Origin of the sequence: Alteromonas sp. MTD1 (assembly GCF_042848195.1) — a bacterium.
Classification (GTDB): Bacteria; Pseudomonadota; Gammaproteobacteria; order Enterobacterales; family Alteromonadaceae; genus Alteromonas.
On the sequence record NZ_BTGG01000009.1, the window covers coordinates 57,672 to 173,014 of the forward strand.

Annotated in this window: 98 protein-coding genes, 1 tRNA gene and 1 pseudogene (2 of these 100 cut by a window edge); 41 read left to right on the forward strand and 59 right to left on the reverse strand. The window is 43.9% G+C overall.

The features are described 5' to 3' along the window. The 5 genes from ACGHAV_RS13110 to ACGHAV_RS13130 form a co-directional block, all read right to left on the reverse strand. Positions 1-3,614 carry the 5' portion of an EAL domain-containing protein gene (locus ACGHAV_RS13110; protein ID WP_390381435.1) on the reverse strand. It extends 571 nt beyond the left edge of the window, so the window shows 3,614 of its 4,185 coding nt (coding positions 1-3,614); its start codon is at positions 3,612-3,614; its stop codon lies off the left edge, out of view. 179 nt (positions 3,615-3,793) lie between these two features. Then, complete coding sequence (locus ACGHAV_RS13115; RefSeq protein WP_390381438.1) at positions 3,794-5,176, reverse strand: ribonuclease J; 1,383 nt, start codon at positions 5,174-5,176, stop codon at positions 3,794-3,796. A gap of 138 nt (positions 5,177-5,314) precedes the next feature. Next, positions 5,315-5,665, reverse strand: coding sequence for a DUF2750 domain-containing protein (locus tag ACGHAV_RS13120; protein ID WP_334014955.1), 351 nt, complete (start codon positions 5,663-5,665; stop codon positions 5,315-5,317). A 74-nt stretch (positions 5,666-5,739) separates the two neighbouring features. Continuing rightward, positions 5,740-6,570, reverse strand: coding sequence for a LysR family transcriptional regulator (locus ACGHAV_RS13125; RefSeq protein WP_390381442.1), 831 nt, complete (start codon positions 6,568-6,570; stop codon positions 5,740-5,742). A 127-nt stretch (positions 6,571-6,697) separates the two neighbouring features. Further along, entirely contained in the window at positions 6,698-6,865 is a 168-nt protein-coding gene (locus ACGHAV_RS13130) for a hypothetical protein (protein WP_334014953.1), read from the reverse strand. A gap of 392 nt (positions 6,866-7,257) precedes the next feature. On the opposite strand from ACGHAV_RS13130, the gene maoP reads away from it, so the two are divergent. Both maoP and ACGHAV_RS13140 read left to right on the forward strand, forming a co-directional pair. Beyond that, positions 7,258-7,614: a DUF413 domain-containing protein gene (maoP, locus tag ACGHAV_RS13135; protein WP_334014952.1), complete on the forward strand. Its 357-nt coding sequence runs from the start codon at positions 7,258-7,260 to the stop codon at positions 7,612-7,614. Positions 7,615-7,822: 208 nt separating this feature from the next. Next, on the forward strand, positions 7,823-8,554 hold the full coding sequence (locus ACGHAV_RS13140; RefSeq protein ID WP_390381446.1) for a PRC-barrel domain-containing protein: 732 nt from the start codon (positions 7,823-7,825) through the stop codon (positions 8,552-8,554). Between the two features lie 104 nt (positions 8,555-8,658). Here the strand turns inward: ACGHAV_RS13140 and ACGHAV_RS13145 are convergent, their stop codons facing one another. After that, positions 8,659-8,970: an ArsR/SmtB family transcription factor gene (locus tag ACGHAV_RS13145; protein WP_390381449.1), complete on the reverse strand. Its 312-nt coding sequence runs from the start codon at positions 8,968-8,970 to the stop codon at positions 8,659-8,661. Between the two features lie 185 nt (positions 8,971-9,155). Between ACGHAV_RS13145 and ACGHAV_RS13150 the strand changes: the two genes are divergently transcribed. Continuing rightward, the gene (locus ACGHAV_RS13150) at positions 9,156-9,506 is read left to right on the forward strand and encodes a rhodanese-like domain-containing protein (protein WP_390381452.1); all 351 of its coding nucleotides are present in this window, start codon (positions 9,156-9,158) and stop codon (positions 9,504-9,506) included. Between the two features lie 55 nt (positions 9,507-9,561). Beyond that, a complete protein-coding gene (locus ACGHAV_RS13155; protein ID WP_390381455.1) occupies positions 9,562-10,488 on the forward strand; it encodes a LysR family transcriptional regulator in 927 nt (308 codons plus the stop codon). A 12-nt stretch (positions 10,489-10,500) separates the two neighbouring features. Here the strand turns inward: ACGHAV_RS13155 and ACGHAV_RS13160 are convergent, their stop codons facing one another. Beyond that, positions 10,501-11,106 (reverse strand): exopolysaccharide biosynthesis protein, encoded by a 606-nt coding sequence (locus ACGHAV_RS13160; protein WP_390381458.1) that lies wholly within the window; start codon positions 11,104-11,106, stop codon positions 10,501-10,503. Between the two features lie 443 nt (positions 11,107-11,549). Here ACGHAV_RS13160 and ACGHAV_RS13165 point away from each other — a divergent pair, with 443 nt between their 5' ends. From ACGHAV_RS13165 to ACGHAV_RS13210, 10 genes are all read left to right on the forward strand, one after another. Further along, positions 11,550-12,878: a sigma-54-dependent transcriptional regulator gene (locus ACGHAV_RS13165; protein ID WP_390381461.1), complete on the forward strand. Its 1,329-nt coding sequence runs from the start codon at positions 11,550-11,552 to the stop codon at positions 12,876-12,878. 17 nt (positions 12,879-12,895) lie between these two features. Continuing rightward, positions 12,896-13,135 (forward strand): hypothetical protein, encoded by a 240-nt coding sequence (locus ACGHAV_RS13170; RefSeq protein ID WP_390381464.1) that lies wholly within the window; start codon positions 12,896-12,898, stop codon positions 13,133-13,135. Next, positions 13,125-14,624, forward strand: a complete 1,500-nt coding sequence (locus ACGHAV_RS13175; RefSeq protein ID WP_390381467.1) for an ATP-binding protein — start codon at positions 13,125-13,127, stop codon at positions 14,622-14,624. The genes ACGHAV_RS13170 and ACGHAV_RS13175 overlap by 11 nt, the downstream gene beginning before the upstream one ends. Before the next feature lies 1 nt (position 14,625). Next, the gene (locus ACGHAV_RS13180; protein WP_390381470.1) at positions 14,626-15,078 is read left to right on the forward strand and encodes a response regulator; all 453 of its coding nucleotides are present in this window, start codon (positions 14,626-14,628) and stop codon (positions 15,076-15,078) included. A 42-nt stretch (positions 15,079-15,120) separates the two neighbouring features. Further along, entirely contained in the window at positions 15,121-17,157 is a 2,037-nt protein-coding gene (locus ACGHAV_RS13185) for a response regulator (protein ID WP_390381473.1), read from the forward strand. A 198-nt stretch (positions 17,158-17,355) separates the two neighbouring features. Beyond that, positions 17,356-17,688 carry a DUF883 domain-containing protein gene (locus tag ACGHAV_RS13190; RefSeq protein WP_390381476.1) on the forward strand — a complete coding sequence of 111 codons (333 nt, stop codon included), beginning with the start codon at positions 17,356-17,358 and terminating at the stop codon, positions 17,686-17,688. 2 nt (positions 17,689-17,690) lie between these two features. Beyond that, entirely contained in the window at positions 17,691-18,260 is a 570-nt protein-coding gene (locus tag ACGHAV_RS13195; RefSeq protein WP_390381479.1) for a hypothetical protein, read from the forward strand. Positions 18,261-18,268: 8 nt separating this feature from the next. Next, positions 18,269-18,529 (forward strand): hypothetical protein, encoded by a 261-nt coding sequence (locus ACGHAV_RS13200; protein ID WP_390381482.1) that lies wholly within the window; start codon positions 18,269-18,271, stop codon positions 18,527-18,529. A 25-nt stretch (positions 18,530-18,554) separates the two neighbouring features. Then, a complete protein-coding gene (locus ACGHAV_RS13205; RefSeq protein ID WP_390381485.1) occupies positions 18,555-19,130 on the forward strand; it encodes a hypothetical protein in 576 nt (191 codons plus the stop codon). A gap of 226 nt (positions 19,131-19,356) precedes the next feature. Continuing rightward, complete coding sequence (locus ACGHAV_RS13210; RefSeq protein WP_390381488.1) at positions 19,357-19,995, forward strand: phosphoribosyl-AMP cyclohydrolase; 639 nt, start codon at positions 19,357-19,359, stop codon at positions 19,993-19,995. A 14-nt stretch (positions 19,996-20,009) separates the two neighbouring features. On the opposite strand, the gene yfbR is transcribed toward ACGHAV_RS13210, so the two are convergent. After that, on the reverse strand, positions 20,010-20,651 hold the full coding sequence (gene yfbR / locus ACGHAV_RS13215) for a 5'-deoxynucleotidase (protein WP_390381491.1): 642 nt from the start codon (positions 20,649-20,651) through the stop codon (positions 20,010-20,012). Between the two features lie 266 nt (positions 20,652-20,917). Between yfbR and ACGHAV_RS13220 the strand changes: the two genes are divergently transcribed. Then, positions 20,918-21,094: a DUF1328 family protein gene (locus tag ACGHAV_RS13220; protein WP_334014934.1), complete on the forward strand. Its 177-nt coding sequence runs from the start codon at positions 20,918-20,920 to the stop codon at positions 21,092-21,094. A gap of 55 nt (positions 21,095-21,149) precedes the next feature. Continuing rightward, positions 21,150-21,344, forward strand: coding sequence for a hypothetical protein (locus ACGHAV_RS13225; RefSeq protein ID WP_334014933.1), 195 nt, complete (start codon positions 21,150-21,152; stop codon positions 21,342-21,344). 113 nt (positions 21,345-21,457) lie between these two features. On the opposite strand, the gene ACGHAV_RS13230 is transcribed toward ACGHAV_RS13225, so the two are convergent. The 12 genes from ACGHAV_RS13230 to malQ form a co-directional block, all read right to left on the reverse strand. Then, positions 21,458-21,673, reverse strand: coding sequence for a hypothetical protein (locus tag ACGHAV_RS13230; protein WP_334014932.1), 216 nt, complete (start codon positions 21,671-21,673; stop codon positions 21,458-21,460). Further along, positions 21,674-24,592, reverse strand: a complete 2,919-nt coding sequence (locus tag ACGHAV_RS13235; protein ID WP_390381495.1) for a DUF349 domain-containing protein — start codon at positions 24,590-24,592, stop codon at positions 21,674-21,676. It abuts the gene before it with no gap. Continuing rightward, entirely contained in the window at positions 24,582-24,875 is a 294-nt protein-coding gene (locus ACGHAV_RS13240; protein WP_334014930.1) for a DUF1315 family protein, read from the reverse strand. The genes ACGHAV_RS13235 and ACGHAV_RS13240 overlap by 11 nt, the downstream gene beginning before the upstream one ends. Further along, a complete protein-coding gene (locus tag ACGHAV_RS13245; RefSeq protein ID WP_334014929.1) occupies positions 24,872-25,201 on the reverse strand; it encodes a zinc ribbon domain-containing protein in 330 nt (109 codons plus the stop codon). The genes ACGHAV_RS13240 and ACGHAV_RS13245 overlap by 4 nt, the downstream gene beginning before the upstream one ends. Positions 25,202-25,414: 213 nt before the next feature. Then, positions 25,415-27,073, reverse strand: a complete 1,659-nt coding sequence (locus tag ACGHAV_RS13250) for an alanine/glycine:cation symporter family protein (protein WP_390381499.1) — start codon at positions 27,071-27,073, stop codon at positions 25,415-25,417. A gap of 115 nt (positions 27,074-27,188) precedes the next feature. Next, complete coding sequence (locus ACGHAV_RS13255; protein ID WP_334014927.1) at positions 27,189-28,319, reverse strand: M14-type cytosolic carboxypeptidase; 1,131 nt, start codon at positions 28,317-28,319, stop codon at positions 27,189-27,191. Between the two features lie 189 nt (positions 28,320-28,508). Beyond that, positions 28,509-29,954 (reverse strand): glyceraldehyde-3-phosphate dehydrogenase, encoded by a 1,446-nt coding sequence (locus tag ACGHAV_RS13260; RefSeq protein WP_334014926.1) that lies wholly within the window; start codon positions 29,952-29,954, stop codon positions 28,509-28,511. A 533-nt stretch (positions 29,955-30,487) separates the two neighbouring features. Next, positions 30,488-30,907 carry a peptide-methionine (R)-S-oxide reductase MsrB gene (gene msrB / locus ACGHAV_RS13265; RefSeq protein ID WP_390381503.1) on the reverse strand — a complete coding sequence of 140 codons (420 nt, stop codon included), beginning with the start codon at positions 30,905-30,907 and terminating at the stop codon, positions 30,488-30,490. A gap of 76 nt (positions 30,908-30,983) precedes the next feature. Then, positions 30,984-32,537 (reverse strand): NADP-dependent phosphogluconate dehydrogenase, encoded by a 1,554-nt coding sequence (gene gndA / locus ACGHAV_RS13270; RefSeq protein WP_390381506.1) that lies wholly within the window; start codon positions 32,535-32,537, stop codon positions 30,984-30,986. 173 nt (positions 32,538-32,710) lie between these two features. Further along, positions 32,711-34,804: a glycogen debranching protein GlgX gene (glgX, locus tag ACGHAV_RS13275; protein WP_390381509.1), complete on the reverse strand. Its 2,094-nt coding sequence runs from the start codon at positions 34,802-34,804 to the stop codon at positions 32,711-32,713. An 87-nt stretch (positions 34,805-34,891) separates the two neighbouring features. After that, positions 34,892-37,081 (reverse strand): 1,4-alpha-glucan branching protein GlgB, encoded by a 2,190-nt coding sequence (gene glgB, locus ACGHAV_RS13280; RefSeq protein WP_390381511.1) that lies wholly within the window; start codon positions 37,079-37,081, stop codon positions 34,892-34,894. Positions 37,082-37,208: 127 nt separating this feature from the next. Further along, the gene (gene malQ, locus ACGHAV_RS13285; RefSeq protein ID WP_390381513.1) at positions 37,209-39,407 is read right to left on the reverse strand and encodes a 4-alpha-glucanotransferase; all 2,199 of its coding nucleotides are present in this window, start codon (positions 39,405-39,407) and stop codon (positions 37,209-37,211) included. Positions 39,408-39,656: 249 nt separating this feature from the next. Between malQ and gap the strand changes: the two genes are divergently transcribed. The 4 genes from gap (at position 39,657) to ACGHAV_RS13305 (ending at position 42,744) form a co-directional block, all read left to right on the forward strand. After that, the gene (gene gap, locus ACGHAV_RS13290; protein ID WP_390381516.1) at positions 39,657-40,652 is read left to right on the forward strand and encodes a type I glyceraldehyde-3-phosphate dehydrogenase; all 996 of its coding nucleotides are present in this window, start codon (positions 39,657-39,659) and stop codon (positions 40,650-40,652) included. Positions 40,653-40,827: 175 nt separating this feature from the next. After that, on the forward strand, positions 40,828-41,679 hold the full coding sequence (locus ACGHAV_RS13295; protein WP_390381519.1) for a D-hexose-6-phosphate mutarotase: 852 nt from the start codon (positions 40,828-40,830) through the stop codon (positions 41,677-41,679). Positions 41,680-41,891: 212 nt separating this feature from the next. Then, positions 41,892-42,260, forward strand: a complete 369-nt coding sequence (locus ACGHAV_RS13300) for a DUF3703 domain-containing protein (RefSeq protein WP_390381522.1) — start codon at positions 41,892-41,894, stop codon at positions 42,258-42,260. A 127-nt stretch (positions 42,261-42,387) separates the two neighbouring features. Continuing rightward, positions 42,388-42,744, forward strand: a complete 357-nt coding sequence (locus ACGHAV_RS13305; RefSeq protein WP_390381525.1) for a hypothetical protein — start codon at positions 42,388-42,390, stop codon at positions 42,742-42,744. Between the two features lie 169 nt (positions 42,745-42,913). Here ACGHAV_RS13305 and ACGHAV_RS13310 read toward each other — a convergent pair whose 3' ends face one another. The 5 genes from ACGHAV_RS13310 to zwf are packed head-to-tail and all read right to left on the reverse strand — an operon-like array spanning position 42,914 to position 48,540. Further along, on the reverse strand, positions 42,914-43,558 hold the full coding sequence (locus tag ACGHAV_RS13310) for a bifunctional 4-hydroxy-2-oxoglutarate aldolase/2-dehydro-3-deoxy-phosphogluconate aldolase (RefSeq protein ID WP_390381528.1): 645 nt from the start codon (positions 43,556-43,558) through the stop codon (positions 42,914-42,916). 3 nt (positions 43,559-43,561) lie between these two features. Then, positions 43,562-44,515, reverse strand: coding sequence for a glucokinase (gene glk / locus ACGHAV_RS13315; RefSeq protein ID WP_334014913.1), 954 nt, complete (start codon positions 44,513-44,515; stop codon positions 43,562-43,564). Continuing rightward, positions 44,515-46,341, reverse strand: a complete 1,827-nt coding sequence (edd, locus tag ACGHAV_RS13320) for a phosphogluconate dehydratase (RefSeq protein WP_390381531.1) — start codon at positions 46,339-46,341, stop codon at positions 44,515-44,517. The genes glk and edd overlap by 1 nt, the downstream gene beginning before the upstream one ends. Before the next feature lie 11 nt (positions 46,342-46,352). Further along, positions 46,353-47,045: a 6-phosphogluconolactonase gene (pgl, locus tag ACGHAV_RS13325; RefSeq protein WP_390381534.1), complete on the reverse strand. Its 693-nt coding sequence runs from the start codon at positions 47,043-47,045 to the stop codon at positions 46,353-46,355. A 1-nt stretch (position 47,046) separates the two neighbouring features. Then, positions 47,047-48,540: a glucose-6-phosphate dehydrogenase gene (gene zwf, locus ACGHAV_RS13330; protein ID WP_390381537.1), complete on the reverse strand. Its 1,494-nt coding sequence runs from the start codon at positions 48,538-48,540 to the stop codon at positions 47,047-47,049. 284 nt (positions 48,541-48,824) lie between these two features. On the opposite strand from zwf, the gene ACGHAV_RS13335 reads away from it, so the two are divergent. Then, positions 48,825-49,676 carry a MurR/RpiR family transcriptional regulator gene (locus ACGHAV_RS13335; protein ID WP_334014909.1) on the forward strand — a complete coding sequence of 284 codons (852 nt, stop codon included), beginning with the start codon at positions 48,825-48,827 and terminating at the stop codon, positions 49,674-49,676. A 358-nt stretch (positions 49,677-50,034) separates the two neighbouring features. Beyond that, on the forward strand, positions 50,035-51,471 hold the full coding sequence (gene pyk / locus ACGHAV_RS13340; RefSeq protein ID WP_390381540.1) for a pyruvate kinase: 1,437 nt from the start codon (positions 50,035-50,037) through the stop codon (positions 51,469-51,471). A 76-nt stretch (positions 51,472-51,547) separates the two neighbouring features. On the opposite strand, the gene ACGHAV_RS13345 is transcribed toward pyk, so the two are convergent. Both ACGHAV_RS13345 and ACGHAV_RS13350 read right to left on the reverse strand, forming a co-directional pair. Further along, on the reverse strand, positions 51,548-51,994 hold the full coding sequence (locus ACGHAV_RS13345; RefSeq protein WP_390381543.1) for a hypothetical protein: 447 nt from the start codon (positions 51,992-51,994) through the stop codon (positions 51,548-51,550). A gap of 81 nt (positions 51,995-52,075) precedes the next feature. Next, positions 52,076-52,681 (reverse strand): BON domain-containing protein, encoded by a 606-nt coding sequence (locus tag ACGHAV_RS13350; protein WP_390381546.1) that lies wholly within the window; start codon positions 52,679-52,681, stop codon positions 52,076-52,078. A gap of 466 nt (positions 52,682-53,147) precedes the next feature. On the opposite strand from ACGHAV_RS13350, the gene ACGHAV_RS13355 reads away from it, so the two are divergent. Next, complete coding sequence (locus ACGHAV_RS13355; protein ID WP_390381549.1) at positions 53,148-54,122, forward strand: endonuclease/exonuclease/phosphatase family protein; 975 nt, start codon at positions 53,148-53,150, stop codon at positions 54,120-54,122. Here ACGHAV_RS13355 and ACGHAV_RS13360 read toward each other — a convergent pair. The 3 genes from ACGHAV_RS13360 to ACGHAV_RS13370 form a co-directional block, all read right to left on the reverse strand. Then, complete coding sequence (locus ACGHAV_RS13360) at positions 54,102-54,620, reverse strand: hypothetical protein (RefSeq protein ID WP_390381552.1); 519 nt, start codon at positions 54,618-54,620, stop codon at positions 54,102-54,104. The two genes, ACGHAV_RS13355 and ACGHAV_RS13360, sit on opposite strands and share 21 nt — an antisense overlap. A gap of 544 nt (positions 54,621-55,164) precedes the next feature. Beyond that, entirely contained in the window at positions 55,165-56,913 is a 1,749-nt protein-coding gene (locus ACGHAV_RS13365; RefSeq protein WP_390381865.1) for a hypothetical protein, read from the reverse strand. Between the two features lie 81 nt (positions 56,914-56,994). Next, a complete protein-coding gene (locus ACGHAV_RS13370) occupies positions 56,995-58,851 on the reverse strand; it encodes an alkaline phosphatase PhoX (RefSeq protein ID WP_390381555.1) in 1,857 nt (618 codons plus the stop codon). 428 nt (positions 58,852-59,279) lie between these two features. Here ACGHAV_RS13370 and ACGHAV_RS13375 point away from each other — a divergent pair, with 428 nt between their 5' ends. Beyond that, positions 59,280-61,406: a response regulator gene (locus ACGHAV_RS13375; protein WP_390381558.1), complete on the forward strand. Its 2,127-nt coding sequence runs from the start codon at positions 59,280-59,282 to the stop codon at positions 61,404-61,406. Between the two features lie 105 nt (positions 61,407-61,511). On the opposite strand, the gene ACGHAV_RS13380 is transcribed toward ACGHAV_RS13375, so the two are convergent. The 7 genes from ACGHAV_RS13380 to ACGHAV_RS13410 all read right to left on the reverse strand — a co-directional run bounded on the left by ACGHAV_RS13380 (position 61,512) and on the right by ACGHAV_RS13410 (position 73,631). Continuing rightward, positions 61,512-62,396, reverse strand: coding sequence for a WYL domain-containing protein (locus tag ACGHAV_RS13380; protein ID WP_390381561.1), 885 nt, complete (start codon positions 62,394-62,396; stop codon positions 61,512-61,514). Positions 62,397-62,574: 178 nt separating this feature from the next. Beyond that, positions 62,575-63,162: a PEP-CTERM sorting domain-containing protein gene (locus ACGHAV_RS13385; protein WP_390381564.1), complete on the reverse strand. Its 588-nt coding sequence runs from the start codon at positions 63,160-63,162 to the stop codon at positions 62,575-62,577. Between the two features lie 20 nt (positions 63,163-63,182). Next, entirely contained in the window at positions 63,183-67,229 is a 4,047-nt protein-coding gene (locus ACGHAV_RS13390; protein WP_390381567.1) for an ExeM/NucH family extracellular endonuclease, read from the reverse strand. A gap of 301 nt (positions 67,230-67,530) precedes the next feature. Beyond that, a complete protein-coding gene (locus tag ACGHAV_RS13395; RefSeq protein ID WP_390381570.1) occupies positions 67,531-70,149 on the reverse strand; it encodes a M1 family metallopeptidase in 2,619 nt (872 codons plus the stop codon). Positions 70,150-70,330: 181 nt separating this feature from the next. Next, positions 70,331-72,250: a Cache 3/Cache 2 fusion domain-containing protein gene (locus ACGHAV_RS13400; RefSeq protein ID WP_390381573.1), complete on the reverse strand. Its 1,920-nt coding sequence runs from the start codon at positions 72,248-72,250 to the stop codon at positions 70,331-70,333. Between the two features lie 169 nt (positions 72,251-72,419). Next, on the reverse strand, positions 72,420-72,671 hold the full coding sequence (locus tag ACGHAV_RS13405) for a hypothetical protein (RefSeq protein ID WP_390381575.1): 252 nt from the start codon (positions 72,669-72,671) through the stop codon (positions 72,420-72,422). A gap of 51 nt (positions 72,672-72,722) precedes the next feature. Then, on the reverse strand, positions 72,723-73,631 hold the full coding sequence (locus ACGHAV_RS13410) for a LysR family transcriptional regulator (RefSeq protein ID WP_334014893.1): 909 nt from the start codon (positions 73,629-73,631) through the stop codon (positions 72,723-72,725). 111 nt (positions 73,632-73,742) lie between these two features. On the opposite strand from ACGHAV_RS13410, the gene ACGHAV_RS13415 reads away from it, so the two are divergent. From ACGHAV_RS13415 to ACGHAV_RS13425, 3 genes are all read left to right on the forward strand, one after another. Continuing rightward, a complete protein-coding gene (locus tag ACGHAV_RS13415) occupies positions 73,743-74,603 on the forward strand; it encodes a type 1 glutamine amidotransferase domain-containing protein (protein ID WP_390381578.1) in 861 nt (286 codons plus the stop codon). A 22-nt stretch (positions 74,604-74,625) separates the two neighbouring features. After that, complete coding sequence (locus ACGHAV_RS13420; RefSeq protein WP_390381581.1) at positions 74,626-75,780, forward strand: iron-containing alcohol dehydrogenase; 1,155 nt, start codon at positions 74,626-74,628, stop codon at positions 75,778-75,780. Between the two features lie 226 nt (positions 75,781-76,006). Next, the gene (locus tag ACGHAV_RS13425) at positions 76,007-77,920 is read left to right on the forward strand and encodes a putative bifunctional diguanylate cyclase/phosphodiesterase (RefSeq protein WP_390381585.1); all 1,914 of its coding nucleotides are present in this window, start codon (positions 76,007-76,009) and stop codon (positions 77,918-77,920) included. Here ACGHAV_RS13425 and ACGHAV_RS13430 read toward each other — a convergent pair. Beyond that, entirely contained in the window at positions 77,917-78,588 is a 672-nt protein-coding gene (locus ACGHAV_RS13430; protein WP_390381588.1) for a nitroreductase, read from the reverse strand. The genes ACGHAV_RS13425 and ACGHAV_RS13430 overlap by 4 nt on opposite strands. Positions 78,589-78,838: 250 nt before the next feature. Between ACGHAV_RS13430 and ACGHAV_RS13435 the strand changes: the two genes are divergently transcribed. Both ACGHAV_RS13435 and ACGHAV_RS13440 read left to right on the forward strand, forming a co-directional pair. Beyond that, complete coding sequence (locus ACGHAV_RS13435; protein ID WP_390381591.1) at positions 78,839-80,365, forward strand: DUF3369 domain-containing protein; 1,527 nt, start codon at positions 78,839-78,841, stop codon at positions 80,363-80,365. Continuing rightward, positions 80,365-81,741 (forward strand): sensor histidine kinase, encoded by a 1,377-nt coding sequence (locus ACGHAV_RS13440; protein WP_390381594.1) that lies wholly within the window; start codon positions 80,365-80,367, stop codon positions 81,739-81,741. The genes ACGHAV_RS13435 and ACGHAV_RS13440 overlap by 1 nt, the downstream gene beginning before the upstream one ends. Positions 81,742-81,945: 204 nt before the next feature. Here ACGHAV_RS13440 and ACGHAV_RS13445 read toward each other — a convergent pair whose 3' ends face one another. The 6 genes from ACGHAV_RS13445 to apbC form a co-directional block, all read right to left on the reverse strand. Next, on the reverse strand, positions 81,946-82,398 hold the full coding sequence (locus ACGHAV_RS13445; protein WP_390381597.1) for an NfeD family protein: 453 nt from the start codon (positions 82,396-82,398) through the stop codon (positions 81,946-81,948). 2 nt (positions 82,399-82,400) lie between these two features. Further along, positions 82,401-83,345: an SPFH domain-containing protein gene (locus ACGHAV_RS13450; protein WP_390381599.1), complete on the reverse strand. Its 945-nt coding sequence runs from the start codon at positions 83,343-83,345 to the stop codon at positions 82,401-82,403. Positions 83,346-83,490: 145 nt separating this feature from the next. Continuing rightward, positions 83,491-83,567, reverse strand: a tRNA-Pro gene (locus ACGHAV_RS13455). 91 nt (positions 83,568-83,658) lie between these two features. Continuing rightward, the gene (locus ACGHAV_RS13460) at positions 83,659-85,104 is read right to left on the reverse strand and encodes an SLC13 family permease (protein ID WP_390381602.1); all 1,446 of its coding nucleotides are present in this window, start codon (positions 85,102-85,104) and stop codon (positions 83,659-83,661) included. A 21-nt stretch (positions 85,105-85,125) separates the two neighbouring features. Beyond that, complete coding sequence (dcd, locus tag ACGHAV_RS13465; RefSeq protein ID WP_334014864.1) at positions 85,126-85,719, reverse strand: dCTP deaminase; 594 nt, start codon at positions 85,717-85,719, stop codon at positions 85,126-85,128. Between the two features lie 104 nt (positions 85,720-85,823). Further along, positions 85,824-86,924 carry an iron-sulfur cluster carrier protein ApbC gene (gene apbC / locus ACGHAV_RS13470; protein WP_390381605.1) on the reverse strand — a complete coding sequence of 367 codons (1,101 nt, stop codon included), beginning with the start codon at positions 86,922-86,924 and terminating at the stop codon, positions 85,824-85,826. Between the two features lie 108 nt (positions 86,925-87,032). On the opposite strand from apbC, the gene metG reads away from it, so the two are divergent. Continuing rightward, a complete protein-coding gene (gene metG, locus ACGHAV_RS13475; RefSeq protein WP_390381608.1) occupies positions 87,033-89,060 on the forward strand; it encodes a methionine--tRNA ligase in 2,028 nt (675 codons plus the stop codon). 168 nt (positions 89,061-89,228) lie between these two features. Here metG and ACGHAV_RS13480 read toward each other — a convergent pair whose 3' ends face one another. Continuing rightward, the gene (locus ACGHAV_RS13480; protein WP_390381611.1) at positions 89,229-90,020 is read right to left on the reverse strand and encodes a methyltransferase domain-containing protein; all 792 of its coding nucleotides are present in this window, start codon (positions 90,018-90,020) and stop codon (positions 89,229-89,231) included. An 86-nt stretch (positions 90,021-90,106) separates the two neighbouring features. On the opposite strand from ACGHAV_RS13480, the gene gloB reads away from it, so the two are divergent. From gloB to ACGHAV_RS13495, 3 genes are all read left to right on the forward strand, one after another. After that, on the forward strand, positions 90,107-90,898 hold the full coding sequence (gloB, locus tag ACGHAV_RS13485) for a hydroxyacylglutathione hydrolase (protein ID WP_390381614.1): 792 nt from the start codon (positions 90,107-90,109) through the stop codon (positions 90,896-90,898). 64 nt (positions 90,899-90,962) lie between these two features. Then, positions 90,963-92,636: a LysM peptidoglycan-binding domain-containing protein gene (locus ACGHAV_RS13490; RefSeq protein WP_390381617.1), complete on the forward strand. Its 1,674-nt coding sequence runs from the start codon at positions 90,963-90,965 to the stop codon at positions 92,634-92,636. Between the two features lie 47 nt (positions 92,637-92,683). Beyond that, on the forward strand, positions 92,684-93,715 hold the full coding sequence (locus ACGHAV_RS13495; RefSeq protein ID WP_390381620.1) for an ion transporter: 1,032 nt from the start codon (positions 92,684-92,686) through the stop codon (positions 93,713-93,715). Between the two features lie 88 nt (positions 93,716-93,803). Here the strand turns inward: ACGHAV_RS13495 and cysS are convergent, their stop codons facing one another. Continuing rightward, the gene (gene cysS / locus ACGHAV_RS13500; RefSeq protein ID WP_390381623.1) at positions 93,804-95,186 is read right to left on the reverse strand and encodes a cysteine--tRNA ligase; all 1,383 of its coding nucleotides are present in this window, start codon (positions 95,184-95,186) and stop codon (positions 93,804-93,806) included. Positions 95,187-95,361: 175 nt separating this feature from the next. On the opposite strand from cysS, the gene ACGHAV_RS13505 reads away from it, so the two are divergent. The 4 genes from ACGHAV_RS13505 (at position 95,362) to ACGHAV_RS13520 (ending at position 99,186) form a co-directional block, all read left to right on the forward strand. Then, positions 95,362-95,856, forward strand: coding sequence for a peptidylprolyl isomerase (locus tag ACGHAV_RS13505; protein ID WP_334014856.1), 495 nt, complete (start codon positions 95,362-95,364; stop codon positions 95,854-95,856). Between the two features lie 75 nt (positions 95,857-95,931). Further along, positions 95,932-96,657, forward strand: coding sequence for a UDP-2,3-diacylglucosamine diphosphatase (gene lpxH / locus ACGHAV_RS13510; protein WP_390381626.1), 726 nt, complete (start codon positions 95,932-95,934; stop codon positions 96,655-96,657). Between the two features lie 110 nt (positions 96,658-96,767). Continuing rightward, complete coding sequence (locus tag ACGHAV_RS13515; protein WP_390381629.1) at positions 96,768-97,382, forward strand: OB-fold-containig protein; 615 nt, start codon at positions 96,768-96,770, stop codon at positions 97,380-97,382. Between the two features lie 16 nt (positions 97,383-97,398). Continuing rightward, a complete protein-coding gene (locus ACGHAV_RS13520; RefSeq protein ID WP_390381632.1) occupies positions 97,399-99,186 on the forward strand; it encodes a flotillin family protein in 1,788 nt (595 codons plus the stop codon). 183 nt (positions 99,187-99,369) lie between these two features. Here the strand turns inward: ACGHAV_RS13520 and ACGHAV_RS13525 are convergent, their stop codons facing one another. Next, positions 99,370-99,999 (reverse strand): hypothetical protein, encoded by a 630-nt coding sequence (locus ACGHAV_RS13525; protein WP_390381635.1) that lies wholly within the window; start codon positions 99,997-99,999, stop codon positions 99,370-99,372. 193 nt (positions 100,000-100,192) lie between these two features. Here ACGHAV_RS13525 and ACGHAV_RS13530 point away from each other — a divergent pair, with 193 nt between their 5' ends. Then, a complete protein-coding gene (locus ACGHAV_RS13530; protein ID WP_390381638.1) occupies positions 100,193-100,369 on the forward strand; it encodes an oxidoreductase-like domain-containing protein in 177 nt (58 codons plus the stop codon). Between the two features lie 12 nt (positions 100,370-100,381). Here ACGHAV_RS13530 and ACGHAV_RS13535 read toward each other — a convergent pair whose 3' ends face one another. Both ACGHAV_RS13535 and ACGHAV_RS13540 read right to left on the reverse strand, forming a co-directional pair. Then, positions 100,382-101,038, reverse strand: a complete 657-nt coding sequence (locus tag ACGHAV_RS13535) for a hypothetical protein (RefSeq protein WP_390381640.1) — start codon at positions 101,036-101,038, stop codon at positions 100,382-100,384. A 224-nt stretch (positions 101,039-101,262) separates the two neighbouring features. Then, a complete protein-coding gene (locus ACGHAV_RS13540) occupies positions 101,263-102,276 on the reverse strand; it encodes a zinc-binding alcohol dehydrogenase family protein (protein ID WP_390381643.1) in 1,014 nt (337 codons plus the stop codon). 101 nt (positions 102,277-102,377) lie between these two features. Here ACGHAV_RS13540 and ACGHAV_RS13545 point away from each other — a divergent pair. Continuing rightward, a pseudogene (locus ACGHAV_RS13545) lies at positions 102,378-103,325 on the forward strand (LysR family transcriptional regulator). Between the two features lie 89 nt (positions 103,326-103,414). Here ACGHAV_RS13545 and ACGHAV_RS13550 read toward each other — a convergent pair. Beyond that, positions 103,415-104,956, reverse strand: coding sequence for a S10 family peptidase (locus ACGHAV_RS13550; protein ID WP_390381646.1), 1,542 nt, complete (start codon positions 104,954-104,956; stop codon positions 103,415-103,417). A 137-nt stretch (positions 104,957-105,093) separates the two neighbouring features. Further along, positions 105,094-105,687 carry an ACP phosphodiesterase gene (locus tag ACGHAV_RS13555; RefSeq protein WP_390381648.1) on the reverse strand — a complete coding sequence of 198 codons (594 nt, stop codon included), beginning with the start codon at positions 105,685-105,687 and terminating at the stop codon, positions 105,094-105,096. Between the two features lie 102 nt (positions 105,688-105,789). On the opposite strand from ACGHAV_RS13555, the gene ACGHAV_RS13560 reads away from it, so the two are divergent. Continuing rightward, positions 105,790-106,572 carry a tRNA-(ms[2]io[6]A)-hydroxylase gene (locus tag ACGHAV_RS13560; RefSeq protein WP_390381651.1) on the forward strand — a complete coding sequence of 261 codons (783 nt, stop codon included), beginning with the start codon at positions 105,790-105,792 and terminating at the stop codon, positions 106,570-106,572. Between the two features lie 296 nt (positions 106,573-106,868). Further along, positions 106,869-107,468, forward strand: a complete 600-nt coding sequence (locus ACGHAV_RS13565; RefSeq protein ID WP_334014844.1) for a Yip1 family protein — start codon at positions 106,869-106,871, stop codon at positions 107,466-107,468. An 87-nt stretch (positions 107,469-107,555) separates the two neighbouring features. Here ACGHAV_RS13565 and purF read toward each other — a convergent pair whose 3' ends face one another. From purF to ACGHAV_RS13605, 8 genes are all read right to left on the reverse strand, one after another. Then, positions 107,556-109,082 carry an amidophosphoribosyltransferase gene (purF, locus tag ACGHAV_RS13570; RefSeq protein ID WP_334014843.1) on the reverse strand — a complete coding sequence of 509 codons (1,527 nt, stop codon included), beginning with the start codon at positions 109,080-109,082 and terminating at the stop codon, positions 107,556-107,558. A gap of 14 nt (positions 109,083-109,096) precedes the next feature. After that, complete coding sequence (locus ACGHAV_RS13575; protein WP_334014842.1) at positions 109,097-109,585, reverse strand: CvpA family protein; 489 nt, start codon at positions 109,583-109,585, stop codon at positions 109,097-109,099. A gap of 145 nt (positions 109,586-109,730) precedes the next feature. Beyond that, entirely contained in the window at positions 109,731-110,345 is a 615-nt protein-coding gene (locus ACGHAV_RS13580; protein WP_390381655.1) for an SPOR domain-containing protein, read from the reverse strand. Positions 110,346-110,405: 60 nt separating this feature from the next. Beyond that, entirely contained in the window at positions 110,406-111,698 is a 1,293-nt protein-coding gene (folC, locus tag ACGHAV_RS13585; protein WP_390381658.1) for a bifunctional tetrahydrofolate synthase/dihydrofolate synthase, read from the reverse strand. Continuing rightward, entirely contained in the window at positions 111,698-112,543 is an 846-nt protein-coding gene (gene accD, locus ACGHAV_RS13590; protein WP_334014837.1) for an acetyl-CoA carboxylase, carboxyltransferase subunit beta, read from the reverse strand. The genes folC and accD overlap by 1 nt, the downstream gene beginning before the upstream one ends. Before the next feature lie 253 nt (positions 112,544-112,796). Next, positions 112,797-112,985, reverse strand: a complete 189-nt coding sequence (locus tag ACGHAV_RS13595) for a hypothetical protein (protein ID WP_390381661.1) — start codon at positions 112,983-112,985, stop codon at positions 112,797-112,799. Positions 112,986-113,083: 98 nt separating this feature from the next. Then, positions 113,084-113,875, reverse strand: coding sequence for a tRNA pseudouridine(38-40) synthase TruA (truA, locus tag ACGHAV_RS13600; protein WP_390381664.1), 792 nt, complete (start codon positions 113,873-113,875; stop codon positions 113,084-113,086). A 59-nt stretch (positions 113,876-113,934) separates the two neighbouring features. Beyond that, on the reverse strand, positions 113,935-115,343 hold the 3' end of the coding sequence (locus ACGHAV_RS13605; RefSeq protein ID WP_390381667.1) for a FimV/HubP family polar landmark protein. Its footprint extends 3,205 nt past the window's final position; only the last 1,409 of its 4,614 coding nucleotides appear in the window; the start codon falls outside the window, past its right edge — the gene reads right to left on this strand; the stop codon is at positions 113,935-113,937.

A 115,343-nucleotide genomic window follows, 5' to 3' on the forward strand; every position in this document is an offset into this window, starting at 1 on the left:
CGCGTTACTTCAATGATGTATTTTAGCTCTTCTAACACCGGGATGAACTGATCAGGATATAAAGGTTCACTTTCAAGCGTGCCACGAAGCAGCAATTCCACGCCAACCGTTTTGTTTGAACGGGCATCAATAATAGGCTGGTAGTGGTTATAGAAGGCATCTTCTGAGTACGCTTTCTTCACTTTATTTTCTAACTGTAAGCGGGTCTTCGCACGCTCATTCATGTCTTTTGTGAAATACGTAAAGCCGCTAAGTGCGTCTTTTTTCGCAGTGTACATCGCCACATCGGCTTGCTTAATAAGCTCAGCTGGCTCAGAGGCATCCTCTGGATAAAATGCCACACCGATACTGCAAGATACTCTTAACACTTCTTCAGCAAGGGATATCGGTGTTTCAACCGAGTCGATGATTTGACCTACAAATGAGCTTAAATCATCTTCATTGGTTACTTCCTCGATAACGATAACAAACTCATCGCCACCCAATCTTGCCACCGTGCCGGAATCGGCAACTAGATTTCTCATACGATTTGCCACAATACGCAGCAGTTTATCGCCATAGTCATGGCCTAATGAGTCATTGATTCCCTTAAACCTATCAAGGTCAACGAACATTACAGCAACCCTGTGATTGTGATGTCGTGCAAGCCCTATCGCATGTTCGAGTCTATCGAGCAGAAGCGTGCGATTAACCAACCCTGTTAAATTATCGTAGGTGGCTATTTTAAGTAATTTTCGCTCGGCATTTTTTTGCTCAGTAATATCTGAGATAACAATTAAGTAGTGCTCAGGCGCAGTACTTTCACCGCTTACAGCGGTTATGTCTATTAGTACGTCGTAACGTTTACCGTCAGCACCATCAATTACGGCTTCATCTTTGAAGAAATCGCCTCCCTGCATGTCAGGTAATTTACCTGAAAGCTGTCGGTTTAAATTTGGATAGCGTGTATATAGCTTTGCTAACTGCTTAGGAAGAGGTTCCCTTTTATTAAACCCAAATATTTGTTCAAACGCGGGATTTGCTGCAACCAAGCGCTTATCTTCATCGAAAATTAAAACCCAATCACGAGTTTGCCTGAATGCATCACTAAAAAGCGTTACCTGTTGTTGTGCACTTTGAAGTTGGTAAATTTGTCGCTGCCTTGAAAGTAAGTACGCCACAAACAGTGCCACCAATAAGGTAGCGTAAATACTATAGGCCAACGGCGAGCGAAGAGGAGCATAAGGCATAGACAAGGTAATTTCGGCGGGTAACACGGTAAAATCAAAGCTGCCAGGCGTTGGAGATACTGAAAATACATACTCACCGGGTTCAATATTTGCGAACGTAATTTTAGCGTCTTCAGTTAACCCTTCGGTAACAATGCGGTCGTTATCAAGCAGCTTATAATAATATTTCACTTTGCCAATGCCCGACATTGCGAGTGCCGAAAAATGAATGGTTAAACCATAGTCCTCATAATCCAAATCGAAATGGCTTTCATGCAGGTTTTTAATGGGCTGTGGCACTAACCTGTTGTCTACCGCGACTTGAGTGATGGCAGTTTGCTTACTGATAAGGCTGCGTGAAGACTCTAAGCTCTCTAACTGAGACGCGGAAAACACTACAGCGCCACTTGTAGAGCCATAGGCAAAGCGTCCATCATTTAGCTTAATAAAAGCACCTTGGTTAAATTCAGAAACACTTAATTCTCTACCGTAGATAAAGTTCTTTATCTGACCTGTGGACGGGTCGTACTTGTGCAACCCTTTGTGAGAACTGAACCAAATATTGCCCAACTCATCTTTTTGCAATCCATAAACAAGGTTCGAGAGAAGAATGTTGGTATCGTTTAAATTATAAAGCGGCTCAAACGTGTCGGCATCTACACCAATTAAGCCCACACTGTCATAAGCAAGCCACAACACTCCGATGTCATCTATTACCCAAGATGATATCGAGCGTCCCTGACCACGCTGTTGTTCTGAGAAGCGATAAACAATCTCATGCTCGAATGTTTTTGGATCGACTAACCACAAACCACCTTCAGTCGCAAAGAATAGGCGGTTTCCGTGATATTTTGACTCACCCAAAAAGCCTACAGAGAAATTGATATCGAAAATGCGAGGGTCTAGCGATAATGTACTTACCGAAGATGAAGCTATATCGTAAGCGTAAAAGTTTTCGTTACCGATGAAATATAAAATGCCATCACTTGAAAGCGTCGTACCTGCACTGTAAGCATCAAAAATAGTGTCTTCTGCACCACTTGTCACCGGCGGCCTTCTTGTTTCGCCAGTGACGGTATTAAACAACCTTATACCGTCATAGGTTTGAAGCAGCAATTCGCCTGTAGGCATGGGTATGATTCGTTCAATGGTACCTTCACCTACGTAGGTATTTTCGCCTTCCGCGTAAAGATATTTCTCAGATTCCCCTGTGGAGAAGTCGTAGTTATTAAGCCCGTTTGAGGTGCCCACCCACATTTTACCTGGTTCAGTTTCTGCAAAAGCCCACACAACCGGACTTGAAAGTGTTTGTTCTTTGCCGCTTCGCTGGTTCTGAATAGCGTAGATATCGGCACTTTTAACACCGAAATACAGCGCGCCCGCGTAAACAGAGCTTAACCACAAATTGTTAGTTTCGTCTTTTTCGATTGCCGTTATTTTTTTGTCTGAAACTTCAGTAAAACCGTTGTGAGGTTCAAGGATATGCTCACTCTTCCAGCCGGTCGCGGTATCGCTAAGCATGTACAAGCCCTTGTTCGTGCCTACCCAAAACGCATCGCTCTTAAACTGTTCCATCGTCCATACATTTCTATCGGCAATAGCTACCTTAAACTGACTTTGGGCGCTGTGTCTCACCTGCCCTACAAAGTCTTTCACAGTGGAAACATAAACGCCTTGCACAGTAGATATCCACACGCGCTCATCTTCATCATGCAAAAGGAACTTCGCATTAGCGTTGTCTAGGTTTTGTTCAATACCGTTTAAGTAATCAAGTTTTTCTAATCGCGTATTCGGCTCGTCTAACACCTTTGTGTAAACACCTGCAGTAGTTGCCATTACAAGAATATTTTCCACCACCATAGCAGCGCGAATGCTTTGGAAGTTCTTTATCGCTTCATCGGGCAATATGGCGAGAGTTTCAAGTGTTTTGGTTTTAACGTTGTAGCGCTGCACTTGCTCGGAGAGTGCAATAACAATATTGTCCTCATCTTGCCAATGAAAGTCTTGGGCATATTGCGTGAAGTCTTCGAAATTTTTATATGCTGTGGGTTCTAGTTGCACAACTTCTTGCGTTGCCAAATCTAGGTAAAAAACACCTTGCCCATAAACGCTAAACCATAGTGCATCACAGTCTTGTAACGACAGCTTATTGATGTACGCGTCTACAAGGGAATTATCAGGGCCGGTTACACGTCGCGTTCTAACACCATCCCAACGAACCAGGCCACCCTCGGTTGCTATCCATACGAAACCGGACGGATCTATTTCAATGTCAGTAACAATATCTTGCGGCAAACCATTCTTAGTAGAAAGAGACTGGAAAACAGGGTTGTTTAGCCTTGGCGAAGCGTCAGCGTGCACGCTAATAAAAAGAAGGAGCAGTGAAAGGAAACTAAAACATTTCATACCAAGAGGGTCGCTTTAATTCATTATTGTTGTTTTGCGTACAAGTGTACCAGATTGTTTTAAAGATGGGCAATGCAGAAGGCATTCTTATTTACATAACAGAACAACACCTAAATCATTGATTAATAATAGATAATTACCAAAAAATTCACTCAGGATAGTAAACTGATTAGCAACACTTAATCTTGCTGTACTGGCACACGACCTACGGGCACTACCTGGCGACGAATACTTGGCTGAGGAGCAATGCGATATAAGTCACCATTCTGACCTACATAGTGCTTACTTACTCCGCACGTTTTGGCAATATCTGCATGAGCCTGCAAATGCTCGTGCTCTCCATGTACAGGAATGGCGATTTGCGGCTTGACCCAGTGATACATTAATTTCAATTCTTCGGCACAAGGGTGGCCGCTTGCATGGATGGGCAGTGGGCTGTCTTCACTATGGATAACAGAAACGCCTTTCGCTTTTAAGGCGTCACTTAGCTTTTTAACGCTAACTTCATTACCTGGAATGACAATAGAAGAAAATAGTACGGTGTCGCCTTTATCTAATTGAAGATGGGGATGCGTATCTTTGGCAAAACGAGAAAGTGCCGTGTTGCGCTCCCCTTGGCTACCCGTTGCAATAGCAAGCACTTCATGTGGCGGTAAATATCCTAAATGGCTTGGGTCAGCTATGGGAAGATCATCTGGCCATATACCCTGCTGGCGAGCAATAGCATACATGTTCACTAGTGAGCGACCATAAAGACCTACATAACGATTAGTCTTTTGTGCCACCCGTGCTATTGAAATTAATCGTGCAACGTTACTGCCAAAGCATCCGACGACAACACGGCCTTTGAGGCCCTTTATCGTGCTGAGTAGGCCGTCATAACAGTTTCTTTCAGAAATCGAGAAACCCGCTTTAGGCGCGTTAGTAGAATCACCTACTAGCGCCATTATATTTTCTTCAGCTAACGCTTTGTATAGCGTTGCATTGAAAGGCTTGCCGGTTATTGGATTGGCGTCTATTTTCCAATCTGCCGTATGCAGCACCGTACCAGCGTCAGTGCTAATCTTAAGGGCAAACGGTTCTGGTAAAGAATGTGTTATCTCTAGCCAGGTAACAGAGAACGGGCCAATTTGTTTGGTGCTGCCGGCATCAACTTCGATAATAGGTATTTTATTAGCCAATTTACTTCGAGAGAGCTTACGCCTTAAGACTTCTGCAGTAAAAGGCGTTGTATAGATTGGCTTTTGCAGCCTCTGCCACAAATACGGAATAGCACCCACATGATCTTCATGCGCATGAGTAATAACTATTCCAGCAAGGGTTTCTTTTTGATTCGCAATAAAAGAGGGATCGGGTGCTACTACACGGTGGGTAACCCCCTTGGTAAGCGAATTGTCAGCTTTCTGTTGCTTGTAAGGCGGCATGAGAGGTTCATCGAAAGATACGCCGCAATCAACCATTAACCAGCTTCCATTATGGCCATAGAGATTAAGATTCATCCCTATCTCACCGGTTCCTCCTAGCGGAACAAACCACAAATCTTCCAAAGATGGTTGCAACAAACTGAACTTACCTCATAAATATTGTGCTTTTAATGCAGAAGTACACGTATCGTTGAACTATCACTGTTGCCTGAACACTCGAGCACCTTACGCCTTTTTGATATCTATGTTAAGGCGCCATTCGCTAACCGGATCACACTACAGCTGTTCCGCGAACTCTTCAGGCGTTATCACTTCCCCGTCTTCACCGGGTACAGGGCATACTATTACCATTAATTCATCTTGGGCCATGCCGGGCACCCATTTCGCAAGGAAGTCTTTCGTAGAAATTTCCATTGCCTCACAGTGTTCCCAATCTTCCGTAGCCCAAAGCAGAGCGAGCGATGCATCTGGCCATACAGGAACACCATCTTCTTCGTCCGTTGTTAACATGACACAGCCATGCTCATCTTTTAAAATAAAGAGCTTTTGTTCTGTCTTAATAGTTTCCAAGCTTGACGTCATGCGTTGAACAGCATTTTTTTCTAATAGTGGATGTAAATCCGACATAGGAATTTCTCACAATGCGTATTGAGTTGAAGTTTGATTAAGTAAGTGTAGCTGCTTACTGTAACCTTCGCGGTCTAATTATTTTGTGACACACTAGCAATGATTTCAGGCAAGCCTACCCGTCTAACCTGCTTCATGGTGTGAATGAACACTTTGAGCGAGACGTTATCTAGCGCCGCTATCTGTGTAATGGATACCGATGCAGATAATTGCTTTTCTACATCTGTAGGCAGCACCGCAATACCCCCTTCACTTTGCAAGTTATTTAATGCAAGTGTAAGCGAGTTGGTGCGAAGTTTTGCGTCTCGTAATTGAGGGAAAGACGTAAGTAGAACATCACGCGCTTTTGCGCCCCAATCTATGGCTACAAAGTCGGCGGCATCCAGCGAGTCTTTTTGAACGCCTACGCGATACAATGCTAGCTCACGTTCTAGCAACACTTCACTGTTAACTTCTTCCGATTTAAGTGGCTCGGTTGAAAACGCAATGTCTGTCACGCGCTCATGCAGTTGTCTTGATAAAGAGTCAAGCGTTAAGACCTCTGCTTTGACCGACCAATCCGGGTATGTGTTGTGTAAATGACTCAGCGTTTTGGGCAGAAGCATTTCACTAGCAAGCTGTGTAGCGCCACAAACAACATATTCAGAAGATTGTATTTGAAGCTCTTGTTTCGCCTCATTTAGCGTTGCACACAGCTGTTTTGCATACGGAAGTAGCTTTTCACCAGACTGCGTAAGCTGAATACTGTTTCGTTGCCTTATAAATAAGGTGGTATGGAAGTATTCTTCTAAAAGTTTGATGCGGGCACTAACGGCCGACTGGGTAAGGTACAGGTTCTCTGCGGCTTTACCAAAATGACGAGTTTTTGCCACCTCTATAAAGGTGGTAAGAAAGCGTATATCCATGCTTGATTTAACAACCGTTTTGCGTTGACGCTAAATTGACACAGATAATACGGCAAGTAAACACAAAAGCACAGAAGCGCACCGCGATAAACGGTACGCTTTAACAAAAATTCACCAACTCGCTGGTTTAATACGCTTCTTGATGCAACCTTCGTTGCTTTTCACGGCGCTGAATATCACGCTTTTGTTTGGTTTTCACGTCGTTATGACGCTTACCAGTGGACTTTTTAACGTGACCTTCGTCCTCTTCTACCGAGTCCCATTCATCACGCTGGTAACGATAGTCTTTGCTCATCTATTTCTCTTGGTTGTTTGGTTATAAACACCTTTTCATTATTGACCTAAGTAAAAAAATGAAAAACGAATTTTTATCATCGTAGCGACAAGAATTTTTGATGAATTAGTAAGCGCTCAGTTTATTGAATTTGATGAGCGGCTGAAAACAACAACGTTCATCTAACTAGGTTAAATCCAGCTTTTCACACAAAATCCAAAGCCATTAAAAACAACAACATAAGCTTCAAAAAATAAAAGCTGAGTGCGTCATAGAGATGTGATTAAACATAATTAGGCACTTGAAAACTAAGCGTAAAAATTTTTTATTGATATGAAAAAAATCTTTTGTTTTAAATTTCTTATAAATTGCCTTAAAAGTTCGCTGAACAAGACAATTATGTTGGGTACACCATGAAAAGTTTAGCTATTCGACTATCACCAAAGCCATTTATTGACCGTCAAAAATTTCCCTATGGATTTAGAAAATCGGGAGACTTCAGCATTACTGAAGCCAACCTTTTAACCCAGTTTGGTAAAACATTACTTGCACTAGAGAGTGGAGAGCTTGCGCCAGAAAGTGAAGACGAACAGCATTTTGTTGAGTTTGTTAATGGACAAGCTGACGCAGTTAACAATGTTGAAAAAGCGTGGGCAAAATACGTTCGCTTAGCACGAGGTAAAAAGCATTTTTACACGCTTCATAGCAGTGCGAGTAATCAGTCTGATTATGATGATGACTACACTGAAGAAACATTTGATGTGGCCTAAAACAGCGTTTTAAGCCCATGCAAAAATTATTAAAGCTCGCAAACTTGCGAGCTTTTTTGTTTAAAAAGAATGATCTGAATCAAGAACATGGTAGAACAAAATGAAGAAAGTTGAGGGAATGTCTACACTTAGCTAAGTGCATTTATTTTTCGGCTGGTACCGCATTGTAAAACAAGCGCATTCAAAGCCATGCAAAGGAGGCGAGACTATGTTTATTAGTGCAAACAAGCTCATGCATTACTCTATACACGCAACCGATGATAAAGTTGGCGGTATACGAGATATACTTTTTGACGACGAAACACATGTAGTAAGATATTTGGTAGCAGACACAAATACGTGGCTTCCACTCAGCCGAAAGGTTGTTATCTCCCCTATATCTGTCACTCAACTCGATTGCGAGGATGGTCACGTTAATATCAATATGACCGTTGATACACTAAAAAATAGCCCCTCTATCGACGAACATAAGCCAGTTTCGCGAGAGTATGAAGAAAACCTCTTTAAATATTTCGGATACGGCTATTACTGGATTGGCCCTGGTGCATGGGGCGAATTTGCGCACCCCAATGAGCTTGTTGAGTTACAGCGTGCGGAAGAAGACAATAACGCCAGAGAGAAAAAAGAAAATCACCTTCGAGCCTGCGATGAAGTTAGCGGCTATGAAGTAAGAACATCGAACGAAAATGTAGGCCACATCAGCGATTTCGTTATCGACAGCAACACTTGGAGTATCGAATTGCTTATTGTCGATACCAATAATTGGCTACCGGGAGGAAAGCACCTAGCACTATTACCTACCGACATCCAAGATATCGATTGGGCAGCACACAGCGTTAAAGTGGGAATGACTGATAGCGCATTGCTGGAGCGACCTGAAGTAGATACCGACAGGTTGTCTGAAACTGGATATGTAGAAAAGCTTCTATCTGAAATTTAATAACTGATGCTGCGTCAGCAAATTTATTTAATGAAAGGAAAAAATCCCAGCGAAGGCACAAATAGGTATCACACCCTAAGTTTGCCTTCGTTGGCTATTTAATTTTAATTGCAGAAAAATTCGTTCATTAACGCAATTAATCGCTGCACACGCTCATCGGATAATCGATAATAAATGGTCTGCCCTTCACGGCGAGTTGCCACCATTTTCGCCTCTCGTAATAACGCTAAATGTTGCGACATAACAGGCTGTGAAACATTACTCCCATCTAATAGTTCAGTTACCGACTTTTCTTCATCAAGCAATGAACACAGAATCATAAGACGTGTTTTATTTGCAAACTGCTTTAGAAATAACTCCGCTTCTACCGCGTATTGCACCCTATCTTCTGATTTCGTTACAGCATCTTCGGACATAAGCCCTCTCTCAAAGAAAAAATTCACGTTACAAATGTATCGCTCTATTATACTAAAGTATAACTAAATTCTGTAAATTGCCATTATTTGCGATGAGAGAAAGTTACTGTAGCCTTGCATGCCCTTGGTTACGCATATACATTAGATTAACTTTATTTCTTGGTGATTTTGATACTGGTGAAAGTATGCTCATCGATTTAACCACGCGCATAAACAACATTGCCTTCAATCTTCGCACTGTTACTGCTGCGCAAGCGCGCTCAGAATTAGATGGCAACAATGGCATTGTCATAGATGTCCGAGAAAACGAAGAGGTTGACAGCATGTCAGTAAGTGGTGCTGTTGTTATTCCTCGAGGGGTGCTTGAAATGAAAGTGCAAGCCCTTGTTAAAGATGCTGCTACGCCGCTATATTTGTTTTGTGCTTCAGGCATGCGTGCAAAGCTAGCCGCAGAACAATTGTTGCATATGGGTTATGAGAACGTTTCTGTTATCACTTGTTCTGTTCAAACCATTAAGGACGCCACGGCTCAATGACACTTGCGCGCAGCATGTGATATAACACTTTAAAATCGTATTAAGAAAAATTTCAATGCTTAAATCTACATTAGAGCAATGGCGCATGTTCAAAGCAGTGGTTGACGCTGGCGGGTTTAATCAAGCTGCAACAGAAGTACATAAAAGCCAATCGAGTGTGCATCATGCTGTTCAAAAGCTCGAAAATGCGATTGGCGTTGTTCTTTTTGAAAACGAGGGCCGCAAAGTAAAACTTTCGCCTCAAGGTGAACTTATGTATCGCAGAGCTTCGTTTCTTTTAAACGAAGCTGAAAAATTAGAGGCCGTAGCAAATAGCCTTCAGACCGGAACGGAAACCACCCTTAGAATTGCGGTAGATATTATTTTCCCGTCAGCATTGTTATATAACGTATTATCCAAAGTCTCAGCCGAATTCCCCTTACTACGAATAGAAATTGAAGAAACAGTACTTAGTGGTGCTAATGCACTGCTCAATAACGGTAAAGTAGACTTGGCGATTTCCCCTTTCGTTTTTCCCACAGGCTTCAGCGAAGACTTATGTGAAATCGAGTTCGTTGCGGTAGCACATAAAGACCACCCTCTTCACCAATTGGGAAGAACGCTCACACTAGAAGATTTAAAATCACATCGCCAAATTGTAGTACGCGACTCTTCCGCCGAACGTAAGGTAGATGTTGGCTGGCTTGGCGCAGAACAGCGGTGGACTGTAAGCCATGTTAGAACATCGTTAGATATAATTAATCAGGGTTTGGGGTTTGCGTGGCTTCCCATTGCTATTACAAAAGACTACATTGAAGATGGCACTCTGGTTCCTCTTCCATTAGACAATAATGCTGCGTTACGTAAAGCACTACTTTATCTGTCTTTCGACGATGGTGACACGCTAGGCCCAGCAGCTCGTGCTTTTATGGGTGAGTTACGTTATCAATCTATGCAATTACCTACATCAGATTTACTAATGAAAAGCTGTCAATCGATGTAGGAATTTTCCAAATTATCCCAATGCTTTTGAAATCTGATCAAACGCCAAAAGAAAGCCCAAAAGTGATATCGAAACGCCAATTAAAGCCACAGCGCCGTCGTCAGTTGCCATGCCTACAGCCATTATCAAAACAGCAAAGGCCGGTATTAACCCCATAAACGGAATAAGCTCTAGCGGTATCATAATTAAACCACAGCCTGCACAGCAAAGCGCAATAAGAGATCGAAATACGGGTTCTCGCATGAAAAAGCAACGCGGGACCAGTAACTTATCAACGCGTTGTGCGTACGGCTTAATTTTAGCCACAACTGTATTTATCTGATTTGCATCGCATTCAAGCGCCATTATCTTTGATGGTAGCCACGGATGACGACACCCAAGTAAAATTTGCAGAGTAATGAGTAATATTGTCACACCGGCAATCGATGGTACTCCTGGAATGGCGCCGACGGGTGTGCATGCCCAGAATGCAGGTAGTGCAAGCATGGGTCCAAAACCACGTTTTTCCATGCTTTTCCAAAGCGTTGAAAAAACGAGCACGCCTTGTTTTCTACCCGGCCGCCACTTTTCAAGAAGCTCGCTTAATGTCATTGATCTTTCAATGGTTCTTACAAACATTATCAAATCCTTTGAAGCGAGACGCTCCGCAAAAGCCGTGTAAACCGTTTACTAAACAATCAACTTTTTGGAAAAGAAAAGTGCTAATAAAACGTGTTTAAGCGTTATTAATACCAACAAGTTGTGCGAAAAATATGCCATACGTTTATTCCAATTAATTTTTTAATAAAGGGAATAACTTTTGCTACTACACACTAGCGAATAAACAAATTTGAAAATTTTAACGCCATTTCATTAAATTAACGCAATGCGTTTTTTTGTATTCTGCCTATGTAAAAGCACGTTGTTAACGCAAACGCACCGTTGATGTCTACAACTGCTTTTCTATAGCGTATGATTAATATATATATTTGATTTGAATTGTTATTTCACAGCGATATGAGTAACACCAACAATAAACAACATGCTGTGAAGATTTGGCGTAAAAAGAGAGAGGGATATCAGTGCTTACTATCTTACTTGTAGACGACGACACAGAGTTTACCGACGTTGCCTGTACCATTATTGAATTTTTAGGTCACGAAGTACTTACTGCAGCCACGCTTGAAGAGGCCCGTGATTGGTTAACCAAAGAAACGTTCGACCACGTTCTTCTTGACTTCATGCTACCAGACGGCAGCGGGGCACACTTATTTAACGAACTAGATGCGTTGCCAAAACAACCTCGCGTTACACTCATTACTGGTCACCCATCAGTTAAAGAGGTCATTAAAGGCCTGTGTGGCCCTAATATCGATTACCTCGTTAAGCCAATTCAGCGCGAAGAAATTGAAGCAGTATTAAGTAAAAAGAAAAAGCCTAAGACTGACGAAGACAAAATAACCAAGCACTTTGATTTACTCATTGGCGAATCTCCTGCGATGAAAGATCTGTATAAACTGATCTCCAGAGTAAGTAAAACCAGTGCCAACGTTATGCTTCTTGGTGAAAGTGGCGTAGGTAAAGAAGTGGTTGCTGCTGCGATACACCGCGCTTCTGAAAGTGAAGGCCCGTACATTGCAACAAACTGCGGCGCGTTTTCTAAAGAGCTTATTGGTAGTGAATTATTTGGTCATGAAAAAGGCGCCTTTACCGGTGCTGTTGGCAAGAAAGAAGGTGTGTTTGAACAAGCCGAGGATGGCACGCTATTTCTAGATGAAATTACTGAGATGCCCATTGATATGCAGCCCAATTTACTGCGCGTTCTTGAAAACAAAGTGGTTATACGCGTGGGGGGGACAAAAACTATCCCGGTAAATTGTCGGGTGGTATCGGCCACTAACAGAACAATGGAAGAAATAGCGCAAAGCAAAGTGCTGCGTGAAGACATTTACTTCAGATTGGCGGTATTCCCTATCACTATACCGCCACTTCGTGAACGCAAAGAAGACATTCCTCTTTTAGCAAAAACCTTTATAGAAGAGTTTAATAAAGATAATGGTGCCTCGTTTAAATGGGAAGAAGCACAGCTTAGTAACCTGCAAGCCTATGACTGGCCGGGCAACGTGCGTGAACTAAGACATTTTGTTCATCGCGCAGCAATTATGAGCGACCCAAACGGTGCGACGTTAGAACTACCAAAAACCATCGAATCGCCTTTTGCTCAAAAACAAAGCACAACCCCTGCTCTTCAAGCTGGTCGCACCATAGAAGATGTCGAGAAAGAGCTTATCTACGCAACATTAGAAAAAGTGAATGGCAACAAAACAATGGCTGCTGACATGCTGGGTATTAGTACGAAAACACTTTATAACCGCCTTCATGCATATGGCGATTTAAGCAAAGACGATTAGTGCGGAAGGTGAATGAAATGACTGATGATGAACTGGCGCAACTAAACGTTTTCGTGCATGACGCCAGAAAACCGCTTAACAGAATTTCTATGCAGGCAGAGCTGGTAAAAATGGCCCTAAATGGCGATGTACCGGCAGACAAAGCGCTACAGGCTTTAGACAAGATAATTACTAGCGCAAAAGATTGCAGTGCAAAACTGACTGAAATGACGGCAGCAATGCATCAAGACAACTTGGCGTCACAACATGATAAATAGAGTGCTGTCTTCAATTTACAGTTGGATAATTATTGTCATCGTCGTTATCAGCGTTATTACTGCTAATTCTTTCTATGTTGTGAGCACGCTGAATGATTTGTCAGCACTGGAAGCAAGATTGTTTACTACCAATCGAGTGATTAATGCCGTTAATCGACTTCACGTAGCGGTACTCCGTGTTGAGTCGGGGCAACGCGGCTATATGCTAACTAACAACACAGATTATCTCGCAGATTACGAAGAAACGTTAGGCAACCTCACCGAATTAATGGAAGAGGTTGAGGTAAGCTCTTATTCTTCTGACATCGAAAATCAAAAGCAACGTATAACCAATTTGCTATCGCTTACTAAACGTAAAATCAATGAAATGATTGAAGCGGTTGAGTTAACGAAGTCCGACGATATTCAAGGTGCTATTGACCTTGTAAACAGCGATGAAGGTTTATCTTTATATAAGCAGTTCGAGAGCACTTTCAGAAAAGTCGATGACTCTGAACGTGATATGCAGGGTACGCACTTAGCAAACCTTATGAAGCTAAGGCGAGATTCTGTAAATACACTTATTATTTCATCGGCAACTACCCTATTCCTTGTCATTGCCGTTTTTCTGTTGTTAAAAATCAACTCTCGTGAACACGAAAAGTATCAGGAAGACTTAGAAAAAATAAACGAAGATCTTGAATCTAAAATAGCAGAACGTACCCAAGAGCTTAGCGTTTATTCTGACGAACTTGCACGAAGTAATAGAGAACTTGAAGACTTCGCTTTTGTTGCTTCTCATGACTTGCAAGAGCCTTTACGAAAAATTCGAGCCTTCGGCAATCGTTTAGAATCAGGTTATGGTGATGTAATCGATGAGCGAGGTAAAGACTTCCTTGGTCGAATGCTAAATGCAGCTGAACGAATGTCTATGCTTATTTCTGACCTTTTAGCCTTTTCACGTGTTTCAACCCGCGGAAAAGAGTTTGCCGATGTCGATTTAAATTCCGCACTTGCCAGCGTTTTAGATGACCTTGAGATTGCCATTGATGAGAAATCAGCAACGATAAACACCGATACCATGCCAACCATTCGCGGCGATAAATCGCAATTAGAACAGGTGTTTTTGAATCTATTATCCAACGCATTAAAATTTCAGGCCGACGGTGTAACTCCTCATATCGATGTGCTTTTTGATGTGCCTAATGAAAGCGAACTTCAAGATATTACTCAGTCTGATGAGTACACATGGTCAAAGATTTCAATAAAAGACAACGGTATAGGGTTTGAGCAGTCATTTGCCGAAAAGATTTTTGCCCCGTTTCAGCGCCTTCATGGGCGCAGTGAGTATAAAGGTACGGGCATAGGACTTGCAGTGGTTCGCAGAATTATTGAAAGACATAACGGACAAATTAGTGCGCACAGTTCGCCTGGTGAGGGTGCTACTTTTACTATTCTTATACCGAATAATAGTGAGCCTTTTGGCTACAACAATAACGGAGATTCATAGCATGACGCGTAAACAAACCCATCCGATTAATATTTTGATGGCAGATGATGACGAAGACGATCGTTTACTCACCGTCGACGCGCTTAAAGAGAGTCGCGTACTAAATAACCTTTTCTGTGTTGAAGATGGCGTTGAGCTTTTAGAGTTTCTTCGTCACGAGGGCAAATATTCTGATCCGGAGTCGGCGCCAAGACCTAGCCTTATATTGCTCGATCTCAATATGCCAAGAAAAGACGGCAGAGAAGCGCTACAGGAACTTAAAAAAGACCCTAAACTACGCAGTATTCCCGTTGTTATTCTTACTACTTCGAAAGAAGAAGAAGACATGCTTCGCGGATACGATTTGGGGTGTGCGTCTTACATCACCAAACCAGTAAACTTCGAAGGTTTGGTTGAACTTATGCGCGCGCTTGGCCGTTATTGGATTGAGTTCGTTGAGTTACCGCACGAGTAACCGGTAAAAGATGACTGCAGTAAATCATAGTTGGAATAAATAATGGCTGATGTAATTAATGTATTGCTTATTGAAGATGACGAAGATGACTACTTCTTAACATCGGATTACCTTACACAATGCGACTCACCTTCGTTTAATTTAACGTGGGTGACAAACAGTGAAGACGCAATAGCAAAACTCAAAAAACACAGCTTCGATTTATGTCTACTTGATTATTTGCTAGGTGCTGAAAATGCCATAGACGTTATGGCAAATTTAAAAGCTAACCAGTTCAATCTGCCCGTTGTTATTTTAACGGGTCAGTCAGACATTACCGTAGATGAAATGGTAATGCGTGCTGGCGCAGCGGACTATTTACAGAAGTCAGAAATAGAAACACCTCGCTTTATGCGCACAATTCGCTACGCCATGGTGCGACGCGATATTGAAAACGAACGCTTAGAGCGAGATAAAATAGAGCAAAAAAATAAAGCAAAAGACAAGTTTCTAGCGCATCTTGGGCATGAATTACGTACGCCGCTAACCTCTATTCTTGGCTATACCGAGCTGTTAATTGACGATGTTAGAAACAGTAACTTTAAGCAAGAGCTTTCCATTATTCAGTCAAATGGCCGCCACCTACTTAGCTTGCTTAACGATTTGCTTGATATGTCACGTATAATGGCTGACAAGTTAGACCTAAATATAAAAGCAGTGAATCTTTGCGCCTTTTTAACAGACATTCACTCGCTTATGCGTTTAAGCGCTAAAGACAAGGGGCTAAGTTTAGATATTGTCGCAGCTACGCCAATTCCAGAGTTTATTGATACCGATCCTACTCGCCTACGCCAAGTACTGTTAAACCTTATTTCTAATGCAGTGAAGTTTACCGATAAAGGCAGTATTACCCTTTCGATTGAATTTGTTGAAGCGAATAGTAGTGACCATAAGCCCGCCCAACTGCGTTTTCATGTGAGCGACACCGGTGTGGGTATGCCACCCAATAAGCTTGCCAATATCTTCCAGCCGTTTGAACAAATTGAAGATGTAATGCGCGCAAATCACGGCGGCGCGGGGTTAGGGCTTGCCATTTGTAAAGAGCTGGTGCAAAAGCTAGGTGGCGACATTAGCGTATCTTCAAAGCTCGGAGAAGGAAGCACCTTCTCATTCGATATAAATCCAGGCGATGTTGCAGACCAACCCAAAACCGAATTGCAGCTTGGACAAGTTCAACAAGCGCAATCAGCTTTTATTAATTTGAGCGTCTCGGGCAAAGTGCTAATTGTTGACGATTTACAGGAAATAAGAAGGCTTACAGGTCATATTGTTGGGCAGTCACAAGCAGAAATTAGCTACGCCGAAAATGGCGTTAAAGCTCTTGAAGCAGTGTTGCGGGCAGAAGAACAAAATCAACCGTTTAACCTTGTTCTTATGGACATTCATATGCCAGTAATGAATGGTATTGAAGCGCTTCATGCCATGCGTCGCCACGGGCAACAAACCCCAGTTATTGCCGTTACAGCAGCGAGTAGGAAGGGATTAAGAGAATCGCTAATTCAAGAAGGGTTTAACGACGTTATCGGCAAGCCAATAGATAGGTTTGCGCTTACCTCATTACTTGGCAAATACCTTCCTAGCAGCCTAACTCAAGACATTGAGAACGGTAAATCGACTGAAAATACGGAAATTCATACTACCCTGCCGTCAGAGACTACGCGTGCCGAAGCGAATGAACGTCTGGCAGTAACCCCGAATAATGGAAAACGCGTTCTTGTCATTGAAGATGACAGCGATGCAGCAGAGTTATTGCAGTTATTTATTTCTCATTTAGGGCATACGGTTACCATTGAAACCAACGGTTCGGACGCGCTTCAAACTGCCTCTAATAAACCGTTTGATCACGTTCTAATGGATTTAACCTTGCCCGACTACAATGGTTATGACCTCGCAAAAGAGCTAAAGGCTGCCCAGCCATCGGCACGAATCACTATAGTGAGTGGTCACGAGGCAGACACGCAGGTTATGGCTGAGATAGGCATTGATAATGCGCTACTTAAACCAGTGACAAAAGACGATCTTGAAACAGTTATATATTAGACCTTCGCCCTCGTTCAGCTAGTGATTTAAGCTGATGAAAAAATTACATGATGCCGTGAACTTTATATCTTAAAGCGGCAGCAACCCAACTCAAAAAAACCAAAATAATCATATTTTTCAGCAACTAACACTCATCCCCGCCAGTGGTATGCTCGTTGCAACTCTTATTGTGAACCCATAAATTGTAAGGAGAGCATTATGGCTACACAATCGTCATCAAATTCTCAGGCTAAGAAGTCAAACGGCGCGAAACCGGTAAGCGAGCCGTCTCACCCTATGACAGATCAAATGAAGGCATCATTGCACGCGTCAATCGATAAGCTTGCTGATACTGCGGGTGTTGCAGAAGAGAACATTCGTCAAACAGCGACATCTTCTGCACAAAATATGGCAGCGCGCAAAAAGCTTGCCGAGCAGAAATGGCAGGAATCAAAAGTGCGAGCTTTTGCAGTTGAAAACCCGGTAACCACCGCAGGTCTTGCGTTTGCAGCCGGCATGTTAGTTACCTCATTATTGAGAAAAGCTAAATAAGCATGCACGCCCCAAACTTTAAGAGTGCTCAGTTCTCGCTGAGCCTCGATAACCCTTTCAAGCTTACTCCCCCCAGGGAGCAAGCTTTCTTTGGCACGCAGCAATACAAGGCTCATGCAGATCAAGTGCTAAAGGAAGAAGTGGATAGCGAACAGTCTACGACGACTAAAATGCAACAAGCGGCTGACGACGTAAAAAGCGCTTACGCTGAAAAAGTGCGTCAAGGTGCATCGTTTTTCTCGCTATTAAACAGCGAACTAATGCTGGTAAAGAAATCGATAATCGTCACCGTTTTCGCTTCGCTGGCTACGCTGGCAATTGGCGCTATATGTTGGTTATTGATAAATGCCATTTTAGGTACAATGTTATATCACTATGAACTAGGTCTTATTTTTATACTGGCCATACTTCTCACCATCAACATCCTTGCAACACTCACGTGTTTTAAACTGGCAAAAACGGCATTTGAACATGCCAGTTTTGATTCGCTTATAAACACAGCCAGCACGGTGTTCTCTCAAAATAATGATCTCTTACACAAGCACCAGCAGCACAAATCGAAAGGTCTCTAGCAAGCATCATGTTTACCTTATTTTTAAAAACAGAGTTGAAGAATATTGAAGCACATAAGCAAAGCTACGCTGTGCAAAAACAAAAAGCTGATATGGTCGTAAAAAAAGCACAATCACAGTGTGCAGAATTAATGGGGGAACCGAGTGTTTTGGCCGCTATTGTGGCTGCAGGTGCTTTTAAAGGTGCTACAAGTCCGAATGCGGCTCAACAACGTAAAAGTGCTTTAACATCAATTGCTAAAACTGGGCTTTTTAATCTGTTTCACTGACCAACTTAATAAAGAGAAAATAACAATGAACAAAACCTCGCGCGTTTCACAATTTTACAAAACCAGCCTTATCCTAAGCACATCGCTTCTTTTTCTAAACACATTATCGGGTTGCGCCTCTGCTCCCATCGCAGCGCCTACGCCATATAAAGCATCCACAGTAAAATCGAGTTATGGCTATTCAAGCAAAAAAGTATCTGAGTCAGACTATGTTGTGTTATTTAAAGCCACCGACAAAACCCCTGCCGACCTAGTTCAACAGTATGCGCTTCATCGCGCCGCAGAGATTGCCGAAAAACAAAACTTTTCACACCTAGAAATTGTGAAAACAAATGTTGAAAGAAAGCCACAGTTAGCCAGAGAAGTAGTGGCCTCCAACGAACCGCCTCAGGCCTTTCAAAATACCCAGTGCACAATGTCTGGATGTGAAGAGGTAGCACAACCTATGGCTGGCGCCACCAGTAACGACATTGTGAAAACCCAAATCAACGACGTGTACTACACCATAACGGTGAAAATGGCTAATAGTGCAGCAAGCTTGGGCAAAAAAGCATTTAGCACAAGGAGCGTTCTAGAAACACCACTAAAAAAGAAGAAGTAGCGAGTCTCAAAAATCGAGCTTCGCCGGCAACGAGTATGTTTTTGTGATTGCTTCACGCTCTTTTTTGGCAGTTAGACTTAACTTAATTTTCTATTAATGAGTTTTTAATGTTGTAAAAAAGTAAGCGTAATCATTGGTGTATAGACTTAACCACATGAGATGCAAAACGTAAGTTATGCAGTAAAGATTACTCAGTTATATATGCCAATGACGAAGGAGTCATATCATGAAAAAACTAACTACGCTAACTACCAAAATTGCTGCTACCGCTGCCGCTGTTATTCTTGTTACTGGTTGTAGTGCCGTTGCGAAACCACAAATGACTGCTGCTAACAGTGCACCGATAATAAAGGCTGACGCACTAAACAACGCGCTACTGTACTCAGACGAGTGCATTACAGAGCGCGAAGTTGTAGAGGCGCAAAAGATGTGGGGTAAGGGTATTGTTCGAATTGGTGCCGTATTTACAGATAAGGGTGATTACTCAAAAGAAGCAGCCGACTTTATTCAGGACATGTATGGTTACGACCTAAGTAGCGTATTGTTCAAGCCTACGCTTGCAGCCAACGATCAGTTCCGTGGAAGCTTTGATGCTGCATTGTCTTATTTTGTAGGTGGAAACGACGCCTACGCGGAAGACAAAGGCTTCGCAATTAAGCCATACACTAACGTGAAGTTTGATAACGTAGGCATTATTAACAACAGCTGCAGAATGGCCGTTGCGATGGGTAACTACTTCTTTACCGACACAAGCGGTGGCGAAACAAAAGTGGAATACACCTTTGCCTATGTGAAAGACCGTGAAGGCGACCTTCGTATTGTTGCCCACCAGTCATCACTACCTTACAACCCTAACAGCAACTAAGTCGTGATAGGTTATTATTCAAGGTGAAGCGTATTGGCGCGCTCTATCCATTCCAAGTCTTTGGTTTGCTCATCTAGCGTGCCTTTCGCATCTTCTAAGAAGATTTGACAAAAGTAGTCTACCGCGGGAAGTTTCTCGCGGTAGCGCTTTAGCTGAACTTCCATTTCTTTCATAGCGTTAGAAAATTCACCATTAGATTTGGACAGCTCGTAGTCACACTTTAGGTAAGCGCACAGTACATCGGCAGCCTTTGCCAAGGTTACGTGGGCATCTTCTTTATCTTGCTCAATAAGCGGCTTATAGCGCGCCTGTAATGCCTCAGGCAATGTTTTGATTAGCATCGACTCGAATCTACGCTCTAACTTCTTAATTGCTGCTGTAGTTTCTGGGTCATGATATTTCACCGGGCTTGGGATATCACTCATTCCTGCTATTTCACTGCCTTCATGAAAAATAGCCATAGCAGCAACACGATCAGGGTTTATCTTTTCATTAAAAATATCGCACGCAATGGCGCCTAGCATATGTGCCACGACAGAAGCCTCGTATATATGTGTTGAAAGCATCTCTTCTTGGAACTGCGCCATTAGCGGCCAACGCTTTACATTACGCGCCCGCTGCATTAAACCAATAAATGCTGAATGCGTGTTTGCCATACCCTTCCCTTTTATTCGAATATCTTAATTCATTTATATCAACACTATTTAAGATAGATTGCTATCTTTTCACCAATTCCAGCTTTAACTGAATTGTGTAAAAAGTGCAAAAATTCATGTAAGCCGTTTATAAACAATATTCAAAGCTGATGTAAAAAACACAGTAAAAAGGCCACTTTATCATTAAAAACAAAAACTTAACAAAACAGGCACAAAGCTAGCATTAACTAATATGAACTTCATGGAAGCAATAAGAGGATATCGTTATGTTAGGTTGGGCCATTACATTTTTTATAATCGCCATTATTGCAGCAGTTTTTGGTTTTGGTGGTATTGCAGGAGCAGCTACAGGTATTGCGCAGTTTTTATTCTTTATTTTTATCGCGCTACTTGTAATCTCGCTTGTCGCTAATGCCTTACGCGGTCGGGCACCTCGCGCATAGTCCGCTAGCGCATTAATAGCAATACTATATACATTTTAGGAAAAGGAGTAAGGATATGTTTTCATTTAAAAATCTTTCAAAGGTACTAGTAGCATCAGCTTTCGCACTGTCATTAGCAGCATGTGGTGATGGTGAAGCAGAAGACGCTGGCGAAGAGCTAGATGAAATTGTTACTGACGCAGGTAACGCGGTTGAAGACGCTTGTGAAGATGTGAAAGAAGGCGTAGGCGCAGAAGATAAAGACTGTTAATAGCATTCTTTTCTGTCCCAACAAAAAGCCAGACGTAGTGTCTGGCTTTTTTTATTGGGTTCACTTAAGTATGTATTGAAAGACCTTTTATACGGCCTTCAATGGCGCTGCACTTACACTTCCTGTCCGCCTAACTCTAGCGCAAGGTCGTCTAATGTAGAAAGCGTGGCATCGAACTCGCCTAATACGTAACGATACTTAACGCTTACATGATGATCGCTTCGACCAAACTTAACGCGTAAGCCTTCGGCATCGATATGCTTTACCGTGTTCAGAAACCGATAGGCCGACATTTCTGTTTCAAACTGATACTCGACATGATTCTCCATTTACGAGACAACCTCAGGGTTCGTTTGAATAACATTGATGATGCGCTGCTTAAGGTGCTCTTCCTCAGCCGAGATATTGCCGTGAGAAAGCCATTGAGACAACAGTTCACGTGCACTAGCAGACTCACCGTTTTCAAGCTTGGCCGTCATCATTTGAAGCTGCACACTGGTGCGTGTGCTGCTTTCACTTTCAGGGCTTGGTACGTCACAGGCTACCTCAAGCGCCACAGTTAACCACGCACGATTGTGAGTAGTGTCAGCGCTTGATGCACCTTCTATTAGAGTTGCCCAGCGCTTACCAAGTGTATTTGTCATAGCGTTAATATCATCTTCGCTTGCCGACTCACCCGCTTGCAAAAGACCAACTAGCGCTTCGGCTTTCGCTACGACGGCTTGGTTCCTTTTTTCGCGCTCAAACGCCTTACGCTTCGTTTTGATGTCATCAATACGACGCTGCACTTTTAGTCGCTGTGGTTTTGGTAGCGCTTCAGACTGTTCGATAACGTCACTGATTGCTGCATTAAACACGTCGTAGTCAGCGTTTATCTCTAACGACGATAAAGACTGTATTAGTGCTTCCAACTGTGAGTTTGCTTCGTTGTTTTGAGATTTTCTTTGTGCTTTTAAGTTATCGAAAACAGCATCATTTGCTTTCTTAAACTCTGCCCACAATTTACTTTCCTCACGTTTTCCGGCATGTCCTATCGCTTTCCATGCGCGCTGAGCTTCTTGCGCTTCATCTGCTGCAGCGTTTATGTCTTCCGCGTCTACAAGCGTTTTCACTTGCTCAACAAGCTTGCGTTTTTGAACTTGGTTCTGTGATTGCCAATCGTTCACACGTTTTGAGATAGGCGCAGAGCTTTGTTTCCACTGTTGTTTTAAACCTTCATAAACGCTTTGCTCTACCTGACCAGCGCTATGCCACTGCTTGGATAACTTATCAAACGCTTTCGCTAATTCGTCTATCGGCATGTCTTCGCTAAGGTCTGCTACCGACGAAATAATACTTTCACGCGCTTTTAGTGAGGCCTCTCTTGCTGCATCAAGTTCGGCGTAGTGCTTACGACATGGTTCAAAAGCGCGTTCTAACGCTTCATCGAAATCACGCTGAAGTGCAGCATCCTCTGCACTTCTTTGCTCATCTGTCTGCACAACAGAAGTAAGCGTTAACCACTGCTTACGAAGGTATTTAATTGCGTTACTGCGGGCTTTTATATTGTCTGCTGGTGTGTCAGCAAGCGCCTTTGCTTCTTCAAGCAACGCAGGTTTACGCGGCGCGGCCAAATAGTCTTGCCAACCTTCTAAGCGCGAAACGTCCTCAGCAGTTTTCTTAAAGCGTTTTTCTATCTGACCGAAGGCATCTTCAGATAGCGTCTTTACGCTGCCATCAAGCTTTACAAACTTACTTAACGCTGCACGAAACTTGCCTTGGCTTATTAAATTATCAACAACGCTAATTTGCTTTCGCACCTGCTTGAGCGCGTCATTTATCGCATTTTTCTTCGCTTTTTCCTGTGCTTTCACTTTTGACAGCACATTGTCGAAGCGCTCAGTCAGCGGCTGTGGTACGCGAATCAATTCAGCGCTCGCTAAACGGTATTCCTTCACGGCCTCATCAAATGTCTGCTTTATTGCTTCTGTATTTTCAGCAACATCAATTTCAGCGCTATCAATCTCTGTGTTCGCAATTTCAGCACGTCCAATGTTTTCAACCGTTTCTGGCGCATCAGTGTTATTTTGTGCCTCACTCATCTCTATGAGCTTTAGGCCAAGTGCTTCAACTGTGCCTAATTTCACAAGTAGCTTTTGACCATATTGCTGCTGCATTGAGAACCGTTCGAGCTTGTCATTAAGCTCTACAAGGGCGGCTTTACTTTTCTCAGACAGTTGCGCATTACTATCGATGCGCGCTAATTGCTCAATCGTTGCTTCAACGGCTCTAACGCTTTCATTTACTGTTGCTACATCGGCAAGCGTTGCCTCACATAAGCGTTCGTTGTACAGCCAATTCACCTGATTCTTAGCATGGCCGAGTTGCTGTTCATATAGCGCTCTGATTTGTGCTAACTGTTCGGACTGCTGCTTGGCTTCCCACTCGGGTTTTATTCGGTCAATGTAGCGCTCAACTTGCTCAACTATTCGTGATTGCTTTTCTCGGTAATCTTCTTGCTCTGCCATGCTGAGCAATTCGTATTGCCCAGCAAGCCCTGTTAACTCACTATCAAGGGCAGCCTTTTGTTGCATTACCACTTCAACGTCGCTTTTATCGCAAAGCGCCTGATACTTAGAGAGACATAGCGTAAGCTGCTTTTTAAACTCCACAGGCTTTTGCTCAGCTTCGGCAATGGCGCTGATACGCTCTTCAATTTTGTTTACGAGTGCTTTGTCTTGCGCCTTCTTAAGCCATTTTTGCAGAACCGAAACGTCCGTGCTTTCTGCAACAAGTTGATTTTGCAAATTGGTAGAAGCACCGTTAAACAGTACAAACTGCGTAAAGCTTGGCTTGGCAACCTTTGCTATTAGCGCTTTAGCAAGTTCGTCATTCGCAACTAAAGCACTGTCGCGCTGAACTATTTGCGTAATTAACTCCGCGCTTGCAGACTCTTTAAGGAAAACCACTTTGTCATGTTCAGAAAGCGCTAACGAACTATTTCCTAAAAGTGCATCGTTCACTTGCTTTTCTGCCGCTTTCTTCACTCGGCCGTCTTTCGCTATTTGCGACATTTTCGACCATAGTACGAAGCTGTTTAGCTTATTTAGCGCTGCCAAACTTACATTTGCGTCTTCATCGTTAAACGCAAGTTCATGTAATATTGTTTTTTCTTGGGCTTTGTCTGGCGACAAACTCTCAATGGCCTGTATCCGTTTTTCAGGCTTTGCGCTTGTATGAGCAGGCGCGAAAAATCGACTAAATATCATCCTGTTTAAACCGCGCTATTGTATTTTCATCATCTTGTTTATCGTTCAAAGCGCGTTTAAAGTCCGACTTGCTTTTGTGAACAATTTCACCACTTTCGCCCACAGTCATGTGTTCGGAAGACTTCTCTATTTTTGCTTGATAAAGCATTACAGCTTGCATGCTGCTTGCTTTTTGCTCTTCATTTAAGGGCGTGCCGTCTGGCCATTTACCCGTTTCAACAGCACTGCGCAGACGCTCATAGATTTCTGGCGTCATGCTGGCAACTAATACTTCTATATTCATTTAGGAAAACGCTTAATGTAAACAATACGAGCACGGTTAACGAGGTACCATACAAACCCCACTACCGCCCCAAGGATAGCTAAATTGTGTTGAAGATCGCCCGGGCGTGTTCCACCCCAGTACATAAAACCAAAGCTTGCAACGAAAATAAGCATAGCAAGTAGAGACTGGTTTTGAATACTCTGTAGTTTTTGAAATTTTTGTAAGCTTTGCTTGCGCTCAATGTCTTCAGACGTTGCATCACCGATTTTAAAATCGCAGTGTGGACATGTTTTTGCTTTGTCGGATGTTTTTTTGCCACACGACGGACAGTCAACTAATGCCATATGTTGCTCCTGTTGTTGGGTGCGAATGAGAACGCTGCTGCATGCATTATCAGCAGGTTTTTGCGCGGACGAGTATCATACTTAAGTTACACAATTTTATGAAGTCGATGACCTCAATTGCCAATAAAAAATGCGCGCGTAATAACACGTTCTAGTGGTATTTACGCGCGCATTTCAAACGGGTTCACACCCATTTTTATTCAGTTAACTCACTTACTTGTTGTGACGAGACCAGTAGTCGTTAACGGTTTCTTTCATTTCTTTGCAAAGCAACATAATGCCAAACAAGTTTGGCAGCGTCATAACAACAATAGCTATGGCAGATAATACCCAAATTAGCGTGGTATCAGAGAATGCAGCCCACACAAAGCCCGCTACGTAAATTACACGGTAAGGCATAATTGAACGAGGCCCAAACAGGTAGGTCATGGCACGGTCGCCGTAGTAAGACCAAGCAATGGCTGTTGAGAACGCAAACAGCATTAAGCCTACAGAAACGATGTACTGGCCAAAATCACCAAAGAAACCACGTGTAAACGCAATAGTAGTCAGCGCGGCAGAGTGCACCAGCGATTTACCACTCACCTCTAGGTTGTCTTTTACTGGTTTACCATCAACAATTTTCAGCGTTCCCGTAAATAGGTCTTCACTACCAACTGCATATTTTACATCTTCCGCCACACTTCGTGCGTTAAGCAAGGTAAAACCATCACTTACTGCAGTACCATTTACAACCGTGATAGACCCCGTGTATGGCTCTACCGTATTGCCGTCGATATCGTTCAGATAGCCATAAAGCTTATCAACGTCGGCTTGGTTTGCATCGTCGTACTGACCTGCTACGAAAAACATGTCAGAGCGGTCAAAGATGTTTTCGTGCTTTTCTTTCCATACACCAGACGACAGGATAACCAAACCTGTTACCGTACAAATTAGAATTGTATCGATGAAAGGCTCTAGTAGTGACACCATACCTTCAGAAGCAGGCTCTTTGGTTTTCGCTGCTGCGTGAGCAATTGGCGCAGAACCTTGACCCGCTTCGTTTGAGAATAAACCACGGTTTACACCACGGTTAAATGCGTACGCAAGCGATGCACCAAGGAAGCCACCAGCTGCTGCTGAACCGGTAAATGCATCACCAATAACCGCTGCAAACGAAGGCCCTATGTTTTCAAGGTTGGCAAAAATTACTGCCATTGCACCAATTAAATAGATAACCGCCATAACCGGCACAACGCGCGCGGTAAAAGCAGCAATACGCTGAATACCGCCTAAGATTACAAGCGCAAGAAGAATACCTAGCACACTGCCCACAATCCAAGGCTCGAAGCCAAACGTTGCTTCAATACTCTGCGCTATACCGTTACTTTGCGGTAGGTTACCCGTCCCAAAAGAACTAATTACCGTTGCAACAGCGAAAGCAACCGCTAGCCATTTCATATTCAAGCGACGGTCCATGTAGTACATAGGGCCACCAGCCATCGTACCGTCTTCGGTTTTAACACGGTATTTGTGTGATAGCGTTACTTCAACGAACTTGGTTGTCATACCCAAAAACGCAGTAACCCACATCCAAAATAGCGCGGCAGGACCACCAAGGAAAATGGCAAATGCCACACCTGAAATATTACCCGTGCCAACAGTACCAGACAGCGCCGTTGTTAATGCTCTAAAGTGGGTGGTATCGCCTGGATCACTTTCCTTGTCAAACTTACCTGTAACTACTTGCCAGGCATGCTTAAAGAAACGAATTTGTGGAAACTTAAGATAGATAGTGAAGAAAAGACCCACACCAAGAAGCACATAAGGAAACCAGAAAGCTCCCCCTAAAAAGCCGTCAAGCGTGGTTAAAAAACCGTATAACCCTTCCAAGGTATTTCCCCTTTTTTATTATGATTGATTATTTTGTTTATTATATTTTGATAACCAAAAGGCCTCTGTTTGTCGAGGCCTTTTGAGGGAAGTTCTCACTTCCTTAACACGAATTTTAGCCTTTCAGCTTTTTCACTACAGCATTCACGCCAATAAGAAGATCTTCTCCCAGTTGACGGCTGCGCTGTACCGACCACCCATAAATATCGTCAGGTACATCAGCGTTATCTTTAAACGGCATTTCTACTGTATATGCCATACATTTAAACTTTTCGCCAACGGCGTTAGAAGCCACTGTCAGATTTGCCTTGCCTGGCTCGTCTTTGTCGTAACCAAATTCATCTTGGAACTCAGGCGTCGCGTTAAGTAACGCGTTTTTAAATGTCTCTTCCAATGCCTTGATGTCATCGTTATAGCTAGGGTTGCCTTCACTTCCCGCTACAAAGTTGTATGGCAACGCTTCATCACCATGTAAATCAAGGTACATATCAACGCCAATTTCAGACATCGCATTTAATACGTAAAGTACTTCTGGGCTTTTCTCAGCTGTTGGCGTAGCCCATTCTCTATTTAGGTTTGTGCCTACCGCATTGGTGCGCAGGTGACCGCGTGCGCTGCCATCTGGGTTCATGTTCGGCACCACATAGAATACGGCGTTATCGAGAAGTTGGCGAGCTAAACCGTCTTGCTCGTCTAACAGACGGTAGATTATACCTTCAGCACACCATTCTGCCATGGTCTCGCCTGGATGCTGACGCGCTGTGATCCACACTTTTTTCTTCTCTGGTGTCTCTTCACCAATTACCAACAACGACATATCTCGACCATCAAGGGTTAGGCCTAAGAATCTGTGTTCGCACAAGAGCGACATCTGTGCATCGTGAATAAGGTCTAGGTGACGCTCGTAGCTATAAGGAATGAAATACGCAAAATAAACACTTGGCTGTTCAAGTGTTAGCGAGAACGATAGGTTATCGCCATCAAATTCGCTAGGAATTCTAAACCACGTTTGTCGGTCGTAAGAGGCAAGAACATTGTACCCCTTCCAACCTTCTGGATAAGCTGACTTAGCAAGATTGCCAATGGTCATGTTGTGAGTAACAAATGTCTCACCTACTAAACGGAAATGAAACCATTGAGCAAATTCAGATTGGTTATCTTTTGGAATAGCTAGACGAATATCGTCTGGTGACTGTGCGCTTACAACTTCAATGTTGCCGCTGTCGAATTGACTGGAAATATGCATAGACTGTCGTTTTCCTCATTATTTGTGCGCTAATTTAGCATAGACACCAACACAAATACCACGTAGAGGGCAGGTTTTATAATGCCTAAAGTATACAATTTGTTTACACCAATAAAAAACCGACCACTTAGGTCGGTTTTTTAATCAATTTAGTGGGTCATGTTGCGCCAACTGACCTCTTCCCGTCGCTTATAGCGGAAGGGTTGGGAAGCTAAGCCCTGCCATATCGCGAACAACGCGAAGTACCTGGCAGCTATAGCCGAACTCATTATCGTACCAAACATAAAGCGTTAAACGCTTATCAGCAGCGATAGTCGCTTGAGAATCTACCACTGAGGCAGCGCGCGAACCTACTAAGTCAGTAGAAACTATTTCTTTACTGGCTGTGTAGTCAATTTGATGCTGAAGCTTCGAGAATAACGCAGTATCGCGAAGGAACTCGTTAACGGCAACACGGTCAACCTCAGTCTTAAGATTTAGGTTTAAGATTGCAAGTGACACGTTAGGTGTAGGAACGCGAATTGCGTTACCCGTAAGTTTGCCAGCCAGCTTAGGATATGCCTTTGCAACAGCCTTTGCAGCGCCCGTTTCAGTGATAACCATGTTAAGAGGCGCACTACGTCCACGACGGTCGCCTTTGTGGTAGTTATCAATAAGGTTTTGATCATTCGTGTAAGAGTGAACAGTTTCAACGTGACCATTATCAATACCGTACTCTTCGTCAAGCGCTTTCAGTACTGGCGTGATCGCATTTGTTGTACAGCTAGCGGCAGAAACAATTGTGTCTTCAGGGGTTACTTCAGCATCATTTACACCGTGTACGATGTTCTTGATGTCTCCTTTACCAGGCGCGGTAAGAATAGCTTTTGCAGCGCCTTTGGCCTTAAGGTGAAGACCTAAGCCATCGCGGTCACGCCAGATACCAGTGTTGTCTACAACAATAGCGTTTTCGATACCATACTGCGTGTAATCTACTTCATCAGGGCTGTTTGCATAGATAACCTGGATGTAAGAGCCGTTGGCTTTAAGTGCATTACGCTCGTGATCGATAGTGATACTGCCGTTAAATGGACCGTGAACTGAATCGCGGCGAAGCAAGCTAGCACGCTTCTCAAGGTCACCCTCACGACCACCACGTACCACAATGGCACGCAAGCGAAGCTTGTTGTTTTTGCCTTGGCGCTCGATAAGTAGTCGAGCGAGTAAACGACCTATACGGCCAAAACCATATAGTACAACGTCTTGAGGCTTCTGGTCGTCCTCTTTACCTGCAACGTCGTTTAGTTTTTCGTTGAGGTAGGCCGTAAGGTCGTTGTTGTCAACCGCCGAACCGTAATGGAAATCGAAGGCAAGTTTGCCAATATCAATTTGTGCAGGCGCTAGCTGCATGTTGCTAAGCGCTTCAACAATTGGGTAGCTTTCACGTAGACGAAGCTTAATACCTTCGTGCAAGCGTACTTTGCGGTGCGCTTTTACTACATCAATGGCACTAGCATTCAAAAGTGAGCGGCCGTATACCGAAATTTCTACCGCTTTGTTGCGGTACAACTTTCCAATAAGGGGCAACATCATTTCTGCGTATTCCTGACGCTCTTGCCAGCTGCTTTGTAATTCCTGCTCAAACTGTTGATTCATGCTCTTGCCTTCATCGATATAGATTAACGTTTAGTTTCGCGTCGCTACGTCAGTCACTTTTTATTATTAGGGTACACAGAGGTGAGATATCGTCTGACGGTGACGTGCGCTATATTAGAGAAAGTAATTTAGATGACCAAATTGTTGATTACTTTCACTAAAAGCGAGATTGATAGGCAGACAAGATAATATTTAGTAATTTTCCGACAAAAGCATAGACGTTGCTCTTGTTGGAATTAAAAAGAATTAAATGTTGGATTTAACGTAAATGAATATACGGCTTCAACAATTATTGATAACCATCATCCAAAATAGGTTTTTATTGGCGTATACAGAAAATCTACATGTCGTTACATTGCTATCTGCTTGATACTAGCACTTCTAATTTTTGAAATAATATTTCAGTTTGAAGTAGTGAAATAAGCAAAAAAACCGCCGTTTTCTGGCGGTTTTTTGATTTATTCTGAAAGCGGCTTCAATTTAAGGTTAATTTTTAACCAGTTGTTTACCTTTATTCCTTGCTCTCTCCGCCTCTAACCTTTTATCTCGACATTATCTTTGCCTTTAAACGTCATCGATACTGAGTTCACGCAATAGCGCTGTCCTGTTGGCGCCGGCCCGTCGGGAAATACATGGCCAAGATGCGAATTACACTGTTTACAAAAAATCTCGACGCGGCGCATACCGTGTGACAAGTCTTCACGGTAATCAACATTGCCATCTTCCAACTGTTTGTAAAACGAAGGCCATCCGCAGCCTGCGTCAAATTTAGTGTCGGAGGGAAAAAGTGGTGCATCGCAGCATTTACACACGTAAACGCCGTCACGGTTTTCATCTAATAATGCACCTGTGAAAGGACGTTCGGTGCCCGCCTCTCTGCAAACACGAAATTCCTCAGCGCTTAACGAACTGCGCCATTTTTCATCATTATTGCTATTACTGTCGTTTGACATGTTTATACCTCTAAAACTGAAAAAGGTGTATTTGTTGCCAAATACACCTTTTACACAATGGTTTGCAAAACGCCTATTATTTCTTGATAGCCGTTTGCGGACGCGCTGGATCACTCCACTCAATGTGGTACTTTTTACCAGCAGGCTTGTCTACGCGCTGATACGTATGCGCACCAAAGTAATCACGCTGCCCCTGTAACAGGTTCGCTGGCAACACGGCTGTGCGGTATGAATCGTAGTAACTTAGCGCAGACATCATAGCTGGGCAAGGCACACCCGCCACCGTTGCTTGGGCAATAGATTCTCGCCAGTCAGATTGGTACTGCGTGATCTGCTCTGCAAAGTATGGGTCCATTAACAGGTTAGCTAAGTCTTCATTGTTGTCATAGGCTTGCGAAATTGACTGCAAGAAAACTGCACGAATAATACAGCCCGCACGCCAAATCTTGGCTATTTCACCAAACTCTAATGTCCATCCATGTTCTTTTCCAGCCATTGCCATAAGCTGGAAACCTTGCGCATAGGCACAAATTTTCGAACAATAAAGCGCTTGCTCAAGCTTGTTTACAATCGACATTTTTTGTTCGTCGGTGAAATTAGGCGCATCTGGACCTGCAAGAACATGACTTGCTGCGACGCGTTCTTCTTTCAAACTTGAAATACTGCGCGCAAAAACTGCTGAAGTAATTGTTTGTGCTGGGCTGCCCACCTGCAGTGCACTTACCGCTGTCCACAGGCCTGTGCCTTTTTGCCCTGCCCTATCAAGAATAACATCAACTAATGGTTGACTGGTCTCAGGATCAAGCTGCTCAAGCACTTCAGCACTAATTTCCATCAGGTAGCTGTTGAGCTTGCCTTCATTCCAACGACGGAATACTGCTGCAATTTCAGCTGGCGCCATGTTCAATGCCTGACGCATTACGTGGTAAGTTTCGCAAATAAGCTGCATATCGGCATATTCAATACCGTTGTGCACCATTTTCACATAATGACCCGCACCAACAGGACCAATATAAGTGGCACAAGGCTCACCTTCTAGCACTGGCTTTCCTGGCGTGTGGCTTTCAAGAGGTTTACCCGTTTCAGGGTCAACTTTTGCGGCAATCGCTTTTAGCACAGGCTCAATGCGCGTCCACGCGTAAGGGTTGCCCGATGGCATTAACGATGGACCAAAACGCGCGCCTACTTCACCGCCTGATACCGCCGTTGAGAAGAAGATAAACTTGCCTTTGTATTGCTCTTCACGCTGTACAGAGTCAGTCCACAAGCTGTTGCCTGTATCGACAACAATATCGTCAGCATGTATGCCAGCATCAATAAGGTGGTTACAAACGTGATCTACAGGGTCGCCGGCGGGCACAGAAATAATGATAAGATGAGGGGCTTTAAGTTTGCTTAACAGTTCGGTGTACGAACTACAGCCTTCTACGCGAGGGGCAACATCGTCGCCTCGTTCGCTTGCGTCTTTCGCTAGGATCGATTCAACTTTGTTTTGGTCTAAGTCGAAGCAGGCAACGCGGTAGCCATGATCGACAAGGTTCATGGTAAGGTTACTGCCCATTACCCCTAAACCGATAAAACCAATATCACACGGCTTGTCGTCGTGTGCATTACCACCTTTGTTTTGCATAGGAACATCCTCACATTTCAGATGGGAGCGCATGATACCACCTAACACCATAAAGAACAGTCATACATAGACAATTGCGTGTGTTACGGTGTAAATCTCACCATTGGTAAACTTCTTAAGCGTTAAAAATTATGCGCAGTGCATTTTTTAACCGATAGTAACTGTTTAGCCAGCTAATACCCATCATTATATTCGGTAAAACTGAACAACGTTAGCGACTTACTGGCCTGTAAAAAAACCGTTTGAATGCAAATTGATGGTTGCTCGTTGAGTGATTGATAGCGCGTATCTAAATGCATGGTCCACCCGCCTTTTGGCGCAGCGGTGGGTAGATGGAAGCGAACATCGTTTTCACTAGCGTTGACACACAAAAACCAGTGTTCAGGTTTTTGAGCACCGTTAACACACCCCTTTATTTCAACGCCAAAGGCCTTGTTGTGTCGCGCATTCCAATCTTCAGATGCTTTGTCTGAGCCATCTGGCTTGTACCAGTTAATTTCTTTTACGTTGCGCGACAATGTGAACGTGTCATCGTGCAACTTTAACTCGCTAAGCAGCGAAGAAGACTGACGCAAACGGATAACGTACTGACAAAACTTTAAAAAGTCTTGCTTACGTTTGTTTAGCTCCCAGTTAACCCAGCTAATTGGGTTGTCCTGACAATATGCATTATTATTGCCGTTTTGTGTTCTGCTTAACTCATCGCCGCCAAGAATATGTGGCGTGCCCTGTGAGAAAATAAGGGTAGCAAACAAATTGCGTTTTTGACGCTCGCGCATCTCAATAATAGATGCGTCTTGCGTTTCACCTTCAACGCCATAATTTGAAGATAAGTTATGCCCATGGCCGTCTCGGTTATCTTCCAAATTATCTAAATTATGGCGCTCGCTGTAAGTCACCAAGTCGTGCAGCGTAAAGCCATCGTGATACGTTACGTTATTCACCGATGTACTTATATGTCGACGTCCTTTGTGGAATATATCGCGAGAGCCCATAAGACGTGTTGCAAAGTCAGCCGTAACGCCATCATCACCGCGCCAAAAGGCGCGAATAGTATCGCGGTATTTATCGTTGACCTCTAACCAAGGTGATGGGAATCGTCCAACTTGATAACCGCCATAACCAATATCCCATGGCTCGGCTAAAAGCACCTTATCTTTAAGTACTGGGTCGCTGCTAATTGCGCGAAGTAACCCTGACTTATTTGTAAAGGTTTGAGGCTCTCGCCCTAAACATACTGCAAGGTCAAACCTAAAACCATCTACGCCAATTACGTTAACCCAGTGTCGCATTGCATCAAGAATAAGGGCCATCATAAATGGTTGTGCTGTATTTATGGTATTACCGCAACCAGAATGGTTTGAGAATACCAGTTCGCCTGACTTGGTTTGCTCGTACAAGTAAGCTTGGTAAGGGCAAAATCCTTTAAAAGAAAGCACAGGGCCACCCTGCCCCGCTTCTGCCGTATGGTTAAATACCACATCAACAATAACTTCAAGGTCGGCCTTATGATAAGCCTCAACCATTTCTTTCAGCTCGGCCAGTGCGTCAGCTACCCCATAGCGAGGCTCTGGTGCAAAGAAATTCACCGGGTTGTAACCCCAATAATTGGTTAGCCCTTTATCCGTTATGAATGGTTCCGGCATAAAAGAGCATAAAGGCATAAATTGCACAGTGGTAATACCCAGCGCTTTTAAGTGTTTAATAACGCTAGGGTGTGCGGCACCAATAAATTTACCTTGGTGCGCTTTTGGCACATCAGGATGCAGTTTAGTTAGCCCTTTTACGTGTGCCTCGTACACAATGCGTTTGTGCTTTGGTACTTTAGGAGCGGCAACTGCACTGGGTAAATACGCGTTGTGGTCTACTACAATGCATTTGGGCATCATAAACTGAGAGTCATGTTTATATCGACGTGCATCCCATTTAATTGCCCTGCTTATTTTTAAAGCGTACGGGTCGATAAGCAATTTATCGGTAGGTACGGAATGTAGACCGCCGTCGTTGCGCTCTACTCGGTAACCATAATTTTGACCCGCTTTAATGTTTGGCAAAAAGCCGTGCCACACGTCACCGGTTTTTTCTGGAAGCGATATTTCAAGCGTGGCTTCTTCGGTATCACCGTTGAACAAGCATAGAATGACATCAACGGCATCTGGCGCATACACAGCAAAGTTACAGCCGCCACGCATCAGCGTGGCACCCAAAGGATGCTCAGAGCCTGTACTGCAGCTAATTGCTGCGCTAGTGCCGTTTGTATCTTCCAACTTACGTTACCTATGTATTCCGCTCTTAAAAAAGTATAAGTGCGCTTTTTTTCTCAAAACAAACTTAAAACGACGCTACTTCATTCACTACTGTGACGTTACATAAAACACAGTAGCCAATGGAGGTAGATTTATGTCTACCGAATGCTGCCTATTGTTCCATGGCATTGGCGTTGAAACCACACGTGGCACGGTAGCAAAATCGCTCCCCCAAAATGCTTTATCATCGGTACTAAGCGCAAGTTCAAGCGTACATGGTGCATCTACACCCAGCCTAAAATTGTTTCGCGGTACCGGGGTAAAGTTGGACACCACATACACTTTCTGACTACCGTTTTTAGAAGCACGTACGAAAGAGACCACGCTCTGATCTGCGTTTTCATGATCTATCCAGGCAAAGCCTTCATGATGATGGTCTAACTCGTATAACGCCGGCGTTGTTGTATAAAGCGTGTTAAGTGCTTTATACAACGACTGAATACCCGCATGTTTTTGGTACTGAAGTAAGTCCCAATCTAGGCTAGCGTCGTGGTTCCACTCTCTTGATTGAGCAAGTTCATTGCCCATAAAGTTTAGTTTCTTGCCCGGGTGACCGTACATAAAACCTGCGTAGCAGCGAAGGTTTGCAGCTTGCTGCCATTCATCACCTGGCATTTTTCTAAGCATACTACCTTTACCGTGTACAACCTCATCGTGAGAAATAGGCAGTACAAAGTTCTCATCAAACGCATACACCATGCTGAACGTAATATCACCGTGATGATAGTTGCGATAGGCAGGGTCTTTGGCTATGTAGTGCAGCGAATCGTGCATCCAGCCCATATTCCACTTAAATCCAAAGCCTAAGCCGCCATCAAATACAGGTCGAGATACTTTAGGAAATGATGTCGACTCTTCAGCAATGGTCATTGCATCTGGGAAGTGTTTATACACTTCTTCATTCATCCAGCGCAGTAAACTAATGGCTTCGTAGTTTTCATTGCCACCGTCTACATTTGGGATCCACTCACCATCGTTACGCGAGTAATCAAGATAAAGCATACTGGCTACTGCATCTACACGAAGGCCATCAACGTGGAATTTATCCAGCCAAAACAGTGCGTTTGCCACTAAGAATTGACGAACAGTGTCTTTACCGAAATCGTAAATGCACGAATTCCAGTCGGGGTGCCACCCTTTCTTTGGATCTTCATATTCGTATACGCAGGTGCCGTCAAATCGCGCTAAGCCGTGTCCATCTTCAGGGAAATGTGCCGGTACCCAGTCAATAATTACACCAACACCTGCTTGGTGGCATTTATCCACAAAATACTTAAAGTCGTCAGGATTGCCAAAACGACTTGTTGGCGCAAACATGCCAACGGGTTGATAACCCCACGAACCGTCGAAAGGAAACTCTGACACAGGCAAAAGCTCAACATGGGTATAGCCCATGTCGCTAACATAACCTATAAGGTCGTCGGCTAGCTCACGGTAAGATAAATAGCGCGCATCACTTTGCGCATCCGGTCGTTTCCACGAACCAAGATGTACCTCATAAATACTCATTGGCGTTTCGTATTTATTGATTTTTCGGCTTTCCATCCACTTTTCATCGTTCCATGTGTATGCAGTATGGTCGAAAACTTTAGACGCGTGCGAAGGATATTGCTCTGCGCTAAAGCCTAGTGGGTCGGCCTTGTGCGGAAGGTCATGGCCTTTTGCATCTTTTACTTGATACTTATAACGTTCATTCGCCTGCAGACCAGGGATGAATAACACCCAATAACCCATAGACGTCTTTTCTAAGGGATTAACGCGACCGTCCCACTGGTTAAAATCGCCAATAACCGACACAGCGCTGGCATTAGGTGCAAACACACAAAAACGCACGCCGTTAATTGCCGTACCTTCGGTTGAATCGACACTTAATAGCTGAGCGCCCGCTTGTTGATACAAGTTTGCTGGCTTGGCATCGATAAAATGTACGGCGTGATAGGCATTTTCAGTGAATTGGTAAGGGTCGAAGTAAGTGTGCTCGCCATCTTCGTATTCTGCGTTTACAGAATAGGTATGGCCGCAATGGGCTTTGGAGATTTCAGCTTCAAATAAGCCCGTATTTGAAACAGGCTGTAGCGTAACCTTTGGTAGTGCAGCGTTTTCCCATTTAACTGAAATAGACTTCGCACCTGGTCTCCAGATACGAAGAAGAAACGTTCCGTTGTTTTCTACAACACCCAGTTGGGAAAATGGCTGTGAACATGCCGCTTGTTCAAACTGCTGCACTACTTGTTGCATTCGCTACTCCTATTAAAAACCCGCATTTCAGCGGGTTTAATTCGTAAAGCGCCAGAATTGACGCTTCATCTTACTCGATTAAGAAGCACTAAGTCACTTCTTTAATTTAACTATTCAATTTAGGCTATTACTTGTTGCTCGCTTGCTTTCTTGCGTGTGTAAGTTTAGCGGCTAACTCATTAATCTGTGCATTTTCAAACATTGTCTCAATGTTTTGCGTTAGCTTTCTGCGCCAGTTTGGATACTCGTCAAACGTACCTGGAATGTTTACTGGCTTATCCATTTGCAGCCAGTCTTCCAGCTGTAGGCTAAGTAACGCGCTTGAACCGCCTGCCATGTGCACCTGCATGCCGTAGTTTAGGTCTTGGTTCATGCCAACATAGTTCACATCGCGACCTACGTTATCACCTACAGAGCCGTGACCGTGAAGCGTATCCAAAATAGACTGTTTGTTGTCGTGACGGTCGGTGTAAAGCGTATCCAAAATTTCTTGTGTTGGATAAAGACCAATATCTTTACCAAGTTCAAGATCAAGGCAGTGCCAGTAACCAATTAGGGTTGGCATGTCGTGGGTAGTCAACGTTGACATCGACTGCACTGGGTAGTGACTAGGAGAGAAGAAACCGCCATCTTCCGCTTGCTCAAAGAAGAACACGCGGTATGAATAAACGCCGTTCTCAGCAAGCTTACTGCGAATTTCCTCTGGTACTGTACCAAGGTCTTCACCAATAACTAAGCTTTGGTTTCTGTGGCTCTCTAATGCCAAAATACCTAGAAGGTCATCTACAGGGTAATAAATGTATCCACCTTCTTTTGCATCGTCGCCTTTTACTACCCACCACAAACGCAGAAGTGCCATAACGTGGTCGATTCGAAGTGAACCTGAAGACGCCATGTTAGAAGCGAATAGGTCGATAATTGGTTGATAAGCTTGTTCGTAAAGCTTACGTGGGTCCATTGGCGGAAGACCCCAGTTTTGGCCTAATGGGCCTAAGATATCTGGCGGAGCACCAACGCTGGCGTCGGTACAGTAAAGGTCTTTATTACCCCAAATCTCTGCACTTCCCTCGCTTACACCTACCGCTAGGTCGCGATACAAGCCAATAGTCATGCCAGCTTCAGTAGCCTTATTGCTCGCTTGTTCTAGTTGCTGCGCCGCAATCCACTGTAAGAATAGGTAGAACTTAACGTCTTGCTCGTTCGCTTTCTTGAACTTAGCCACTGCAGGATTGTGATAATCTTTAAACTCTTCAGGGAATACAGGCCAGCCCCAGCTTTCCTTTCCTTGCGCTTTAAGCGATGACTGAAGTGCATCGTAAACCGCTAACATATCAAGACTTTCACCACCAGCTTCAACAAACGCTTTAAAGGTCTTGTTCTGTTTAGTGCTCTTACGTAAGTATTTTGCGTCGTAAACATCAAATACCGCACGAAGCGCAGCAAGTTTAAGATGTGCAACCGCCTCATAATCTACGTGTTCTACGTTACGCGCATGCGTTAACGTTTTGTTGAAGTCGTCGCTCGTTACTAACGCTTGTACTGACGCATCGTCGTAGCCTTCTACTGCCGTTACGTCGATATACAAATAGTTCAACCAGCGGCGTGAGCTTGGGCCATATGGAGAGCACGCATTAGGGTTAGCCGGATAAAGGGCATGAATTGGGTTTAGACCTATAAAGTCAGCACCTACGCTTGCAGACTTTTCAATAAGCATCGAAAGGTCAGAGAAGTCACCTATGCCCCAGTTATTTTCGCTGCGTACACAATAAAGCTGAACGCTTAAACCCCAAATTTTCTTCCCTTGTTTAATAGGATCAGGAGTAAAGCAAGCCTGTGGTGCCATAATAATACGTGACGTGGCAATTTGGTCGCCGTCTGCTGATAGCGCCACATCGTGATAGCCAAGCGGTAAATCTAAAGGCAGCGCAACCACGTATTCATGGAATTCAACGTCGTCGATATGCGCCATTGTAGTCATGCTTTCATCCACAGGCGTGAACGCGTGAGTAAGCACCTCACCGCTTTCCAGGGTAACGGTAAGTACGTGCTCATCGTTTACTAACTCTATAGGTAAACGTACCGATAACCTAATGTCTTCACCACGGCGCACAACTTGAACAGGGTTCAACGGAGACAACCAAACAGATTGAACATCTTGTGCAATTTGTGACTGAATTTTTTCGTCACTGCTGGTGTCATAGCCAAGTGCATTTAACAACTTAGTCTTGCTCGATTCTGCGATGGTTGCTGGATTTCCCCATGCGTCTACGTACTGGGTTTCTATTCCCCGCATTTCAACCAATTGTTGCAGAAGTTGTTGTGTCATGGTGTGTAATTCCTGTTGTTCGATAGAGTAACGCTATCGTGCTTAAGAGCAAACTAAAGCACATACGTATAAAACAATTTTTTAACATTATTCTAGAAACCGCGCTCGGGCGATATCTGAATACGATTGCAAAAGCCATTGTTCGTAATTTTGCAACACTTTAGCTTTTTATTTTGCTAATTATGGCATTTTGATCCATACTTTACGTAATTTATTTTCATATTTTATTAAAATTTATCGGGGTACGTTATGACAATTCGCATCGGTATCAACGGTTTTGGCCGTATTGGACGTCTGGTAATGCGCGCTGCAGCAGAGCGTCAAGACATCGAAGTAGTGGCTATTAACGACTTGCTGGACACAGACTACATTGCTTATCTATTAAAGTACGACTCTACCCACGGTTTGTTCGACGGTGAAGTAACTGTAGACAATAATTCACTAATTGTTAATGGCAAAACTATCCGTATCACGTCAGAGCGCGATCCAGCTGCACTTAAGTGGAACGAAGTTGACGTAGATGTAGTGGTTGAATCTACGGGTCTTTTCCTAACTAAAGAAACAGCAGCAAAGCACATTGAAGCGGGCGCTAAGAAAGTGGTAATGTCTGCGCCATCTAAAGACGACACGCCAATGTTTGTTATGGGCGTTAACCAAGACAGCTACGCAGGTGAAACCATTGTTTCTAACGCCTCTTGTACAACAAACTGTCTTGCACCTTTAGCGAAAGTGCTTCACGATAAATTCGGCATTGTTGACGGTCTAATGACTACCGTACACGCTACTACTGCTACTCAGAAGACAGTAGATGGCCCATCTATGAAAGACTGGCGCGGTGGTCGTGGCGCAGGCCAAAACATCATTCCATCTTCTACAGGTGCAGCGAAAGCCGTTGGTAAAGTTATCCCAGCACTTAACGGTAAGCTTACTGGTATGGCGTTCCGCGTACCTACACCAAATGTGTCGGTTGTAGACTTAACCGTTAACCTTGCAACGCCTACTAGCTACGACGCTATCTGTGCAGCAATGAAAGAAGCCTCTGAAGGCGAGCTTAAAGGTATTATGGGCTACACAGAAGATGCTGTGGTATCTAATGACTTCGTAGGTGACGCGCGCACATCTGTGTTTGACGCCACAGCCGGTATTGCACTAACTGATACGTTTGTAAAAGTAGTATCTTGGTATGACAACGAGTGGGGCTACTCAAACAAAGTACTAGACTTGGTTGCTCACATTTCTAAATAAACGGCATTCATAACAAATATTTAGTTTATTTGTCATCTATTTGAGTTAATCTGAAAAGGTGCAAACATTGTGTTTGCACCTTTTTTATTTTCATCGGCACATTCATATGAAGGTGGTGACAAACACGCTTTTTCCCTGTCACTGTTTTTAAGCTATCACCCACCAAGGAGGGTTTATGTCACCCGTTAATTCAATTTCGCTAAGTGAGTCTAATGGACTTACTTTTCTTGAGATAGACAATAACAAAGCGACAGCGAAAGTCAGTTTGTTTGGTGGGCATGTTCTGTCTTTTGTACCTAAGTCGGATGGAAAAGAACGCCTTTGGGTAAGCCCACATGCGTATTTAAACGGAGAGCGCCCAATACGAGGCGGTGTACCTGTATGCTGGCCATGGTTTAGTGACGACCACGGACAAGAGAAAGGTGCCCTACCCGCTCACGGCTTTTTGCGCACCCAGGTGTGGAAGCTAGTGGATTCACAAGATACAGAAGAAGGCACAAGCATTACGCTACGCCCTAGCTTTACCCGCGCCCAAGGCTTCGAATACGATTGCAACGTTACGTTGCAACTTATCGTTGGCGACACATTATCAATGTCGCTTATTACCGAGAACACGGGTACGGTGCCGTTCAAATATAACTGCGCGCTTCACAGCTATTTCCATGTCGACCATATCAATCACACTGAGCTTCAAGGCATTGACGGAGACTACAAAGACAAACTTGAAGACTGGCAAATCAAGCCTTCTCCTACCCCCTATACCATTTCTGGTGAAACAGACCGCATTCACCTTAGCGCTGTTAAAAACACTACAATTAGAGTTGAGGATAGTGCTTTTACTGACGTTAACTCTGAAGGTAACGATTCGCTAGTGGTGTGGAACCCGTGGCTGAGCGCAGCATCAATTTCAGATATGGACCCCTTCGGTTACAAACACATGATTTGTGTAGAGACCTCCCTAACTCAAGGAAAACATCTTGAGCCTGGCGAAAGTCACACGCTTACACAGGTTGTGGTTCCGCGATAGCGAAAAACGTTTTAAAAAGCGGAATCAGCAGCTTCGTACTAAATAATCCGTGGGACGTTAAAAAGACTCCCACAGTCATTTTTTAGCTTACAAAAAATAAAGTCGAGGGCTAAAGCCCACTGGGACGTTATCACGCAGGACCACTTCGCCATTATCTCCTACGTGCCTGCGCCCGTTAATGAAAAGTTATGCATTTTGGAGAGATAGAATATATGAATAGAAAATTCACTAAAAATATTGCTCCAGTTGTGAAGGATGAGATTCAACTCTATGAGGTTGCCAACTCCAAAGGTGAAAATGATAGAGCTTTCAACCATCTAGAGAATGCTCATGTACTTGGTCAGGAATCAACTTACTGGCATGTTAAGGTTCATTTTCTTATGTTTGCGTGGTCAATCAGAAACCGAAATACTAAGGAGTTCTTTGGGCAAATCCTACGAATAGTTGGCGCTTTAACCAAGACAGCAATAGGCCTAGTGCCCATCGGAAATACTGGTGGTTCAAACATTAGCCCTTTTAAAAAACTGCCTTTAAAACCTGAACATCGGGTAGCTATATTAAAGGCAAAAGGTAATGCATAAGAAAGCGCCTAAAACGTTCGCAGGGACAGTAAAACATAGGCTACGTTAGACCGTATGACTACGAAGCGACCTACGCTTAACATGACAGTCCACTTTTAGTGAGTAAGACCAGCATCAAGGTGAGTTGATGGTAAAGTTATTTGGAATTTTTGTTTTACTTTTATTAACTGGATGCAGTACATACAAGCCACTAAATGGCGAGCCCTCTAATGGAGCTTATGGTTACGTCGACAAGAAATTAACTGCTAATCAATTTTTAGTTCGTGTTCATGGTCGCAATAGTGAGTCTTATCAAGATTTGAGAGTTAAACTAGTCAAGCGCGCTTCAGAATTGTGCTCAGGCTCTTTCGTGCTTTCTAACTATACAAAAAAGCAAGGATTTGTCGTTCATGCTAAAAGAGTTCACTGGCCTTACGTTGATGCCCACTTAGAGTGCACTGAGGAAGCAATCGATCAGTCGGTCTTATTTGAGAATGATGCATAAACACTGTGGTCACTTGCTAGCGCTCGTTGGGACACAAACACGCAGGCTCCCTACTATTTACGTTCACTGAAACAGTTCCACAGTCCGCTTCTAGCACTTCCCAGCGGTTCACAACAAAAAAGGGACGCCACTGGCGTCCCTTTTCACTTAACTCAAATCAGAGTCAACCTTATTTATTTACACCAGCAATCGCTTCTTTAGCCAGCTGCGTGATGCGTGCCCAGTCGCCCGACTCAATTGCATCATCTGGGGCTAACCACGAACCACCAACGCATTTAACGTTGTTAAGCGCTAAATAATCGTTGTAGTTGTTAGGGCCAATGCCGCCTGTTGGGCAGAACGTTACATCAGGGAACGGACCGCTAATAGACTTAATGGCTTTAACACCGCCCGACGCTTCTGCAGGGAAGAATTTCATGTGCGTATAGCCTGCGTCTTTGCCTTTCATTAGGTCAGATGTAGATGAAATACCAGGGATAAGTGGAATTTCTGCATCCATACCCGCTTTAAGCAGATCGGCTGTCATACCAGGGCTAATGGCAAATTTTGCGCCTGCTTCAACAACGGCTTTAAGCTGCTGTGCGTTAGTTACCGTACCAGCACCAATAAGTGAGTCTGGTACTTCGTCTGCAATGCGCTTGATAACATCGATAGCCGCAGGCGTACGTAGCGTTACTTCCAGTACTTTAATACCACCTTCCATGAGCGCTTTCGCTAGAGGCACTGCTTTTTCAACATCATTGATTACCAGCACAGGTACCACTGGACCCGCTGCAAAAATTTCCTCTGGCGTATATTTCCATTTCGTAGTCATAGTTTAGCTCGCTGTATTTTGATTTAGATAAGCAGCTGCACCAAGAAGACCGTGGTCAGGTTCTGCTATCAAATAGGTGGGGATATCTTTTACGTAGTGCTTCATTTGGCCTTTTGCTTCAAAGCGGGCTCTGAAGTCGCTATTCTTAATGAAATCTGGGAAGCGGTTTGCAATGCCGCCGCCAATAAAGATACCGCCTGTGGTAGCCATATTCAGTGCCAGGTTGCCGGCAAAGCTACCCATAATGCGACAGAATTGCGTAAGTGTTGCCTCTGCAATTTTGCATGAACCCGCTAGCGCGGCGTCGGTAATTTGTGCTGGCTCGGTAAACTCCACTGGCTCATTAGCATGCTTTGCTAGTGCTGTGTAGATGTTTAAAATTCCGCGGCCCGACATTACTTCTTCAGCTGATGCTCTACCGAACATAGCGTGAAGGTGTCGCCACACAATAACGTCAGTTTCATCAACTGGTGCAAAATCAACATGACCGCCCTCGCCATCCAGCGTTTGCCAGCCTGACGATGTCATTGTGATGTGCTCAACACCTAAGCCAGTGCCCGGACCAAATACCGCAATGTTGCCATTCTCTTTCGCAATACCTTCACCAATAGGAATAACCTGGTCGCTTCCCAGTACCGGTAAAGAGTGTGCAACCGCTGTGAAGTCGTTAATTACGTAAAGTGCATCTAGCTTCAATTGAGAGCGCAGTGCATTTTGTGAAAACGCCCAGCTGTGGTTGGTCATTTCAACCTGATCGCCCAGCACAGGGCATGCAATAGCAATGCACCCTTCTGTGAATACATGCTCTGGCATATCAGAAAAGTATTGTGCAATAGCAAGGTCGATACTGGCGAAGTCGTTACACATGTATTTTTTGATATCAGCAACGCCCGACTCGGTTACCCGAGCCAAACGTATATTTGTACCGCCAACATCAGCCACAAACTTCTGGCTCATTATGCTTGCTCCTGCGTGTAAAAAAGTGAACACGCACCTTCTTCAGCGCCGGTAAGCATTGCACGCACACCTGCGAACATTTCTCGGCCCATACCAACGTGATGTTTAGCCAAGTTTGCAGGCTGCGCTTCACGCTCAGCAAGGGTTGCTTCGTCAACGTGTAACGTAAGCTCGCCAGTAACCGTGTTAAGTTCAATTAGGTCACCGTCGTGTACTTTTGCAAGCAAACCGCCTTTGTAGGCTTCTGGTGTAACATGGATTGCAGCTGGCACTTTACCCGACGCACCAGACATACGGCCATCGGTTACCAAGGCTACTTTAAAGCCACGATCTTGTAGTACACCTAGCGGTGGTGTTAAGCGGTGTAGTTCAGGCATACCAATGGCAGAAGGGCCTTGGAAGCGCACAACTACAATGCAGTCTTTATCTAGCTTGCCAGATTTAAACGCGTCATCTAGTTCGAACTGATCTTCAAACACCACGGCAGGCGCTTTAAGTGTGCATTGCGGGTTACGCAGTGCAGACGTTTTAATAACACCGCGACCTAGGTTACCGTCTAGTACGCTAAGGCCACCGTCTGGCTTGAATGGGTTTTCAACTGTAGCAAGTACTTCTTTATCAAGCGACTCTGTCGGGCCATCGCGCCATTCCAAGTTACCATCAATAAGCACAGGCTCTTTGGTGTAGAAATCCAGACCTTCGCCACAAATGGTTTTAACGTCGTTGTGCAATAGGCCAGCATCTAGAAGCTGACGAATAAGCAGCGACATACCGCCTGCTGCAACGAAGTGGTTGATATCAGCAGAGCCATTTGGATAAATACGTGTAAGTAGCGGTACAGCGTTTGAGATATCTGAGAAGTCATCCCAGTTAACGATGTAACCAGCTGCACGCGCAACCGCGATAAGGTGCATGGTGTGGTTTGTTGAACCACCAGTAGCTAATAGTCCTACTAGGCCATTTACAATCGCTTTTGCATCAACAATATGGCCAATTGGCGTATAGTTATCGCCAAGATCAGTGAGTCGAGTAGCTTGAACAGCCGCCGCTTTTGTTAAAGCGTCACGAAGCGGCGTGCCCGGATTTACAAACGAAGAGCCAGGAAGATGCAGCCCCATCATCTCAACCACTAACTGGTTAGAGTTAGCCGTACCGTAGAACGTACAAGTACCCGCAGAGTGATAAGACTGAGACTCAGCTTCTAAAAGCGCGTCACGGCCTACCTTGCCTTCAGCATACTGCTGACGAACGCGAGCTTTCTCTTTGTTCGGAAGACCCGATGGCATAGGACCTGCTGGCACAAACACTGTTGGAAGGTGGCCAAATGTCAATGAACCAATAAGTAGCCCAGGTACAATTTTGTCGCAGATACCCAGCATTAGCGCACTGTCAAACATGTTGTGAGACAACGCAATAGCTGCACCTTGAGCAATGTTATCGCGGCTCATCAAGCTTAAGTCCATACCAGACTGGCCCTGAGTAACACCATCACACATTGCAGGTACACCGCCCGCGAACTGTGCCACGCTGCCTACTTCTTTCACTGCTTCTTTGATAATAGCCGGATACGTTTCGTAAGGCTGATGCGCAGACAGCATGTCGTTGTACGACGAAATAATAGCAACGTTAGCTTTGGTCATTGAGCGAAGATCGGCTTTTTCGCTAGAGCCACATGCCGCAAAACCATGTGCAAGGTTACCGCACGACAAAGCACCACGGTGCGGGCCCTGACGTCGTGCCTCTTCAATTTTTTCTAGGTACGCTTTGCGCGTTTCTTTACTACGCTCGATAATTCGTTGCGTAACTTCAGCAATTTTTGGATTCATTCTCTTGTCTCCTATGGCGCCCACATCAAGGTAACCGGAGCTCTGTTAACTACGGCTGTGATGGGCTTTTGCGCTTCGGTGGCATTTTCAATAGCATCAAGCAATACATGCTTCTTCTTTTCGCCCGTTAGGTGCAAAAAAATATTTCTGCTATTTAGCAACGCAGGTAGCGTTAATGAAATACGTTGGTGAGGTGCTGTTGTAGGTTGAACCGCAATGCAGGTATTGCCGCTGTTCATATCTAAGCCGTCTAGCACTTGTTCAGAACATGGGAACAACGACGCTGTATGGCCGTCTTCACCCATGCCTAGAATTAACGCATCAAACGGTTGCGACATTTCAGCAAGATTACTTTCTGCTGTTGCTACACCGTCTTTTGCGTCTTGTGGCTCGCTTTTTAGTTCAATAAAACGAGCTGCTGCGGCTTTATTTTGAATTAAATTGTTTTTTACCAAGCTAGTGTTACTAGCTTCGTGGCCTTCATCAACCCAGCGCTCGTCGGCTAGAGTGATATCAACTTTATCCCACTCTAGCTCTGTTTCGCTAAGTTGTTTAAACAATGCCAACGGCGTTCGACCACCACTAACCACTAGCGACGCGCGCCCGCGGGTTTTAATGCCTGTTTTAAGAATGCTAACTAAGTCTTCAGCAAATGCATTGGTTAGCGCGTCAGGAGTTTCGAATGAAAGTGTTGTTAACGCCATCTTATTTCTTCTTCGCTATTTTGCTTTCGTACCAGCTGCGGTTTTCACGCGCAAGCAATCCAATTGAGTCTACAGGGCCCCACGTGCCCGCCTGATATGGCTCTGGTGGCTCGCTCGACTGTTTCCAAGCTTCAAGAATTGAATCAACCCATGTCCATGCTTGTTCAATTTCATCGCGGCGTACAAATAGCGCCTGATTACCCAACATAACTTCAAGAAGCAGCTTTTCGTAGGCATCAGGAATACGCTCGTCAGCAAACGCCTCAGAGAAGCTTAAGTTAAGCTTTGATTTTTGAAGATCCATAGAGCCTGAGCTTGTTAGGCCTGGAACCTTGTTCATTACGGTAATTTCAACGCCTTCATCTGGCTGAAGACGGATAACTAGCTTGTTAGGTGGCAAGTTCTTAAAGCTGTCGCCAAACAGGTTGTGCGGTTGACGCTTAAAGTAAATAACAACTTCACTCACCTTGGTAGGCATACGCTTACCAGTGCGAAGGTAAAACGGCACACCCGCCCAACGCCAGTTATCAATTTCCGCTTTAATAGCGATAAAAGTTTCGGTTTTACTTTGTGTGTTGGCGCCCTCTTCTTCTAGGTAGCCCGGCACTTCTTCACCTTTAACAAAGCCCGACGTGTACTGGCCACGAACGGTTACATCATTAACGTTAAACGAGTTAATTGGGCGAAGCGCTTTTAGAACTTTTAGCTTTTCATCACGGATGCTGTCTGCGTCCAGCGTTGTAGGCGGCTCCATGGCAACAAGGCTTAGAATTTGAAGTAAGTGGTTTTGTACCATGTCACGCATTTGACCTGCGTCATCAAAGTAACCCCAACGACCTTCAATACCTACCGACTCAGCAACTGAGATTTGCACGTGGTCGATACAGTTATGGTCCCAGTTTGTTGCGAAGATAGAGTTTGCAAAACGAAGCGACACTAGATTAAGTACGGTTTCTTTACCTAGATAGTGGTCAATACGATAAATTTGTTTTTCGTAAAAGTATTCTGCAACTTGTTCGTTGATAACTTTTGACGATGCTAAGTCGTGACCAATTGGCTTTTCCAATACTACACGTACGCTTGAGTCGATGATTTTACAGCTGTGTAGACCGCGACAAATGTCACCATAAATAGCTGGCGGCGTTGCAAGGTAGCACACCATGGTACGGTCAGGATCAACGTGATCATCTAGTACGCAGTAGCTCTCTACGTCTTTCATATCCACACATGCGTAATGCAGACGCGCTTTCATGCGCTCCCACGTTTCATTACACAGCTCTTTTTCACCAAACTTAACAAGGTTGGTATGCACTTCTTCAATATAGTCTTCTAAAGACATGTCTTGGCGAGCAACACCCACTATGGTGGTGTCTGGATGCATTAGGTTGGCTTTTTCAAGCTGGTATAATGAAGGCAATAACTTGCGTCGTGAAAGATCGCCCAGCGTACCGAAGAGTACAAAATCACAGGGCTCGTAGGAATTATCCAATACCATATTCGTCGACCTTTTAAATGTATGTATGCGCGGTGTATTGTACAGTTATTTACAACACCCTCGACTATTTTTACCGTATAGTTAACACCAAATGTAGTAAAATTACAACTTGAACCAACTACAGGATTCGATTCTTTCTATTTTCCTTCAGTTTACCCTGATTTACATTGGCCACAGCAATAAAAAATGTCAAAAAATTACATTTTTCTTGTCACTGCCGTCACATTGGGTACTATAACCAATGTACCTTACAACAACATATGCCGAATATTTGCTATATCCGTATGAACATTTTAGAAAAAATTACACAAAGTAAAGCTGCATTCAGTAAGTCTGAAAAGAAAGTGGCTGAGGTTATTCTTGCAAACCCACAAACTGCCATTCATTCGAGTATAGCAACCCTCGCTAAAATGTCGGATGTCAGCGAGCCCACAGTTAACCGCTTTTGCAGACGTTTAGATACTAAAGGTTTTCCAGACTTTAAACTGCACCTGGCACAAAGCCTTGCTAACGGTACGCCATACGTTAACCGTCACGTTGATGAAAATGACAGCCCCGACGAATACACCAATAAGATATTTGAATCGACCATGGCGTCTTTGGAAGTAGCAAGGCAGTCGGTTGATGTGAATGTAGTAAATCGCGTAGTCGACCTACTGACCCAAGCGCAAAAGATTTCATTCTTTGGTCTTGGTGCTTCAGCATCGGTTGCCCACGATGCGCTGAATAAGTTTTTCCGCTTCAACGTACCTGTTGTGTACTTTGAAGACATTTTGATGCAGCGAATGAGCTGCATGAACTGTTCTGACGGTGACGTGGTGGTATTAATTAGCCATACAGGCCGCACGAAAAGCCTTGTAGAGATAGCACAAATTGCGCGCATGAATGATGCAACAGTAGTTGGTATTACTTCTGCTGATAGTCCATTAGCGCAAGAATGCAGCTATGTGCTGTCGCTAGAAGTGCCTGAAGACACCGACATGTACATGCCAATGGCATCGCGTATTGCACAGCTAACGCTTATCGACGTTTTGGCAACGGGCTTCACACTTCGCCGCGGTAATAAGTTTAGAGAAAACTTGAAGCGCGTAAAAGACACCCTACGTGGCTCGCGTTACGAAAAACGTAACGAATAATCATCACGATTTAATAGAAAAGCTTTAATAAACGAAAAGGGCATATACTTCGATATCTGCCCTTTTTTGTAATATTCGTTCATCTGTAATGTCATTCGCCCTCCTCACTTTTATTTTGCTGCGCGCACCGTGAAGAAGAAAACCTGCTCAATAAGGTGCTATATTATACAGAACGTACAGAATTCCTTACCCAACTGGTCAAGCCAGTTGGGAGAATTTCTTTCTTTCATTCACATTTTTGTCAAATTCAACTACTATTCTGTAATAAAATTACGTAAAGCGATTACAGGCAGCAGCGTCAATCACTGCAACCTATCTCCTTTTGTTATTGCTAACTACAAAACAGCGACGGAATCCCATGATTAGAAGAACGAAAATTCTTGCCACCTTAGGTCCAGCCACCGATTCACTAGAAAAAATTCAAGCGCTTATTGCCGCTGGTGCAAACACGGTGCGCATGAATTTTTCTCACGGACAAGCTGAAGACCACATCGAACGTGCAAAACGTGTGCGTCAAGCAGCGAAGAACTTAGGTAAGTACGTAGCTATTCTTGGCGACCTTCAAGGCCCTAAGATCCGTGTTGCCCGCTTTGCAGAAGGTTCTGTTAAGTTAGAGATTGGTGCTACATTCGTTCTAGACGCTGAACTAGGCCGTGACGAAGGTACCATCGACCGCGTAGGTATAGACTATAAAGCGCTACCAGACGATGTGTCTGCTGGAGACATTTTGTTGCTTGATGATGGCCGTATTCAGTTAAAAGTAACTGGCGTTGAAGGCCGTAAAGTTATTACTGAAGTTACCGTTGGCGGTAAACTTTCAAACAACAAAGGCATTAACCGTCAAGGTGGCGGCTTGTCAGCAGACGCGCTAACAGACAAAGATAAAGAAGACATTAAGACAGCGGCAAAAATTGGCGTTGACTACCTTGCGGTTTCGTTCCCGCGCAGTGGTGCAGATTTAGAATATGCTCGAGAACTAGCGCAAGCGGCAGGTTGCTATGCAAAAATCTGTGCCAAGGTTGAGCGTGCAGAAACGGTAGCATCTGATGAAGCCATGACTGATATCATTAAAGCGTCTGACGCAGTGATGGTGGCGCGTGGTGACTTAGGCGTGGAAATTGGTGATGCTGAGCTTGTGGGTGTTCAAAAGAAACTTATTGCCCGTTCGCGCCAATTAAACAAAGTAGTTATTACTGCAACACAAATGATGGAGTCGATGATCGACAGCCCAATGCCTACCCGTGCTGAAGTAATGGATGTTGCGAACGCGGTACTTGATGGCACTGACGCCGTTATGCTTTCAGCAGAAACAGCTGCGGGTAACTACCCCATTGAAACCGTTGCTGCTATGGCGCGTGTTTGTGAAGGTGCCGAAACTCACCCAAGTGTGAAAATATCTAAACATCGTATGGATGAGAAGTTTTCATCTACCAGTGAGTCTATTGCGCTATCTGCTGTTTATGCAGCGAATCACTTACCAAGTGTTAAAGCAATTGTTGGCCTTACAGAAAGTGGCAGCACACCAACATTGATGTCGCGTATAACTACGTCGCTACCAATTATCGCGATGTCGCGTCATGAGTCTACGCTAAATACAATGGCGCTTTGCCGTGGTGTAAAACCAGTGTACTTCGACTCTTCGCAAAGTGAACCTGGCCGCTTGAAATACGATGTCATTGCATCGTTGAAAGAAAAGGGCCTAGTTAAAAGCGGCGACAGCATAATACTGACGTATGGCGATGAAATGGAAAAAGTAGGCGCAACTAATACGCTTAAAATTGTTGATGTTGAATAAGCTGAATAGTTTTTCAACACACTAAAAGCATAAAGCGAAGTTTTGGGTTGTTACCCATTACTTCGCTTTTTTGTATCTAATCAGCCGTGATAACAGGATTAACTGCACTTCTTGCTTCTGTGTTCGCTGTTTGGGTCGCTAAGCTTTCTGAATTAGCAGCGCGTGTCGCTTGCAATGCGCTGTTGTCTTCATATGCATATTGCGACAAGTGATGTCTTAATACATTATCAGCACGTTCTAAAAAGCGTTCGCGTTTGCTTTCCCAACCTCGAATATCAGCTTGTTTTGCCTGTGCACTAAAGTGTTCCAATCGCATTTTACGTAAAAGGTGAGACTTTCTTTTTAGGTCGAATTTAGCCAATGAATATCTTTGCTCAAAGCCTTTTATGGCTTGGCTGTAGGAATGCGCTTTATCTTCTGCGCTTACCTGACCTACTGAGAACATGCCGTTACCGAAAATACCTACGATTACAAGCAAAATCGACACGACTAAACCTGAGTATATCCAGCGTAGAAAAGTCATTTCTCTATCCTTGAACGAAGCTGATAATTAAATGAGGGAAAAAGGGGCCGAAGCCCCTTAGAAGGTGAATATTGCTTTTGCTTAATTCATCGCTGTTTCCGTTACTACGCGTAGGTTATCTTCTACGTATTTCACGTCAGATGCACCTTTTGCAATAGCAATTACAAGGTCGCGCTCAGCGTCAGAATCAACATCACCGGTCAGTGTTACATTGCCCGCTTCAACATCTACGTCGATGTCAAAACCTGAAATGTCCGTATCCATGAGCAGGCGTGTTTTAATTACTGTCGCGATTTTTGCGTCAGTCAGCTCACTAGTACTTTTATCGTAGGCTGTTTTCATGTCATCTGACATTGAATCTTCAGACATGTCTTTACGCTTCTCGACGATGGTCAGCTTGTTATCTACCGACTTCACGCCATCAATATTTGCCACCAGCTCTTCAGCCAACTTTTTGTCTACCGAGTTTTCAACTTTACCCGTTAGAATAACGTTACCGTTATCTACGTCAGTATTAATATCGAACGAATCTAGGTTACCATTGAACAACAGCGTAGCTTCTGCTTTGCCATCAATCCATGCGTCTTTGGCACCTTTCTCCCACTTGTTGTCTGTGTTCATATCACCTGCATAAGCTGCAGTAGTTAAAGATGTAGCAACAATCATTGAAAGTAGTGTACGTTTCATAACATTTCTCCTTTGTCGAAACTTCGATGTAACTCATGCCAGAAGCCTGCCACACTCATAACTCACTGATTTAAAAGAAACTAACAACAAACCCACACTTATTTCATATTTAATCATTTGAAACTTTTGCGTTGTTTTGAGAATTTTTTACCCAGCACAATTTCCTTGAACCAGTACGTAGGAATGTATGCAATGAAGAAAACCTTGAACGACAGAAATGTTGGACTTAAAGAGAAGTGAAATAATACTGAGAAAAAACACGTTGCGTCTTTAAATAGTGACTTTGCCGCACTTCACATCGCTGAACTTTAACGGTTGCAAAGCGTAGAAAAGCACTCAATAGAAGTGGAACAAGTGTTTTTTCACTTTAAGAAGCAGGGTTTAATCAAAAGCTGTGCGTAATGCTATTCTTGTTTAACGAAGTGCTTTTGGCTTACAAGCAAGTGAAAAGAAAGGAGTTGGCAATATGGAAATTGTGCTAAACGTAACATCAATTGTACTTACTTTACTAACTCTCGCCCCACACCTTCCCTCATCCCATTGGTTGGTGCGTATGTGGGAATTCCCCAGGCTGCAAATAACGGCATTGATGCTAGCAACGCTTTGCGGTTACCTTGCACACACTCTATTTGCTGAGTTGTCTTCTGTATCTTTGCTGCTTGCATGTACTTTAGTCATGTCCTTTATATATCAGTGCATGTGGATAGCGCCCTACACACCTCTCTATAAAAAAGAGGTAAAGCAAATACCAAGAGAAAATGCCCACTCAACACTAAGCATTCTATCTAGCAACGTATATATGCCAAATGACGACTTCGATAAATTGATCTCACACGTACAAGACACCTCTCCCGACTTCTTGGTTACTTTAGAGTCGAACGAAAAGTGGGAAAACGGACTAAAGCCGCTTGAGGGTAAATATCCCTACTGCAAGGCATGTCCGCTTGATAATTTATACGGCATGCATGTGTATAGTAAGCATAAGTTGACCAGTGCAACGCTGCATTTTCTAGTAGAAAACGACGTGCCATCTATTCAAATAAAAACCACAATTGAAGGAAAACAAATAACACTATGGTTTGTGCACCCCAAACCACCTAGCCCTACCGAAAACACTTACGCAAAACCAAGAGATATAGAGCTACACATTGTTGGCAAAGCGGTAAATGAAGAGTGCGGGCCTGTCATTGTTGCTGGCGATTTAAATGATGTTGCTTGGTCGCCTACCACACGTCATTTTAAAAAGATAAGTGGACTTAAAGACCCACGCATCGGGCGCGGTTTTTTCAACACCTTTCACGCCCACTACCCTCTAGTAAAATGGCCCTTAGACCATGTATTTCATTCAGACCATTTTGAACTAGTGCAAATCACCAGACTAGGCGACATTGGGTCAGATCACTACCCGCTGTTCACTCAATTAGCGCTGAAATCTAGCTAATTCAGTGCATACGTCAGAGGGTTCAGTAAAATGACTTAACCCTACAAGTTGTGACTCTCTGGGCCAAACCGCCTTTTCAAGCTGTTCTTTATCACTGTCTGTTAATTGCGATTGAATAAGGTTTACCCGAACCGCTTTGTTATTGGGTTTCACAATAGTGGGTTCAATGGACTCAATAATATCGACGCTGGCGCACAAAAACTCGCGCGATGTGGGCTCTACCACAACACCAATCATTCCGTTGTCGTGAATAATTGACGGCCACCCTTCAGCCATTCTACTTTGAAACCACAATAGTACTGTAAACAAAATAAGCGACGCGGTAGTTACATTAACAAACGTTTCACTAAGCTGAGGCGCTGTAAAAACGATAATTTCAACGATTAAGGCAAACACTAACCACCCAACGAAAACGCGCTTTAGTAATGTCGGTGATATACCGCTTAGCACATCTACTTGCTGTATCGTTGATTTATTGTAATGACGAATTTCTACCATGTTTGTTTTTATCTCGTTTAATAAGCAGTTGTGGCGTTGCTTCTATTGGAAGTGTTGCATGCTGCGAAGTGTATCAAAGTTCAAGGTAGTCAGGCGACCACCTTTCTTTGCAAAAAGGAACATTTTCTATCAAGCTAAAAAACGTTATGTAAAAGTTTCTAAGCCTACAGACAGTTTTTCACGAACCACTACTAAACTCACAAACAAAAACCACGACCAAGAAGCTTAAGCAATTGTTTTTAAATGCAAAAGTAAAATAGGCATCCCTATTGCTATCTATAGACAGACCTAGGTGCGGAGGCACCGCCAACACAGTTAAAAATCATAACATAGGGCGTAATCATGGAAAGCGTAGTAACCATAGTGGTTCTTTTACAGTGCTTTGTATACGTAAGGCAGACAATTAAAAAGCAAGATGCGTCGATTAAACTTCGTCGTTTTTTCTAATTTCCTCGGCATCAAAAAGAAATACAAACCCAACAAGCGCATACCAATGATTTTTGGTATACGCTGATATTGATTTCAAAAGTAGATAAACAAAGGGTCACTGCTCGTTAGTCTTTGCGACTGCCTCAGTCGCTGCTTTGTCCCAATTTAAACGCATATCCCATTTAAAGCGATGCTCAGGTTTCAAAGGCGGCTGCTGTGCATCAATATTGCTCAGCACGTTTGTCGCCTTTGTTAGTGTGGCATCGCGTCCGAACAAATAGCTTTGCTCTTTTACAATGGTTAAATACGCTTTATTTAAAGCAAACGCGCGTTCAGGGCTTGGCGTAATAATATCGTAAACAGACTTCGCGTTGCGAAGTGCTTCTTTATTTACCATGCCATTATCATTAAACCACTTAGCCAGCATTTCGCCGTTTTGACGAAACTCATCGCCACCACCTACACGCTGCATATACGTTAAAAATTCGCCCTGCTCTTCATTAATATTTGGCACATCTTCCATGCTGTGTAAGTCAATATAACCCCACCCTTCTTTGCCCGGTACTTTGCGTGCAAACGAAAATGTTTGGTCGAAGGTAGCACCCACAGATTTATGGCAGCCATTACAGAACGCCAGTTCTTGATCATGCTGTGGACGAAGCGCGCCTGTTTCGTCTTCAATGAAACCATTAATAGTCCATCCAAACCCGTTATCAATGCCCTGCTCGCCTAAATAGCGTGTTTGCGGTAGCTTTTCAAAATGCTTGTCTTTTGCTTCAGCATAATAGGCAGATGCTAGGCTTTCGCGCGTTCGAAACATGTGCTTTTTCATATAACGTACTTCTTTCATTCGCGGCGCATTGTAAATATTTCCTTCATCGTCAACGCCCACATAGCGCACGGTATGTAAAAACTCCGTGCCTTCTGGATACAGCATATGCGCAAGCTTGTTGTTGCTAGCATCACCTAAATAATGCGACGTACGAACTAATTCAGTTTCATGCTCGTTGAGTTCACCGTCTTTATTAATATCAATACGTAAACGCTTCTCGTTAACAGGCGCAACGGTAAGGCTTTCAATATCTTTAAGCGCCATTTCTACCAAACTTAAATTCAGCATGTAAATAGTGCGATCGTAGCTTCCATTACTTTGTTGAAAGTTTGCTGGCAAACGAATCATTGCGTCGCCGGTAGAGCCGTTCGTTGGCCAAAATGTGCTTGGAAAGGGTTTATAATTGTACGCCACCCATTTGCTGCCATCTTTTGCCATGCCCGCTTCGTCGAAAGCGCCTTCGGCAGCACTTAAATTCTTTATCTGCATGTAGTCAGGCAGCCAAGTATTTTTAGGCTGTGCCACGTTCGCATTGTGATCTTGTGACCGAGTACCTTGGGGCTCAGTACCCCCTGATACAGCGCCAAATGATGCACTATAGTTATCTTGCTCGACATACTTTTTAATGGTGGCATCGTCTATACCAGCAATAAGTGCCGTTCTATCAATGAACAAGTTTTTCCAGCTGTTGGTTAACCCTACATCAGAAAACTCATAGTTCCCCTGAAGTGTGCCATCTCCCATTTGGTTTGGGCGTTTTTCGCTAGCATCATAGCTTTGATGGCATGCATAACACGGGTTGTTTACGCCTTCTGTTTTGGTGTAACACTGAGGTGGGATAACCGACTCAGGATTATACGTCTCGTTGTGCTCAATATAGGCAAGAGCAGGAATATCATCACCCTCCTGATATGGATAAGTGTGATTGATCACTTCATCAGAATTGCTTTTAACACTTCCGGCAGAAGTTGCTGTTTGGTCAGTGCAGCCAGCACTGATTAGTAATGCAAGCAGAACGCTGGCATGCGACATAAATTGTAGGTATTTCATCATCTTCACAACGCAAAAAATCCGGGCACACATGTACCCGGAATAGAGAGTTAAAACACAGAATTACTTATTTGCTGGCTCGTACATCCACAGCGTATTGTTTTCTTGGAAGCCATCTTCGCCAATAAGAATACGGCCGTCGTTCATAACAATAACGTTGTCTGGTTGAGATAGTTGATTCACATCACAACGCTCAGCGCCAGTAAGACTTGAGCGATAGGTGCCGCCCATAACTACAGGCTCTATTCGAGAAATGTTGTATCCTGCTTCAAGCCTAGCGCGATAAACACCACCACAATCTTTAACGCGAGCAGAAAGCTGCATGTCGCCTTCACCGTCTGTCATTGTGTTGTCGATATCTGCTATCCCAATGTAAAGATACGCGTTTTGCACAACTTCGCCTTCGATGGTATCTACGCCTTCCACTGCCTCTTGCGCACGTTTCTGGTTAATGGAAATACCTTCAAGCTTACGCCACTCTGCTGTAGCACCTTTAAGTCGCGCTGCTGCACGGCTCTCTAGAAATACTACGCGGTCATCCATTGGCTGACCTGCAGTTACACTTGAGCCACCGTCTTCAACACTTGGGTAGTTAGCGTCGCCGTCTGCCCATGCTTGAACATCGGCCATAGTGATATAAGAGCTTTGACCATCTACGTAATCGTCTGTGCCAATGCCGTTGTATTCGTCAATCCATGCGCGAATGGTCATATTGTCACCGCTTGCAAGCTCAACCCATTCTACGGTGAAGCCTGTTGTTGCTGGGTCGTTTTGACCAGCGTCTTGCGTTAGCTTGGCACCATATAGTGTTCCAGCTGAAAGGTCTTCAGCAGTATCTGCAACAAACTTAAACAATACACCGCCAGTATCATCTTGCGACAAATACACGGTTTTGCCATCTGGCATTACTGTCGAGTTTTCGTGCTCGTAGCGTCCCATAGTGAAATGCTTAACGATGACTGGCTCGTCAGCTAAAGGCTCGGTTACTTCAGCAATGTATCCGTAGTTGTATGGGTTTGGCGCATCAGGTGCAGTCATTTGCCACATACGACCTAAACGCGCGTTTGTTGAAACTGCCTCAGGATCGTTCCAACTTGGTGAAGTAGTGGTATCAACAGATGAATTTACAACCCACTCTTCAGAAGTAAGTGGTGTATTCCACGGAGACATAGAGCCAAAACAGTTTGCCGCCGTGCCCCACACAGGTGAGAAATCTAGCATCATCGCTTCTGTTACTTCCCACATGCCGAATTGATCTTTTTCAACCTTCATTCGGCTCATACCACCTGGTAGCTCTTCCCAGTTAGAGAACAGATAGCCTTCATTGTCGGCGGTAGAAATAAACCCGTTGAAATCAGGCATATCGTTTTCAAGTACAAGCTCTGCACCGTCTAGCGTATAGATGTGCCCTAAGCCTTCCGGCAGGTCTGCATCAAACGTGTCACCCGTCTGACCCAGTACTTGATACTGGCCAATAGCCGTCATTACAAGCTGCTTTTCTTCATCTGAAGATGGCACTGGAGAATTTGGTAACGTTACTGGCAAATTATTAAAGTTTGCACCCGCAAGCACACCTACTGTTCCAGTGTTGATAGGCATTTCGTTAACGCTGTTGGTTGCAGTGTTAGTACCTGAAGGATGCTGAACGTTGAAGAATAGGTCGCCCTCTTCAGATAGGAAAATACCCGTTACTTCTGCACCAAGTGGAACGGTAGCGATACGTGTAAGTGTACCGGCATTATCACCTTGAGGACCTTGCTCTCCAATTGGACCTTGATCACCTACTGGGCCTTGTTCGCCCACAGGGCCTTGAACACCGTCTGCACCGTCGTCACCCTCTAGTGAGCATGCGGTCATACTAAGCGTTACAGCTAACGCAATGGCTGAATATTTTACGTGTTTAAGTGTGTTGCTTTTCATAATGAATCCTTGCCTGTTCCAAGCTTTATTGTTTTAAGACGCCTACCTGCGAGAATGACTGCAGAAGTCCACGTGCAAAGAGATTGAATGAAAAGTATGAAGCTTCAGTGACACTTAAATTTCTGATTTATTAATGTTTTTTGACAGGGCGTTTTTTGTTGTGAGCATGTGTTTATCAACTTTGCTAACAAATATGCACTATTGCCAACGCTCACAAAATAAAAAGCGTTAGAGCAAGATAGGAATAAAAGCGGCACTTTATTTTCAATAATCAGTATTCGGTGAGTTGTCTTGAAAAAACACACATTGGAAGTAGCAAAAACTGACTGAGAAAGAGGCGTTTATCGCGAGATATTGAATAGCACTTTATTGCGCTTACCCTATCTTTCTATTATCTTTTGATTAGCATTTAATCATTTTTCATATTAATGACCATCCGCACTAGGTACATTGTTGCTTTGTTATTAACGGCAAGTCTTGTGACGTTGTCGTTTACGGTTCTCTATAACCTTATTGGCGCACAAAAACTTGATGCTGAAATTATCAATATTGCGGGCCAGCAGCGCATGCTATCTCAGCGTATTGCGTTATTTGCGAATACCAAAGCTGTGTGCGGAACTGAGGACAAAAGACAGTCATTTATTAATGCTGTTAATAAGTTTAAAACTAACCACCAAAGGTTAATTAACCTTGAAGATTTATCATCACCTATACAGGCTATTTATTTTGGTGACCTACAGCTAGACAAGAAAGTTAAGTCATTTATTTCGCAGTCTGAAATGTTGTACCAAGCGAGAAACTGTGAAACTAATGAAACGTTTTCAATAGATAATGTATCGGTATTGCTTACCCAGCTTAACGATGTTGTAGACCTATTTGAACAAGAGGCCTCACAACGCGTAGACTTCGTCGCCACAATTGAAATTTACCTTTGGCTGGGAACACTCACACTGCTTGTTATTGAAGCGATATTTATTTTTTCCCCGATGGAAAAAGAAATTCGAAGCTCTATATCGCGCCTCACCTCACTCAAAGTAGAAGCAGAAAATGCTGCACGTGAAGCCAAGAAAGCTAGCCAAGCGAAATCAGAATTTCTTTCTAGCATGAGTCATGAGCTTCGCACACCGATGAACGGTTTGTTTGGCATGATTGAACTGTCCATAGACAATCCTTCAAAAGGAAGCATGTATTTAAAGAAGGCGAAGACAGCAGGACGACAGCTTTTAGTTTTGATTAATGACATTCTTGACATATCAAAAATAGAAGCGGGCAAGATAAAAATTGAAAAGGCGCCTGTCGACCTGCTTCAAGTACTAGACGATGTCGTATCACTTCAACGTGTTTACTGTCAACGTAAGGGCCTGAACTTTTACTACAACAAGCAAGCTGAACTTCCCCATATTATTGAAGGTGATATAACTCGCATCTCTCAAGTTCTTCATAATTTGTTAAGCAATGCCATTAAGTTTACCGAAAGAGGCTCGGTAACGCTTGATGTACGAGTTGAGCAGCTGCAAGACGGCATGAAGTTAACCTTTGATGTAATTGATACTGGTATTGGTATTACACCAGAGAAGCTACCGCATATTTTTGATAAATTTGAGCAGGCCGATCAGTCGACTACCCGTGTTTACGGTGGCACTGGATTAGGCCTTAGTATTGCGCAACAACTTGCCCGCTTAATGGGTGGTGACATAGCGGTTATGTCTAAAGAGGGTGAAGGAAGTACCTTTAGTTTTCATATGATCGCACATCCATCTAAATTACCTGATATCCCAATTACCCCAAGTACGAGTTTGCGCTGTGCAGTAGTGGATGATTTGCAAACCAGCAGAGAATATTTTGACCACATTGTTGTTTCTGCAGGCATCTACAGCAAGAGCTTCGAGAGTGCTGCAGAATTTCTCGCAGACGACCCATTCTCTTACGATGTTATTATCCTCGATTTATCCATGCCGGAAATGAGCGGTATAGATTTACTGAAAGAATTAGCTAAGAAAAATAAGGAAATTCCAAAAGTTATTCTGATTTCTGCTGAGCTTGAACGAATGCAAAATGAAGATGATATGTCGGATATGATTTGGCGCACCCACGCTAAACCGATAAATCGAAGAGAGTTGGAACAAGACCTCAGCAAACTGCTTAAGCAGCCTTCTAAAACAAGCCATTTTCATGAGGCTCCCGTTAAAAGCCGACGCATTTTATTGGCTGAAGATAACGAAATTAATGCAGAGATTGTAAAAACCATGCTTCAAGCTGAAGGCTATAAAGTGTTACATGTAAAAAACGGCAAAGACGCTTTAGAGGCCTGTAAACGCCATACTTTTGACTTCATACTGATGGACTGCAATATGCCAATTATGGGCGGCATAGAAGCATCGCTACATATTAGGAACACATTGAAGCTAGAGACGCCTATTGCAGCACTCACCGCAAATGCGTTTGTTGAAGACAAAGAAGAATGCTTAGGAGCAGGCATGAACGACTTTTTGGCTAAGCCATTAGATAAAGAAACGCTGTTAGCCTGTATTGTTAAATACATAGGCCCTAATTAAAACTTACTAAGGGCCCTGCTGTTTCTGCATGTTCAATGGTGCTGACAGCCTCTACACCTCGAGAGTGCAAGAGCTTCTCAACATGATAACACCGCCGCTATACACTTATTGATACGTACTTTGCTCACCAATGTAGCCTGGTGCAATAGCAAGGTTATCGGTATTCGCCAAACTGCTTTGATTTCGTAGCCACAATTGGTACTCTCCGGTACGAAGGCTTGCATGCTTTGTACAGTCTACATTCCAACGTCTTAATAAATAGCCTGCCATGGCAGCACGTACATTAAGCTCAAGCACGCCCTCTTCCATTGCGTAATCAAGCTCTATAGCGGTTGGGTGCTTTATGTTCTTTGGGTGTGGCACAATTTCAAGCGGTATTAAACGCTGCCATGCTTCGTCCTGCTCTATACACTCTTCAGGCTTAGGCACTTCTTTAATGGTTACCTTACTAATACGCGTTAGTACAAAATCGCGAAAGCTCTGTGACTTTCTGTCAAAAGCACGTACATGCCAGCGTTGACCATTGTCTACAATACTGTGAGGTACAAGCTCTCTTGCTCCGCTGCCGCTGGACAAAGAGGTATAGATAACGCTAATAACGTTTTTATTCACAATGGCCTGTACCACTTTTGCTACCACAAAAATATCAGGCACGTTTAATGAAGAAGCACTTTCCACAGGAAAATGAATATCGCCAATGGCATCAAAACCATCTGATATATCATTAGCCAACTTAACTAGCGTGCGCTTGGCATCGTGTTCGAATACCGGACTAAATGATTCTGTTTGAAAGTACCTTTTTTCACGTGGGTCATACACCAAATTATCGGGTACCAGTTCTTTATATAACGTGAAATCGCGTGAACCTGCAGACAACCCTACTTCAAAGCGGCTTATAAGATCTTGGCGATGAATGGCCCCCTTAAACAGCAGGCAGAAATCGATATACGCAAGGCGTTGACGTTGAGAATAGGAAATAGTGTTGAGCATATGGTAGCGCTTTGTTTTTTATTATGCTGACAGTGTGGTTTATTTTAAATCGCGTGTAAAGCAGTAATCGCTGAAATAAAAGTGGGTGTGAACACTACCCATAAAAACATAGGGAAACCTGCCACAAAAAAGCCCAGCTTTTGCTGGGCTTTTAAACTATAAAAGGTTTAGCTTACATTTAAGCTTGTTTGCGTGAACGTGCTACTGCAACACCTGCTAACGCCAATAGCGAAAGTAGTAACGTGCTAGGTGCAGGCACTTCGGCAACACTAAATGATGCTGTTCGAGTGTCAGCTGATGTTGACTGTGCTGATGGATCAAACGCATCGGAGAAATCACTTTGTAAGAAAGTAAAGGGGGTTACGTTATCGCCCAACGTTCTAGCGATAAACTCCACAGTATAGAGAGCAACAGTATTTCCACCGAACTGAGGCGCAGCTAATCCAAAACCCGTTGAACTAGCACTCACACTATTACTACTAACTCCACCAAAGAATAATTCTAAAGGTGTTATTGAATTGCCAAAAGGAAATGCACTTTTCACACTGCCATCAACAAACTGCAGCAATGCAGTGTCAAAGCTAAACGCTGTCACGTAGGCTGAAAAGAGTGTTTGAAAAGGCCCATTAGAAAGGTCTGTCAAGCTCACCGTCACGGTTACTGTGTCGCCAACGTTATACACGTCTTTGTCGGTGGTTAGGCTAATAAGTGCTGCATTTGCATTAAAAGAAACCGCTGCCACTAGCATTAAAAATAACTTTTTCATTTTTTGTAATTCCAAATAAATTAAACTGCACAGCCAGCGCGTGAGCACATCGCCATTAGTGCACGGATGTCAAAGAAGTTGATTACGCCATCGCCATTGAAGTCGTAGCTATCGTTATTGGCTTGACCCGAGATAAACGCTTGGTAGAACGCCATTACATCGTTAAAGTCAACGTCACCATCGTTATCTAAATCACCCACCATCACTTCTTCAGGGAAGTTCATTACTACTACCACAGGGTCGTGGTCAGAAGAACGGTAAGCATCAGCACCGTAATAACTTGCTTGCTGTGTTTGCGACTTATATTCAACGTTATAATCGAACACGCGAGGCTCATCAGCGTTGATATGCCAAATTGTTGTATCCACTACATACTCTGTTAGTGAGGCGCTTGTTAGCGCATGATCTAAGTAACCAATTTCACCGCCAAAGCTATACGAGTAACCTGTATCGCCGTCAAACAGCTCTACTAAGTTGCTATAACCAGCAGACTCAAGGGCTAGAATTGGAGACTCTTTTGCGTATGCATTTAAGTCACCCATGATAAGTACACGGTCAGAAAGCACGTCGCTATTTTGTTGAATTAGCGCAAGTAATGCTTCAGATGCTTCAGTACGCAGCTGATTCCAGCAGCTCTGGCCATCGCCTAAGTCTGCGTTATTACCAGATGCTGAACTTCCACAGCCTTTTGACTTAAAGTGATTAATGGCAAAGGTAAAGTTTTCACCGTTGTTGTTAACACTAAAGTTTTGAAGTAGAGGCTGACGGTTACCATAGTCAAACGGTACTTCAGCTGAAGTAATAGCACTGCCTACAGGTGTTACTACAGCGGCTTTATACATCATACCAACGGCAATGGCATCACCACCTAATTGACCTTCAAGTGCAACATAAGTGTATTCATCGCTACCGAGCGTTGCATTTACTGCGTTTACTAGCGAGGCAATGGCAGAATCACTACCGTAACCGTCATTTTCAATTTCAACCAAACCAAGTACGTCTGCATCTATAGCGGCAATTGCAGCAACAGTTTTAGCTTGTTGACGTACAAACTCTAGCTCGCTGTCTGCCCCACGTGAAGTTGGGAAGTCTGGGCCGTTGAAGTAGTTAAGCACGTTAAAGCTTGCTACCTTCACATCGCCTATAGCTTGTAGAAGCGGTGCACGTGTTCTTGGGTTTGTACGCACTGTTTGTAAATCGCCAACCGGAATTAGGTTGTAAGCGCCAAACGCGTAATGCAGAACACCTTCAAGATTTTCAACACTGTCGCCCAAACGCAGTGGGTTAGTGTGCGAAAGACCGCCTACAGGGAACTGCAGGTCATCGCGGTTTTGAGAAGAATAACCGTCGTCAACAAGTAGTGAATCGCGTGCATTTTGCTCCGCTAATGCCAACGCTTCTTGTGTACCTGCAACAAACTGATTGGTAGGAATCATAAGACGCTGTGAAGACACATTAAACTGACCGTAGCGGCCGAGGTTGTAGATGTCAGACACTTTTAGCGTTTGTTCGAAGCTTATTTGCATACCTTCAAAGGCTTCTAAGTTTAGGTCTTGTGCGAACGGTAACGCCAGTTGCGTATAAAGCACATTCTCGCCAGTGCCTAATACTTCCGCGTTTGCCGACAGCGCTAGTTGAGTTACACCGAAGCGTTCGCCTACCGTTGCTTTTAAACGCACTGCATCACCTACTTGAGGCAACACATCAAACGAACCCGCGTAAACAAAAACGCCCTCTGAAGTTAATGCATTATTGTCTGAATCAGCCGCTTCTTCTTGCACAAAGAAACCACTCATTCCTGGCACAACGCTTGTCACTACAGCTTCAACAATAACGTCGGTACCAACCATTGCAGATGCTTCGCCTTCGCCCTGAATTGCGCTAATTAGCACTAATTCAGCCACTGGCTCTGTTGGCTCTACCGGGTCAACTGGCTCTACTGGGTCTACTGGATCAGTTGGACCAGACACCGCACCATTGTGTGCGCCAAAGTAGTCAAAGGTATCTTTCGCATAGCTATCCCACTCCGCACTGGTATCAAAACTACCGCTGCGCGTTGCATTGCCTGCTGTTACCGACACTTTTCTTACTAAGGTTTTATCTTTACCCCAGTTAATTCGAACGCCATACGTACCCAGTGAATCTACTACTTCACCGTTGTATACAAGCTCAATATAATCATCACCGTTGAAGTTAATAACGGAGTTATTGATGACTGAGCCTTCAGTCAATGCAGCTACTGCGCGGCTGTTTGCAAACGTTGCTACGCCACCTGCTGCAATTTCACCCTCAAGCGCTAACACTTTGCGATCGCTGTCTGCTGTTGCGCCATTTGAAAGCATAACTAGCTCATAACCGCTTAAGCTTACCGCCTCAGACGAGCTGTTGAATAGTTCAATGGCCTTGTTGTAGCTGCCGCCTTCGATGTATTCAGAAATATAAACTGAATTAGAAGAAGGAACTGGCTGCTCACCGCTGTCACCGCCATTCCCAGTACCTGGATCAGGGTTTTCACCCGAATTATCACCGGTTCCGCCGGTACCTGTACCCGTGTCGGTACCTGTGTCTGATGAACCATCACAGCTTTCATTGAAAATCATTGAAGCAAGTTCAGGCTTATCGATAAACGGATTGCGATTGCCTTGGAACTCAAAAACGCGCTCATTTCGGCGGCGCTCAAACTCGTCGACCGGATCGCTTTCATGCCATTGTAGTAGTACGCATACTTTGCCAAATGCTGCTTCAGACGTGCTGGTAAGGCGATTAACAAGTACTAGGTCTTCTTCTGTATCACCACTTGTCAGTCCGTCGTAACGCACATCCATGTAAAGCATAGAACGTGCAACGTCGCCTTTTACTGCATCGCGCGGTTCGAAAGAGTCAGCGTCAACGCGGTTCTCCGGCGCTTCAGACAATGCTGAATCACTAAAATCAAAGTCTAAATTACCACGAGCGCTGTTTACCGAAATGTCGGTAGGACGCAGGTGAAGAATATCGGTGTATGCCGTTAGGCTTGAGCTCGAGAAGCCGTGGCTTTTCGCCCATACGTGCTCACGGTTCCAGTTGTCCTGGTTTGTGCTTTGTGAGCCGCTGCCGTTGGTGTCTTTATCTTGTGAAGTACCTTTGTAAAACAAAATTACGTTATCAGTATTTAACGGGTCTTCGTCAGTATAAGTAAGTGCTGTCCATACTTCTGAATACGACAGCATGCGATGGCCATTTTCAATAATGTTATGCGCGGTAGATTTCAGCGACTGTGCACTTTCATTATTTGCAATCGCTGTATCAAGCGTTGCGTAGTAGTCAGTTTCTACATAGTCACTGGCTAAATTAATAGCCTGTAAGTCTGGGCAATTAAAACATGTGCCGCTTAATACAAGAAGTTCATTGGAAGGCTGATCACCATTGCCTGGGTCGGTACCATTGTCATCTGTTGAACCAGTGCCTGTTACAGTAACGCTATCTAGGTTCAAATACTCAGTTCCCGCGTTATTCTTCATAGCTACGCGTACAACTAATGAAGCGCCAGTACCCACGTTTGCGGAAACGGTTTGAGTGCCGAAATCATCAATAACCGTGTTGGTATCACCTGCATTTAAGGTGATTAATTGAAACGCGCCGCCATCTATCGAGTAAGAAACGTCGATATAGTCTGAAGATTCAAATGAACCGTTTTGAGATAGTGCAGCCTCAACGGTTACCTCACCTTGACCGCTAATATCAATCGACTTTGTCGTCCATACTACTTCGCCGTCAACGTCACGGGCTTGTAATGCACCGTTGTTAACACGAAACCAGTCAGACGTTGCCGTTAAACCAGCTTCGTTGCTTAATTCAATATCCCAATTGTCAAACGTGTAAACTCGCGCTTGGTCGCTTCCTGCAACAGGGCCTGTTACCCCAACACCTTGAAGCTCAGCTGCTTCAAAATCTTCTTGCCATACCGTTGTTGACGCAAGTGCATCAAAAGAGATTGCACTTAACGATATTGCTCCTGTAAGTAGTGTTTTTATCACCGTTGCTGACTTAGTCAGTTTCGGCTTCTGTGTGTTGTCCCAATTTGCCATGTTGTGCCTTCCGCATCTTTTGTAGGAAGGTATAAAATCTTATACATGGGTATACACAGCAAGCACTTAACGAAAATAATAATATAAACGTCACAAAGCATTAAAATCAGCAACTTACGCACTTAAAATAAGTTTACTTATTGATTAACTCCACTGAACCTTGGTACAGGGAAAGTTGATTTGTAACACGCTATAATTTCTCTTAATTCTTTACACTGCCCTAGTGCCACACATTAACTACTGCACAAAAAAAGCGCACTTGATAGCGCGCTTTTTGGGTATTTTTGAATGTCAAAGAAGGCTATTTCGCAGGTTTAGCGAAAGCACTGTACGCCGATAGAAAATCGTTAAAGTCTGCTTGAAACGCCGCTTTTAGTCGCAAGCACTGTGCCGATTCATCTTGCATAATTTCTACGCCACGAGCGATTGATTGATGCGATGGCTGCACCTTTTTATAAAATGCATTCGCCATATTAAGGTTTTCAGCCGAACACGTTGTCGATACAAACTCAGGCATTCTGGTTACATGATACTCAGGCATTTTTGCAAAAAGCGCTTCGTAGTTGTTCTCGAGCCATTCATATAGCAACGCATGGTCATCTAAATTACGAGCAACCCTCACCACCATGTACATGGTATTCGCAGGCGTAATATCTTCTGTCAGCGCTAAATCGAGCATCTTGAAGACCGACTGCCTGTCGCTAAAGTGCATCGAATAAACCAGCGTATTTTTAACGTTAGGTAACTGCGCACCTTTAAACGCTTTCACCAACATGGAAAGCCACTTTTCACTGTCTTTTTCCACACTATTCTTTGTGGCGATTGCAATAGCAGTACCCGCAATACCTGACGGTAAGCTACTGGTGTCTTTAATATACTGTTTAGCCAGGGTTTCACTTTGCTCGACAAGCGCTTTGCTGTTGGCATGCATGCCCAATAAACTGTACAGCTGGTTACGAAGGCGAATAACATCGGCAGAATCGTCTTCACTCTGCTTTAATGAAAGCGACGTCAGCAGTGGTAAGTAGTCTTTATTAAGCAGTGCTGCAAACTGCGCTTTATTGTCATCATTTACCAGATAATCGAATTCAGCAAGCACACTTACAGCAGCGCGAATAACGGCAGGATCATTATCTTTTGCGAGAGCGTTCAGTATTTTCATCACGCTGTCTACACCAACGGTGCCAGCATTTAGCAGTGCTTGATAGTTGTACAGCACGTTTTTCTTTTCACGCTTGTTTAGCACATCCAAGTTATTTAGCAACGCATCTAGCTGGCTGGGTGCCACTGCCCAACGGAAATATCCTGTCGCATTGTCGTTTGGATAAACCCAATTCGCCTCTGCTAACTGCGGAAGTACTGTGGTCTTTTGATCGACGAAAACCACTTCACGCTTTATTTCGCCGTTTTTTTCAAATGTTAGCTTTAAAGGTATTGCCCAAGTCTTATCCTCAACACTTGCGCCTTGCAAGTGAAAGCGCGACTGCGTTACTTTTCCCTCTTTTGAAATGGTAATAACCGGGTAACCTGGCTGCTCTAAGTACGCTTTCATCATGGCACTTAAGTTAAAATCAGAAACACTATCGAGGGCATTCCATAAATCATCTGCAACGGTATTACCCCATGCGTGCTTGTTCATATAGCTTCGCACGCCTTCACGGAACTTCTCTGTTCCGATAAGCGATTCAATCATTTGTAGAATAGACTCGCCCTTAGAGTAGTTAAGGCCCAATCCGTCCATCACATCAGGCTGACTTTTAACTACTTTTTTGACCGGCTTAACGGTTGGGCTTGCATCAGCACCAAATGCACCTTCTTGCACTATACGGTCAGCATAGTTCAGTTCTGGATAAAGCTGCTTCATGGTGTGGCTTGCTGCCCACGACGCAAATGCTTCGTTAAGCCACAGGTCATCCCACCACGCCATCGTGACCAAGTTACCAAACCACTGATGTGCAAGTTCATGGGCAATAACATTTAAAGGGCGTGAGCGTTCTGTAACGCTTGGATTATCATCTAGAAGCAAAAGGCTATCGCGGTAGGTTATCAAGCCCACATTCTCCATTGCGCCATGCGTGAAATTAGGCACGGCTACAAAATCCATTTTTTTATACGGGTATTTAATACCAAAAAAGTCTTCAAGAGACGCTAAAATTTCAGGCGTATGTTTGATGACGAACTTCGTTTTATCTGCATAACCCTTAGGCACATAGATACGACCAGGTACCGGCAGCCCCGTCATCTCTGCACTATCAAAGGGCCCAACGGTATAAGCAATCAAGTAGGTTGGCATAGGTTTTGTTTTTTCAAATAAAACCGTTTTAACACCGTTTTTTATCTCGGTACCTTGTACCGGCGTATTACCTACTATGGTTTGCTGCTCTGGTGCACTTATCGACATTTGATATGCAATTTTAAAAATGGGCTCATCAAAACTTGGGAATGCTTTGCGTGCATGCATATCTTCAAACTGGGTAAAAATATAATTCGTTTCTTCAAATCTCGACAAATACATGCCGTCAGAAGATGTGTTTACTTTTCCATCGAACTCGATATGAAGGGTATATTCACCGGGAGCAATATCAGACGAAGACATCGCCCAATTAATATCGTACTCACCTATTTCAACGTTAAGTGGTACAACGTGGTCTTTTTGATGTAATTCAGCGCGCGTTACATTTAGCCCAAGCTGATAAAAACCCACTTTTTTCGTTAGAGTGTTTACGGTTATATCTATGTCAGTAAAACCAGAATAGTCGGGCTGGTTTGGGTCTAGGTTAAGGTGTATTTTTTGAAACTTCGGTGTTACCGAAGAAGGCAAGCGATACTCCACATCAGCGGCAAATGCCGATGAGCACACTGCGAAAAAGCCAACTATAGCTATCGCCGCATACCTGCAAAGCGCGTTAAATTGTTTCATCGTGGTTTGTCCATTTTGTAGAGCTTGCGCCCTATTATTATCCATGGGGTAGGATAATGTTGAACAACCCCAAGGGCAACGCGATGCCCCTGTTTAACTCCACCAAATTGTTACGATTCGTTTCAAAATGACGCATTCAGCGATGAAGGCGCCTAATTACATTCTAAAAATAGTGAGCTTATTAAAAATGGTAGCGTCGAAGCTGCATTTGCATACGTTTAATTTGCGCCACCAGCTCCTCACAATTTTGCGCTACATCATGAGCGTAATCACGGTTTGCGTCACCCACTTTTTGAATGCTACCAAGCCCATTATTCACGCTGGTTGCCACATCTTTTTGTCCGTCAGCCATAGATGTCGCTTCTTTATTAAGTAGTGTTATACGGGCAACAGCGTCTAACGCTTGCTTTAATGATTCACCTGCATGCTTAGTAACCTCTACCGTTTTAAATGCAGTATCTTTGTTGTGCTGCATTTTTTCAGAGGCCACGCGACTGCCCTGCTGCAATCGCTCAATCATTATTCTTATTTCTTCGGTAGACGACTGCGTACGACTTGCCAACGAGCGTACTTCGTCTGCAACCACAGCAAAACCTCTTCCTTGCTCACCCGCTCTTGCTGCTTCGATAGCCGCATTTAATGCGAGTAAATTGGTTTGTTCAGCAATGGTTCGAATTACTTCCATTACACCGCTAATTTCTTCACTTGCTTGTGCAAGCTCTGTAATTACCTGTACCGATGCGTCAACGTCACTTGCCTGCGCTTCTATGTCACTGATAGTTTGCGCCAACACACTTACAGAGTTTCTGGTATCACTATCTGCAGCTTGTGCAGCTTCACTTGAGCTTCGTATGTTAGCCGACACCGTGTCTGCATTTTGCTGCAGAAGTGAAATCGAATGGTTGATGTTCTTCGTTTCTTTGGAAAGTAAATCAACAGACTTACTCGATTCAGAAGCCGTTAAATTAAGTGCCTCAGACTTTGCAAGCATACCCTCGGTAGCTTCATCTACATTTTGTAAGGTTTCTTGTAGCTGCCCGAGTAATTGGTTGAACGCTCTTGCCATTACACCAAACTCATCACTGCGAGAAGCCTGGAAACGGAATGTTAAGTCGCCCTCTCCTGAGGAAAGGTTATTAACGACTTCAATGAACTCATCTAACGGTTGACCCACAATATTTTTCACCAACAGCCAAATGGTGATTAATACACCCGCGCTAGCAAGTACAATTTTAAGAATAACGGTAAAGACAGCACCGCCAATTAATGCGGCTTTTTCGTCAGTGGACGCAGCTAAAATGACATCATAGCCCCACTCACTAAAAGGAATAACGGTTACAATCCAGTCATCGTTATTACTAAGTGCTCTATTAACTTCTTCATCGTTTACATGCGTCGAATGCATTCTTATGTTGCCCTTGCCATCTCGTAAAGCAACAAAGCCATCCTCTAAAACATGACTTTCCTTAATGGCGTCTTCTAGCACTTTTAAGTCGGCTGAGTAGCCTACATACCAAATACCAATAACATTGTTAGACGCATCAAACATAGGTTCGTAACCAGTAAGGTAAGGACTACCTAAAATATCTACCGCACCGTAATACGCTTTGTTTTGTTGTATTTGTTTGATGGCCTTTCCGTTAGGCGCCAGTTTAGTACCAATTGCACGTTCGCCGTTTTTGATTACGTTTGTACTAACACGGATATAATCTTCACCCGTGCGGCTAAAAAGCGTTGCAGTTCCGCCCATTACGCTAGTTAAACCGTCCACTAACTCGAAGTTATTAGCCTGTGTTTCGTTGCCTAAAAGCAGTTGCCTAGCCTGTGTATTTTTCACACTTACCATGCCTGACTGTTTGGGTGTACCCAACTGCGCTCCTCGTTGCTTTAGTAATGCCATACTGCTTTTTACACGTTCAAGCATAAGCGTATCGGTTACTTGCAATATATTGATTAGTCGGTCGCCAGTTTCTTTCTTCTGATCTTGAATTTGGCTAGAAATACTTGAGGAGGTAGTAAAAACAGTAACGATGGCTATGATGAGGGCTAAAAGGGCGATCACTGTAGATATGGCTAACAGAAACTTTCGCTGGATAGACATGTTTTCTTCTCACTGTTTGCAACAAGCGGTATTGTTAGATGTCACTCCTGTGGTGGGTTGGTCCTTTAACTTAAATTTAGGCAAAAAAAAGATAAGTGCAAATTTTAACAGCACTTTTTAGTGAGTTTATAAGATGTTATTTGCAAGCGAGTACAACACGTAAACGTTACTATTTCATAATCACTTTACCGCCCACTATTTTAAGGGCTGGCGCACCTCTAATCATGGCTGGCCTGGCGAAGATACTATTACAATTTGGGCATTGCCCCTCTTCATTCGTAAAGTCATCTACTATGCGCACTTTAAAACACTTTACTAAAGCGCCCTTTCCACCTTTTCTATATTTGTATAGCTGAGTCTTACATTTTACACAGTATATTTGAACGGTTTTTGTGGGTCCTTTTGCGTTTGGTTTTGCCATAGATATAGTTCTTATATTGTTCTTATTTGGATAACGTAAAAGATTGCTAGTTTAATCTGGGTATTCGGTGGAATAATTCAAATTAGCAAACGCCATAATGACATCTTTAGCAAATGCCACGCGTGGGTGTCGTAGCGCCCCTTTTTTCCATACCAAGTACAAATCGTTTTGTGGACCAGGCTTGCCAAGCTGAACCAACTCGCCATTAGCAATGCCTTCCTTACACAAATAATCGGGTAACACCGAGTAGCCAACACCGGCTTTAATCATGGTACTTATAGCGCGAATGTCTGGGCATACCGCAGCTACGGGTGACTCGCAGGTACTGCCGAAAACATCAGAAAAATACTGTCTTATTAATGGCTTTTGTTCATCGTAAGTCACTACTTTGTGCTGATTCAAAATATCTGCAGTAATCGTTTGTTCAGCCAATAACTTACCCTGAACTCTATTCATCACCAGAATTAAGCGTTCGCTATCAAGCTTTTGATATTCATACATGCCGTGTGAAGGCTCGGATGCTGTAATGGCCAACTCGGCTACATCTGTTTCAAGCAACTTATAGGTATTGGCCTTGTTGCCCATATGAATTACTAAGTTGACTTTATCAGCTTGAAGTAAGTTCGCCAGTGTAGGCCCAGCCACCAAACTTAAATACTCCGCGGGCCCCGCTAAATGCAATGTGCCATGGTCGGTAGAGGCTCGACTTCTAATAGATGACACCTTCTGTTCCAAAGTATCGATATGGCTTGCTACCTGAAGTGCAAGATCGTCTGCAATAGGAGTAGGCTCTACTCCCCTTGCTTTTCTAATGAACAATTCCTTTCCTACAATGGCTTCCATTGCCTGAATATGAGAAGTTACGGCGGGTTGAGACATATGAAGACGCGACGCGGCCCGCGTTATATTGCCACTTCGATACACTTCCACAAAAGTTTTTAGCTGAGTTAGGTATGACATTATCCTTTCACCCATCAGAATTTTGATGACTCATGCCAATTTATCTGACTTCTGCAGTACTCACAAACGCTCTAGGATACACACACAATTTATTGCGACAGGAGCAAATGAATGAAATCAGTTATTCCTCTTCTAACAGTAGCGCTTTCAGCAACCGTAGGCGTTGAAGTATCTGCACAGGCAAACGACCAACAAAAAGCAACGAGTAAAGGTGAAGTACTTGTATTACTTTCTAGCGAAAACGTAATGCAGCTAAGCGATGGTAAAACAGCACCAACGGGCTACTATTTAAATGAATTTGGCGTACCAGCGAAAGCGCTTATCGATGCGGGATACACGTTAGTATTAGCGTCTGCAAAAGGCAATGCCCCATCGGTTGACGTAAACTCTGTGACACCTCAATACTTTGATGGCAGCGAGCAAAAAATGATGCAGATCCAAGAGCTGGTTGCGTCACTTGACGGTATTAACGACACCTTGTCGCTAAATGAAGTTATTCAAAATGGTCTGTCTCAGTATGAAGGCGTATTTATTCCTGGTGGCCATGCTCCACTTATAGATCTGGCTAACAATAAAGAAGTGGGCGAAATTCTTACGCACTTTCATAATGAGGGAAAACCCACTGCCGCCATCTGCCATGGGCCAATTGCCTTACTTTCTGCGCAAGTTAACCCGCAAACGTATGAGATGGCATTGAAAAACGGCGGTAAAGCCACACCTAATCAGTGGATATATGATGGCTACAAAATGACAATATTCTCGACGCCAGAAGAAGCATACTTCGAGAGTACACTTAACGATGCATCGCTGCTGTACTATCCTGCAGATGCAATGTCAGGCGCTGGGGGCAACATGCAATACAAAGAAATGTGGGCGCCAAACGTGGTAGTAGACCGCGAACTTATAACGGGCCAAAACCCTTTTTCGGACGATTTACTAGCAGAAAAGCTACTTAAATTGCTAAACGAATAAGCAAAAATAACAGGTGAACCAAATGCTAAACTTTACATTCAAAAACCAAACTGAAATTTTATTTGGCAAAGGCCAACTTAGCGAAGTAGCAACTCGTCTTCCTGAAAACGCCAAAGTGCTTTTTCTTTACGGTGGTGGCTCAATTAAGAAAAATGGTGTTTACGACCAAGCAATAGCATCGCTTAAAGATGCAGACGTAATTGAGTTTCAAGGCGTAGAGCCAAACCCTGAATTCGAAACGCTGATGAAAGCCGTACATGTAGCTCGCGATAACAACGTGAACTTCATTTTAGCCGTTGGCGGCGGCAGCGTTATTGATGGCGCAAAATTCATTGCGGCTGCTGTAAACTTCGAAGGCGATCCTTGGGATATCCTCATCAAAGGCGCACCTTTCAAAAATCCATTACCTATAGGCGCAGTGCTTACGCTGCCTGCCACGGGGTCTGAAAGCAACGGTAACTCTGTTGTGAACAGGAAAGAAACATCGCAAAAACGCGCGTTTTCTTCAGAAACCGTTCAGCCAGCATTTGCTGTACTTGACCCAGAATTTACTTTCTCACTGCCGCCACGCCAGGTATCTAACGGTGTTGTAGACGCGTTTGTTCACGTTATTGAGCAATACCTTACCTATCCAGTAAACGCTCCCCTTCAAGACCGTTTTGCTGAAGGAATTCTTCAAACACTTGTTCAAGAAGGACCAAAAGCGCTTCAAACGCCTGAAGACTACGACGTTCGCGCAAACATTATGTGGTCTGCAACGATGGCGTTAAATGGCCTGATAGGCAAAGGCGTACCGCAAGACTGGGGAACGCATATGATAGGCCATGAACTTACCGCCCTACACGGCCTTGACCATGCCGTTACGCTGGCTATTGTACTTCCATCGCTCATGTTTGTGCAGCGCGAGAAAAAGCAGGAAAAAATTCTACAGCTAGGCGAGCGCGTGTTTGGTATTAACGAGGCTGACAAGGATAAAGCCGTAGATTTAACCATCAAGGCAGTTCAAGACTTCTTTGAAACCATGCAGGTTAAAACTCGATTATCTGACCACGGTGTTGAAAAATCTTCCATCGATGGTCTTATTGAAAACTTAGAGCGAAATGGCTTAACCAAGTTAGGTGAACACGGCGATATCGACCTTGCTAAAGCAAGAGAAATATTAACGCTAGCTGCTTAAGTAAAATCGCAAACAAGAAGCGTAGCCTAATTAGGTTGCGCTCTTTTTCCATTTCACCCTTCACCTTCATCACATCTAACTACAGTCATCTACAGCCGAGTAAAAGTTCGCTATACTGTATGACAAAAGTCCAATTACCCGACAGCAATAGAATAAATAACGCTCTTTCTATCTGCCATTAGGCAGCTCAGCAATGCAACGACAAGTGTAGCCAACTAGGTAAACAATGCAGCAAAAACATCGATTATCATCTGAAGACAATCAGGCTAGACTTTCACACCTTCGGCGCAAACGCGTTTTACAGATAAGTGCAGTAACTGCGCTTGGTCTGTTTACCTGCCTTTTTTTTGCCAGAGGAATTACATTACATATTTTCGCAATGGGCTTTTTGGCAATGGCTGGTTCAGCATGGCTTGCAAGTCGGCATCACGCTACAGCAAGTAGCCATATACTATTGATATCGCTTTCTACAATGCTCTTTGCCTTGTCGGCAACTGGCGCCGGCACTTTCGACCTTGCTATGCTAGGTTACCCTGGAATTATTATTTTTGCCGCACTCCTCGGCGGCAGAGGGCTTTTTTTAGGGATATTGTCGTTTGTGATACTTCAATGTATCGCACTGACATGGCTTATTTTGGAGAACCACCTTTCGGTAAATACGCCCTATATTAGCTGGTCTCACCTTGTATTCATTGTGGTAATTTTTTGTGTAATTGGTTTTGCCGTTTATGTATTGGTTCAAGATATCAGGCATTTATTGACATCATTGCAAACTGAAAACGCCAAGGTAGAAGAAAACAGGCTGCAAATTCAGCACCTAGCTCATCACGATCCACTCACCAATTTACCTAACCGCGTATTAGGCGAACGACTATTTAAAGAATTACTGACAGGAAGCACGCAAGACGGAAAGCAGCTTGCTTTATTGTTTATTGATTTAGACAACTTCAAACCTGTTAATGATGCTTTAGGGCATGCAGCTGGTGACCGCTTCTTGCAAAAGTTAGCGCAAACTATGACAGACCACATGACAGAGAACGAGCGCATTATTCGCTTTGGCGGCGATGAATTTATTGTACTTGCGTCTGGTATTCGTTCTGAAGCACAGTTAAACGCCCTTTGCGACAACATTATTTCGTGGTGCTCCACCGAGTTTGAGTTATTGCAAACTAAAATTGTGGTTTCTTGTTCCATCGGCATTGCCCGAGCACCTCAAGACGGCAATCAATTCAAACAACTTTGTCGCAAAGCAGACGTTGCGATGTATGAAGCGAAAAGAAGCGGAAGAAACGGCTACACGTATTACAACGCCTCATTTGATGTTGAGAGCGACGAAAAGTTTACCTTAATTCAAAAGCTTCGCCCTGCAGTACAGAACCATGAGTTTGAAGTATATTACCAACCCCTCATCGACCTAAAGACAGGTGCTATCTGTGCACTCGAAGCTTTATTGCGCTGGCCTCAGAAAGATGGAGGCATGATACTACCCGACAAATTCATACCATTAGCCGAGAGCAGTGGTTTAATAACGCAATTAGGTGAATGGGTACTGGAAGAAGCTTGTTTATTCTGTGCTAAATTACAGCGACGAGGCATGCCTAAAATAAGTATTGCGGTTAATTTATCGTTTGCCCAATTCAAAGACGGCTCGCTGCCCCACGCTGTGGCTAACGCACTGGAAAAATCTGGAGTAGACCCGCAATATCTTGAGCTAGAGCTAACCGAAAGCATTATCGCCGAATCTGCTCGAGGAATTTCAAAACAGCTAGAGGCAATTAGAAACTTAGGCGTACGTTTTGCCATAGACGACTTTGGTACAGGCTATTCAAACCTAAGTTACTTGCAAAAATTTAAAGCCGAGAAATTAAAAATAGATCGTGTTTTTATTGAAAAACTTCATAGCGGTAACAACAGCGATGAAGATGGTGAGCCGTTGGTATCAGCCATTATCAACATTGCTAAAAGTATTGGTATGAAAACCGTTGCTGAGGGCATTGAAGATGCTACGCAACTTCAAAAACTGGTTACGATGGAATGCGATATAGGTCAAGGTTATCATTGGAGTAAGCCTGTGCCTCGAAAAGATATTGAGGCACTTATTTCTTCGCACACACCCAGTCAAACGGAACTTACCTATTAAAAGCCATGATAGGTAACAAACTCGGCGTTATCAGCCCGTGTTGAGCGCACGTCGTTTGCTGGGAAATCTGAGTCCGGGTACCCCAACGCAATACAAATCATGATGGCTTCATTATCAGGTATGTTGGCGCATTTGTGCACCACTTCAGACTGCATTATACCCTGCCCGTTTATTACACAGCCAAGCCCAAGATCCCAGGCTGCCAGCACAATACCATAGGCAAGCGCCCCCAAACCAAACTGCGTAATTCCAGCAGGTTCTAACGATTTATCATAGGTTAATACAAGCGAAACAGGCGCGTCGAACTGACGAAAACCTCGCATCATCCAATCCATTCGCTTTTCTTTATCTTCCCGCGTAATTCCCATTACTTCAAACAGTTGAACCGCCACATCGATTTGGCGCTGGCGATGAATACCTTCATAGTCCTCTTTGTATGGAAAGTCGCGAACGTGTGGCTTACCTGCCAAGGTGTTCTCGGTGTTTCCCTTGCGAATATTGTCTAGCACATCACCAGTAACGACGTGAACTTTCCACGTTTGCGTATTGTAAGAAGATGGTGCCCATTTAGCGGCGTTAATGATGGCGTCTATGGTTTCTTTGGTAACTGGTTGCTTTGTAAACCCGCGCACGCTTTTGCGTGACGCAGCAAATTCTGCAAAGTTCATAGTTTGATTGCTCGTTAACGTAAATCGAAATGTTAACGTAGAGTAAACAGCAGTGTGTTGCGTTGCAATGTGTGGAGCTTCCAAAACGGATTGATTTTTCTGATATATATCTATTTCAAGATCTGTATACGCTGAGCAGTATTTCCAACTCGCCTCATTAGCATTTCGTATAAATTCACGACTCCTTTATTTGCGGGATCGTTATTTGTGAATTACGTTTATTACACACAGATCAAAAACAACAAGTTGTATGGCCATATTTAAAAAATCTTCAAGCAAGTCTAACACCGTAAAGCTAAAACCATGGAAGGTGGCCATTATTGATGACGAAACCGATGTACACGAGGTTACCAAACTTACCTTACGTAAATTCACCTTCGAAAATCGCGGCCTCGAATTCTTATCTGCACATAGTGCAAAAGAAGGCATTGCGCTTTTCGAAGAACACAGAGACATAGCCCTTGCATTTGTTGACGTGGTCATGGAAACCGACGATGCGGGCCTGCGTTTAATTGACGAAGTAAGAAATACGCAAAAGAATTACAGTACGCGATTGATATTAAGAACGGGACAGCCCGGGCAGGCACCTGAAGAGGATGTCATAAAACAATATGATATCAACGACTACAAAGCCAAAACCGAGTTATCTTCCCTAAAGCTCAAGTCATGTGTGTATTCTTCTATTCGTTCGTATCGCGATATCAAAACCATAGAGGCTGGTAAACGCGGTATGGAAGAGGTATTAAAATCGTCTTCTTCTGTGTTAGAAAGTCAGTCTCTTGCGCAGTTTGGCTCTGCAGTTTTAAAGCAAACGCTAACATTGCTAAACCTGAACAATTCTGTGCTTTATCTTTCAACGCAGCACACTGACCTTTATGGCCACACGAAAATGACCGTTTTAGGTGCTAGCGGGGACTTAGTTGGTCTGTTTCAGCCAGGTATTTCGCAAGAGATACCACCCGACATAGAGGCTGACGTAAAGAAAGTGCTTGAGACAAAAATGCACTATCAGTCGGACGAGTTGTTCATTGGTTATTACCCCTCTGGCAAGGATGGTCATAACATCTTATATATTAAATTGAACGAACCCCTAGATGTAGTTAAACGCAAAACACTGGAAATGTTTGCATCGAACGTTTCGGTTATTTTTCAGAACTTAACACAGAAAGAAGATATCCAAGAAACGCAGAAAGAGTTAATTATGGTGTTAAGCGACGCCATAGAAATGCGCAGTAAAGAAACCGGCGGTCACGTAAAACGCGTTATCCTTATGACTGAGTTTTTAGCAGAAAAACTGCATATGACAGAGGAATTTATTGAGACGATTCGCTACGCGGCAGCGCTGCATGATGTTGGAAAAATAAGTATCCCCGAAACGATTTTACATAAGCCTGGCAAGTTAGATCCTGAAGAATGGGAAATAATGAAAACCCACGCGCAAAAAGGCTACGAACTGCTGGCTGACTCAAATCGCATTGTGGCGAAAATGGGCGCTGTTATAGCTAAAACGCACCATGAACGCTGGGATGGTAAGGGTTATCCAGAAGGATTAAAAGGTGATGATATCCCTGTAGAGGGCAGAATTATGGCCATTGTTGATGTGGTTGATGCCTTACTTTCCAAACGGTGTTACAAACCCGCATGGAGTGAAGAAGAGGTAAAAGCGTATTTGCAGGAAAATGCCGGTACACAATTCGACCCCATCATTGCTCATGTAATGTTAGAACACTTCGATAAAATTCAAGACATTCGCGCCCAAGCACCGGACGAAGATTAATGAAAGAAGCACTTGAACTTATATTACTTAGCGTTGGACAAAGCCCTGACATCGATAACGGTGAATTATCGGTGGCTACCGAGCTTATTATTAACTCGGTGTGTAAAGGTTTAAACATTACACGTGCTGGTATTTGGTTGTACGACGACACCCAGTCTTCGATTCGCTGCAAGCTTTTAATCGACAAAGGCAACAACCTTGATGATGAAAGCCTAGTGCTAAGCAGAACAGACTTTCCACAATACTTTGCGGCACTAGACGCTGAGAGAAGTATTGCGGCACATGATGCCCTTACTCACCCTGCCACTATTGAGTTTGCAGAGGTTTACTTATCGCCATTAAATATCAGCTCTATGCTTGATGTTCCAATAAGGCATAGAGGCAAAATGATTGGCATTATTTGCTGTGAACACCAAGGCGAGGGCCGAACATGGCACGATGATGAAATCGTTTTTGCGGCAACGCTGGCCGACCTTTACGGGCGTGCAGTCAGTGCAAAAGAAAGGTCTGACTATGAGGCACAGTTAGTTGAAGCTAATCATACGCTAGAGCAAAAAGTGCTTGAGCGTACCGCCGAACTTGAAGCAACACTTAAAACGTTGGAAGGCGCACAGGAAAAGCTAGTTGAGTCAGAGAAAATGGCGGCGCTTGGTAACTTGGTGGCAGGTATAGCACACGAGGTCAATACACCTCTGGGAATCGCATTAACATCGGTCAGCAGCTGTAAAGAAGAGTTACAGACCATTTATCAAGACTTTGAGAACGAAGAGCTATCGGAAGATGGATTCAAAGAATTCAATGAAGTGTGTACTGAAGGACTTAATCTGGCTGAATCGAATTTGTTGCGTGCCGCAAAGTTAGTACAAGACTTTAAACGCACGTCGGCCGACCAAACATCGCTTGAGATAGAAGAGTTTGTGTTAGATGAATATATCCACAGTGTATGTAACCCGTTAAAACCCATGCTGAAAAAAGAGCAGATTGCGCTAGATATCGACGTTGCGCCGGATATCACCATAACCGCTTGCCCAGGTATTGTGGCGCAACTGTTAACAAACCTAATATCTAATGCGCAGCGCCATGCTTTCTCGGATACGAACAACGAAGTAAACAAAGTTAGCGTAAAGTGTGTAAAGCAAAACGATATGATTGAACTTAACGTTACTGACAACGGAAAAGGTATTCCTGATAGTTTACACAAGAAGGTCTTTGAGCCATTTTACACCACCGCAAGAGATAAAGGCGGCACGGGGCTAGGTATGAACATACTTTATAATTTGGTAACGCAAAAATTGAACGGCACCATTGACCTAGCATCAGCGCCTGGTGAAGGAACGTCAGTGACTATCACATTGCCTATGGTGAGTGGTAAGTAACAAGCGGTTAATAGCAACCTGTATCTCCCCAACATTAATAAACGCAAAGTTATTGGAACGGGAACCTTATGATGTTATTAGGGCGGCCATGAAAGCCTACGCCCCGCATTCCGGAAGCACATGTATAGGCGTAAAAAAAGCACCGTAATGGTGCTTTTTATTTTATCTTTATTTCCTTTAACGCTTTTGCTTTGAACATTGGGGCTATTGCACTGGCTTTACGTGTAAAACCCCTACTTCTACACGCACCACTTCAACCGTGGCCCCTTGTGCGATATTAGCGTTTGATTTCACCTTCCACGCTACACCTGAAAAACGCGCTGTTCCTGGCTGCTCTGGGCTGATATCCGACTCAACATCAAACGTAGTACCAATCCAGTCAGACTTCACTTCTTTTGGCGCACGGTCTTGCTGAAGCATTTTAAGCGGACGCCATACGATAAGGGTTAGCACAGCGTCTAGTACCGCAATAACCACAAATGCTGACAACAGAGACTCGTCAATAATACCAAGGTACATCAAGCCCGATGCAATCATCATCGAAACGCCAAGGGTTAATAACAAAATGGTAGTAAAGCCCATTACTACTTCAAGAATAAGAAACAGTAAGCCTAAGCCAAGTAGAAAATGTGGAAGATTAGTTAGCATATTGTCCATAGCTACGCCTTCTTACCAATGGTATTGGCAATAGTCATTGCCTGCGCCACTACACTACCAATTTCAGTGCTGCCATCTGGTAATAACACCACAGACGATTCTTTCGCTATTTTCTCTTTTGCCAAAATAGCGCCTTTCGCTAAATCTAACTGCACCGCTTTTTGGCCTTCTTCTGTGGCAGCTGCCCTACCAACGGTTTCAATAGCTTCTGCATCGGCTTTAGCTACACGAATAATGGCTTGCGCTTCACCGTCAGCTTTTAATATTTGCTGTTCTCTGTCTGCTTCAGCGGCAAGTACGATGGCTTGCTTATCACCTTCAGCACGGTTAATAGCAGCTTGCCTGTCGCCTTCCGATTCAAGAATTTGGGCACGCTTTAAACGCTCAGCTTTCATTTGCTGTTCCATCGCATCTAGCACTGAGTTTGGCGGGTTTATGTCTTTCAGTTCATAACGCAAAACCTGCACACCCCATGGCGCAGCAGCCTCATTAAGTGCCGACACAATATTCGTGTTTAATAAGTCACGCTCTTCAAAGGTTTTATCTAGTTCCATTTTACCTAGTTCAGAACGCATAGTGGTTTGTGCTAACTGAGTTACGGCAAACACGTAGTCTTCTACACCGTAGGTAGCTTTGTAAGGGTCTACTACCTTGAAATACAGCACACCATCAACAGAAAGCGTAATGTTGTCTTTAGTAATAGCGGATTGCTCAGGCACATCACCCGCTTGTTCTTTCAAAGAGCGGTCGGCAGACACCGTATCGATAAACGGCACAATGAAGTTTAAGCCAGCTTCAAGAGTAGTGTTGTACTTACCGAAGCGCTCGATAATATACGCACGGTTCTGAGGTACAAATTTGATGGAAGATTTTAGGCCGATAACAATCAGCACAAGAAGAATGATTTGGTACGAAAACACGTAGTCTAGTAACGTTTCTAATTCCATTTACAAGCTCCAGTGAGGAAGTAAAACAACAATGTTCTTGGGACGTTATATCACAAAATTAAGTTACAGCTAGAGGTTTAATTGTGAGGAAACGTTACGAACTCAGAGGTAATTGTTTGAGTGTAGGAGTATCAAGCAGAGAAGTTGGTCGGTGTGAGAGGATTTGAACCTCCGACCCCTGACACCCCATGACAGTGCGCTACCAGGCTGCGCTACACACCGACCGAAAGAGCGAGTTATAGTACTCATATTTATTCACATTGCAACGACATTTAACAAATAGCGCCGTTAAGCGCCTAATTGCTAACCAGTTTCACGCAAGCGTTAGATAACACACACCCGTAACCACCATTGCTACCAGTACGTTCAGCACTATGCCCTCGCGCGCCATAGTTTTAATATCAAACTTGTCTGTAGAATACGCAATGGCATTTGGTGCGGTTGCAACGGGCAGCATAAACGCGCAACTAGCGCTAATTGCCGCTGGAATCATAAGTAATTTGGGGTCTACACCAACGGCTAAACCTGCAGCAGCCAAGATTGGCATCAGCAGAGTAGAGGTAGCGGTATTAGACGTAATTTCGGTTAAAAACGTCACGAACAAACAAATACCAAGCACCAAAAGTAACACCGGCAATGTCGACAAACCCGTTAACCATGTGCCCATTAACACGCTTAAGCCCGAGGCGCTAAACGCCTTGGCAATACAAATACCACCTGCAAACAATAACAACATGCCCCACGGAATATCGTTGGCTGTTTTCCAGTCTAGCAGTTTATCCCTATAGCCTTTGGCGTCTGTTTGGCCGTTATCGTTACCGCTGTTCGTTAAAAACATAGCGGCAACGCCAGCTACTGCAATAGTGCTATCACTTATGGTGCTTACACCAATCCATGCGGTCCAAAATGGGCGAAATACCCACGCCATGGCAACAGTGCCGAATATCATCAACACACGTTTTTCAGCGGTAGTCCATGTGCCTGGCTCAGGTAGGTTAATTGTGCCCACCTGTTTAAGCCCTCGCGCCAACCACAGCGCCATAATGGGCACGCCCAGAATTACAATAGGCACACCGGTTTTCATCCACTCTATAAAACTGTATTCACTGCCTAAGGTTTCTTCATACACACTCATGAAAATAATATTCGGTGGTGTGCCAATAGGCGTGCCAACACCACCTAAACTGGCTGAATAGGCAATGCCCAAAATAAGCGCTATGCCGAAACGAGGGTTGTCTACTGCGTTAATAATGGCAATGGCCATAGGTAGCATCATTAATATGGTGGCGGTGTTGCTAATCCACATACTTAGTACTGCAGTGGTAAGCATAAAACCAAGGATTAACTTTAGGGCGCTACCACTGCCGGTAATACGCAGCATATAGATAGCAAAACGTTTGTGTAAATTGGCGCGCTCTAGTCCCTTTGAGAGCATAAAAGCAGCCATTAATAAAATGATTACGTGGCTACCAAGAGAAGACGCAGCTTGGCTGTGCGACAGCACGCCAAACAGCGGGAATAGCGCAAAAGGCAGCATTGATGTAGCAGGAATGGGCAGAGCCTCTGTTACCCATAAAACAGCAACGAATAGTGTAATGGCCGCTGTAAGAAAAATATCGCTAGGCTGACCTGCAAACCACAACCCTGCCCCACTAAGCACACTTACTATAAGCGCCAGCAATATAATGAGGTTTTTGCTGGTCGCTTTGTTACCTGCCGTATTGTGAGGGGCTGAAGCAGTTGGCGGAGTTTTTGGCATTAGCTGTCAGTTACCTATTTTTTATTTGCTTTCGTCGTCTGACGAAATACGACTTGCTACTGCGCCAGCTTGCCCTTTATATTTAGCGTCTAAGCGCGCGTTATAGGGCTTTTCGGCAGGTGCAGACAGCACTTCAAAGCTTAACGCACCAATTTTCATTTTCGGGCGAAGCGCTAAAGGTAGTTTTCCGCTATTGTAGAATTCAAGCACGATATTGCCTGACCAACCTGGATCAATTCGGTGCGCCGTTACGTGCACCATTAACCCCAAACGCGCTAAAGACGAGCGACCGTCTAACCAACCAACAATGTTATCTGGCAATGTTACCGACTCATGAGTAATTGCTAATGCAAGTTCGCCTGGGTGTAAAAAGAACGCTTTGCCTTCTTCAAGTTCAATTTCATCGCTCATTACTTGATCAAGCGCTTCTTGAACCTGGGCTTTTGGGCCGCTTAAGTCAATAAATGGCGCTTGATGGTCTTCAAATACGCGAAATTTATTACCAAGGCGAATATCTACTGTCACGCCGCTGATTTGATCGTAGCTTGGCGATGGGTCAATTTTAATTTTCCCGTCTTGTAGATATTGGTAAATGTCGCGGTCGCACAAACGCATGGTGTATTCCTCTTTAAATTAGGCGGCTATTATGCGTATGTCGCCTGCGCCAATCAACTGTACGGCTTAAGGATTTAATGGGTTTTTATTAAATAATTGCCAATTTATTTTCCAACAATACCAATAGGGTCGCCTTTAATATGTTTCACGCCAGACTCTCTAGGCGGCACTGTTAGCGCTAGTTGCATTGATAACGCACGTGCTGCTTCTCTATAACTTTCACTTAAAGGGCTATCAGGCGTGGCTACAAGTAATGGGGTTCCGGCATCGCCATGCTCACGAATATGAATATCTAAAGGCAACTGCCCTAAAAGCGGTAAACCGTGGCGCTCGGCTAATGCTTCGCCGCCATCTTTTGAGAACACATAGTCTTTGGTGCCGCAGGCTCGGCATTGGTAGTAACTCATGTTTTCAACTAGTCCCAATACAGGCACGTTCACTTTTTCAAACATGCTAATACCTTTTTGGGCATCGGCAAGCGCTAAGTCTTGCGGCGTGGTAACCACAATTGACGCCGTTAACGGCACCTGCTGCGCCATGGTAAGCTGAATATCGCCAGTCCCAGGCGGCATATCTACAATCAAGTAGTCCAGCACCGGCCACAGCGTTTCATCTAATAACTGCTTTAACGCTCTGCTGGCCATTGGCCCGCGCCATACCGCCGCATCTTCCTGCGACACCAAGTAGCCAATGGAGTTTGCGACCATGCCGTGTGCTTCAAGTGGCTGCATATGCTTGTTGTCTTCACTCGATGGATGAGCATCGGTGTTACCCAGCATAATGGGGATAGACGGGCCATAAATATCGGCATCTAAAATACCTACTTTGGCGCCCTCTTGCATAAGCGCAAAGGCTAGGTTTACCGTGGTTGTAGACTTACCTACCCCACCTTTGCCCGACGCTACCGCAATAATGTTTTTCACGTTAGTAACTGGCGCTACCTCTGTTTCACCACTATCCACGCTTGTTTTGAATATAAGTTGCGTTTCATCAAACCCTTTTAGCTGTTTTATCACTTCATGTTTTAGCGTTTCTAACTGTGTGGCAATACAAAATGGCAGCGTTACCGTAACCCCTGCGCTCTCATTCTCAGGCTCACTGAACGTACACCAAGGTAAGGTATCTTCGGCGTCTAATGAAAAGTACTTGGCCAAAATAGCAGCAACTTTTTGTGTTAAAGGCGAGGCTTTGCGAGAAAAGAACATAAAATGCCTTACTAGGTTTAGATTTGTGTGAATTACGTAATGCAAAAAACGCGGTTTTCCGCTAGTATTTGCAGCCATTTTGAAACGCAAAGAATCAATAACGTCATTATGTCAGAAAAACGCCGAATTCTGGTAACCAGTGCGTTGCCATACGCAAATGGCTCTATTCATTTAGGCCACTTGCTAGAACACATTCAAACCGACATCTGGACTCGTTTTCAGCGCCTTCGCGGAAACGAATGTTACAGTGTTTGTGCCGACGATGCACACGGTACGCCGGTAATGCTTAAAGCCCAAGAGCTTGGTATTTCTCCAGAAGAAATGGTGGCAAGGACGCGTGCTGAACATCACCAAGACCTTGTTGATTTCCACGTTGATTACGACAACTACTATGTTACCCATTCTCCAGAAAACAAGGCGTTGTGTGAAGAAATTTACACGCGTTTAGACAATGCAGGTTACATAAGCAAGCGCACTATTAACCAGTTATTCGACCCTGAAAAAGAAATGTTCCTGCCGGATCGTTTTGTAAAGGGTACGTGCCCAAGCTGTGGCGCAGAAGATCAAAACGGCGACAGCTGTGACGTATGTGGCGCAACATACAGCCCAACAGAGGTTAAGAACCCTCGCAGTGTTGTTTCTGGTGCTACACCTGTATTACGTGAATCTGAGCACTTCTTCTTCGACTTGCCAAAATTTGAAGGCATGCTGAAAGAATGGATCCGCTCTGGTGCCCTTCAAGAAGAAATGGCTAATAAGCTACAAGAGTGGTTTACCGAAGGTCTTCAACAGTGGGATATCAGCCGTGATGCGCCGTATTTTGGTTTTGAAATTCCAGGTGCGCCAAACAAGTTCTTCTACGTGTGGGTAGATGCACCGGTTGGCTACATGGCAAGTTTCAAAAACTTCTGCGACCAAAACAACCTTGAGTTTGACGACTTCTGGAAAGCCGACTCAGACGCAGAGCTATACCACTTCATTGGTAAAGACATTACCTACTTCCACTGTCTATTTTGGCCTGCCATGCTAGAAGGTGCGGGTTACCGCAAGCCTACTGGCGTGAACATTCACGGCTTTGTGACGGTAAATGGCGCAAAAATGTCGAAGTCGCGCGGCACGTTTATTAAAGGCCGTACTTACCTAGACCACCTGAACCCAGAATATCTGCGTTATTACTTTGCGTCTAAGCTTGGCGATGGCGTAACTGACATCGACCTAAACTTTACTGACTTCGCGCAAAAAGTGAATTCAGACCTAGTAGGTAAAGTGGTAAATATTGCTAGCCGCTGTGCAAGCTTCATCACTAAGCGTTTCGATGGCAAATTGTCTGACAACGTGATTGAGCCAGAGCTTATTGCTGAGTTCCAAAGCGCATCTGAAAGCATTGCTGCACTGTTTGAAAAGCGTAAATACCACCAAGCCGTGCGTGAAATTATGGCTTTGGCTGATAAAGCAAACCAGTTTATCGACAACAACGCACCTTGGGTAACCATTAAAGACGAGACTAAGCAGCAGTTTACACACGACGTATGCTCGCTGGGTATCAACATGTTCCGTTTGTTGGTTATTTACTTAAAGCCTGTGCTACCAGTGCTTGCAGAAAAAGCAGAAGAATTCTTAAACGACAAGTTCGACTGGAATTCACTGCAAACCCTATTAACAGGCCACGCTATCAACAAGTTTAAACCTATGATGCAACGTGTAGAAATGGAGAAAATTGACGCCATGGTTGAAGATTCAAAAGAAAGCCTAGCGCCAGCAGCTCCGGCTATCGACCCTGACAGCCCACTAGCTAAAGATCCGATTAGCGACACTATCTCGTTTGATGAGTTCGCTAAGGTAGACTTGCGTATTGCACGCATCGCCAAAGCGGAACACGTTGAGAAAGCTGACAAACTGCTTCGTTTAGAACTGGATTTAGGTGGCGAAACCAAACAGGTATTTGCAGGCATTAAATCGGCCTACGCTCCAGAAGCACTTATTGGTAAGCACACGGTAATGGTGGCTAACCTTGCCCCGCGTAAAATGCGCTTTGGCATGAGTGAAGGCATGGTATTAGCTGCGGGACCTGGTGGCGATGAGCTGTATATCCTTGAGCCACACGAAGGTGCAAAACCAGGTATGCGCGTTAAATAACGCGTGAACCAGGTATAAACCTGGGCTCAAACCTACCCTAAACTAGAAAGCCATCAACAGGCGCTATTCAGCCCTTTCATGGCTTTTTTGTTTAAGCGCCAAAAACAAAGTTCGTTACTTCATTAGCGCTTTATTACTTCAATAAAATCTTACTTTCCCGCCAGCACTTTATTTGCTTGCTAGCCTGCTGGCTGACGACGCTCTAGCACTTGCACCTACAGCAGAAAACTGAGGTTTTAACTTCTTTTTCGGCTTAATGGCGGTCATAGGAATAACGCGCTTTTTAGCTAGAATGACGTAAACCGCACTACACCATGGCAAATAGGAAGATAAGTAATGTTGAAGCTTTGCTGCACCTTTCCACTTTTGCTGAAAAAACAACGTTGAAAACAGAACTTGTCGTTGCTCAACAATTTCAAAACCCAAAAGCTGCAGCCAGTCTTTAATTCTGTAGCTGGTAAAAAAGCGAGCATCGTGCAGCACGTTGTCTCGTTTTACCGGCAAATATTTAGCAATACCGGCTAAGCTAAGCGGGTTAAAACCACTGATAATAACGTACCCGTTCTGTGTTATTACACGGTCAACTTCGCGCAGTATTTCATGTGGATCTTGAGCAAAATCAAGCTCGTTTGCCAGTACAAAGCCGTCGATGCTGTTTTCAGAAAACGGTAGGCAATGAGAATGACCCACTACATAACTTTCACTGTCTTTTTTATTAAGAGGTTGCTGGTGTGATTGAGTAAGTAACTGCGGTGTGTAGTTTATGTGATGCCTTATTGGGCTATTATTTAGTGAAATGCAGGAACTAAGCGCACCAATTTTGGCAAAGTGATAACCAAAAATGCGTTCAGCAAAATCGTTACACACCTCCGATATAGCGTGTTGTATATGCTCACCTGCTGGAAAGTCGCCCCAGCTTTCAGGGTAACGTAGAGGCTTTGCTTTAAACGCCGATTTCATTATCACTGAAGCACGCTCTTTGGTTGCTCTGTTAGTAACAAGCTCCTATAGTAACGCATAATTTCACCTACACAAGCAGGCAAAACATGGCAGCGAATACCTTACCTTCTGGTGTGTCTATCTACCCTATTCCGGCGTTTACCGACAATTACATTTGGTGTGTACATAACGAAAAGCATGCCGTAGTTGTTGACCCTGGCGACGCCGAGCCAGTGCTTGCTTATTTAAAGAAAAACAACTTAAGCCTTTCAGCGGTGCTTATCACTCATCACCACAGAGATCACACTGGCGGTATTGCGAAGCTAGCATCAGCACTTCCCGATTTACCCATAATTGGTCCACGCGGCGGGCATATTCGCGGCATTACCAAGTCGGTATCGCAAGGCGATGCGGTAGCGCTGCCGCTGCTATCAATGTCGCTACACGTAATGGAAGTACCAGGTCACACGCTTGATCACATCGCTTTTTTAGGCCATGGCTTAGTGTTTTGTGGTGATACTCTATTTTCTGCTGGTTGTGGGCGACTATTTGAAGGCTCACCTGAGCAAATGCATCATTCGCTAAACAAGCTGAAGCGACTGCCCGAAGACACGCAAATTTATTGCACCCATGAATATACAAGGGCCAACGTAAACTTTGCACTCGCGGTAGAGCCAAACAATGCCGCTTTACAGCAATATAGTGACTGGGTTGATACCAAGCGCGCGGCTGACGAACCAACGCTGCCCACCACGCTAGGCCAACAAAAAGCAATTAACCCCTTTTTACGTTCACATGAACTTTCTGTTAAAACCTCTGCCGAAGCATTCAGTGAACAATCATTAAATGATGACATAGCAGTATTTGCTGCTGTTCGTCGCTGGAAAGATGAGTTTTGATGCAAAAGCAGGCTACTTCACGTAAAATGACGGGTTTGCAGTGCTTTACGAGGTTTCTTCATAAATGCAGTTGAAGTTTTTTCCGCTATCGCCTTTGCTGTTGGCGATAGGCCTTTCAGGTTGTCAATTAACTGATACCAACAACACCGATGCACGATTAACAGGCACAGTAGATAATGAGCCACCAGCGTTACAAGCTTGCTCTGAACTTCATGAAAGCGAAGAGGCTATCGCCGATTGTAAGCTAGCACGCGATGGGGTAATTGAAGTTGTTCACCCTAATGACGACCTGCTAGAAGAAACTGCACAAGGTGTAGATGCGCCAGAAGCACAACCAGAAATCGTGATAACCGATGTATGGGAACGTGCAAGCGCAAAATTCCAGCTAGACATTCCAGACGTTGATCGCGTAAACACACAGCGTAGATGGTATTTAAAACACCCTGAATACATGTCTCGCGTTGTAAAACGCGCGAAACCTTTCCTCTTTTATATCGCTGAAGAAATTGAAAAACGCGATATGCCGATGGAATTAGTGCTGTTACCTATTGTAGAAAGCGCCTTCGATCCGTTTGCATATTCGCATGGTCGCGCCGCAGGTATGTGGCAGTTTATTCCGGGCACGGGTAAACGCTTTGGTATGGATCAGACATGGTGGTATGACGGACGCCGTGACGTTATTGCCTCAACACAAGGTGCGTTAGATTACCTGACTTACCTTAATAAAATGTTCGACGGTAACTGGCTTCACGCATTAGCAGCGTATAACAGCGGCGAAGGACGAGTGATGCGCGCTATAAAGGCTAACAAGCGCGCTGGTAAACCAACCGACTTCTTCAGTTTAAATTTACCAAAAGAAACACGTGCTTATGTGCCTAAACTTTTGGCACTGGCTGACATTCTAAAGCATAAAGATGAGTACGCATTCAAGTGGCCTGAAGTGGAAAACGTGCCGGTTATTGATGTGGTAGACACTGGCTCTCAGGTAGATCTTGCGTTTGCTGCCGACCTTGCAGGCATAAGTTTAAAAGAACTGCACGGCCTAAACCCTGGTTTTAATCGCTGGGCAACATCGCCCGACGGTCCACACCGACTCGTACTTCCAATTGATAAAGCGGATTCGTTCGCTAGTGCGCTGGCAAATATCGACAAAAAAGAGCGCTTAAATTGGGTGCGTCATACCGTTAAGTCTGGTGACAGCCTTAGTAAAATTGCACAGCAATATCACACCACCGTTAAAGTGATTAAGCAGGTAAATGAATTAGATGGCTCGATGATACGCGTTGGCCAGGCCATTATGGTGCCAGTGGCATTGCAAGAATTGAACAGCTACTCTTTATCACAAGAGCAGCGCCTTGCAAGCCTACAAAGCAATCGCTCGTCGAAACAGAAAATACGCCACACTGTGCAGTCAGGTGATACGCTTTGGGATATTGCGCGTAAATATAAGGTAAATACTAAGCAGTTGGCAAAATGGAACGGCATGGCACCGGGCGATACCTTACGCCTAGGTAAAACCTTGGTAATATGGCAAGAAGGTAAATCTGATGCCGGCGTGACCAAGCGTTTAACCTATACCGTTAGAAACGGCGATTCATTGTCTAGAATTGCCAGCAAGTTTAACGTGAAGGTAAGCGACATCAGCAAATGGAATGCGTTAAACACAAAACGCTACCTACAGCCGGGTCAAAAACTTAAGCTTTATGTTGACGTAACGCGACTTAGCGAGTCGGGTTAAACGCATCAAGACTGGCGTACAAGTTATCGACTAATTGGGATACGGATATGCTAAGAGTGAATCGAGAGAACTTGCGCAACAGCCACGAAACACCGTGGCTTGTGCTAGATTTGGTTATGCTGGGTGTGTTGTTTATAAACCTTGCATGGCTAATTTTCGATTCGCTGTACGCAACTGATTTTATCTATGGGCAGCTGGATGCCCACTTCCCTGCTCTTATCGACACCTATGACCCTGTTCACAATAACTTTCTTCTGGTCGACCTCGTCTTTATTGGTATTTTCTTCACTGAATTTTGCTTTCGCTGGATTGTAGCGGTAGTAAGAAAAGAGCATCTTAGATGGTACTTTTTTCCCTTCCTTCATTGGTACGACATTGTTGGGCTAATACCAACAGGTCCAACAAGGCTATTTCGCTTTTTACGTATACTGTCTATTTTGCACCGTTTGCACAAATACAAGATTATCAATTTGAATGAAACCGCCATATTTCGATTCTTTGCTTTTTACGCCGACGTTTTTGTTGAAGAACTAAGCGATAGAATTGTAGTAAAAGTATTAAGCGATGCGCAGAAAGACATTTCGGCAGGCTCGCCGTTACTAGACGATATTAATGAGCAGGTATTAGCACCCAGACGCCCAGTAATTACACAGTGGCTTGCGGGCGTGATTAATCACTTAGGTCAGTCATTAAATAGTGACGAGCACGGAGAGGTTATTCGCGAGCACGTTCGTAAAAGTGTGGGCAAGGCAGTGCGTGAAAACGCGCAAGTGTCTACATTGAATTACCTGCCTGTTATCGGAAAGACGATTGAAAACACCCTTGAAGCATCGGTAACCGACATTGTTACCAAATCGCTGGTGAACTTGCTTAACGATTTAGACTCAGATCGTATCGATCACTTTATTTCGGTTGGGCTTCACGATTACACTCCTTCGGCTGACGCACTAGATAAAGAAGTATTAAACGTGGTGAACGAGTGTATTGAGCTGGTAAAAGCCCACGTTTCACAGCAGCGCTGGAAATCGGAGCTATTGAAAAAAGAGTCTGCGATACCAACAGACCGACCTGAAGGTTAGGCCTTCAACCTTTGCTAACATCTTTAGCACTGTACAATCAAAAAAAAGCCCACAAACGTGGGCTTTCTAATTTATGTAACATCAAGGTTTACGCTTTACGCCAAGTTGTCCCGTTAGGACCGTCTTCAAGTACTACGCCTTTGGCAGTAAGCGCGTCTCTGGCAGCATCTGCTGCCGCCCAGTCTTTTGCGGCACGTGCATCGTTACGCTGTTTAATTAACGCTTCAATTTCTGCCGCTTCATCATCGTTACCTTCGCCACCTTTTAAGTAAGCATCAGGGTCGCTTTGCAACATACCTAAAATAGCACCCAAACCTTTAAGTACGGCGGCCAACTTACCCGCTTCTTCGGCATTGTCTTTTTGACGATTAAGCTCACGAGCTACATCAAACAACACTGAAAATGCTTCAGGCACGTTTAAGTCGTCGTTCATTGCTGATTCGAAACGGGCCAAATAACCACCATGTGACAAGTCAGTGCTTTCATCGACTGTTACACCACGAAGTGCTGTATACAAACGTTCGAGCGCGGCTTTAGCCTGAGTAATATTATCTTGTGAGTAGCTTAACTGGCTGCGGTAATGTGCCGACATTAAAAAGAAACGTAGTGTTTCTGAATCATGTTCTTTTAGCACGTCGCGAAGCGTAAAGAAGTTACCTAGCGACTTCGACATTTTCTCGTCGTTTACCTGCACCATTCCAGCGTGCATCCACACATTTACATACGGTGTGTCGTAAGCGCAACATGACTGAGCAATTTCATTTTCATGGTGTGGGAAAGTTAAATCAGAACCACCACCGTGAATATCGAAGTGCGCGCCTAAATGCTTATGATTCATGGCTGAACATTCAATGTGCCAACCCGGGCGGCCTTCTCCCCAAGGTGACGCCCAAGCTGGCTCACCTGGCTTCGTGGTTTTCCATAATACGAAGTCCAACGGGTCGTCTTTATCAGCAACCACTTCTACGCGGGCACCAGATTTCAATTGTTCAAGATCTTGCTTGCTAAGCTTGCCGTAGTCGTCGTATTTGCTAACGTCGAATAACACATCGCCATTTGCTGCTTGATAGGCATAGCCTTTATCTACTAAGCGCGCTATTAACTCGATGATTTCATCCATATGCCCGCTAACCGTCGGTTCTACGTCTGGTTCAAGCAGGCTAATGGCAGCAAAGTCTTCATGCATCATACCAATAGTGCGCGCTGTTAACGCTTCAAAGCTTTCGCCATTTTCATTAGCACGAGCAATAATTTTGTCGTCAATATCGGTGATATTGCGAACGTATTTTACCTCTAAACCCAGGTGACGCATGTAACGTACAAGCACATCAAAGCTTAGATACGTGCGTGCATGCCCCATATGGCTTAGGTCGTATACAGTGATACCACACACATACAAACCCACTTTCCCTTCTTCAAGCGGAACAAACTTCGCTTTTTCACGGGTTCGGGTGTTGTAAAGATGTAGCATATTTCTGTTTCCTGTATCTGTATTTTTGGGTCGCAAAGTGTAGCACCGTCATTGTTCAAATGGTATTGCAAATACGAAGGCTTTTATCGCTAAACTCGCATTTGCACTACTATTAACGGGTGTTTTTACGATACTATTACGCTCACACTTTTACATTTACACAGGACAAACCACAATGGTTACACTAAAAACGAACTTTGGTGACATCAAACTTGAACTATTTGAAGACAAGGCGCCTAAAACAGTTGCTAACTTTATCTCGTATGTAGAAGACGGTTTTTTCGATAATACTATCTTTCACCGTGTTATTAACAACTTTATGATCCAAGGTGGTGGCTTCACTCCTGACATGGAACAGAAAGATACTAAAGATCCTATTGAAAACGAAGCTGACAACGGCGTTGCAAACGAAGCTGGCACTATTGCTATGGCGCGTACCCAAGACCCACATTCTGCTACAGCACAGTTTTTCATTAACGTAAACAATAACGACTTCCTAAATCACTCTGCTAAGAACGTGAATGGTTGGGGCTACTGCGCATTTGGTAAGGTAGTTGAAGGCATGGACGTAGTTGAAAAGATTAAAGCAGTTAAAACTGGCAATCACGGTTATCACCAAGATGTGCCGGTTGAGCCTGTAATCATTGAATCTGCAACCGTTTCTGCATAAGTCTGCGTTGATTCTGCGTAAAGCCGCGTCATTCGATGCGGCTTTTTAATCTACTACGAGTGTTTAATACGTTATATGTCGTTTACCTATTTTATTGCCGACCTTCATTTAAGTGATGAACGCCCAGACATAACCGACTGCCTAATGCGCTTTTTAAATGAAGACGCCATAAATGCAGACGCACTATATGTGTTAGGTGACTTATTCGAAGTATGGATTGGCGACGACAATATAACGCCCTTTAATACCGCCATTGCAAAGGCTTTTAAACAAGTAAGCACACATTGCCCTGTTTATTTTATTCACGGTAATCGCGACTTCGCTATACGCGAAACCTGGTTAAAAAAAGCGGGAATGACGCTGCTTAATGAACAAGAAGTCATTGATTTATACGGCACACCCACACTGTTAACTCATGGCGACGAACTTTGTACCAAAGACGTGGCTTATCAAAAATTCCGTAAGAAGTCTCGTGGGTGGTGGTGGCCAAGGCTTATGCTGGCACTACCGCTTTGGTATCGACAGCGTGTGGCAGAAAATGGGCGCGAAAAAAGTAAAGCGAACCAGCAAAACTTAAAGCCTGAAATTATGGATGTAACGCCAGAGGAAGTTGTGAAAGTAATGGAAAAATGGGGAGTACAGCGCATGATCCATGGTCATACTCACAGACCTAACATTCATTCTTTAACCGCTAATGGCAAACCGGCATCACGCATTGTATTAGGCGATTGGTACGACCAAGGCAGCGTGTTAAAAGTCACACCAAATGAAGTAACGCTTACCCAGCACGCTTTTAAATAGTCTAATACGCTCATTTACATTTATATACTAAAGTTCCAGTGCTTTCACTGTTTTAAATTTTAGTCTGTGGTATAACGTTATAAAAATGTTACTCATCATGGACGGTGTAAATGACAGACCTCTTTCTTTCCCCCTCTAACTTTTGGTTTAGTATCGCGCTAAGTGCCGTATTTCTTGTATTGGTAATGGAGCTTGCGGGCATGCTATTTGGTGTTTCATTAATTGGCATTGGCGACGAAATTAGCGATATTGATTCTAGTAGTATTCTAAGCTCTGAATTAGCCAGCTGGATGAACCTGAACCGCGTTCCTTTTTTAGTGTGGCTGGTTGTTTTTTTAACCACATTCGGTGCTGTTGGATTTATTGCTAACTCGCTTAGTACCGCAGTGATATCAACTGCGCTCCCACCATTTGTTTCTGTGCCTGTAGCATTTGTAGGCGGCTTATTGCTAAGCGCAAAAACCGTTGTATTTATAGCGCGCATAATTCCGTCGGTAGAATCTAGCGCCGTTAGCGCCGACGAATTCGTAGGTTCGGTAGCAGAAATTACCATAGGCCGCGCGTCGCGAGGCAACCCAGCAGAAGCTAAATTTACCGATAACTACGCCCAACCCCACTTTGTATTAGTTGAACCTTTTGAAGATGAAGAACGCTTTGCTCAAGGAGAGCGCGTTATTTTAGTGCAGAAAAATGAACACAGCTGGTTAGCAAGCCGCTACCTTTAATTAAAAGAGAAAAAGTATGGATACAATTCAAACGTCTAGCTTGCCGTCGATACTCTTTATTGCCGGTGCCATTGTTGTAGGCCTTCTTGTAATAGGTCTTATTTTTGCGAAGCTTTATACCAGGGCAACCAAAGAAACCGCCTTCGTTCGAACCGGATTAGGTGGTGAGAAAGTGATTAAAGATGGCGGCGCACTTGTACTGCCAGTAGTGCATGAAGTTATTCCGGTCAACATGAATACCCTTCGCATTGAAGTTGAAAAGATTCAAAAAGATGCCCTTATCACTAAAGACAGAATGCGTGTAGATGTAAAAGCCGACTTTTATCTGCGCGTTGCACCAAACGCTAACGGCATTTCTATGGCAGCGCAAACCCTTGGTACACGCACGACTCGCGCCGAAGAAGTGAAAAAGTTAATGGAATCGAAGTTTGTTGACGTACTTCGTGCTGTAGCTGCTGAAATGACCATGACGGAAATGCATGAGCAACGTGCCGACTTTGTTCAAAAAGTACAGCAAAGCGTGGCTAATGACCTAGAAAAGAATGGCTTAGAACTAGAGTCAGTCAGCTTAACAGGCTTCGACCAAACCGACCTTCAATTCTTTAATGAAAATAATGCATTCGACGCGGAAGGCCGTGCTCGTTTAGCAAAGATTATTGAAGAAAAGCGCAAAGAAACAAACGACATCGAGCAAGAAAACCGCATTCTTATTGAACAGCGTAACCTCGCTGCAGAAAAACAGTCTCTTGAAGTAAAACGCGATGAAGAAGAAGCGCGATTAACGCAAGAGCAAGTGCTGGCGTTTAAACGACAAGAACAAAAAGCAGAGATTGCTAAACAACGCGAAACGAAAGAACGTGAAGAGCGCGAAGCACAAATTGCGAAAGAGCGAGCAATTGAAGCGGCTGAGATTGAAAAGTCACGTGAAATTGAAACCCAAGAAATTGCGAAGCGCCAAGCATTAGAGCAAGCGCGTATTCGTCAGCAACAAGAAATTGAAGTGTCTGAGCAGGTGAAGCAAATAGCGGTAGCTGTGAAGTCAGAAGAAGAAAGTGCAGCGAGAGCCAAAGCGGCAGAAGCTGAAAAACAGAAAGTAGAAAAAGAAGAAGCAGTATTAACAGCAAAGTCTGTCGCGGCAGCTGAACGTAGCAAACAAATTGAAGTTATTGATGCACGTAAAGAAGCTGAGCGTGAAGCTGTAGGTATAACCGTTGAAGCGCAAGCGAAGAAAGAGGCGGCAGAAAATTCAGCTGCAGCCATACTGACAGAAGCAAAAGCGTCTGCGAATGCAAAAATACTGCAAGCAGATGCTGACGAAAAAGTATTGGCAGTAGAAGCTCAAGGTAAACAGGCGCTACACGAAGCTGAAAATACGCTGAAGAACGAACAAATTGAGCTACAAAAAGCCCTTGCGATGCTGAAAGTATTGCCAGAGTTAGTCGCGCAAGCCGTTAAACCTATTGAAAACATTGAAGGCATTAAAATACTACAGGGCTATGGCCAAAATGGCGGTGTTGCTGGTTCACGCAGTGACGCAGTAGCCGGTGCAGGGTTAGCCGATCAAGTAACACAAGCAGCCCTTGGCTACCGTGCCAACGCACCATTAATTGACGCTATGCTGCGTGAAGTTGGCTTAGTTGATGCTGAAAACGGCACGTTAGAAGACTTGGTGACAGGCAATAGTGAGCTACTTAGTGCTGCGCCAAATAAGGTAACGCCAAAGCCGGTAAATGTAGCTGAGCCGTCTACTACTGCCAAAAGCGCGGCTAAAGACAGCGGAGCAATTGAAAACAGCGACATTTAAAGTAGTGCTTAGCACACCATCATTTAATAATCGTGCAGACCATCTCAATTAACTGGCACACAACGTATTTTGGTGTGGACTGAAAACGCAAAAGCCCCTCTTTAAAGGGGCTTTTTTGTGGCTGAATACTTTTATTACGAGCGTTTATTACAAGCGTTTGTTAATAGCCTTAAATCTTGTGCGTTAGGCATTGTTCGCAGTTAACCCATTAAGCAGACCTTCAATAGCACTTCGGTATTTAGGAACAAGGCTGGTCGATGTGTACACAACTAACTGGGTAGAGCCCATCTCGTTGGAATAATAGTAGCCAACGTAGCTAAAATTAATGCCGTTGCCAGTACCTTGAAATTCCATGTGTAAAACACGCTCGCCATTTACTGTGCGGAACTCTTGATTCACAATTTTTGCATTTGGCGCAAAGGCTCGCAGGTTTAATAACGCAAGATCTGCAAGTTGCTCTAGCTCAATTTGAATTTCTTCGGTAATCGACATTGCGTACAAATCACCGTGCTGATAGGTAAACTCGTATTCTGCATCTGGATTATTCGTTGATTTTGCAAACTTCCAATCTTTCGGATTAATAAACACGCTGGTGTTATTCACCTTACTTTTGACTTTAAACGTTGCATCGTCATTTTTTTCAAAAGGCATGTCATTGGTTTCAATAACCATATTAATGTCGCTTTCCGACTCGTATGCCCAGGTACCGTCTTTAAACAGAAAAACCGTTTCGCCGGTATCGGTAACTGCCATTTGTTGTGCAAACACCGCGTTAGAAAGAATCAGTAAAGCTATTAGAGATAATATTTTCATTTAATGTCCTTTTACATGTATATCCATAAAGAGGTGATAAATTTGATAGTATGAATTCGTGATAAAAAGTGCAATAGGAACATCTGTACCACTAAACATGACAGTGTATGAAGAAGATTTACATCGCTTATTTGAATAGCGAAAACAACAGATTTACTATATCGAGTAGTAATAAGAATACTGAGAATAAAAAGTGGTAGAAAACGCGCCAAACTTGCCAGAAGAGCCAGAGAAACCGCTTAAAGATGACTGTTGTGGTGGTGGCTCATGCTGCCCGTGTGTTTGGGATGCCTATTTTGAAAAACTAGAGCAGTGGAAGGCAGCAAAAAAAGCGCTGGAGCAACAAGACGCCGCCGAAAATATGAAATAATCTAATCCCCTATTACGCATCTATATTAATTCTGTCAACACATCGGTTGTGCACGTACAACGTAACTGGTAGCTCAACAAGTGATGTTTTTGAAAACTGTAATTTGGCTTTGCTTTCAGATTCAAGCCTTTCGAACGACCATGAATCCGCTAACCCAAAATCCACTCTTGATAACAGCACCATTATGATAATCGCCTGGGGAGATTCGGCAAACGTTACTTCAATTCCAGCATCAGTAAAACGCTGTGTAAACTCTGAGTCGACACTTGTACGTAATATTGCTGCACTCTGTCCTTTAAGCTGCGTCAGTGACGTCCACGTAAAGTCATCGGTTTGCTTTAAACGCAATAAACCTACATGCACATTTTTTTCAGACAGCTGATACTTAATGAAATCGTCATTTTCTGGCGGAGGATAGAAGGTGCTGCACCACTCATTTTCTCGTAAATATCGCGCAGCGCGGGCTGGCGGTAAAAATAAGGGTTTCAACGCAAGGTTTTTAGCTGCTTGTCTATTTTCTAATAGCTCAAAAGCAATACCGCCAGCCTGTTCAGTAATCGTCGTGAAAGGCGGATATTCAATTGCAACAACTTCGAAGCTTTCAGCATTTGCCATTTCTTGGTAAGTGAACAACAAGCAAGCGGCGAAAATGTGCTTTAGTGAATTCATAGTTTCATTACCTCTTCCCTGTAATAAAGAAAGACGACACTTCACGCCTGTGTAAAAATTAGACTAACAGTAGATAATTATCTACTTTAATTTCTTAAATGAACTCCATTCTTATGCACTCAAACGAACTAATATTACGCTAGGCGCCATACAAAAATGCCGCTACAAAGCGGCATTTTCGAAACTATCGAATTATTTTAACTAATTCTAATCATCGATAAATATTAAAAGCCTTCCAACACTAGCTTGCCAATAGCGGTGCCTGCTTCTAACGTTTTATGCGCTTCAATGAGGTTTGCAGCGTTAATTTTTCCTAAATGTTTTCCTACTGTGGTTTTAATTTTACCTTCGTCTATAAGCGCAGATACCTCGTTAAGCAGGTTGCTTTGTTCAATCATGTCGTCTGTTTCAAACATAGAACGTGTGAACATAAACTCCCAGTGTAAAGAAATACTCTTTTGCTTAAGCTTCGATACATCAAGATGTTCAGGGTCATCAATTAACGCCAAGCGCCCCTTTGGCTTTAACATTTCAACAAAGTCATCCATGTAAGCGCCCGTATTATTCAGGCTTGCAATATGTGTAATTTCACCCACATTGAGTTCACGTAGTTGCTCGGCCATTGGCTTGCTATGGTCAATAACGTAGTCGGCCCCCAATGAAGTAACCCACTCTTTTGAGCTTTCTCTAGACGCCGTTGCAATTACCGTAGCTCCTGTTAAACATTTCAATAGCTGTAACGCGATTGAGCCTACACCACCGGCAGCGCCAACCACTAACACAACCTCGTCACTCGCGTTAGACTGCTTTTTGATAGCTAGGTGGTCGAACAGCATCTCATAGGCCGTTATTGTGGTGAGCGGTAAGGCAGCTGCTTCACTGTCAGACAAACTTTTTGGCGCTTTACCCACAATGCGTTCATCCACTAATTGAAATTCAGCATTTGAACCGCTTCGAGTTAGGTCTCCTGCATAATACACTTTATCGCCAATATTAAAGTTCTCAACCTCGTTGCCCACTTCAACAACTTCACCTACAGCGTCCCAACCTAATATTTTAGGTATACCGCCCTCTGGGTTTACACGATGACGAATTTTATAGTCCACAGGATTAACCGCTATTGCAGTTACGTTTACAAGTAAGTCGCTTCCACTCGCCTGTGGCTTATCAATTTCAACGTCTACTAATGCATTTTTCTCTGTCACTGCAAGTGACTGTGTATATCCAACGGCTTTCATAACATTATCTCTTGTTAATTCACATACCATCATCATACGCTTGATTAATTCGTAATAAACAGCACAATAAAAGAAACATTATCAAAAAATTTTTGAGAATAATGCTTCTTAACGACCTAAATATAGTTCTGAAAGTGGCTGAGTTTAGAAATATTACTGCAGCTGCCACACACTTAAACATGCGCTCAGCAACCGCCAGTGCCGCAATAAAGCGCGTTGAACAACAGCTGGGCACTTAGTTATTTGTACGCACCACCCGCTCTTTAAGACTTTCAGCTGCTGGAGAGCGTTTCATGCCTACCTGCCATGAAGCACTTAAAATGCTTAACGACGCACAGCAAAACGTAAAAGCTGACAACGGTATTGTTGAGGGCGAAATCAGCTTAGGAATATCTTCAGACTTAGGTAGAAACCTTGTTGTTCCGTGGCTTGATACCTTTATGGATTCTCACGAGAACATAAGCGTAAAGCTGCATTTAAGCGATAGTAAAGTCGACTTCTACCGTGATCCAATCGACCTTGTACTACGATATGGTCAGCCTTCTGACGCAAGTACATACGGGTTTAAAATATGTAACGTTCCTTCCTTGTTAGTGGCCTCTCCTGCATATATCAACAAGCACGGAGTGCCTTCTAGCATTCAAACACTTCAACAGCACAATGGCTTGTTTTATCAGTTATACGATAAAACCTATGACGAGTGGGAGTTTCTGCGAGACGGTACGCAAACCAAAGTTAAAATGAGTGGAAATAGAATAGCAAACGACGGTGAAATTGTTCGTAAGTGGGCTGTAGCCGGTAAAGGCATTGCCATAAAATCGAGCTTAGATGCTTATGACGACATTGTGAATAAGCGCCTAATTCGAATGTTACCTGAATATTCGCCAAGGCCTACACAGCTGTGGCTTATTTGCCCAAGCAGACAAACAATTACCCCTGCAGTAAGGCTTTTAAGAGACATGCTTAAAGCACGCACCCAAAAAATGCTTATCCATTTATGTGAGCTAAACGTGATAAAAGAAGAAAGCTTGCAAGATAATTTGGAATAAGGCGTTTTTTGTTTTTTTAGTTTTGTTTTTAAAATCAACGCTAATTAGCTAGTGTTGGGGCAACCCTCTGCCCCAACCTTTAACGATAACTATCGCTGATACATTGCAGGTTCGCCGGCTTCGGGCGTGCTGCTTTTGATAAACTCGCGTAAATCTTGGTTAGACTGTTTAAGGTCATCGCGACGTAAGTACATCATATGCCCACTGCGATAGCCTTTAAAACTTAAACGGTCTTTCATAACACCACTTTGATCTAGCTGCCACATCGTATATTTGGCATCAAAATAGTTCGTGGCACCATCGTAATAACCGGCCTGAACCATCACATTTAAGTACGGGTTTTGAGCCATGGCCAAACGCAGATTTTCACCTGTTTTGTTATTGCTTCTATCCCACGGGTGCACGTCGCCGAACATATTGTATTTGGTGTCGGTTTTGTAGTTTAGTTCTTCGCGCAGGTAATAGTTAATTGCAGGCGTAAACGAATGCAACCAAGACGTTAGCTCAGCCCAGTAATCTGGACGATCGCCACTTTGCTTGGCATCAATACCTAAATATCGGCTATCAAGACGGCCAAGTGTTTTGCCTTCGTCGCGAAGCAACTCTTTCCAAAAATAGAAGGTGCTTACATCTAGGTTATTCTGAGAAATCGCTTCTTCAGACAACCCTGAGTAACGTGCCATTTGCGCAAGTACGGCACGCTTCTCTTCGGCACCAATAAAACCGCCTTTAGCTAACGCTGGAATAAGCTTGTTGATGGTAAAGTCTTCAACTTCTGGCAGCAGCTCAAGTAAGTCTTTACTTTGCAATTCGCTGTCTAGCTTGTTGTGATACCACGCAGTGGCGGCAAAGTAAGGTAAGCGATTCGCCGCTTTTACAGGTCCATTACGCTCAATACCAATATCGGTTGGTGACACTAACACTACGCCATTTAAATACATCCACTGGCGGTTTTGAAGCTCTAACGCTAACCCTGAAACACGGGTTGTGCCATAGCTTTCACCAATTAAGTACTTAGGCGAGCGCCAGCGGTTATTGCGCGTTACAAACGTGTTCACCCAATCGGCAAGATAGCTAATATCGGCATTGACGCCAAAGAACAATTTCTTCTGCTCTTCTTTAGACGGCATGTTACCTTCAGCGTCTGGCAGTACGCGGCTATAACCAGTATTTACTGGGTTTACAAAGACAATGTCAGCTACGTCTAGAATGGAATAAGGGTTAGTTTGTACACCGTAAGGCTGAACCGGATAACCTTCGTTATCGATATTTAATATACGAGGGCCGGTATACGCTACGTGCATCCATACCGACGCAGAGCCTGGACCACCATTGAACGAAATAATAAGCGGGCGCGTTGCGTTGTCTTTAACATCAGTACGCTGGTAATAGGTGTAAAATAATGTCGCGACTGCTTCATCTTTTTTATTCCACACTGGCTGTGTGCCTGTCGTTGCACTATATTTAACGCGCTTTCCAAGAATTTTAGTTTCGTGTTCAGTCTTTACTGAACTATCAATTTCGATAGTGCGTCTGTGCTCTTGTGCATTAGCAACTTGACTAACCGAAACAAGGGTAAACAAGGCAAACCATATTGCGCCAGCCCTGGACAATGATGTTCTGATTTTCATAGTAAGTTCTTTTTTATTTTGAGGTTGTATGTTTTATCACCCGACCACTATACAGTGTCACGGCCAATTCCTAACCCATGCTCGATAAAGTAACTGAAATTTTCGACGTATGCAGCATGCGTAAACAGCGGAGTATTTTACTTTAACGTACTTTCTGGTCCATGTTGCGAAACAAATGTGATGAGTTCAGGGAAGAATGAAAGAAATTGCTTCTCTATTGTATCTTTGTGCTTTTCGATATCGTCCACTGTTTTATGGAATTCATTGGTAAAACGAATGCGCTTCGCCACAACCGATATAGCCTTGGCGATCCCCTCTTCCTTGGCATAGTCTTCGAACCAATTATGCGTAATCATATGGCCAATACTGTGTTGCATTGTGCGCGGCATCTTGGGTAAACCTTGCTCCAATAGGTTAAAGCTACTTGCACAGAATTGTTCAAAAGGAATATGGCTAAAGCTGCGCCAGTGCTTTATGAGCAAGTGATCAAAATAGATATCTAACGCCACGGGAGCAAATCGTCGCCTACTTGTGTGAAAAAATTGTTTTGCGGTTACTACGCTTTCATGAGCATCGGTAAACTTATCTACCGCATAATGGTTTTCAAGCCCAAGTAAGACGTTATTTGAATAAACTGATACATCAACTCCGCGCCTAAAATCACCCAGCAGGTTACCAAAGTGAGAGTCTGGCGTTTTCCTAGCTAGGAACAGATGCGCAAGGTAATTCATAACGGTTTTATCACTTTTTTAAGTTGTATGGGTTATTGCCTATCGGGTAGTATTGCGGCCGAATTTAGACAACGCAACAAACTTGGTAGGTAGTGTTACATTATGTCGGTTATTTCTTCTGTTGAAGCTTCATCTCTTTTAGCGCCCGTTAATGCATTTTTACAATGCGAAACGCCTGAATCGTGGATTGAAGAAGCCAAACAAGAAGACAACCTGCGTATTCTGCTTACCGACCATCTTATTTGCGAGCTAAAAGCTGCACAAAGCGCAATGTATCTGTTACGTCGATACGTGGCCGATGACGAAACAAGTAAAGTACTTCTTGGCTGGTTAAAACCCTACGAAGATTTTACTTATCGTCACGAAGGTGATTGGGAATCGCTTAACACTAAACACCTTTCAAAAAGTGTGTTCAACGTAGAAGGCTTAGACCCTTTTAAAAAGGACATGCTAGATAAAATGGTAATGTTAATTAAAGAAGAGCTTCATCACTTTTATCAAGTTTTAGAGATAATGCACACTCTGGGCTTTGACTATAAATCGGTAACGTCGAGCCGCTATGCCAACGGACTTCTTCGTCACGTTCGCACTTACGAGCCAGAAAAATTAGTCGATAAGCTAATATGCGGTGCTTACATTGAAGCACGCTCTTGCGAGCGTTTTGCCAAACTTGCCCCTCATGTATCAGAAGAGCTAGGTAAGTTTTACGTATCGCTGCTACGCTCTGAAGCACGCCACTTTGAAGACTACTTAACATTGGCTGCCGCCATTTCAAATACAGACATTGAAGAACGGGTAAAGCATTTTGGAGAGGTCGAAAAATCGTTGATTGAAAGCGTTGATGAAACTTTTCGCTTCCACTCTGGCGCTCCTGTAGCGGCTTAAGGCACTTTTGTATAAAAGCTTTTCGTCTTAAAGCCTTTCGTTCCAAAGCCTCAAAAAAAGCCTTTACTATTGGTGCGATCAAATATTAACCAATAGTTGTTGACGGCCTTGCGGTATTCCTGCACACTCAAATTGTAAACATATTGTTAACGGCAGTTTTTTTTGCGCTTGGCGCCGTGTATTTGCATGCAGCAGCGTTTACTTAAAAACGTAGCTTCATCTATTAGATTGTCCCACTGCCTTACAACAATAATTCATTTGAAGAATAAAAACGTTGGTGAAACAAGGCAGGACTTATGATCTTAAACCATTTAATTGGTATCTACACTCATCCTAAGGAAGAGTGGCAAACCATCGATACAAAGCATGAAACGTATTTTTACGCGCTCACTCATATCGCATTTATTGCATTAATCCCCTCTGTTGTTGCTTACTATTCTAGTGCGCATACCGGCTGGAGCATTGGCGCTGGCGACACTATTCGTCTTAGCGAACAAAGCGCTATTATGATGGGCATTGGAATGTATTTCGGCCTTATTGCAGGGGTTGTAGCGTTAGCAGTGCTTATTCACGAGCTGGCAAAAGCATTCGATGTATCACCTACCTATACTCAGTCGTTGGAGCTTGCGGCCTACACTGCAACACCGTTGTTTATGGTGGGTTTTGCAGGGCTTTACCCTGAGCTGTGGGTTGTTATGACAGCGCTTTTGGTAGGGATTAGCTACTCAGTGTACTTACTTTACTCTGGCGTACCTATTTTAATGCACATGCACGAAGACAAAGGCTTTATTTACTCTAGCTCAGTAGTTACCTGCGGGCTGGTTTTATTGGTTATTTTAATGACAGGCTCAGTATTAGTATGGGGCTTGTATGGCGGGCCCGTTTTTGTCCACTAAACACTTCACGTTTTAATAATTAATGTCACAAAAAAGCCGCATTGACTGCGGCTTTTTTATTATCTTCATGGTCAGTGACTGTAATGATTAATCATCAGAGCCTTCGATATTATGAACATCAAGGTTGCTAAGCTCAGCTTGTACCACTGGCGCTTTACGCGACTTTTCGCCACGTGACATATCGATGCGCTCTAGATATTCTTGGTTTATATCGGCAGTAATATAGTTACCGTCAAACACCGACGTTTCAAAACGCTGGATGCTGTCGTTTTCTTCTTTTACCGCTTCAACTAAGTCAGAAATATCTTGGAAAATTAGTCCGTCGGCTTGGATTAACTCAGCAATTTGGTCTATTTCACGACCGTAAGCAATGAGTTCATTTGCAGACGGCATATCGATACCATAAACATTAGGGAAACGAATTTCCGGTGCCGCTGAAGCAAAATACACCTTCTTCGCACCTGACTCGCGAGCCATTTCGATAATCTGTCCAGACGTTGTGCCACGTACAATAGAGTCATCTACCAACAGTACGCTCTTGCCTTTAAACTCTGAAGAAATAGCGTTAAGTTTGCGGCGAACTGATTTTTTACGCATGGTTTGGCCAGGCATAATAAACGTGCGACCAATGTAACGGTTTTTCACAAACCCTTGGCGGTATGGCAGTTCAAGCGTATTAGCAATTTGTAGCGCCACATCCATAGAGGTTTCAGGAATTGGGATCACCACATCAATATCAAGGTCGGCCCATTCGCGCTTAATTTTTTCACCTAGCTTACGCCCCATGTTTACACGTGATGCGTAAACAGAAATGCCGTCGATAAAGCTATCTGGACGCGCAAAGTAAACGAATTCAAAGATACAAGGTGATGTGATTGGGTTGTCTGCACACTGACGAGTGTGAAGTTGTCCTTCTTCAGTAATGAAAACCGCTTCACCTGGCGCTACGTCGCGAACAAATTGGAAGCCAACAGCGTCTATTGCAACGCTTTCAGAAGCTACCATCCACTCTTCGCCAAGCTCAGTCATGCGCTTACCTAACGCCAGTGGGCGAATACCGTGCGGGTCACGAAATGCCACAATGCCCTGCCCGATAATAGCAGCAACAACCGCATAGGCACCGCGGATTTTTTTGTGCACTTTGGTCACGACTTCAAAAATATGCTCTGCGCTTACGCTTAAGCCTGCAACTTGCTGAAGCTCATGGGCTAGAATGTTAAGCAGCAATTCAGAGTCGGACGTTGTATTTATATGGCGACGTGCAATACGAAAAACTTCTTCTTGCAACTCATGCGCGTTGGTAAGGTTACCATTGTGAGCAAACGCAATACCAAAAGGTGAGTTCACATAAAACGGCTGCGCTTCTGCAGAGCTCGATGTGCCTGCAGTGGGATAGCGAACGTGCCCTATTCCCATATTTCCCGTCAGACGCTTCATATGGCGCGTATGGAAGACATCTCGAACCAAGCCATTTGCTTTACGCAAATTAAACATATTTTGGTCGATAGTCATTATACCTGCTGCATCTTGTCCACGGTGTTGAATAACCGTGAGACCGTCATACAGTGACTGAGCGACAGGCGTTTTACCAACTATTCCGACAATACCACACATGTGCGTTACCTATTTCAAGCGGGATTTAAGAAACTGGAGGAGTCTTTCACATAGCTGAAAAACCACTCAATAATAATACCAAACTCTGGGATGAGCACCGACGCTTGCCACCAAGCTGCTGAGGCTGCGCTGGTAAAGGTGTCCATAAAAAACAGTAAAGCGCTAACTATTAGCACGCCGCGTAGCGCACCAAACACAATGCCAAGCGCGCGGTCTGTTCCAGACAGCCCGGTAGCTTGCACCAGTTGGCTGATTGCAAAGTTAATCATGCCACCTAAAATGAGTGTTGTAACGAACAGCGCCGCAATAGCAGCACCGTTTTTCAAATAGGGGTCGTCAATGGCTGTGAAGTAAACGGCAAGGTCTGCGTAGAAGTTGCTTGAAATAAAGAGTGCAGCGAACCATACCACTAAAGAAATGGCTTCTTTAACAAAACCTCTGATGAGGCTTATTAAGGTAGATACCGCAATGATACCCAGTATGGAAAAGTCTACCCAGTTCATCGTCTCTTTTTTGCGTTGTTGTTACGCACGAATTTTCATGCAGTAACGAGCCTTTGGCGAGATGGCGCGCATTCTAACAGAAGCAAGAAATATTACTAGTGCGTAATAATACTGAGCATCAAACTGGATGCCCTAATTGGAAAACTTACTCTACTTTGAACGTAGTCACCTTGCCTTTAAGCCCTGTTAGCTCTTTAAGGTGTGGAAGCGCCGTTTCAAGCTTCTTTTTGTCTAAATCTGGGCCAACAAATACTTTATTAAGCTTACCTGAGCTTGTTTGTATTTTTCGGCTAAACGCGCGATACCCTGCTTTTTCCAGTTTTGAAAGCAGCGCTTTTACATTTTTTTCGTGTCTGAAGCTACCAAGCTGTATCACCCAGCCAGCATCTTCATCAGCAATATCGCTTTTCGTTTCTATAACGGTCTGACTAGCTAAGTCGTCTTCTGCAATTTCTTTTGCACTGTTTTTAGCTACATCTTCAGCCGTGTTGCTAACAGTTCGAGCCGAATTTTCTTCCAACAGTTCGTCTGATGGCGTTTCATCCTGAAGCGTTACTTCAGGTACTGCAGCCTTAGCTACACGCTCTGTAGGAAAAGGTTCTGGCTCAACAATAGGCTTTACTGGCGGGTTGGCTGGCACAGAAACAAAAGGCTCTCTGTTAGTTTGTTTCTTACCGTCTAAAAAGTCTGGTAAAAAAATAACGGCTAACGCCACAATAATAATGGTGCCAACCAGTCTATTCTTTAATGCCGATGTCACTGTAATCTCCCGCTAAAACCCTGAATACTCGACGAAATGCAGTAGGTGCGCATTAGCGCACTACTTAGCAAGCACATCTGCCACGGTAACAAAAGAGCCAAATACCAAAATTAGCTCACCGGGCTGGTAATCTGCACGTGCCTTAGAGTATGCCGCTGAAACGCTGTCGTAAGTGGCTATATTCTCTATGGTTGTGCCGGCATTAACAAGTGCATTTTCAAGTACTTCAGCATTACATCCGCGAGGCCCCTCAGTAGTGGCCACATACCAGTTTGCATTTATCTCACTTAACGGCGCCAATGTTTCAGCAATAGATTTGTCTTTAAGCATACCAACAACAATACGCATTCTGCTGACGTCGTATCGTTGAAGCCATACCTGCATAGCGGTAGTAGCCTGCGGGTTGTGGGCTACATCAACCACCACGAGAGGGTCGTCACTGATTGTCTGCTGCCTTCCTGGCATAACCGTATTGGCTATGATTTTCTGCAGCGATGACTCGCTGGGCATCATTTCAAGGTATTCTAATGCCGCAAGCGCTGTGCTTGCGTTTTGTAACGGTATATTAGGGTATGGCAGATTGTCGAACGCGTACGTTTTACCCTTCCATGACCAGGCATTACCATCGTTTTTAATTTCGCTAATAAAGTCTTCAGTAGCCCAGCGAACAACTGCTTGCAGTTCATTGGCAACGTCATACAGCGAAGACGGTGGGAATAAATCACCAACAACGGCTTTTCCTTGATGACGCATAATTCCGGCTTTCTCGCGGGCAATTTTTTCACGTGTGTTGCCCAACCAATCTTGGTGGTCTAAATCTATTGTGGTTATTACCGCAAGGTCAGGGTCGATAATGTTGGTAGCGTCTAAACGTCCGCCTAAGCCTACTTCAAGAATGGCTACATCAACACTCCACTCCTGCATCATCTTCATTGCAGCAAGCGTACCAAACTCGAAATAGGTAAGGGTTACATCTTCTCTCGCTTCTTCAACGAATTCAAAAGACGACACAAAGGCTTCAGCGTTGGCCAGTTCGCCGTTTAGGCGCACTCTTTCGCGATAGTCAATTAGGTGAGGAGAGCTATATACCGCAACGGTTTTACCTTGCGCTAGTAATGCTTGCTCAAGCAAGCGACATGTAGTGCCCTTGCCGTTAGTTCCGGCAACGGTAATGACCAAGCTGCCGTCTAGCGATAGCTTCATAGCATTCGCAACGGCTTTTACTCTGTCTAGCCCCATATCAATAGCGCTAGGATGAATTGACTCTAAGTAGGATAGCCATTGGCTCAGGCTTTTTGAAGACGGTACAGGCGCACCTGCTGAGCCAACGGAAGTATTTTTTTGGTTATTCACTAATGATTGTTATGCAACTTAACTAACAGACCATGTAATCTATCACGCATATCTCTGCGGTCAACAATCATGTCAATTGCGCCCTTCTCTACCAAGAATTCACTGCGCTGGAATCCTTCCGGTAACTTCTCACGCACAGTTTGTTCGATAACACGAGGGCCAGCAAAGCCGATAAGTGCTTTTGGCTCGGCAACGTTAACATCACCAAGCATTGCAAGACTGGCTGATACACCGCCCATGGTGGGATCGGTAAGTACTGAAATATAAGGAAGGCCCTTTTTACTCATTTTCGCCAATGCTGCAGACGTTTTCGCCATTTGCATTAGTGACATAAGTGCTTCCTGCATTCGTGCGCCACCGCTTGCAGAAAAGCAGATTAGCGGCATATTATTTTCTAGACATGCATTAACCGCGGCGACAAAACGCGCACCAACCACAGACGCCATTGAACCGCCCATAAACGCGAACTCAAAACACGCAACAACAACCGGCATGCCCTTAAGCTTGCCTTGCATAACGACTAGAGCGTCTTTTTCGTTCGTTGATTTTTGCGCCGCTACAATGCGGTCTTTATAGCGCTTTGAGTCTTTGAACTTCAATACATCCTGCGGCTCGTGTTCAGCACCAAGTTCTACGCGGTCGCCATCGTCAAGAAATGCATCAATGCGACGACGCGCAGTAATGCGCATATGATGGTCACACTTCGGGCAAACTTCCTGAAGCTTTTCTAACTCACTTTTATAAAGCACTGCCTGGCAAGAACCACACTTGGTCCAAATTCCTTCAGGTACATTACCTTTGGTTGACGTTTGCGTGCGAGGGAGAATCTTTTGAATCCAGCTCATTGAAAATGAATCCTTTATTTTTGTTTGCCGGCCACAATTTTTGATGTTTATTCATAGTTGACCAGCAAGACTGAAATTTTGTGCATGTTGTAGCAATACCAAGAAAAGACACGCATCACCACAAAACAGCTATCTAATATAGCGCGCTATTAGACCACAATACAACGAAATGGAAAAAACAAAACTGGTCTAAGAAGTTGGGGGGATTTGGTTGAAAATTACACAAGCTTTACAGAGAGACTGCAAAATGCCCCTAACATTTTCCTTTTGGAAAGCTTGCATCACCAGAATGGCGTTTCAATGCTTCATCTCTAGCACCGCTATTTACAAACTTGGTTAATGCTTCATTGATAACAGCCTGTAAGTCAACAAGTTCAGGGCGCAGAACCGGGAGTGTTAACAGCAAACCGAATGGTGGTTTGTTTGGGTGTTGTTGTGGCATGCAACGAAGAAGGCAGCAATACTAGCGCCAGTAGAATCAGTTTCGTTTTGTTATGCCACAAAAACATGGAGAGTCTCTTTGCTCGTGGTGATTAAAGCCTAATATTCTGGAAGAAAAAGCGGGCCTAAGGGCGGCTTGGGTAATCCATGTTCTTCAGGGTATGTAACGTCTACCAAGTATAAACCGTTTGGTTTTGCTGTCGCTGCAGACTGGCTGCGATCTTTTAAACTTAACAGGTGGGCAATCCAATCAACGTCCTGCTCACCAGCGCCGATTTCAACGAGTGCCCCAGTGATATTGCGCACCATATGATGCAAAAAAGCATTGGCACGAATATCGATTATTACATAACGCCCCTGCCTGTAGACACTCACATCAGTTACATTTCGAAATGGCGTATTACTTTGACACAACGCTGCGCGAAAAGAGGTAAAGTCTTGTTCACCTAGCAATGCCTGCGCTGCTTCATGCATTTTAACCTCATCTAACGTGCGGTGAACATGGGTGACACCACTATTGAGAATGGCTGGTCGCATCTTTGTGTTATGAATGACGTAACGGTATCGACGGTGAGTGGCTGAAAAACGCGCATGAAAATCATCACTAACGTTTTTAGCCCACGTAACGGCTACCGAATTAGGAAGGTTAGCATTAACGCCCAGCGTCCATGCTCGCTCATTGCGAGGTGCGTCACAGTCAAAATGAACAACCTGCCCAGTAGCATGAACGCCAGCATCTGTGCGGCCGGCACATTGAACTTCAATTGGCTGGTTAGCTACCGTTGAAAGTGCTTTTTCAAGATGCTCTTGAACACTGGGTACTTCGCGCTGACGCTGCCAGCCATAAACTGCTGCACCATCGTATTCAATGCCTAAGGCAATTCGCCCCATCTTTGACTACCTCTAAACTAAAAGGCGCTAAGTGTAGTCATGTCACACTTAACATGCAATTAGCCAATGCCATTCAAAATAGATTCTGCTTCTTCTTTTTGCTCTTGATTACCGTCGCGAATAACTTCATCGAGCAACTCTCTTGCTGCATCAACATCATCCATTTCAATGTAAGCACGCGCTAAATCTAAATTCGCGTTTTGGCCTGCATCTTTATCTATATCGATAACGGTGTCTTCATCTGTTACGCCGGTGAAATCAGACAAACTTACATCAAGGTCAAGATCTTGACTGTCAGGATCGACTTCACTAGCATCATCGCCCTCATCCATCAATGCTTCGACGTCTAGAAAATCCTCTGGCTCAACCCTTTGAGCCCCTGCTTCAACACTATCACCGCCATCGTTTAGCAAGGCTGCCAAATCTAGGTCAGGATTATCCAGTGTTAAATCGTCATCTTTCTGCTCGTTGGCTTTATCGTTGGCACCTTCTTGATTGTCTGCTGCCTGCTCAACAGTCGCCTCTTCGCTCGGATCTACGTTAGGCTCATCAGCGTCTTCAATCTCAAATTCGTCAGGCAGTGATAAATCATCAAGCTCACTGTCACTGGCTTCCTCTTCACCGCCCTCAAGTTCAAAGAACTCTTCTAAATCACTGTCGTCTAAATCACCATCTTTTAATTCAAAGATATCGTCTTGAGCATCAGTATCTGTAGTGCCTGCGATATCTGGCAAAGCTGCTTCTTCATGATTATCAGTGTCGCTTGAGTCCTGCGAATCCCCCTCATCTGAAGTAACAGTATCTTCTTCAGCTTCATCCAACGAGAATGTTTCCTCGTCGTCTACGTCATCTTGTAATGATAACTCAGTCTCTTCGATGTCTTGCGCTTGTGCAGGCTCGTCAGACTCTAAGCTTTGAAGAAGCTCATCAAATTCAGCACTGTCTAAGTCTTCTAAAACAGCCTCATCGTCAGAATTGTCATTGCTAGACAACCAGTCATCTAAACCAGGCACATCGTCTAATTCGTCAATGCTTTGCTGGGTTTGGTCTGAATTATCATCGGAATCAGCAAATCCCTCTTGTGATGCAGCTTCCTCTCTCGATGCAAGTTCTTCTGGCGCTAAGTCGTGAGAATCTTCACGGTCGCTTGCAAGTGATTCACTGTCGGAATCAATAACACCATCAACCTCTTGCTCTAGCTCGAATGTATCTACTTCATCAAATGCGGCGTCGAGCAGGCTATCGTCAAACTCATCTTCACTATTTTCATCTGATACGTCTTCAGATTCCTCTTCAACAGCATCTTCTGGCTCTTGCTCAGCTGGCTCGTTCGACGCGGTATCGGTTGCATCAACCTCAGAAAACGAAGGAATATCGTCCATCATCTGTTGTTCGAATGCTTCGATAGCATCGTCAAGCGGGTCTACTTGTTGATCTTCTGCTGCTTCATCTTGAGCGTCTACTTCAG

Bases quoted from the DNA above. Each gene is read 5' to 3' on its own strand.
- ACGHAV_RS13120 (WP_334014955.1), bottom strand. From the start codon at position 5,665: ATGTCGGATTTACATCCACTATTAGAAAAAAATGCTGTTCAACGCATG.
- ACGHAV_RS13125 (WP_390381442.1), bottom strand. From the start codon at position 6,570: ATGGATATACGCTTTCTTACCACCTTTATAGAGGTGGCAAAAACTCGT.
- ACGHAV_RS13130 (WP_334014953.1), bottom strand. From the start codon at position 6,865: ATGAGCAAAGACTATCGTTACCAGCGTGATGAATGGGACTCGGTAGAA.
- maoP (WP_334014952.1), top strand. From the start codon at position 7,258: ATGAAAAGTTTAGCTATTCGACTATCACCAAAGCCATTTATTGACCGT.
- ACGHAV_RS13140 (WP_390381446.1), top strand. From the start codon at position 7,823: ATGTTTATTAGTGCAAACAAGCTCATGCATTACTCTATACACGCAACC.
- ACGHAV_RS13145 (WP_390381449.1), bottom strand. From the start codon at position 8,970: ATGTCCGAAGATGCTGTAACGAAATCAGAAGATAGGGTGCAATACGCG.
- ACGHAV_RS13150 (WP_390381452.1), top strand. From the start codon at position 9,156: ATGCTCATCGATTTAACCACGCGCATAAACAACATTGCCTTCAATCTT.
- ACGHAV_RS13155 (WP_390381455.1), top strand. From the start codon at position 9,562: ATGCTTAAATCTACATTAGAGCAATGGCGCATGTTCAAAGCAGTGGTT.
- ACGHAV_RS13160 (WP_390381458.1), bottom strand. From the start codon at position 11,106: ATGTTTGTAAGAACCATTGAAAGATCAATGACATTAAGCGAGCTTCTT.
- ACGHAV_RS13170 (WP_390381464.1), top strand. From the start codon at position 12,896: ATGACTGATGATGAACTGGCGCAACTAAACGTTTTCGTGCATGACGCC.
- ACGHAV_RS13175 (WP_390381467.1), top strand. From the start codon at position 13,125: ATGATAAATAGAGTGCTGTCTTCAATTTACAGTTGGATAATTATTGTC.
- ACGHAV_RS13180 (WP_390381470.1), top strand. From the start codon at position 14,626: ATGACGCGTAAACAAACCCATCCGATTAATATTTTGATGGCAGATGAT.
- ACGHAV_RS13185 (WP_390381473.1), top strand. From the start codon at position 15,121: ATGGCTGATGTAATTAATGTATTGCTTATTGAAGATGACGAAGATGAC.
- ACGHAV_RS13190 (WP_390381476.1), top strand. From the start codon at position 17,356: ATGGCTACACAATCGTCATCAAATTCTCAGGCTAAGAAGTCAAACGGC.
- ACGHAV_RS13195 (WP_390381479.1), top strand. From the start codon at position 17,691: ATGCACGCCCCAAACTTTAAGAGTGCTCAGTTCTCGCTGAGCCTCGAT.
- ACGHAV_RS13200 (WP_390381482.1), top strand. From the start codon at position 18,269: ATGTTTACCTTATTTTTAAAAACAGAGTTGAAGAATATTGAAGCACAT.
- ACGHAV_RS13205 (WP_390381485.1), top strand. From the start codon at position 18,555: ATGAACAAAACCTCGCGCGTTTCACAATTTTACAAAACCAGCCTTATC.
- ACGHAV_RS13210 (WP_390381488.1), top strand. From the start codon at position 19,357: ATGAAAAAACTAACTACGCTAACTACCAAAATTGCTGCTACCGCTGCC.
- yfbR (WP_390381491.1), bottom strand. From the start codon at position 20,651: ATGGCAAACACGCATTCAGCATTTATTGGTTTAATGCAGCGGGCGCGT.
- ACGHAV_RS13220 (WP_334014934.1), top strand. From the start codon at position 20,918: ATGTTAGGTTGGGCCATTACATTTTTTATAATCGCCATTATTGCAGCA.
- ACGHAV_RS13225 (WP_334014933.1), top strand. From the start codon at position 21,150: ATGTTTTCATTTAAAAATCTTTCAAAGGTACTAGTAGCATCAGCTTTC.
- ACGHAV_RS13230 (WP_334014932.1), bottom strand. From the start codon at position 21,673: ATGGAGAATCATGTCGAGTATCAGTTTGAAACAGAAATGTCGGCCTAT.
- ACGHAV_RS13235 (WP_390381495.1), bottom strand. From the start codon at position 24,592: ATGATATTTAGTCGATTTTTCGCGCCTGCTCATACAAGCGCAAAGCCT.
- ACGHAV_RS13240 (WP_334014930.1), bottom strand. From the start codon at position 24,875: ATGAATATAGAAGTATTAGTTGCCAGCATGACGCCAGAAATCTATGAG.
- ACGHAV_RS13245 (WP_334014929.1), bottom strand. From the start codon at position 25,201: ATGGCATTAGTTGACTGTCCGTCGTGTGGCAAAAAAACATCCGACAAA.
- ACGHAV_RS13255 (WP_334014927.1), bottom strand. From the start codon at position 28,319: ATGCATATTTCCAGTCAATTCGACAGCGGCAACATTGAAGTTGTAAGC.
- ACGHAV_RS13260 (WP_334014926.1), bottom strand. From the start codon at position 29,954: ATGAATCAACAGTTTGAGCAGGAATTACAAAGCAGCTGGCAAGAGCGT.
- msrB (WP_390381503.1), bottom strand. From the start codon at position 30,907: ATGTCAAACGACAGTAATAGCAATAATGATGAAAAATGGCGCAGTTCG.
- gndA (WP_390381506.1), bottom strand. From the start codon at position 32,537: ATGCAAAACAAAGGTGGTAATGCACACGACGACAAGCCGTGTGATATT.
- glgB (WP_390381511.1), bottom strand. From the start codon at position 37,081: ATGCAACAAGTAGTGCAGCAGTTTGAACAAGCGGCATGTTCACAGCCA.
- malQ (WP_390381513.1), bottom strand. From the start codon at position 39,407: ATGACACAACAACTTCTGCAACAATTGGTTGAAATGCGGGGAATAGAA.
- gap (WP_390381516.1), top strand. From the start codon at position 39,657: ATGACAATTCGCATCGGTATCAACGGTTTTGGCCGTATTGGACGTCTG.
- ACGHAV_RS13295 (WP_390381519.1), top strand. From the start codon at position 40,828: ATGTCACCCGTTAATTCAATTTCGCTAAGTGAGTCTAATGGACTTACT.
- ACGHAV_RS13300 (WP_390381522.1), top strand. From the start codon at position 41,892: ATGAATAGAAAATTCACTAAAAATATTGCTCCAGTTGTGAAGGATGAG.
- ACGHAV_RS13305 (WP_390381525.1), top strand. From the start codon at position 42,388: ATGGTAAAGTTATTTGGAATTTTTGTTTTACTTTTATTAACTGGATGC.
- ACGHAV_RS13310 (WP_390381528.1), bottom strand. From the start codon at position 43,558: ATGACTACGAAATGGAAATATACGCCAGAGGAAATTTTTGCAGCGGGT.
- glk (WP_334014913.1), bottom strand. From the start codon at position 44,515: ATGAGCCAGAAGTTTGTGGCTGATGTTGGCGGTACAAATATACGTTTG.
- edd (WP_390381531.1), bottom strand. From the start codon at position 46,341: ATGAATCCAAAAATTGCTGAAGTTACGCAACGAATTATCGAGCGTAGT.
- pgl (WP_390381534.1), bottom strand. From the start codon at position 47,045: ATGGCGTTAACAACACTTTCATTCGAAACTCCTGACGCGCTAACCAAT.
- zwf (WP_390381537.1), bottom strand. From the start codon at position 48,540: ATGGTATTGGATAATTCCTACGAGCCCTGTGATTTTGTACTCTTCGGT.
- ACGHAV_RS13335 (WP_334014909.1), top strand. From the start codon at position 48,825: ATGAACATTTTAGAAAAAATTACACAAAGTAAAGCTGCATTCAGTAAG.
- pyk (WP_390381540.1), top strand. From the start codon at position 50,035: ATGATTAGAAGAACGAAAATTCTTGCCACCTTAGGTCCAGCCACCGAT.
- ACGHAV_RS13345 (WP_390381543.1), bottom strand. From the start codon at position 51,994: ATGACTTTTCTACGCTGGATATACTCAGGTTTAGTCGTGTCGATTTTG.
- ACGHAV_RS13350 (WP_390381546.1), bottom strand. From the start codon at position 52,681: ATGAAACGTACACTACTTTCAATGATTGTTGCTACATCTTTAACTACT.
- ACGHAV_RS13355 (WP_390381549.1), top strand. From the start codon at position 53,148: ATGGAAATTGTGCTAAACGTAACATCAATTGTACTTACTTTACTAACT.
- ACGHAV_RS13360 (WP_390381552.1), bottom strand. From the start codon at position 54,620: ATGGTAGAAATTCGTCATTACAATAAATCAACGATACAGCAAGTAGAT.
- ACGHAV_RS13365 (WP_390381865.1), bottom strand. From the start codon at position 56,913: ATGTCGCATGCCAGCGTTCTGCTTGCATTACTAATCAGTGCTGGCTGC.
- ACGHAV_RS13370 (WP_390381555.1), bottom strand. From the start codon at position 58,851: ATGAAAAGCAACACACTTAAACACGTAAAATATTCAGCCATTGCGTTA.
- ACGHAV_RS13375 (WP_390381558.1), top strand. From the start codon at position 59,280: ATGACCATCCGCACTAGGTACATTGTTGCTTTGTTATTAACGGCAAGT.
- ACGHAV_RS13380 (WP_390381561.1), bottom strand. From the start codon at position 62,396: ATGCTCAACACTATTTCCTATTCTCAACGTCAACGCCTTGCGTATATC.
- ACGHAV_RS13385 (WP_390381564.1), bottom strand. From the start codon at position 63,162: ATGAAAAAGTTATTTTTAATGCTAGTGGCAGCGGTTTCTTTTAATGCA.
- ACGHAV_RS13390 (WP_390381567.1), bottom strand. From the start codon at position 67,229: ATGGCAAATTGGGACAACACACAGAAGCCGAAACTGACTAAGTCAGCA.
- ACGHAV_RS13395 (WP_390381570.1), bottom strand. From the start codon at position 70,149: ATGAAACAATTTAACGCGCTTTGCAGGTATGCGGCGATAGCTATAGTT.
- ACGHAV_RS13400 (WP_390381573.1), bottom strand. From the start codon at position 72,250: ATGTCTATCCAGCGAAAGTTTCTGTTAGCCATATCTACAGTGATCGCC.
- ACGHAV_RS13405 (WP_390381575.1), bottom strand. From the start codon at position 72,671: ATGGCAAAACCAAACGCAAAAGGACCCACAAAAACCGTTCAAATATAC.
- ACGHAV_RS13410 (WP_334014893.1), bottom strand. From the start codon at position 73,631: ATGTCATACCTAACTCAGCTAAAAACTTTTGTGGAAGTGTATCGAAGT.
- ACGHAV_RS13415 (WP_390381578.1), top strand. From the start codon at position 73,743: ATGAAATCAGTTATTCCTCTTCTAACAGTAGCGCTTTCAGCAACCGTA.
- ACGHAV_RS13420 (WP_390381581.1), top strand. From the start codon at position 74,626: ATGCTAAACTTTACATTCAAAAACCAAACTGAAATTTTATTTGGCAAA.
- ACGHAV_RS13425 (WP_390381585.1), top strand. From the start codon at position 76,007: ATGCAGCAAAAACATCGATTATCATCTGAAGACAATCAGGCTAGACTT.
- ACGHAV_RS13430 (WP_390381588.1), bottom strand. From the start codon at position 78,588: ATGAACTTTGCAGAATTTGCTGCGTCACGCAAAAGCGTGCGCGGGTTT.
- ACGHAV_RS13435 (WP_390381591.1), top strand. From the start codon at position 78,839: ATGGCCATATTTAAAAAATCTTCAAGCAAGTCTAACACCGTAAAGCTA.
- ACGHAV_RS13440 (WP_390381594.1), top strand. From the start codon at position 80,365: ATGAAAGAAGCACTTGAACTTATATTACTTAGCGTTGGACAAAGCCCT.
- ACGHAV_RS13445 (WP_390381597.1), bottom strand. From the start codon at position 82,398: ATGGACAATATGCTAACTAATCTTCCACATTTTCTACTTGGCTTAGGC.
- ACGHAV_RS13450 (WP_390381599.1), bottom strand. From the start codon at position 83,345: ATGGAATTAGAAACGTTACTAGACTACGTGTTTTCGTACCAAATCATT.
- ACGHAV_RS13460 (WP_390381602.1), bottom strand. From the start codon at position 85,104: ATGCCAAAAACTCCGCCAACTGCTTCAGCCCCTCACAATACGGCAGGT.
- dcd (WP_334014864.1), bottom strand. From the start codon at position 85,719: ATGCGTTTGTGCGACCGCGACATTTACCAATATCTACAAGACGGGAAA.
- apbC (WP_390381605.1), bottom strand. From the start codon at position 86,924: ATGTTCTTTTCTCGCAAAGCCTCGCCTTTAACACAAAAAGTTGCTGCT.
- metG (WP_390381608.1), top strand. From the start codon at position 87,033: ATGTCAGAAAAACGCCGAATTCTGGTAACCAGTGCGTTGCCATACGCA.
- ACGHAV_RS13480 (WP_390381611.1), bottom strand. From the start codon at position 90,020: ATGAAATCGGCGTTTAAAGCAAAGCCTCTACGTTACCCTGAAAGCTGG.
- gloB (WP_390381614.1), top strand. From the start codon at position 90,107: ATGGCAGCGAATACCTTACCTTCTGGTGTGTCTATCTACCCTATTCCG.
- ACGHAV_RS13490 (WP_390381617.1), top strand. From the start codon at position 90,963: ATGCAGTTGAAGTTTTTTCCGCTATCGCCTTTGCTGTTGGCGATAGGC.
- ACGHAV_RS13495 (WP_390381620.1), top strand. From the start codon at position 92,684: ATGCTAAGAGTGAATCGAGAGAACTTGCGCAACAGCCACGAAACACCG.
- cysS (WP_390381623.1), bottom strand. From the start codon at position 95,186: ATGCTACATCTTTACAACACCCGAACCCGTGAAAAAGCGAAGTTTGTT.
- ACGHAV_RS13505 (WP_334014856.1), top strand. From the start codon at position 95,362: ATGGTTACACTAAAAACGAACTTTGGTGACATCAAACTTGAACTATTT.
- lpxH (WP_390381626.1), top strand. From the start codon at position 95,932: ATGTCGTTTACCTATTTTATTGCCGACCTTCATTTAAGTGATGAACGC.
- ACGHAV_RS13515 (WP_390381629.1), top strand. From the start codon at position 96,768: ATGACAGACCTCTTTCTTTCCCCCTCTAACTTTTGGTTTAGTATCGCG.
- ACGHAV_RS13520 (WP_390381632.1), top strand. From the start codon at position 97,399: ATGGATACAATTCAAACGTCTAGCTTGCCGTCGATACTCTTTATTGCC.
- ACGHAV_RS13525 (WP_390381635.1), bottom strand. From the start codon at position 99,999: ATGAAAATATTATCTCTAATAGCTTTACTGATTCTTTCTAACGCGGTG.
- ACGHAV_RS13535 (WP_390381640.1), bottom strand. From the start codon at position 101,038: ATGAATTCACTAAAGCACATTTTCGCCGCTTGCTTGTTGTTCACTTAC.
- ACGHAV_RS13540 (WP_390381643.1), bottom strand. From the start codon at position 102,276: ATGAAAGCCGTTGGATATACACAGTCACTTGCAGTGACAGAGAAAAAT.
- ACGHAV_RS13550 (WP_390381646.1), bottom strand. From the start codon at position 104,956: ATGAAAATCAGAACATCATTGTCCAGGGCTGGCGCAATATGGTTTGCC.
- ACGHAV_RS13555 (WP_390381648.1), bottom strand. From the start codon at position 105,687: ATGAATTACCTTGCGCATCTGTTCCTAGCTAGGAAAACGCCAGACTCT.
- ACGHAV_RS13560 (WP_390381651.1), top strand. From the start codon at position 105,790: ATGTCGGTTATTTCTTCTGTTGAAGCTTCATCTCTTTTAGCGCCCGTT.
- ACGHAV_RS13565 (WP_334014844.1), top strand. From the start codon at position 106,869: ATGATCTTAAACCATTTAATTGGTATCTACACTCATCCTAAGGAAGAG.
- purF (WP_334014843.1), bottom strand. From the start codon at position 109,082: ATGTGTGGTATTGTCGGAATAGTTGGTAAAACGCCTGTCGCTCAGTCA.
- ACGHAV_RS13575 (WP_334014842.1), bottom strand. From the start codon at position 109,585: ATGAACTGGGTAGACTTTTCCATACTGGGTATCATTGCGGTATCTACC.
- accD (WP_334014837.1), bottom strand. From the start codon at position 112,543: ATGAGCTGGATTCAAAAGATTCTCCCTCGCACGCAAACGTCAACCAAA.
- ACGHAV_RS13595 (WP_390381661.1), bottom strand. From the start codon at position 112,985: ATGCCACAACAACACCCAAACAAACCACCATTCGGTTTGCTGTTAACA.
- truA (WP_390381664.1), bottom strand. From the start codon at position 113,875: ATGGGGCGAATTGCCTTAGGCATTGAATACGATGGTGCAGCAGTTTAT.